The following is a 115,343-nucleotide window of genomic DNA, read 5'->3' as shown; positions in this document are numbered from 1 at the left end:
CAGATGGTATCCTGTGGATCCACATTCACGCCATCATGGACATGGCTATTTGCCGTTGGCGAATTATAAAGGGTAAAAGAGCCTGTACCGGTACTCGGAAATGAGCCAATCGTGTTTTGCAATGAATCGGCAAACCAGACCACACCGTTATGATCAACACTGATGCCGGAGGTATGGACACCACAAACCTGGCAGGTGCGCGGATATACATATTCAGTTATGCCATTATTTGTCCCAGGCTGAGCTACACTGACCCGTAAGCGCCCAATCATGCCCGCAAAACCTTCAGACCACCAGATGTTGCCAGCCGGATCAACCGCGATCAAATGGGGCGTCAGGCCACTGGCGGGTGTCGCGCGAACTTTGTATTCTAGCAGCTGACCATGCGCGGTATATTCCCCGATCAAACCGACTGCATCATTATTTTCTGTAAACCAGATATTATTGGCAGCATCTACGGTAATACCATAGGGCACACTGTTTACAGCCGGCGTGGCAACCTCAGTAAATTTCTGAGTCTTCGGATCAAAAGAGCCAATTTTATTGCTATAGTGCTCGGTAAACCAGACTTTGCCCTGCGTATCAATAGCCACATCCCATGGCCCCGCACCCGCCGTAGGAACCTGCCATTGCTGATATAAACCTGTCTGTGGATGCAGTACGCCTATAGCATTAGCCAGTGGCATCGGAAACCAGACATTCCCCTGCGCATCTACGGCCAGGAATAAAGCCTGCGCATAATTTGCAGGAAGGGTATATGAATGCAATAGCGCATCTGTCTTTGTATCATATACATTAATCTTTCCTGGCGGGGTTGCCGTACTACAGGTTGGTGTTGGATCACAACCTGGTAGTGCCACCCATATATGTCCAGTTTGATCAAAAGCCGTTCCCCAGGGATCTGTACCTGCTTGCACGGAAAAATCAGTCGCAGCGGGGGTTGCTGCCTCTACAGGCAAGATATACGCACCAATCGTCAACATAGCACTCATCAACGCTATCACAAACGATATAAGTCCGTATACCCATATTTTTCGGCGTCCCATTTTTCACCTCTCTACCCACACAAATCAATGTATAACTTGCAATAAAGCATAATGTCCCATAACTGGTATCCAGCAAAATCAATATACTTTGCAAGGGATATATCTGTATGTAATTATCAATGCCAGAGGTTTACGCCACAAGATCCGGACGTATCAATGTTATGATACAAAAGCATAGAAAAGGACCTGGCATGTTTTGACATAGACATGCCAGGTCCTTTTCTACATGGCTAAGGATTTAGTGAATAGCGATATAGCCCAGACTTGAAAGGACAAATAACACAAACAATACAGTCAGCCCGACCAGGAGCGTTGTTCCCAGCAGCCAGAGCAAAAATTCTAAACGTCCCGGCTGGATCAACCACCAGCGTATACTCTCAATAGGATGAACCCTGGCTGCATGCTTTTCTAAGGGATAGGAGATCAAAGGAGGAACAGTATCAACATCCGCAATATCATGTTCCTGCAGGCGCACAATAATAGAATTTTTCTGCTCTTGCAATGGCTCGGTGCTTTTTTGCCGCTGGACCACAGTATGTCCTGGGATAGCCGGGATAGCCATTAAAGTTGCATCAGTAATAGCCAGTGTCAAAGAGGCAAGGCTACTCTCAGCAGCAAAGCGGGGCGTTTCAAATTGCCAGATAGCTCTCGATTGGGGCATCGTCGGAATACGTGTAACATCTTCCTGTTCCAACTCAGCAGACAGACGTGGATAACGTGGACGAACCTTAATCACGTCGGCAGGATGCGCTGAGGCCCGCGCAGGAATCGCAGGCAACGACGGAGATCGGCGAGCCGGACTATATCCTCCAACTAAAAAATGACCACCATACGCATGTAATTCTTTATTCGCTGGATAAACTGACTTCACCATATCCATTGCTTCCTATTCAGATCAGAGGAGAACATACACTTAAGGCCGAGTTATAGCTTCTTCATGATTTTCAATCGCACAGATACCCCCTGACTTCAGGCAAGGGGTACTTGACCTACCTTATCCACTGCTTCATGCAAATAAACGGTCACCGCATCATTTTTCGCCTGTATTGCGCTCTACCAGATGGTGACCATCATCAGCTAGCAACTCCCAATATTTCTGCTATCTATTGAGTGAGGAAAAATACGCAGCAATTGGAAATTTTTTCCAATCGAGAGCGAGAAAAGGAAGAGGCACAATCAGATCTGGCTTCATTCTCACCTTCTAAAACCAGATAGAGAGCAGATACATCCCTACACCTCTATATTGGCACATATCTTGCACAAGTAATATACAGGGGGGATATATCCGTAAAAATTTTACAAAGTTTACAAAGCTTACAAATTTCTACGGACCTGTGATGCAGTGGTATTCAAAACATCACAGATCTCCGGTTACCAAATTGTGGAATGGGATTTGAGGTATAAGGAGGAGTAGGTATATGGTAGCCATGACCAATCCAATGCAAACAATTGAGATAGTTCCGGTAGAGATCCAACAGTATATAAAAACTGGAAGAGCTGACATTTCAGCAAATGATAGGGAGAGGATAGCAACGGCTCATCCAGGCACAATTGCCCACAAAAAAAGAAGAAGTATCGCAGATATACAAAGTGATGATACAGTATATTATACACCGACACGGAATGAGGGAAAACAATCTACATCAGTATCAAGTAAACAAGAAAACGCCCCCAAAAAAGGAAAAAATTCTTCGACATATGTAGAGTTACGCTATGAAGATGCAGACGAGTACCTGAATGAAGAAGAGGAAGAGGAGGTAGAAGGTGGCGATCTAGAGGCGGAAAACGCTATTAGGCAATACCTGGCTGAGATTGGTCGTTATCCGCTGCTTTCAGCAGAGCAAGAAATGCAGCTGGCACAGCGTATCATTACCGGCGATATCAAAGCCCAACAACACCTGGTAGAAGCCAATCTCCGCCTCGTGGTAAGTATTGCTAAACGCTACAATAATCATGGCGTTTCATTGCTTGATTTGATCCAGGAAGGCAATCTCGGCCTGATTCGAGCAGCTCAAAAATTTGATCCTGTGCGTGGCTTTCGCTTTAGCACCTATGCAACCTGGTGGATTCGCCAGGCCATCAGCCGTGCAGTCGCAGAACATACACGCACCATCCATATTCCAGTACATGTTGTTGAGCTCATTTATAAGATGAAGAGAATAACACGTCAACTCTACCAGGATCTTGGACGAGATCCATTCCCAGAAGAAATAGCCAATGCGATTCATCTTTCTAAGGAAAGAATTGTTGAACTTCAAAGTATGGCCGAAGCCCCTATATCATTGGATGCACCCTTAAGCGATGATGAGCAGTATCACCTGGCCGATATTATCGAAGATACGCACGCGGCAGCTCCCGCGGATGTCGTTACACACCAGGTACTACGTGATCACATCTCACGTGCCCTGGAGACCCTGAGCCAGAGAGAAAGACAGGTTATTGAATTACGTTATGGATTACAGGATGGCTATTGCCATACCCTGGAAGAACTCAGCACCTACTTCAAGCTAACTCGCGAGCGTATTCGACAGATTGAAGTAAAGGCTTTGCGCACCCTTCGTCAACCGGTTCAAGTCCATTTATTGCGAGATTTCGCCTAGAAGCAAAACACGAATGCAGTTGTATTCCTCTTTCACCAATCAACACTTTAAGAAAAGCAACTACAATTTGAGGATCATATTGACGGCCAGCACAATCTATTAGCTCTAGACATGCACTCAATATAGGCAGCGGCTCTCCGTATACTCTATATGAAACCATCGCGTCATAAGAGTCAACCACAGCGAGAATACGGGCTAAATAAGGGATAGCAGTACCGATCAGGCCAAACGGATAGCCGCTGCCATCCCATGCTTCATGGTGCGCAACTATAATCGGAGCGACATGATCGAAGAGCTCACCAGTTCCTTCTAATATCACCCACCCCATCTGAGGATGCAAGCGTATCAGGGTTCGTTCAGCATCATTGAGTGGGCCTCGCTTTTGCAATATCTCTGCTGGAATCGCTACCTTCCCAATATCGTGCAACAACGCTGAGAGTCGCAAGATAATGAGAGCATGATCTGAAAGTTGTAGCTGCCTGCCAACAGCCTCGGCCAGATTAACCAGGCGGAGGGTATGCATACAGGTCTCTTGATCACACCACTGAGAGAGCGTATCGGCAATCGCGACTTCAATAGCATACAGTCGATAAGCAAGATTCTCCATTGAGGTAACTTCAAAGATTCTAGGGATGGGAAGATGCCCATAACATTCCAGTGTGTGCGCGATTTCCTGGCGCAGAAAGTCCTTGCAGCGCAAAGTAGCCGTGCCATTGATGAGCATAATGGTACTCCTTCTACAGGTAGGCAGCTAAACGTGCAGTAATATCTCATTTAATACTACGTTAAAAATATCCGCTTGTTACACAATAAAGCAGCAAGAAACAAAAGATATAGGGCAAGTTACCTGTGGTGAAGAACGCTTTTTTCAAGCGCAGCAGGTATGGAAGTCGCGGATTAGCCTCTCACGAATTGACATATAAATAGTACATTTTTCTGACCGCTTGACGATATAGACGGCGGCCATCTACACTTGACTCGACCTGTAAGGTTTATCAATAAAAAAGCTCCCTATTACTCCACTCCTTCACAAGGATGTTAGAGAGGAGAGGTAAGCTCAATAGACAGAAACAAATCTGCTGGGAGATTGATGAAGTGAACAAAAATATGAAGAAAAAAGCTCCAACCAAATACAAAGCGGCGATAATTTATGGTATCTTTGGCATTTTTATAGGCTTAAATATGATTATTGTCGCGGTACACGCACATGCGGCTCAAGTTGATCAGATATATGCACTCACATCAACTTCCACTACCGCTGGAGATACGCTAACACCAGCAGATACATCCACTCCCGTAGCAACTGATACACCCACTCCTACGCCAACCGATACGCCTACTCCTACACCAACCGATACGCCCACTCCTCCTACACCAACACCAGTTCCTACAGCCATACCCACCCCCCAACCGACACAGAAGCCAGTCGCAACGGCTGTTCCAACGATACCAGCGCAGAATCAGCCGCCTGTAAATAATGGAGGTGCTCTTCCACCCACAACACCAACAAAAACGGCCAAACCCAAAGCTACACCAACGGCTGTAATCTCCACGCCAGGGGCGGTCACGCCGACTGCCACAGCAGTAGCCAGTACAGCTACAGGAGCAGGAAATCAAGGGCAGAAAGAAGGCAGCGCTGTTGGCACCACTATTGTACCAGTAGCCATTGGTTCCGTTTTTCTGTTGCTTATCGGTGGGCTGACATGCTTTATATTTTTACGCAAACAGAAATCAAAACAGCCCGCATATGCACGCGTACCAATGCAAACGGCGCAACCAGCTCCCTGGCTCAATCAGAGAGATCCAGATGCCACATTTGCCATTCCAAGAATGGAGCAACAAGTGGCCTTTGCCAGTGGTTTGCCAGTTCAGCCTGCCGGGCCAGCGATTCCGATGCCGACAGGTTCTCATAGAGCTGTCACACCAACACCACCATCTTTCACTGGCCCACAACGAGCTATCGGGATGGCCAGCGGCCCGCAGAAAGCTATTCCGCCAACGCCCCCGCTATTCACTGGTCCACAACAGGCTATTGCACAGCCAGCTGAGAATATCAATAATATATATATGCCCAGCGACTTGAAACCAATTACCACTTCACTTCCTGAACAAATCGCCGGGTCGACGCAGAAAAACCCTATCAGTACAAGTGATATGAGCCCCCTTCCACTGGATAACCTTGATCTATCACAGGTATTGCCAAAAGATGATGAGGGCAAGGGTATGTTCTGGCAAACGCCAGCGGCGAGCCCGGGCGCTCTGGCATTTTCGCCTCTCATTGCTCCTAATATTCAGGATGATCCGGTGCTAGAAACGATTATGCGCCAGGCGCAAATGGGGCTGTATGCGCTCCCCAATCCAGAACCCTCTGCTACAAATAATGCGGATGAAGACTCTTTCCTTTCCTAGGAAAGAGTCTTCTGCTTCTCATTATCTCTAGGATCTTGTGGCGCTCTTTATGAGTCATCCCTAACTTTTGAAAAAGTTCCCAATGCTGGGGGTGCAGGGTCTTCTCTGCACCCCCAGCATTGGGAGCGCGAAACCCGTTTTTCGGATTTTTGAAAAATCCGGGATGACTCATAAAGGGTAAGACACACTTCCCATGATTGGGAAACAACCACTATTGAGAATAGAAAAAAGAAAAAAAGTACTCTCGGACTACCACATTTGGAGTTTCCAGAAAATATGAGTACGATAAGAAGAAGAAACACAGAAGTGACAATATCGTTAGGTGGAAGAGGATGTTATGACAGTGCGCATCTATGGTTTCAACTGGGAAACATATACCCAACGTGTAATGCCTGCCTTTAAGCTCTGGCTAACTCAGAAAGACGAATCCCAGATATATACACTCTACACACAAACACGTTGTTTTCGCGAAGAACATTTCCTCCCACCAGCTATGCAGCCACTGCGCACCTGGTCGCGAGCACAAACCTTTGTCCAGCAATTACCACAGGGACCGCAAACCCAACGCGAATATGCACTACTTTGTAGCGCAGAGACATTCACAGATCTCAGCGACAGCTATGTGCATAAACATCCACCCCAGTTGTATCAAAATATCGATGCCCTGCGCGCCGTCTGGGGGGCGATTGTCGCAGAATATTGTCTATCCTGTTTTCTAATTCCACATACTGATGCGCAAATAGAAATTTCGTCACCACAGAATAAACTGGAAGAGACAGAGGCAAGCCGTAGCGAAATAATTTCTTTGTTAGAGTCTGCAGGACTACATGAACTGGCTCGGGAAATACAGGATCAATCATTAGATGAGGACTGGTCAGCCGACGAACAAGAGGATGAGGAAGAAGAAGCGGCACTGGCTATGCATGGCATAGAACTTGGGCGCCATCCTGCGACCTTACATTTGCGCGGCTGGCTCGCCACTATTTCTGTGCGGGCCATGGCCCTCTTTGAATTGCTCGCCTGTGGTCGGCGCTGTCTGCCTTTCGGCTATCGAGCGGGTGAACCTTATGAAGATTTCGTAGGATATCTTACGCCAGATGAAGTCTGGCAGTTCTCACGCTGCTTGCGCCTTACACAGGCTCCTGATGCGCATAAGGTAGAGGCAGACTATGCTGTCTTCCACCAAGCGCAGTCATTTAAGATGATTGATGAGATCCTTCCCAGCCATGCAGAAAATCTGCTCACTATCATCCACCAGGCGGCCCAACATGGACTCGGCTTACTGTGTAGCAGCTAACGAAAAAAGCATAGTGGCATGTATGATAGCCACGCTATCGCTGCTCAGCGGGCCTTTTTCATGTTCGTCCAGAGATCGCAGGGAGATCATGAGCAAGCGATACAATGTACATCTTTCAGGTGTGGAGTGTATTTGGTGGGCGGCCGCCGCCGCCCACCAAATACACTCCACACCCCCAACACGGCGCCGCAGGCGCCAAAGAGAAACATGAAAAAGCCCTGGCTGCTCAGAATCTCAATTGACAATTTGTGTTAAATACCGTAGGATTAACATAAGCCGTAGAGGTACTTGAGGTGCCATTGGGGATCGTTTTAGATCTGAATTATTACTTCATCACCTCATATATGGAAACGAGTAGAAAAGGATTCTATCCTGTCACTCTTTCTACTCACACAATGTTGTGTATTGACTCAAAGGCTCGACAGGAATGCACCGTACTGGCTGGTTTTCCATGAAACACCGCAAAGGAGCATATCTATGGTAACTCGCCCCGCCAGAAAAAAGCGTCGCTGGCCTCTGCTTTTACTGATCATCCCCTATATTTTCTTGCTCATCCCACCCTTTTACAATTCGCTTCAGCCCCCCTTACTGGGCATGCCCTTTTTCTACTGGTATCAGATGCTCTGGATTATTATCACTTCTATCATTACGGCCATTGTCTATTTTATTGGTGCCTGAAGATAGAAAGACGCTGAAGATGCGTTCTATTTAACGCCTGCAAGGAAGGGAGCATGCGTCTATGAAATTCGACGCAACAGCCGTTGCCGTTTTTGTCTTCTTCTTCGTTGCCGTTACGGTTCTGGGCTTTATCGCTGCACGCTGGCGGCGTGGAGATCTAGACCTATTACACGAATGGGGATTAGCGGGTCGGCGTTTCGGCACAGTCATTACCTGGTTTTTGCTAGGTGGAGATCTGTACACCGCCTACACTTTTATTGCTATTCCAGCCGCCATGTTCGGCGCTGGCGCGGTTTCAGGCTTTTTCGCTATTCCTTACACAGTCCTTATTTATCCTCTGGTATTTATACTTATGCCCAGATTCTGGACTATCTGTAAGCAGCGTGGCTACGTTACGGCGTCAGATTTTGTGAAGGATCGCTTTGGGAGTAAAGGGCTGGCACTGGCCATTGCCTTTACCGGTATCCTGGCGACCATGCCTTACATTGCCTTACAAATGTATGGCATTCAGATCTCTCTGGCCGCGATGGGCATCCCAATCACATTGCCAATCCTGGGTTTCCAGGTGGATATTCCTTTGCTCATTGCTTTTATCATTCTGGCCGCCTATACGTACACCAGTGGGCTGCGCGCACCCGCCATGATCGCACTAGTCAAAGATGTGATGATTTTTATCGTCCTCTTCGCGGTCATCGCAATCATCCCAACCCATTTCCATGGCTTTGGTCCGATCTTCGATGCAGCACATCAAAAGGCACTGGCCAATCCAAAGACCTTCTCCGACATTATTCCTGCCAATCAGGCCATTGCTTATTCAACCCTGGCGCTGGGCTCGGCATTGGCACTTTTCCTGTATCCTCACTCGTTAACTGGCGTACTCAGCAGTAGCAGCACCAAAGTGGTAAAGCGCAATGCCGCCTTACTGCCAATCTACTCATTAATGCTGGGATTTCTAGCCATACTGGGATACATGGCAATCGCGGCAAAGGTCAAACCGTTCGGTGGCTTTGGTAATAACAGCGCGGTACCAGCCCTGATTAACGCCGTATTCCCTTCATGGTTCGCCGGTTTCACGTTCGCCGCCCTCTCAATTGGCGCGCTTGTACCGGCCGCGGTCATGTCTATTGCGGCAGCGAATCTATTCACCCGTAATATCTACAAAGAATACTTCCGCCCCAATGCAACCGATCGCGAAGAAACACAGGCCGCTAAAATTGCTTCATTCGTCCTAAAATTTGGTGCCTTGCTCTTCATTGTAGCCATCAATCCAGCCCAGGTTGTCTATTTCCAGTTGTTGGGAGGCATCTGGATCTTACAAACGTTACCCTCGGTCTTCCTGGGACTCTATACCAGATGGTTTAACCGTTGGGCCCTGCTGATCGGTTGGGCGGCAGCCATGATCGCGGGCACCACAATGTTTATCCTGGCAGGCAACAAACCAACAATGCCTATTCTTGGTATTCCCATTTATATTGCCGTCGCGGTCCTCTTACTTAACCTGCTATTAGCAGTTGTTCTGACACCTATCTTCGAGGCTGTTGGCCTGGGGAGAGGGCAGGATAGCACGCAGGCAGCTGATTACGATGAGGAACAAGCTCCAGTAGAAGCAAGTGAGTTGGGACAAGAAGCTTTGAGCTAATTCCCCTTTCTCCAAAGCACAGGGATATCTTCACGTAAGGTGTCCCTGTTTTTTTGCTTGCAAAGCTATGCTACCATAACAAAAAACAGTTATAGCGAAAAAGGAAGATGCATCAGGATGGATTTTGACGAAGAACTTTCTCATCAATCAGAAGAAGTAGGAAGCGATGAGCTACTTTCGGATGATAATTTGCGTTTACCAGAAGAGGCTAATCCATTAGTCCGCTTGCATGCTGTACGTGCCTGGCTGAAACGTCGCGAGACTGAAACCCATATTGATATGGGAAACGCGGCTTTAACACTGCAAGAATTGCAATTAAGCGCTGGAACAGCCCCCTTACGGAGGCGCGCCTATCAAGAACAGATGGAACGGCTACAGAGCGCTCAAAATGCCTTTCAGCGCACGCAGGAATACCTGGCCACCTATGAAGAGGCGGAAGAAATGCTAGAGGATTGTGTCAATCATACTACAGTAGGAGAGCGCCTGCTGGTAGAATATTATCTGCAGATCGATGAGCTGATACAAACCAGTCTACAAGAGAACAATCAAGCACAAACGCCACGCATTGAGGCACTCCTGGATGTCCAGAGTCGCATTGAGCGCGTTGGAGCAACCTACGAAGAAGATTAGCTGCAAACGCGCTCAGGGAAGAAATAAAGGGAGTAGAAAAGGGATGTAAGCTTATTTCCCATCCTACTCCCTTTATCCTATCTGTCCAGGATCTCACGAACTTTGGCGGCCAGTTCATCCAGGTCGAATGGCTTCTGCAAGAATGTAAAGCCTTTATCCAGGACAAAATTCTGGCTGATCTGATTGGCCTGGTAGCCGCTGACAAAGAGAAATTTCGTCTGCTCGCTCTGCTCGTGGATATGATCGTAGAGCTCTTTACCTCTCATTTTCGGCGTAACGAGATCTGAGACGACCAGTGGGATGGTTGCGCTATGGGTTTCAAAGAGCTTTAATCCTTCGGCCCCATCAGCTGCGCTAACTACAGTATAGCCATATTCGGTCAGTGCTTCTTCCATCAAACAACGCAGATCAGGATCATCTTCAACCACCAGGATCATCTCATCTCCCCCACGCACCGGGGCCTGGCTGAATTTGTTATCATTGGCCATATCAAAATCAACCAGGGAAAGCTCAACAGTGGGTAGATATATGGAGAACAATGTGCCCTGTCCCAGAGTGCTGTCAACCCCAATATAACCATTATGCTGTCCAATAATCCCATGAACCATCGACAACCCTAAGCCGGTCCCTTTACCGATCTCTTTGGTGGTAAAGAATGGCTCGAAGATATGTGATTTTGTCTGCTCATCCATGCCAATCCCGGTATCCTGAACCGAGAGTAACACATATTGAGCCGCCGCCAGCTGCCCCCGGCTCCCCTGGTAAGCATCTTCATATGACACATTCGCAGTCTTGATAGTCAATTTTCCACCATTTGGCATGGCATCATGGGCATTTACGCAGAGATTCATCAAAACTTGCTCGATCTGCGCGTAATCGACATGCACCGTTTTTAAATCCGGGTCGGGAATGAATTCAATTTCAATGTGGTCGGCGAGTATTTTACCAAAGAGGTTTAAAATATTTTCCACTACGGTATTTAAATTGACATCCGTTGGCTCTAATACCTGCCGGCGCGAAAAGGCCAGGAGTTGATGGGTCATATTCGCGGCCCGGGTGCCAATTTCATGGATATGGTTGAGATTATCGTAAAGAGGATGGCTCTGTGTAATGCGGCTAAGGCCCCGGCTGGCATAGCCGAGAATGCCACCTAGCATATTATTGAAATCATGGGCGATGCCGCTTACCAGTAAACCTACACTCTCCAGGCGTTGTGCCTGCTGGAGCTGGTCCGCCAGCTTGCGTCGTTCGGTAGTATCAAAAATATAACCCTTGACTTCAATCAGGTTACCCTGCTCATCAAAGCTTCCCTGCACATTTTCGACGATATAAATGGGAGTTCCGTCGTGCCTCACCATCTGAACTTCATGATACTCTAAACGCTTCTCTTTTTCTAATATCCTCAGAAAAGCCTGGTAGTCGGCAGGGGCGGGATAGAGGGTGCGAACGTCGGCCTGCAGCGCCTCCTTTTCAGAAGCAAAACCAAAAATATGGGCGAAAGCCGGGTTGCAAGTCAGAAGTGTGCCCTGTGGGGTGTACACAAAAATGCCAGTGAGTCCCTGTTCAAAAATTTCACGATAGCGCTCTTCGGAATGGCGCAACTGCAGAATAGCGTCATCGTACTGCTTCTGCAAACGAGCCTTCTCTAAGCTCTCATGCACAGCCTGCGGGAGTCGCTCAAGGTGGCTCTTCAGGATATAGTTACTCAGGCCCGAACGCAGGCCCTCTACCGCGATCTCTTCACTACCTGTACCCGTTACCATCAGGACCGGCACGTCCGGGTATTGCTGCTTTACCCTATTTAAAATATGTAAACCGTTGGTCCAATTCAATTGGTAATCGGTAAGAACTATATCAAAATCATCATATGCCATCGCTTGTTCCAGATCTTCTACCTGCGCCACTTCCACATATTCAGCATCTGGAAATTCTTTATTTAATCGCCTCACAACTAATTCGCGATCGCTCATACTATCATCAATAATTAAGAACCTCACAGGCTAACTCCAACATGCTATAAAAAGGCAATCGTAAACGCCGCTCACTCACGACTAGCTGCGTCACCACAGCTCAATCTTTGTTGCGCCGCAGCATCAAAAAAACACCTTAGCCCGGGCGGCCGGGCTCATACAATCGAAAGACTGGCATTGCTCACGCGTGCCACGCGCAACCGCTGCTGATCAGCCACAACTCTACTCATTTATATATAACGGTATACTCCTCCATACCTCAATCCGTTTCAGCAACACCCTTATCGACCACAGACAAATAAAATATGCAGGTCTACAAAACATATTTAGGCAGCTTCACAAAAAACTTGCTCTCCACACCTAAAGTAGACTCAACCCACACAAAACCATCTAATAGATCAACTGCCTTCTTTACGATGGCCAGTCCAATCCCGGTGCCAGGGTAAATGTCATCGCTATGCAAGCGTTGGAAGAGATTAAAAATCTTTTCATGATTTTTGGGTGAAATACCAATACCATTATCAGCCAGGCAGATTACGGCAGATTCATCCTCCTCCCACCAGCTAATCGTCACCTGCGCATTTTCACCGGGCTTATGGTATACCAGGGCATTCTCCAATAAATTGACAAAGATCTGGTTGATCAGGGTCGCATCACCATAGACAGTGGGAAGATCCTCTGCGATATTGATCGTAGCCTGGTTCTCATTGATACGAGTGGCCATCCCTTTAACTATCTGTTGCATTAGATAACCAAGGGCCACAGGCTTAAAACGAATCGCTCGATGTTCAATGCGGGTATAGTTCAAGAGATCATCGATCAAACGATCCATCTGGGCACAGGCATGAACAATATTTTCCATATAATGGCGGCCATCGGCATCCAATACAGCCTGATAATCTTGCTCGACAATTTGTGAAAAGCCAGTGATCGCCCGTAAAGGTGCACGCAGATCATGGGCCAGGGCATAAGCAAAAGCCTGAATCTCTTGATTTTTCTGTTCTAAATCTTGCTGGTGCTTTTCCAGCGAGCGCCTCATAGCCGTACGTTCAATGGCATTGTGAATAGCCCGAAACAGATTTCCCGGCGTCATCTCATCTTTAACCAGGTAGTCCTGCGCGCCACTTTTCATAGCCTGGAGCGCGATCCCCTCATCACCCAGTCCTGCCAGCATAATCACAGCAAAAGGCACAGAGCCCGAGGCATCCACCAGTCCAGCCAAAAATTCAATGCCATCAATATCAGGCAATTTATAATCAAGTAAAATGCAGTCAGGCTGAATCCGTTTGCAGAGTGCAAGCCCCTCTTCGCCGGTTTCCTCCTCATAACATTGATAATGGTAGCGAGTATCTTGCAAAAGATAACGCCGGAAAATTTCCCGGTCCTCCGGGTTATCATCAATAATACAGATTGTAGGATTCTTCTCCGCCATACTCACATCTCTGCTGTATCAGGAAGCATAACCACGCCAAACCAATACTGATTTAACAAATCGACGGCTTCTAGTAATTTTTCGAAGGTCATTGGTTTGAGGATATAGCTATTGGCGCCCTGTTTAAAACAAATCTCAATGTCCTTAGGATCTGCCGAGGTGGTCCAGATAATTACAGGAATCATCTTTAGTGTTTCATCTTGCTTGATCTGGGTCAAAACTTCCTGCCCATTCATCAATGTCAGATTCAAATCTAACAAGACGAGTGAAGGGCGCGGCGAAGTCCCTTTTTCTGCATATTTGCCACGATGATGCAGGAAATCCAGCACATCATCCCCATCATCACAGCGATAAATGGGAGTTGTAATCGATAACTTTTGTAATGCCCATTGAATAACTTCAAAGTCTTCATCACTATCTTCTACAATCAGTATTGGATAGTCTGAACGATCGATCATGCTTGTCTAGCCCTCCTGCAAGGTGAAATAGAACGTCGTCCCCTCGCCAAAGGTAGACTCAGGCCAGATGGTTCCTTTATGACGTTCTACAATACGTTTGACAATTGTTAGCCCCGCGCCAGTTCCGCCACCAAATTTATCTCGACCATGTAGTCGCTTAAAAATGCGGAAGATTGAATCAAAATACTTGTCGCGAATGCCAATACCATTGTCGCGCACATAAAAAACCAACGGCTGCTGTGAATCTTCAGGTTGCTGGTATCCTATCTCAATCCACTTATCTGCTTTATCATTATATTTCATAGCATTAGTGATCAGGTTGGTAAAAATTTCGCCGATACGGGCCCGGTCGCACCAGATCGTTGGCAGAGGGCGCGGCACGCGTATCTCAATCTGATGCTCTTCTATTCTCGCCCGTAGCAATTCAAGGACGCTGTCCAGAACTTCATTGAGATCTGTTTCGGCAAAGGCAAGATCAACACGTCCTACGCGCGAATAATGCAGTAGAGAATCGATCAATGTATCGAGGCGCTGCGTTAAACGCAGGAGGGTTGCCAAGCGACTCAGCCCCTCTTCGTTTAAACTCTGTGAATAATCTTCTTTGAGAATATGCACATAGTTATTAATGCCACGTAAAGGCTCCTTCAAATCATGGGAGACAATATAAGCAAAAGAATCCAGTTCTTGATTGCTCTCTTCCAGCATCTTGTTCAGATCGGCCAACTCATCTGCGCGCTGTACCACCAGGTCACGCAACACATTATCAACGATGGCACTTCTAAGGCCACGCGCTGCCTCTAGCTCACAAGCTTTCCAGGCTTGTGATCTGAAGCGAACCGTTTCGCTCCAGGCGGCAAAAGAGGTGCGTGGAAGTAACATGGCAGATCCATCTTGCATCTGCACCGGTTTATGCGGATCACCACTCCAGGTGACTTCACGCACAACCTCGGGCCGAAACCAGAGCACATAGCTACCCTGCGAAGGCGAAATCGAAATAGCGAGCAAGCCACTGGCTGTATCCTGCCATTGTTGGGCATCTTTCCAATAATTGGAAAAGTTATCGGTCACAAACACATCATTTTGCATATTTTCTTTAAGCCAGCCAACGATGCGCATCCCATCGGTAGCGGCCGGTGCCATACCCAGAGGCACATAGCGATCATTAAAATAGACCGCGGCCCCCTGGGCATTAACCAGGCTCATAAGTTCCGTCGCATGTTCCACTATCTGTTCAAAAGGATTCTGGTCACCGCGTATGCGCTCTAACAGGGAAGCCTGGATATTCTTCACCTGCATTTCGTAGGCATAATCATCTACATCTTCGCGTGCCGCAATCTGCAAGGAAAGCAACTGTCCCAGAAACTCACAGGCGGCACGTACTGTATAGGGAACAAGCCTGGGTGCATTATGATGGCAAGAAATCAGTCCCCAGAGCATATTATTTTTAATGATCGAAATAGACATGGAGGCGGCAACACCCATATTTTTCAGGTACATAATATGCATGGGCGAAACGCTACGCAGAACAGAGGAACTCAAATTAAGAGGAGTCTGGGTTAACGGATTATCTGTCGGTATGATCGGAGCTGGTTGATAGGCGACATCGGAGATCAGGCGTAACCAGTTGTGACGATACAATTCACGTGCCTGGGCGGGAATATCTGAGGCTGGATAATGCAGACCCAGATACGCTTCCTGATCTTCATTCCGGGCTTCAGCAATAACCTCGCCATGCCAATCTTCGTGGAAACGGTAAATCAATACACGATCAAAACCGGTCAAGCGACGCACAGCTTCAGCAGAAGCCTGACACATATCCAATAGATTTGATGCCCCTTGCAAAACTGTGGCCGAGGTACGCATGACCTGGTAAAAATTGGGAATGTATATATTATTCGTATCCAGAGTTGGCTCTAATTCAAGCAAGAGCAATTCTTTCTCGTGGCCATCCACGCGATGAACCACGCCATCAAAGGTCTTCTCCTGGCCCTTACTATCTTGTATTGTGATCACTAGCGGATTCACGGTTTCAATCGCCTCTAGCCGTAAGCTCTGTGTGAGTTGCTCTACTTGATCAGCAGGGAGAAGCTGTGCGATATGCTGCCCTAACAGTCTCGCTGGCTCTGTCCCTAAATGTGTGTCTGTATTATTACTGACTTGCGTAATGTGCAGATCAGGTATACTTAAAACCATCAGGATGCCATGAGGCTGAATAGAACCCGGAATATGGATTGGTTCGCGATCACAATTGGTAAGATCTACATTTTCAGCTGGCGCATTCAGTTGCGCCGCATATTCCTTGCTAGACTGACTCGTGTTCATCCATCTTTACCTTTTAATTCACAAAAATTATAGCTATATCCTCAGCACAAAGGCCCGTTACAGCACAAACATAGAAAGCGATAAAATTGCTGGCGTGTACATCCATTCTATTTATCACAAATTATAATAAATCTCAAGTAATTAGTCTATCTGAGCAGCAAAAACGTCAGGGCTTTTTCATGTTCCTCTTTGGCGCCTGCGGCGCCGAGTTGGGAGTGTGGAGTGTGTGAGGTGGGCGGCCGCGGCCGCCCACTTCACACACTCCACACATGAAAGAATGCCATCTTATCGCTTGCTAGCAGTCTCTGGACAAGCATGAAAAAGCCCAGCAAAAAACGTCAGGCTTCGCGTCCACGGGCGCGAAGCCTGACGTTTTTTGCTGCTCAGTTTATTTAGAGCTGAGGCAAAAAGTTTTGCGCATTAGTATCATAGGATCCTCCCAGGACAGCCTTGGAAGAGGCCCCCATCCAACGATCCAGGACAGTTGCGTAGATAGAACGAAAGTCGACAGTGTATTTTAAGTTCCCAACCTGATCCAGATTTTTGAGATCAGGAGGTTCTCCATAAATGCCTTTGTGTATAGCATTGCCCATGACAAAAAGAGGTGCAGCTGTACCATGGTCAGTACCAAGGCTGCCATTCTCTTCGACACGCCGTCCAAACTCTGACCAGGTCATGACCACCACGTTGTCAGCTTTGCCATGCTTTTCCAGATCAGTGTAGAATGCCGCCAGTCCATCGGCTAAGGTTTTTAACAAGGTCTCATGGGTCGCGGTCTGATTGGCATGGGTATCAAAACCGCCCAGGGTTACATAGCCTACCCGTAAGCCAAGCCCCTGCACAATAGCTTCTGCCAGCGTTTTCAGGCCGGTCGCAAAAGGACCTTGAGGATAGGTTACGGCAGGCTGATAAGTGGCTTCAGCCTGCAACAACTGGCGGCCTCCTTCATGGGCATTGAGCGCCGTAGTATCCAGCAGGGCGGCATAAGGGGAAGAGCGCGGATAGGTATTATATAGTTTCAAGAGGGCCTGTAGACGTGCGTTGCCGCCATCAGGCTCGGTCGGATCAGTACTGAGGCGATAGCTCTGGGTGCTGGCCAGCGTGGGTACCGGTGTCGTGATTGAAGAAAGTGCCTGCGCCGTCTGGGTACCAATATCCATCGCTTTAAAAGGGTGTCCATCTTTATCTACCAGGCCAGCCACCAGTTTTCCCAGCCAGCCTTCACTCCCGTTACCGGTCATATCCAATGTCTGCCAGATGTCCATCGCCTGAAAGTGAGAGAGGCTCTGGTTGGGATAGCCTACGCCTTCTACAATGGCGAGATGACCTTGATCCCAGAGATTTTTGAGGGGTGCAAGATTGGGATGCAGGCCCAGGCGATCATCCAGGTGTAAAACCTTATCTTCTGCAAGACCCAGAGTGGGGCGCATCTTATGATAGGTTGCATCGGTATAGGGCACAACGGTATTTAAACCATCATTGCCACCAGCCATCTGTACAACGATCAGCGTATGATCGTTGCTGGCCATTGCAGTATGGGCATGATCCAGTTGGAGCGCTTTAGCCGAGGCGACTCCACGGCTAAAAATCGCGGGCATTACCATACCAGCTGAAACTACCAGCATTCCATCTTTGATCATAGCGCGACGCGAAAGTTTCATATTCTTCTTCCTTCCTGGCCCCGGCATATCTCCTGTATGAGCGCCGCCAGGCTATCATTCTTTATCTATAGCGCTCACATTAGTTCAGTTGATATTCAGGCGATGCCATCATCAGATACAGCGTGCCTCGTACCTTACTAAGCGGATAACTCTTCCCACCACTCAGCGTGATATGTCCCTGACGTGAAAGTGGATCGGGCGTGTTAAAGTAAGAAACCAGCTGGTCTTTGCGCTCGTTTTCCAATGCGCCATCCAACAAGAAGCTTGAAAAATGATCAACAAACTTCTCGGGTGTATCGATATTGTTGGTATCTACAATAGATTGAAAATCGAGCGGCTTATAGACACTGGTGCGACTACGTGCGCCAGCGATCAACAGATTAATATAGTTGAGGCGCGACATCCAGGTTCCCCCATTGAGCCAGAGGGAACTGATCTTATCAGCGGGCCAGCCTGCTACATTAGGTGGATTAAAGAGGGTCTGACCCAATAGATAGGTCTGGGTTGGTAGCTCGGCACCACTTGTTTTAGCTTCCAGTGCCCGGTACGAACCAATCACAAATTCGGTCGGCGATTTCACACGCGCACGATATGCTTTCGCCGAGCTAAATTGTGGCGAGAGCAAAAGGGTCTTCATTACTGCCTGAATACTGTGATTGCTTTTTACATAGGTATCTACCAGTGGCTTCAGATCATCATTACTGGGATTTTCATAGACAAAAAAGGTAAAGAGTTTCCGGCAGAGGAACCAGGGAGCCGCTGGATGATTGGTCAATGTGTGAATAACATCTTTATAATCAAGGTTCCCTTTTTGACCCAAAAAGGATAGTTCATTATCTGTATGATCCCCGGGATAATATTGTGCCTGCAATGAGGTACCGCGCACATGCCATCCAGTCAGGGCGGCGGCGCCCTCAAACACATCTTGCTGGGTATAATTGCCAAGCCCCAGCGTGAACAACTCCATCAGTTCACGCGCGAAGTTCTCATTCGGCGCATTCTTACGGCTTTTAGTTAAGTCCAGATAGAAAAGCATTGCTGGATCACTGGTAATGCCGAGCAGGATATTGTCAAAGGTATCAAAGGCATGAGCACGCAAAAAGTTGTTCTGGACAATCATACGCATATAAGCCTTTGGCCCACCAACCTTCTGATAGCTACTGGTCAACACTCCATGCCAGAAGAGGGTCATTTTCTCCAACAAAGGTCGCTGGCTACCGGCCATACGTAGCAACCACCAGCGCTGTTGATTCTGCGGTTTGGTCAAATCAATATTTGCTGCAGCAAGTTGCTGCTCTAACGGCTGGTCAGAGACTTGCTGATAGTTCAGCAGGCGATCTACCGCGCCCTGGAATCCCAGAGGGGTGTATAGAGCAAGGTCAGCTGAGGTAACCCCAAAACCGGTTCGACGCAATAAATGGCCAAGCTTTGCGTTTGCTCCTGAGGTGCCAGTTGTGTTCCAGGAAGAGGCTACCTGGTTCTGCTGAGATTGCTGCCACTCTGCCAGTGCCACACCTCCAATGGCAACGGCGGCTCCAGCTCCAGCCAATCCTGCGAATAAGGCGCGGCGCGAGAGGCGTTTCGGCGACTCCGTCGCCATCGCTTCTGGCTGAGATGCGGGTGGTGCTGGTTGCGGCACTGACCCGATCCCACCCTGGCCTGGATCAGCCCCCCTCCATGATTCTGTGGGCTGTTCGTGCATGTCCATGTTCAACGCCTCCTCTATGCGTTTGCGAGCAATTTACTATCGATATCATCATAGAAAATTTCTTACTATTTATAAGTATGCTTATCTGCATGTTCTTCAGTAGTATCTGCAGAAATTGTAACAGCAAGAGGTCAAGGAATTCTCAAGAGAAAATAATAATTTGCTCTTTTTTTGTTTCTTTTTGGTGGTTGGGGGCGGGCGCGGGCGCGCCCGGCTTTTTTTATTCATGTGTTGTCGAAAGTGTTCTGCGCACACTTTCGACAACACATGAATGTTTTTTGGAGCAATCAGTAACTCGGACGTGTTTTTTGAACCAACTACAACACATGAATGTTTTTTGGAGCAATCAGTAACTCGGACGTGTTTTTTGGGGCAGGCGGATTGAAGCGGGATTTCGGGCTGTTTGTGTTTGTAGTGATACTTTTGGGCGGATAAAGAGTTTAATAGGATAGAGGATGTTGCATATAGGGCAACATTGTGTGGATAGAAGAGGGGTAAAAGATATGCCACAGCTTACATCGGGGCGCAAAAAATGGTTGCTGCCAGTTTTTTTGTTCATTAGTATCACCATTATCGTTGCCCTGGTCTCCATCGGTATCTGGGTCTTCCAAGATGGTCCGTTGACCAATCCCATTAGCGGTAAACCGACAGCCATTACATTTTTTCCATCTTCACATTCAAATACAACAATATCGCCGTTGCTCTTTGGTACTAATATGGCTCTGTTCGATACACATGATCTCTTGCTGACATCTGAAGGGGCTCGTGTGCGTTTACAGGGATTACATCCGGGGATTATTCGTATGCCGGTTCGGGCCAGTCTGGCCGAGGAGACAGAAATGCGCGCGGCCCGCACAATTAAAGAGTTGGGAGCGCTTCCATTGGTCAATTTACGCGGTGAGGTGGATGCCAATGTGCTGGCTGATGATGCGCGTATCATTCAGGACGTCCAGCAGGTCTTTAACAATAGCAGCGTCTATTATGAATATGGCAATGAAGAAGATTTGCAAGGAGTGACGGCTGAACGCTATGCGGCCTCCTGGAATCGTATCGTTCCACAGTTACAACGGCTGGCTCCCCAGGCCCACTTTATTGGTCCGGTGAACTTTCAATACAATGAGGCGTATCTCAAAACGTTCCTGCAGCAGGCCCGGCCTGCACCGGATGAAATTAGCTGGCATGAATACACCTGCGATGTTAATGCGCCACCAACAACGTGTATAGCGAATATAGCGCACTGGAACATCCATATCGCCAGGGCCCGCGCCATGATGCAGCAGGCTATCGGTCACAGTTTACCAATTATGATTACCGAATGGAATTATTCACCGAATGCTACTTCTAGTGATGGGAAAAACAACAATCCCACCTTTATACAGAACTGGACAAAGCTTGCGCTGCAAACATTGGCGGCCAATCGTATCTTTGCCGCCATGCAGTATTCCTGCACAAACACGGCAGTTCCATTGATTACAGCTAGCGCAAACTTGAGTGTGCAGGGTGAAAGCTTTCAAGAGCAATATCAACAGATGATCGTGGAGAAACGTATCCCAGCGGCCTTGCAAAATTAAAGTAAGAAGTTAAAAAGAAGTTGGGAGCAAGAACAGGCGCACGGTATCCAGCAAATCACGGACATGGAATGGCTTGATAATAACCTGCTCTACTCCCATTGACGCGCTATCAGCACCAGGGTTGGCGGTAATTAACACCACAGTTGGACGAGGAAAGGTAGCAGCATGGAGCTCCCTGTATTCTTTCAGGCGAGCTAAAAATGTCGTGCCATCCATACCTGGCATGGCCAGGTCCAATAAGATTACAGCGGGATAGCGACCTTCACGGGCCGCATTATACATCCAATCCAGAGCCTCCTGTCCATCAGCGGCCTCTGCAGGTTCATAGCCATCTAATTCAAGGGCCCAGGAGACCATATCCCGAATAGCAGGATTATCATCAACCACAAGCACAACTGGTAAAGGTACTTGTGGTTGAAACGCTGGCTGAAACATGCTTCCCCCTCTATTTGCACGCCGGGCCTGGCTGTTTATCGATGCTTAAAAAGCAGTTCGCAAGAAGTTCTGCACAACCTCTAAGAATGCCTGGGGATGTTCCAGATTTGAGAGGTGACCTGCCTGTGGGATGACAGCGAAACGAGCGCCCGGAATCTGCTCGGCATATGCACGCGCCACATCCGGGGGTGTCAGCGCGTCATGCTCTCCTACTATCACAAGGGTAGGGCAGCTAATGCCAGACAGCAAGTCGGTGGAATCGGCCCGCAAAGCCATCCCACGCGAGGCGGCGGCGATCCCCAAGGGATTGGCAGCCCCGATCAGTTGTCGCACCTGTATTTCTACTTCTGGAGAGTGTGTGCGCGTGTAATCAGAGATGAGGCGCGGCAACTGCAAATCAGCGATTGCATCCGTGCCCTGTTGCTCAGCAATACGGGCCACATTCTCGCGGTTAGCCCGCGCCTCTTCTGTATCCGCGCCTGGACGCGTGTCGGCCAGGATCAGGCCGCCAACACGGTGGGGGTATTTGCGAAGGAAAGCGAAAACAGCATAACCACCCATAGAGAGGCCGCAAAGTACGGCCTGCTGCATACCCAGGTGGTCCATCAAACCAGCCAGATCATCAGCGAAAGTTTCCATAGTGGAGAGGTTGCCATACAGGCTACTCTCCCCGAAGCCACGCCAGTCTGGCGCGACCACACGATAACGTTGTTCATCCAATAAGGCGGAAATCTGCCGCTCCCACATGCCCCGGTTGAGAGGAAAGGCATGTAGAAAGAATAATGGAATCCCGATACCGTGGTCCTCGTAAGCCAGCTCCACAGAATTTATGCTTGCTTTCGACCCCATGCCGTATTACTCCTTCGTTGCGCCGTCGGCCTGCTCGTGCGCATGGTATGAGCTACGCACAAAAGGGCCAGACTCCACGTGGCGGAAGCCCATCTTTTTGCCTTCAGCCTTCAGTTCAGCGAACTCTTCCAGTGGTACATAGCGCTGAATAGGAAGGTGCTGGAAAGACGGGCGCAAATACTGACCAATAGTAAGGATATCGATATCATGCTCACGCATATCGTGCATAACCTCAAGGATCTCGTCCCAGGTCTCACCGAGGCCAAGCATAAAACCAGACTTGGTACGCGTGCCAGGATACATTTCTTTAGCCATTTTGAGCACCTGCAATGAACGCAGGTAGACGGCCTGAGGGCGCACACGTTTATACAACCTGGGGATAGTCTCAACGTTATGATTGAAAATATCGGGTTTCGCATCCATTACAACACGTAGCGCATCGGCCGAACCCTTAAAATCAGGGGTCAAAACCTCTACTTTACACTCGGGATTCAAACGGCGAATCCAGCGAATGGTCGATGCAAAGACCGCGGCCCCCCCATCTTTTAGCTCATCACGATTGACCGAGGTCACCACCGCATGGCGCAATCCCATCTCCTGTACCGCTTCAGCCACACGTTTTGGCTCTTCCCAGTCCAGTCCCATTGGGCGTCCAGTCTCAACCGCGCAAAAACCACAGCTACGAGTACAGACACGGCCCAGAATCATAAAGGTTGCTGTCTTATGTCCCCAGCACTCACCGATGTTTGGGCAGCGAGCCTCCTCACAGACTGTATGCAGCGACTGGCCGCGCATTAGTTGCTTCAGTTGTTGGTAATTTTCTCCCTTGGGAGCTCGTACGCGTAGCCATTCAGGGCGGCGCTCTGGGATAATGGTCGTCATGGAAATTTCCCTTGCTCTAGTTCTGCAACTGTCTGGCATCTTATCCAACTTATGAAAATAAGCAGATAAGATGCCGTTCACTCTATTGTAGGTACGTCCCGCTGGGCGTACTAATATACATCGATGTCTCGTCCATAGCTTTGCAGTTTCGTGCGTACGGCTTGCAAGAAGCCGCCAGCACCCGCGCCATCGAGAATACGATGGTCAAATGACATAGACATAAACATCATCGAACGAACTGCGATCGCGTCATCTTCAATCACCACTGGCCGTTTCACGACAGCATCCATACTGAGAATAGCCGCATGGGGTTGATTAATAATGGGCATAGATATAATTGTACCAAATACGCCAGGATTATTCACTACAAAGGTGCTATTCTGCATATCCTGGATAGTCAATTTATTGGTACGAGCGCGCTGGGCCAGGGAATTGACTTGTTTCGCCAGGGCAGCCAGGGTATACTGGTCAGCGTCGTAGATTGTCGGAACAACCAGTCCGGTATCGGTCGAGACAGCCATACCGAGATTAATGTGCCGCTTGATAATGATTTTATTGTCGGGTGTCCAGGTTGAGTTGATGATGGGGAACTTGCGAATACCCTCGCAGACCGCCTTCATTACAAAAGGCACGAAGCTAATGCCATAGCCTTCGCGGCGTTTAAACTCCTCTTTATTTTTGGCCAGCCACTTAGCGATATTGGTCATATCGATTTCGACCACGGTAGTGGCATGGGGCGAGGTGCGCTTACTGCGTACCATGTGCTCTGCAATAGCCAGGCGCATACGGCTGGGTACAACAACCTCGTCACCGGCCTCAGTCAATTCAGCCGCGGTAGTGGTTGGCATCTCCTGGCGAGCTGGCGCGGCCTGTTGCGCGACCGGAGCGGGTGCAGTGGCCGCCGGGGTATAGGTGGCAGCTGGCGTGGCGACATTTTGCTGCTGAGCGACATAGGCCAGAATATCTTCTTTGCGTACCCGACCACCAGAGCCAGTACCAGCAATATCATTGAGATCAATGCCATGCTCGCGGGCCAGGCGCCGTGCTAACGGAGAGATACGCTGGCGCTCCTCATCTTCACCCTGTACCCGCTCATTAATACCATTGGAACGAGCAACCTGGGTAGTAGCGGTAGGCTGGGAATCTGGCAGCGGAGTCGCGGCCTCGCTAACACTTTTGACAGGTGCGGCATCAGGGCCCGGTGTACTGCTGGTAGTGGCAGCAGCCACATCGGCACTCTCTTCAATGATAGCGATCTCAGCGCCCACAGGCACCGTCTCATCGACCTTCACCAGAATCTTCACCAGACGGCCAGCTACAGGCGAAGGGAGTTCAGCATTGATTTTATCGGTAATCACCTCAGCGATAGATTCATCACGCTCAATCAGATCGCCCTCTTGTTTTAACCAGGCGCCAATAGTTCCTTCCGCTACTGATTCACCCAGGCGCGGCATTGTTACTGGAGTTGGCATAAGTACACCCTTTCATCCCTTCTATTGCAATAGATAGTGTTTATCTCTATAGAATAGCGGATCATAAATAAAATATTACCTCTATCTAGTAAGCAGCCAATGCTCTGGCCGCCGAAAGTATTTTCGCTGCATTCGGCAGGTAGGCAGCTTCTAATGCTGGTGCGTATGGGAAAGGCACATCAGGGGCCGCAACCCGTGTAATGGGACCGTCTAGATATTCGAACAGATCCTGTGCCAGGATGGCCGAGAGCTCCGCACCGATCCCCCCTGTAAGGGTATCTTCATGAACAATCAAGACCTTATTGGTGCGCTTCACCGAGGCCGTAATTGCCTCATAGTCCAATGGTGCCAGGCTCCGTAGATCCAGGACCTCGACCTCCAGATCATCATCCTCTTCCAGGGTCTGGGCGGCTTTCAAGCACTGATGAACCATCGCACCATACGTCAATATCGTCATGTCCTCGCCTTCGCGGCGCACAATAGCTTTACCCAGGGGCACAATATAATCGTCGGTGGGTAATTCTTCGCGCAGTTCAGGTAGACGGTAGAGCAGCTTATGCTCTAGATAGAGGACTGGATTATTGTCACGAATGGCGGCTTTCAGCATCCCTTTGGCATCATACGTGGTGGAAGGCACAACGACTTTCATACCAGGCGAATGAAAAAACCAGGCCTCGGGACTTGAAGAATGGAATGGGCCACCTTTTGTTCCTCCACCCGAGGGTCCCCGCACCACAATCGGAACCGGCATGCCCACACGCCAATACATCTTGGACGCCATATTGATAATCTGATCAAAGCCACAGGTGATAAAGTCGATAAACTGCATCTCCGCGATAGGTCGCATACCCATCAATGCAGAGCCAACGGCAGAACCGATAATGGCGGCCTCAGACATGGGGGTATCAATCACGCGGTCCGCTCCGAACTCGGCGAGCAGACCCGCGCTTACTTTAAAGGCACCACCATATGAGCCGACATCTTCTCCCAGGAGAAAGACGGCCTCATCACGCGCCATCTCTTCGCGGATAGCCTGGCTAATCGCCTCTAAGTAGGTTACTTTTCTATCATTCATCGTCGTCCAGCGGCCTCCTCTGCCTTGTACACGATGTGAAACGGTTGGCCTGTGCGACTATCATATGCATTGATATGCTGAGCATTTTCCGCACCTGGTTCGCCAACAATTGCTATCGGTCCATCCGGGGCAAAAACATACTGCGCTACCGTTGTCTCATCTGGTGCAGGGCTTTGTTCGGCAAAGTGTACTGCATCATCCACAGTGGCTTTGATCTGCGCATCGATCTCGCCACGCGCGGCTTCCGTCAAAATATCTTCCTGGAATAAATAGTTTTCAAAGCGCTGAATAGGATCTTTTTTCAGCCACTCCGCACGCACATCCTCAGGAACATAATCGGCTTTGTCGGCCTCTGAATGACCACGTACTCGAAAGGTTTTACACTCCACGAGTGCGGGTCCCTGACCACTGCGGGCATGGTCAACGGCCTGCTCGACCGCCTCCATGACAGCAAATATATCATTGCCATCGACACTTCTACCGGGCATACCATAAGCCAGTGCTCGGTCTGAAAGGTTCTGAATAGCAAACTGTTTAGAGGTTGGCGTTGAATAGGCATAACCATTATTTTCGATCACAAAGACAAGCGGCAACTTTTGCACTGCGGCAAAGTTTAATGCTTCGTGAAATGATCCCGTGTTGGTTGCGCCATCGCCGCAAGAGGCTAAGACTATCGTTGAACGTTTTCGCATTTTCATGGTCAATGCAACACCACATGCCACGGGAAGAGATTCTCCCAGCATGCTAATCATAGGGACAATACCCTGGTGCATATCACCAATATGCATCTGACCATCACGACCTAAGGTGGGGGAGTTGCCGCGAGCTAGCCACTGACACATAATACTGCGAGGTGAGACTCGTCGTACAATGTGCATACCTAGATCTCTGTGCTGCGGAACAATGCAGTCCCCATCGTGAAGCGTCATTGCTGCTCCGACGGTTGTCGCCTCGTGCCCCTGTGCTGTGTAAACGCCGCCTACGATACGTCCTTGTAAAAACAACGTACGAATGCGGTCTTCCATAGCACGGGTGAGGCGCATAAAACGATAGATCTGTAGCAGGTTGGCCCGCTCCAGTTCCATAATCACCCATCCTTTTCTGTCTTAAGGTGCATTTGCGCTCATGCTAACATGTGATAAGAAGAGGTGTCAAGGCTGCTCTTCCTCGACGCAGTCACACCTTGAACTATTTTTTTTACTCTCTTCTATACTCTACCACATGATAAGGTTTCCTTATATATGTACTATCGGCATCCAGGACTTTTCAATTCTACTATTTATTTCTCGGCCAGGAGGATATTCTGGCGCAAGTGTTGGATGCGTTGCCGATAGGCGTCTTCGGGTTGAACATAGCCAAGTTTGGGCTTATCGCCCATGCTGACATGCCATTTGCGGAAGGCCAGTCCGATCTCTGTTTGATAGAGGGCCTTTACACGTATCCACTGTTTAAAACCTTGCTGCCAGAGGACTCGGCGTTCAATTTTGGCCCGTAAAAACGAATGCTGCAGCATGGCATATTCATCTACCGTCACGATACCAGCACTGACTTCGGAGGCCAGGAACTCGCGAATGATAGCGGCTTCGTGGGCCAGTGATTTAATCAGGCAGTAAATGATCACCATCTGAGCGATAAAAGGTAAGATATAATCACCGATGCTGGCAAAGAGCGAAAACATAACAATATTTGAATTGTCCGGTGAAGCCAGTACCAGCGAGTTAGCAAAAAAGTTGATGAAATCAAAGGCGGTATGCAAGCCAACAGCGATAAGATAGCCGATGATGGGTATCACGATATGTTTCCAGCGCACCCTCGTATGCCGCATATAACCCAGGGCAATGCCCAGACAGATCGTAAAGGTTGAGTGACTCAGCCATCCCAATACGATGCGTCCGATTAACAAGAAAAGAAAGGCTTTGGGATTGCCGGCAAAATAAAAGATATTTTCGACCATGGCAAAGCCAGCCCCAATCAGGGCGCCGTAGACAATGCCATCAGTGACATTATCAAATTCATCGCGCAAGACGATAAAGAGCAGCAAGAGACCAAGGCCTTTGACGGTTTCTTCAGTGATGCCGGCATTGAGGGCTGAGAACAGCGCATGCAAGGCTTTGCCAGCCTGAGGACCCAGAATGGTGCTGCGCCAGGAATCGATACTTCCTTCAATAAATGTGGTGGGAGGAATGGCGATAATGGCTCCCCAGAGAAAGGCAGCCAGGCGCAAAAACCAGGGCTCACGTTCATAACGATCAATGAAGTTGACGAGTAGATTGATACCAAGAGCGGCCACAATGGGAATGGTCAACACAGATAAGATATTTAAAGGGCTTTCCTGCACCAGTGAGACGATCCCCAATAGATTATTTAAAATAATGGCGGTAAGGGCGCTGATCAGCAAGGTGATCAGTATAACCCCTCCGATCGTCCAGCGTAATGTCCTTTTCCAGACTTTAGGAAAGGCAAATTCCAGGGTAATACTCCCCCCAGGAACTTCCCTTCCTCGGCCCAGGCACGAGCATCCATCTCCATCGCAGTTCGCTGGTCAGATAACCAGGTAGAGGTTTCTGGCGAAAGGGTATGCGCATTATGATTCTTCCCGTTGATTGCCGGTGTTTTTTTCGTCGGTGAGATATGAGGTAAACTCTCCAGGGCGCTCGCATAGCGTGTAGAATTGGCATTAGGATCTTTGGCGACGTCCTTTGGGTGGATCTGGGAGGAGAGAATTTGTTCGATAATCTCATCTTCATGGCCATCAAGGATAGACATACCCTGATCACTCCTGGGAGCAATAAGCTGTAACATAGTATTGCCCATAACCAGGAAATCCTGAGATTGGAGAGGGTATTCTGCACCAGCAGAAACCGCCTTACCATTGACATGCAACAGATTTTGTTCCGTTACATTATGAATAGACCAGCTATCTCCATTAAAAATCAGGCGCGCATGCTCACGTGATACACTTGGGTCCATTAAAATCAAATCATTGCTCAATGCACGCCCAATAGTGGTCTCGCGCTCCTTCAATACGTACACCAGACGTTCTTCAGGAAACAAACCTGCGGGATATTTGTCCAGGTGCTTTGGAGTGTCCGCTGGAAAACGCACACGCACAACACGCAGCACCCCATAGTTTTGGCTTCCACTCATGTAACGTACCCAACGAACAAGTACTGAGCAGCACTTGTTGTTACCCTCTTTCTCGTAATCATCCTACCTTCATACAATAGCATGCTCTGATGAGTATATCCTTAATATACATGGGACTGTAGGGAATGACAAGTTACCTATATATAGTCAGCAGGGCTTTTTCATGTTCCTCTTTGGCGCCTGCGGCGCCGGGTTGGGAGTGTGTGGTGGGCGGCCGCCCACCACACACTCTCCACGCCTGAAAGAATGGGCCTTGTATCGCTTGCTCGTAATTCTCCATGTTTGCAGATGGGAGGAGGCTGCGGCCACCCACCACAACTCCACGCCTGAAAGAATAGACATCCTATCGCTTGCTCGTGATCTCCTTGCGCTCTCTGGACGAACATAAAAAAGCCCTGATATAGCCAGTCTGTAGCAAGACGCTGGCATAGGTAGACAGAGATGATACTATAAGGCAGAGATCGCAGATAGAAACCTATTATCTGTACCTATATTATGTGAGCAGATATGACGAAACAAGAACTGATACACTCTTCCTGGGTCTTGCATGCGTTACAACGAAGCAGCCAGTTGTTTGAAGAGCACAAGCAACCAGTCTATCTTGTGGGAGGCTCGATACGCAATCTACTCCTGCAAAAACCCTGCGCGGATTGGGACATCGCCACAGCTGGTAATACACATCATCTGGCACGCCGCCTGGCGGATCATCTGGGCGGCTTCTATGCTCCTATGCATGAAAGGGCCAGTCGCGTTATTGTCAAGCAGGAGCAACAGGAACTGATTCTGGATATTTCACCACTCCAGGGGAACGATATTGCAGAGGACCTATATGAACGCGATTTTACTATCAATGCGCTCGCAGTTCCTTTTAATGAGGTAGTTGCCGCTTTCTCACAGTGTACATCACTGAATGAGACTCAATCGATGCTGGCAGCCAGGGTCATAGATCCGTTAGGTGGCCTACCGGATCTCAATACACGTACGTTACGCGTCACATCCGATACAACCTTTCAGAAGGACCCGCTACGCCTGCTGCGAGCAATGCGCTTTACCCGTCAATATCAGCTAACAATTGAGCCGGCTACACAGCAATTAATTGCGCGCGATGCCTACCTACTTCCGCAGGTAGCCAATGAACGTATCCATGAAGAACTATATGCACTCTTGCGTCCATCAGGTGCCTGTGAACAGCTACGCTTTTTAGATCATCACCACCTGCTCACTGTATTGATCCCAGAATTAGAACCGGCACGCGGCATGACCCAACCCAGCCTGCATCATTATGATGTCTTTGAGCACTCGCTTGAAGCGGTCGCGATGCTGGAGAAACTGGCGCGGATCTTGCAACAGGACTCTGATGAGTTACAACATTCGGGACTCGATATTGAGGGAGAGGGTCATTTCCAGGCGCTACAAGAGCTTTTGCGAGAAGCGGAACAGCAACATATTTTCTCATATGCCAGGTTGCTGTCACCGCCCTTAAAATTGGCCGCTCTTTTACACGATATAGGGAAACCCATCACACGCGCGGTGGATGAAGAGGGCAATATTACGTTTTATCATCATCCGCAGGCTGGTGTGCCAGTGGCACAAAACATTAATCGTCGCCTGAGTGTAAACACGCATGACAGCCGTCTGATTCAACAGGTGGTCGCGCACCACATGCGGCCAGGACAGCTAAGCCATGCCATGCTTACCCCCAGGGCCATCCGGCGCTACTTCGTAGACATGGGACCCAACGGGATCTATGTAACCTTGATCTCACTGGCAGATCATCTGTCAATGCGCGGACCTGATCCTTTGACGGTCCATTGGCAGCGCCACCTGGCCACGGTACGGACTCTTCTGACCAACTATATTCGTGAGCGGGAACAGATTTTACCGCCGCGACTGATCCAGTCTGAAGAGCTCATCCGTCGCTTCCATCTACAGCCCGGCCCCTTGATTGGTCAACTTCTGGAGTCCATTGCAGAAGCTCAGGCAGAAGGAGAGATTCATTCTAAAGAGGATGTGCTCTGGTTCGCCGAAGAAAAGCTCCAACAAATACGGGCTGACAGTGAAAAATAAGAACATTCATACTACAAACATAGTTGACAATACACGCCCTATGGCGTACCATTACTGAGGCTAAACATGTAAGGGCGGCACGTCGTGTTCGCCCTCGCTTGCCAATTGGAGAGATGTTAGTGAAGACGATTGCGATTTTCTACCAGGGACGCAAGCAAGCTTCGTCCAAATTCGCAGCCCAACTTGTACAGACCCTGCAGAAGCAAGGTCATACTGTCCGTGCTATTGATATCCACCAGGAAGGACTGGAGTCAGATCCTGCCTATGACCAGAGTTCGTTTCAAGATTGCGACCTGGTACTGGTTTTGGGTGGTGATGGCACGATTGTACATGCTGCTCGTATGTGCGCCAGTACAGGAGTACCAATCGTTGGCGTGAACTTTGGACGCGTTGGCTTTCTTACAGAGATGGAACCAGACGATATAGCAAAAGATCTGGGCTATTATCTTAACGGCGATAGCTCCGTCTGGGTAGATGAGCGCGCAATGCTTCACGCAGTACTTGAGCAAGATGGTCAGCGTGAAGAATTTCTGGCGCTGAACGATATTGTAATCGCCCGTGGCACCTGGCCTCGGGTCGTACAAGTCTGCGTCTGGGTGGATGATTACTACTATAACACGAGCTATGCTGACGGCATCATTATTTCTACCGCCACAGGTTCCACTGCTTATAATATGGCGGTTGGAGGTCCATTGTTGCATCCCCAGGTCCAAAGTATGGTCCTGACGCCGATCGCAGCCCATCTCGCCTCTGATCGGTCGCTCATTATCCAGCCAGAAGCAACCATCAAGCTACAAATTTTTACTGGCTCTCAGAATGGTGTTTTCTCTGCCGATGGCCAACTGAACCGGGAGGTAAAAGACGGCGCGATCATCACTGTCCGCAAGAGTCAGTATACGACCAGGTTTCTCAGGCGCCGGCCGCCAACTTACTTTTATCAAATTATCAACGCGAAGTTAAGAAACGATAACCTGACTGCTAACGAAACAAATCATGCTAATTGAGTTAACGATTAAAGATTTCGCTATTATTGACCGCCTGCAGATCCGCCTGAACCGTAATTTTAATGTGTTCACAGGCGAGACAGGCGCGGGTAAGTCAATCATCATTGACGCAGTTAATGCGTTACTTGGTGGGAAAATAGGGGCCGAGTTCGTCCGTGCTGGTTGCGAACGCGCTACAGTCGAGGGGGTTTTCTCAGTTGAGGCACTCCCACAACTTCCTACCGATTGGCTACCATTCGAAGAAGGCTCAGAGGCCAACGATTCCGATGGTTCGCCTCTGCTAGCTTTAATTGAGCAGGTCGAACAGGGGACAACTTCTTCAGGGGCCTCTCAGAGTGCCGATGCTCTCGTAGCACTGGCCGCGCTTTTGCGCGAATATGATCTCGTTCCCGAAGATGGACAACTGATTCTGACCCGCGATATTTTCCGTTCCGGACGTACTGTTGCCCGTATAAACGGGCGTGCACTCTCATTACATATCTTACAGCAAGTGGCTAGCTGGTTAGTGGATATCCATGGGCAAAGCGAAAATATCAGCCTGCTACGACCAGATCAACACATCAATTTCCTGGACCGCTACGCCGAGACACTCTCCATGCGTGAACAGCTGGGAGAGAAAGTCACCGAGTGGCGCAATGCACGCAAGAAGCTCCTCTCGCTACAACAAAATATCCGTGAACAGGAACGGCGAGCTGAATTTCTGCGCTTCGAGATTGAGGAGATTGAGAAAGCAAACTTGCGTCCTGGAGAAGTGGAGGAACTGGAGGAGGAGCGTAAGATTCTCAGTAATGCCGAGCGCTTACGCGAACTCTGCACACATATTTATGGCTCCATTCAAGGTTCAGACCTGGGAGGAGATGGCTTCCAGGCAGCACTGGACCAGATTCGCCAGGCCCAACGCTCGCTAAGTGAGTTGGTGCGCCTGGATAAATCTATGGAAGAATATGAGGAGACGCTGGCGGGAGCGATCTATCAGCTTGAGGATGTAGCAACGTCGATCAGTAGCTATGAATCAGATATTGAGGATGATCCTAATCGGCTGTCTGAGGTTGAAGAGCGCCTGGACCTGATTACCAAGCTGAAACGCAAATATGGGGCAACGGTCGAAGAGATCTTGCAGCATATGGCTAACGATCAGGCCGAGCTTGAGACAATCGATAATCGCGATGAGCTCATAATAAAGCTCAAACGGCAGGATGGTCAGTTCCGCAAAGAGATCGGTGTACTGGCACAGTCACTTTCAGAACAACGCTCTGCCGCAGCCCAGACGCTGGCTACCGCGATGGAAGAACAGCTCAATGATCTGAACATGCGCCGTGCTCGCTTCCAGGTAGAAATTGTCCAACTAGCAGACGAACAAGGGGTCCCGGTCAGCCTCAATGGTCAGGACGAAGAATACTATGCTTGTGATATGAGCGGTGTAGATCGAGTCCAATTCTTGATTGCCCCCAATCCTGGAGAACCCTTTAAGCCACTGACAAAAATCGCCTCTGGTGGTGAGACATCCCGCTTGATGCTGGCACTAAAAACGATTCTGGCAGATGCCGATGCGACTCCGACCTTGATCTTTGACGAGATTGACGCCGGTATCAGTGGGCGTAGCGGCCAGGTGGTTGGTGAAAAGCTCTGGCAATTGACGAGCAATCACCAGATTATCTGTGTCACTCACCTGCCACAGATTGCGGCGTTTGCGGATACCCATTACAATGTGAATAAGCAAATCTTCGATAATCGAACGATGACTATCGTGAATGAATTGCGCCCAGAACAACGTGTACGCGAGATTGCACATATTATGGGCGGCAATGTCACCGATATTGCAATGAAGAGCGCCGAAGAGATGCTGGGACGTTCCAACATGTGGAAAGACAACTGGCGGCGACAAAAAACCGTCCCTGAGAAAGCCATCGAACCAATAGAGCGCTAGTGGGGGTGGGAGTCGATTGCTAGCAATGATAGAGGATCCATTATGCCATCAGTAGCCATTCTGGGCGCTGGAATGAGTGGACTGGCTGCAGCCCACTCATTCCAGGATGCCGGATATACGGTCACGTTGTTTGAGAAGAGCCGTGGTGTCGGTGGGCGTGCAGCGACCCGCAAACGCGAGGGCTTTATTTACGATCATGGTGCCCAATATGTCAAAGAAGGGACACCAGCCAGCCTGGCACTTATCACAGAACGTTTCCGGACTCCCGACCTGATCGATATCAAAAAACCTGTCTGGATCTTTGATGGACAGGGCCATATTCAAGCTGGCGATGAGAAGCAAAACGCTGAACAGAAACTGAACTACCGCAACGGCCTGACTACCCTCCCCAAAAAAATGGCCACAGGGCTCTCAATCCAATTTGAAACGCGCATTATAAACGTGCAACAAGAAGCAAGCGGCTGGCGGCTATATGACAGCGCAGGCTATAACTATGCTGGCTTTGATTTTCTCTTTATTACATTGCCTGCTCCTCAAGCCAGAAAATTAATACAGGCCAGCCAGATAGAAACAGCGCTACAGCAAGAGATAATACAGCGGTTGACGCCCGCCAGCTACAATCCACTGCTCTCGATCATACTGGGCTATCATCCCCAACCGCGCACACGCCCTTATTACGCGCTGGTTAATAGCGACAAAAAACATCCCATTTCATGGCTTGCCTGGGAACATGAGAAAGCTCCTGAGCGCGTCCCACCAGAGTCTGGTATGTTGATTGCGCAGATGGGGCCAGAGTATAGTGCAGCTCATATGGAGACCTCCGATACAGAGTGTATTCAGCAGGTAGCACAGATGATAGCGCAACTGCTGCAGGAAGAGCTGCTTTCTCCAATATTTACGGATATTCAGCGCTGGCGCTATGCGTTACCGGCACAGAAAGTGGATGGTGATGCGCTGAATGCTAAAACGCTGCCACAGCGACTGGCCTTCAGTGGAGATGCCTTTGTGGGTGGACGGCTACATCTCGCGATGGAACATGGTATAATGGTGGCCCAGCAACTCATCAGCCAACAATAACTTTCCTAAAAAATAGTGGAGTTCTACTATGTTTTCTACATTGCCACAAGCCATTCAGGACGAATTGGCGCAACTTGTTCAACGCTATGGTCAACCCATTGTACAATCTGACACTCTACATATTCATGAAAGTTTTGATCCCTTAAGTAAAACCGATCGCTATGGCGAAGTATGTATGGTCATCCGGCGTAAAAATGGTCGCTTACTCACTATGATTAAAACCTTCTATCCACAGGGTGCCTATCGTCTGCTGACCGGTGGTATCAATCATGGCGAACATGTTTTTGACGCGCTGTTGCGCGAGACGCAGGAAGAGACTGGCCTGCAGGTCGAGGTCAAACAATTTCTGGCCGTAGCCACTTACCATCTGGAAAACACCGATCAGACCCCTGTCTTTTATACTTTTGCCTTCTTACTGGACGAATTGGGTGGCACCCTCAGCGTTGAAGATGAAGATGAGCAGGTGGCAGAGTTTCGCGAGATAGCGCCAGAGGAACTGCTACCACTGGCTGAACATCTAGAACACCTTGGAGATCAATATAGTGAAAATATAGCGGGACGCTGGGCATACTGGGGACGCTTCCGTGCCGTCATCCATCGTCTCGTCTGGCAGGCTCTTAAAGCTTAAATTGAGCCATCAAGTTCGATCAAGTCAGACAACCGTACTGTTTTACGACATGAATGGCACAGGTATGTTATAATTCGAAACAAATAGCAGACGACACATGCTTGTCTGACTTGAGTTTACCAAGGATTATGTTCCATGAACAAGAAGTATACCAGCACAATTTTATTGTTTGCTGTATTTATTGGTTTTTTCATCTGGGGCGTGACCATGCTCCATGATACACTTACGGCAACAACCAGGGATGGTGAGAGCATTGTCTATGCTATTATGATTCTTGGCTGCTCTATTGCAGCATTAGTTGCTATCTTAAGGTTACCCCGGAAACGGCATTCATAGGCAGTACACTGACTGCTAGATACCAGGATACAGAATATGACAGAGAAATCACCAACAACGGCGTTGGTCATCCGCATTGCCACACCCGAAGATATCGTCCATATCGATCATCTCGATAGCTTCAGTGCATCCCCCACCCGTGATATTCACCGTGACATGCACAAGTACTTTGGCTCGGTTGACCCTTCGACTCATGAACTTACGATCATTTTTCTGGTAGAAGTGGAAAATGAGGTAGTCGCAAAAGCAGAATTAATGATTCCGCCCCACGATGCAGCACATGCTGTCGGCTATGTGAAGCGAGTTATCGTCCATCCTGACCATCGCGGTAAAGGCTACGCACGCACTGTTATTGAGCACATCATAGCGTATGCCCAGGAGGAACAGAAGCTGCATGCCATCGATTTGCATGTCTGGGATCAAAATTCCTCTGCCATTCGCCTTTATGAAAACCTGGGATTTGAATTGCAACACCGGGAGCTGTATTACCGCTTATCCCTATAATTTCAGCCCCGTTACCTGAAAAGATCAAGGAAAGCTCAATGTTTCCTCAAGATCATAATTGACTGCCATAAGTTGTGACGGATCTCAACCTCCCTTCGTTTTAAGACGTGGACCGAGAAAACACGTCTATAAATCTGGTTGCAGTTGGACGCTATGGTACATTTGTCTTCTCGGTACTTCGATGGGAGGTAAAAAGCGCGTCGCCTCAAACTCATCATTTAGTCGTGCACTGTATGAATAAATACCTGAATGTTTCTGAAAATTGCACGCGTTATGCATGAGGCAAAGCGCGAGTCTATGGCACAGCGATCTGTAATAGGACCGACCACTTACATAAAAAAAGATAAACAACCTTTTAAATACCAATGGATGCGGTACTTTTTTACTGAAGATACATCGTACTCACAGCGTCCCATCATAGAACTGCAACGACGCGCCGCCTGGATCGCTGTAGCTATCCTGTTTCAGGCGTCCAACGAAATTCCTCATGTAGCTGATGTCAGCGCGCTCATTCCATTTTTCTTGCTACTGGGTAGTTTCTGGGCCCTCTGGATGGCTCTGCGCCCCGCTCCAAAGCAGGTTTCAGAGAAATCGGGACGCCCGCAGGTACGTACCTGGCAACGGGTGGTGTTAATCCTGACATTCCTGGTCACAATTGCTGGAATGTTTCAGTTTGGCCGCGGACTCGTCGAGTGCTTTTCGGCTCCGCAGTTCTCAAATGATGGTACGTCACTCGACACTAACGCGGCAATCTTGCTAGTACAAGGGCGCAATCCATATAGTGATTCAAATATCCCAGAGCTTTTTCGACGCTTCGATATCAATGCCAACTGGACGACCCCTTTGCGACAAGGCCAGTTCGCCGATCGGTTAGATTATCCAAGCATGTCGGAACTGCAATCTATTCTAAATACATCGCTGAAATCTGGAGATGTTCCTGAATTCGAGGCTAAAGTAAGCTATCCAGCACTTTCATTTCTGACACTGGTGCCTTTTGCACTCTTCCAGAATTATAATGTGCTGCCGTTCTACATGCTCTCCTACCTGCTGATTGTCATTCTTGCCTGGCGGGCAGTGAAACCCGAATTGCGGCCATGGGTAATCTTACTGGCGATCGCCAATGTGCCGATGTGGGCCTCCACGATCGGTGGCAATCTGGACATTTTCTATACCCTGCTCCTGATTGTCTCCTGGCTCAAACGTGATCAGCGTTGGATATCAGCCATCTTCTTTGGACTGGCTCTGGCCACCAAACAGATCGCCTGGTACTTTGTGCCATTTTACCTGATTATGGCCCTGCAACATTATGGTTGGAAGGAAGCTTGCTATCGCCTGGCGATTGCCGGAGGCATTGGCCTGGCTATCAACCTACCCTTTATCATGTGGGACTATCACTCCTGGTTCGCAGGAGTTATGGCACCAATTGCGGACCCCATGTTTCCGATGGGTGTAGGTCTGATTACCCTGAGCACCTCTCATCTGCTGCCCTACTTCCCAACCTGGGTCTATACCGCCCTTGAACTGGGTGGCATGCTCTCGACCTTTGTCTGGTACTGGCGCATCTGCCGTAGCCGACCTGAGGCTGCGATGCTCCTGGCCGTATTACCGCTTTTCCTGGCCTGGCGGAGTCTATCGTCCTACTTCTACTGTGTTGCCTTTCCGACCTTTATCCTGTCCGCAGCACAGATGAAAACCGCAAGACAATATGCGTTTGACTATCTACGCTCGCGTAAGCAGACCGGTCAGTTGCCATCAACTGTACAGGTTTAATAGAAAACCATGACATTGTTTGCAATGAAGCAAACAAACGAGCATAGCTGGCATATCCTGGCTAAAAAGAATGTTCGTTAGCTGGAAGCTCTTGAGAGAGACTTGATCAATGTTGATAGGTCTCTCTCAGGAGCTTCCTTCTGTGATTACGCTTTTGTAGACGTTCGCCCTTCTCGACTCTTCTCTCTCTTCGTGGTACAATCCACTGGATAGAGTGTTGTAGTGAGGAGTAAAGAGCGACCATGACTGCAAAAAAAAATGCCGATATTCAGCTTTCCCCTGAAGAGATGAGCCAGGTTGAAAGCATACATACACAGTATCCAACGATAGCGACCCAACTCCACGAAAGTAAAGATCAAACCCAGATAGAGGCGGCTTTAAAAGATATCTTTGCCTTATCAGAAGCAGCACAGATTGCCTTGATAAAATCCCTGGCTAAAACAAACCGGGCCGAGGCGGCCGACGTTCTGGCTGGGATCAATGCTGTAAGTCCCCAAAAAGAGGTGCGGAAAGAGGCACGCCGGGGATTGCTGCGCCTTGGCGGTTCCAAGGTGACACCTCATTGGACAGCTCCAATCATCCATGCCCCGGCTGTTCAGATGAACGTTGCCAATCCCCCACGCTTCTGGCAAGGTTTTGCTACCCAATCCCGTGAACAAGGAGAAGTACAGATATCACTGTGCTGGGAACAGGGATATGACTATGGAGAAGCCCGTATCATAACCCTGGTACTGGACTTCTGGAATGATGGGATAAAAGACTTTTTTAGCGAGTCCGGGACCAAACGACATATAGAAGAGCACATCCGAGAGATACATAAATTGGCCACAGAAGTAGATCTGATCCCCTGCTCATTGGCTGAGGCCAAACATATGATCGAAGAGGCATTGGATGTTAATGCCTGGCATCAGACCCAGCCACATGCAGAGTATCGGTCACAGCTACCAACACTCAATAAACTCATATTCCAGGCTGTCGAGGCCGATGCAGTCAGTGAGCGCACCTTTGTAACACCAGAGATGGAGCCACAGGAAGTAGTGGTCAACTTTATTGGAGCCTGGTCATTTGGCGACTATGGCCTGGCCTATGATCTCCTCACGACAAACAGTCCTGTGCGCGATAACCTGACACGGGATGAATGGATACAACAACATCGGGCCTGGTTTGATGAGGCTCACCCCACTCGTATGGAACTGAATTTTGCCCATGAGCGTGAACAAAAACAGAGTGCTATCTGGCTCCCAGGCTCCGCGACAAGTCATCGACCCCCAGCCAGTAAAGAGCTGGAACTCGGCTGGTCGCTCGAACTATTGGAGACACCTCTCAGTGGCACGCTCAAAGAAATGCCGATGGGGACCGCTGTCAACAAAGAGACTGGGCGCCATTGGTTTTGGAACAACTATACACTGATCAGAGAGAATAATGCCTGGCGTATCCAGCAAATCAAAGATGAGATAGTGGCATTACAGGCATTGTCGGTCAATGATTTACAGAAGCGCATCAAAGAATATGAGGATGCGATCGAGAAGGGTGTCAAGCAGCAAGAGAATAATCCAGAGGCATTTGTGGAAGAGATGTCCTGGCGCCTTGGCCAGTTACTGAACTTCCAGGATGCACTACTCACCCAATTGCCTCTAGATTATAATGCCAATGAAGATGCTTATAGCTATGCGGTTCTCACTGGCAATCCCGAACGTATGATGGTCTATCTGGAGCGGCTCATTCAGCGCTTTCCACAAAATCGGGCTGATACGTTACGTCGACTCGGTGCGACCCTGGCTGAGCTGGCCTTCAGATTTGATCTCCCTGAGTTCAAGGAACGCCATCAGCATTTAGATCTTATCCGAAAACCTAATGATGAGAAGCATACTGAAAACAAATGAGTCCGCAAGCCAGCTGCAAGAACGCTTGATACGTTTGACCAAGCTTTTCCCAGCGGACCAGCAAGCGGCGCCACCGATTGAGCCAGGAGAAAAAGCGCTCGACCACCCATCGACGCGGCGTTTTTCCTGGTTCCAGGCTGTTGGCTTCTTCCTGGGGAGGCTGATACCACGTGTGGTACTTCCGGTTGAGCCGCACGTGTGGTTCATAGCCTCGTTCATAGAGCTCACCATAGATTGCCTCATGATCATACGCCGCATCCAAGCACAGGTTTTGAGGATGCTCCACGGTGGGTTCTGGTTGTTCAGCGACGAGAGCATCCAGGGTGGAGAAAAGCAGCTTGCTATCATGGCGGTTGGCCCCATCAATGCACAGCGCCAGGGGCAAGCCACGGCGATCACACAGAATGCTCCGTTTGGTTCCCTGTTTGCCGCGATCGGTGGGAGCGGGGCCGACGGCGGCTCTGGCGAAAGGGGCTTTCACGGTCGAGCTGTCGGCGCTCTGCCAGTCCCAGCTGATGCCGACCAAGTCGTCATAGTGTTGCAGGCCAGCCTGCCACAAGCGCTCAAAGACGCCTTGGGCTTCCCACTCGCGGAAGCGGTCATAGACGGTGCTGGATGCTCCCAACTCACGAGGCAGGGCGTTCCATTGAATGCCGGTTCGCAACACATAGACGATGGCGGCAAACATCTTGCGATCATCGGCTGCAGGCCTTCCGCCTTTGGGATGCGGCGGCCGTTCTGGGATCAGGGGGCGTACGCGTTCCCACAGTTCATCGCTGACTTCCCACGGTCGTGTTCGTACCATCGTTGTTCACCTCATCGTTTTTTGTCTGTATTGTATCACTGGTTTTCGGATAAGGTCTTAGTACAAAAAGCCGAAGAAAATTTACGGGAATCTGTCATTGTGGACGATAGCGCCACGAGCCATTCCTTGCTGGGTGAGCTGCTAATGAGCCTGGATCGCAATGAAGATGCCCGGGCAGAATTCATGAAGAGCCAGGAGTTATTGCCCCCTGATAATCAGGACATTCATCTCGAAGCTTCGATTGAAGCCGGGCTGGGAAATGTGTCTATGCGTCAACAAAAGTTTGAGGATGCCATACCACATTATCAGCGCGTAGCCGAGATACTGCCAGATTATACAGGGATCTGGTTTAGCCTGGGCTTTGCCAATCGCTTACTGGGACGTCTGGATGAGGCTGAAACGTATTACCAGAGAGCCTTAAAAGAAGAAGCGACCGATGTTCGCATCTATAGCGAGCTTACAGCAATCTATATGCAACGCGCTGAGACAAACAAGGCCCAGCTACTGTTGGAAAATGCATTGCGTCAATATCCAGAGACGGCTTACTTGCATGCGTTACTGGCCTCGGTATTGGCCGAAAAAGGTGATCGCCGCCAGGCCCAAAGACACCTTGAGGAAGCAGAACGCATTGATCCTGAATCAGACTTTATTCCAGCTGTACGTCAGCAAATCGCCACCACCCGCAAACGCGTGTAGGGTTATTCCTGATCAGGAATAAGGAAAGGACAGTAATTATTATGGCAGACCAGGAAGACAAGAAGATAGTGTCGCAGTCTGAAGCGGCACTCTTAAAACAATATCAGCAGATAGCGCAAGCTTTAAACGAGAGCGATAACCTTGCTGGCGCCAAAGCGGCACTGGAACCCATTAATAGCCAGCCCAAGGAAGCGCAGGTCGCGTTCCTCAAGGACTTGGCCAAACAGAAAACCAGGGAAGCGGCGGATATCATTCAGGCCATAAACACTTTAAGTGAGAATAAAGAGATCCGCAAAGAAGCTCGCCGTCGCCTCATTCAATTGGAAGGTGACGACATTTATGCTAAATGGACGATACCCGCTGGCCCAAGCTTAACCGAAACAATTGAGAGCTTTACCCAGAGCGATAAGGGCGAGGAAGATCCGTTCCTCTCCGAATTGCAATCTCTCTTCGGACAGGCAGAAGGGTTGATGGGGGTACCAGAACACCTGGATATGGTCGCTGAATTTCTACAAGAATGGGGCAACCAGAACTATGAGGAAGCCTTCACCTATCTCTCTGAAGAAAGTCCTTTACGCGAAGGGCTCTCACAAGAAAATTGGATAGCGCGCCGCCAGACCTGGGCCAAGAAGGTACAGCCACATGATCTACAGGTATCCTTCATCCAGCCAGTTGCCGAGGAACTGGGACCAGATATAGCACAGGTCGATGTGGGCTGGTCGATCAGACTTACCACGCAACCCACCCTTACGATACCAGAATGTCCACAGCCCACCATTACCTTTAAAGAGACTGGTCGCGGCTGGTTCTGGATGCGCTATACCGTCGTCTTTGAAGACGAGGAATGGCGCGTACACGATCTGACCAATGAGGCAACCCGCATAAGTGAGTTGAGCGAGGCCGAGATCCAGCAGCGCATTGAAGAGATTAATAACCAGATCGAAGAAGAGAGCGAAGAGATTGAAGCAGATGTAGATGAGATCGAAGAAGATGAGGAGGATGAGGAACTAGAGGACGAAGATGAGGAAGATGAGGAGGATGAGGATGAGGAGGATGAGGACGACGAGGAGATGGAGCTCTTCGCTGATGCACTCGATCATATGAATTCGATCATTCGCCTTGGCACTCAACTACTCCACCACTATGATGCACTCATTGCTAAAAATCCACAGCAAGGTGTAGCGCTCTATAACGATGCGTTTAATCTGGCGGGAGGAATTGTAGATGCTGAGCGGGCGGCATATTATGCTCAGCAGTTGGCCGAACATATACCATCCGAGCGCGGCTCAGCTTTACGCAACCTTGCCTACAGCTATCATGCGCTGGCATCTAAATTCCATAATAATGATGATCATGAGGAAGAGGAACGCTTCGATAACATGGTTGAGCCAACCATTCGCGAAGCCTTAAAGGTTGAGGATAGTCCGGAAAATCATATCCTGCTGGCCACGATACTGATCCAGCATGAAGAAAACCTGGAAGAGGCCGAGTCACATCTGCGTAAGGCTCAGAAGGGCCCGCTGACACAGGAGCATTCCGTTGATATTGCGATGGGATTGGCAGAAATTGCGATGCAACGGGAAGATACTGAAATGGCTCTGCACCATTTCCAGGATCTCGCCCACCTGACGCCCGATGATCCTCAGGTCTGGTACCGCATTGGCTATCTCCAGCACCAATTGAATCACCTTAAAGAGGCCAGTGAAGCGCTGCGACAAAGTATCAAGCTCTCGCCAGAGCTAACCGAGGCCTACACCGAATTGGCTAGCATTCACCTGCTTCAGGAGGATGTCAAAAAAGCCCTGGAGGTCGCGCGTGAAGGTCTGGATAACAATCCCGAGGCCGCAGACATGTATGCTACAATTGCACTGATCTATATGCAAAGTGGCGACTTCCGTAGTGCGGATAGGTATCTCTCAAAGGGTGAAGACCTGGATAGTGATGATGAGTTTGTACAAGAGGCTCGCCAGCGCTACAATGCAGAGTACAAACAGCAACGCGGACCACGCGGCCAGAACAAATCCAAACATAACAAAGCAAAGAAAAGATGACACAGATACAAGAAGAACGTACGATTACTTATCATACCGTCGAGCTAGGCCCGCTCTCGAGCGCCGGGCACGCCACGGCCACCATTAGTGAGCAGAATGAAGCAGGTGAGGTACATACTCACCTGCTTCAAGTCCCGGCGGGGCTTCCCGGTGAGCGTGTAACCATCGCGGTTGAGGCGCCTCCCACTCCAAGGCCTGGACGGAAACGCCGCCACTGGAAACAACGACCACCACGGGTGTGGATTACTGAGCTTCATGAGACCTCTCCTTTACGTATCCAGGCACCGTGCCCGGTCTTTGGTACCTGCGGTGGCTGCCAGTTGCAACACATGAATTACCCGGCTCAGCTGGCATGGAAGCGCGATGTTGTGCGCCAATTGCTACAGGAGGTTGGCCATTTCGCTGATCCGCCACTGCTGGACACCGTGGCCTGTGACAATCCCTGGCACTATCGCAACCATATGCGTTTCTCAGTAAATCGTGAAGGTCAGCCAGGCCTGACTGCGCGAGGTTCACATTGGGTCCTCCCTCTCGCGGAATGTCCGATTGCCCATGAAAAGATCAATCGAGCCCTGAGTGTGGTTAACCAGCATATTAATCCGCGCCCACAGGTATTGATCCGTTGTGCCACTGCCAACAATCAGATGCTCATCCAGCCAGCGCAGAACGAAGAGGTCACCCGGCAACTGGCAGAAAAAAGTATCGTCGTCCAGGAAGAAACCATGGAAGAGGTGTTGGGAGGACAAACCTTCCGCATCCGGCCCAGTTCATTCTTCCAGACCAATACCGCGCAGGCCGAGAAGATGGCTCAGATGGTGCTGGATGGCTTGCTGGCCGATCAGCCAGCCGAGAAGGTTAGCCAGATGACCGTTGTAGACGCGTATTGTGGAGTGGGGACATTCGCAGCCCTGCTGGCACCTCATGTCGGTAAAGTCATTGCCATTGAGGAGTCCGCCAGCGCGATTAAAGATGCGCAATGGAATATGCGCGACGTTGAACATGTCGAGATTATCAAAGGCAAGGTTGAAGATATGTTGCCCGGCCTCTCGTCACAGATCGATGGCTTCGTCATTGATCCACCGCGCGCTGGCTGCCAATCGATTGTCCTGGATGCCTTGATCCAGAATCCCGTGGCACGCATCATATATGTCTCCTGCGATCCATCAACCCTGGCGCGCGATCTCAATATATTGTGCAATGTGAGCCAGGCCTATCGACTGCGCTCAGTCCAGCCGCTGGATATGTTCCCACAGACCGCGCACATCGAAAATGTAGCCGTATTGGAGCGTACAACTTTATGACGACAACACAGTTGCCCTTGTTACTTGCCTCTGCCTCTCCTCGGCGGAGGCAGATTCTTGCCACCCTTGGACTCCCTTATACGGTCAGTGTCGCTCCTGGCGATGAAGATGCCGCCCAGGCCCATTATCAGGGATCGGTAGATGGATTGGGTGAATGGACCGCTGCCTATAAGGCACTGATGATGTTCTCCCGACCAGAGACCGCCAATCACCTGGTAATCACGGCCGATACGACGGTGATACTGGATGATCAGGAGTTGGGGAAACCACGCGACACCGAACATGCCCGCAGTTTGCTACGCTCGCTACGTGGACGCTGGCACCGCGTCGTCACTGGTATTGTGGTCAGTACGATGGTCGCTGGCCAACTGCAGATGCACGGCGAGAGCTGTAGCACCCCTGTCTTGATGCGCCCCTATACCGATGAGGAGATCGACGCCTACATTGCCACTGGAGATCCAATGGATAAGGCGGGCGCCTATGGCATTCAAAGTGCCAGTTTCCAACCTACCGAGAGCATTGATGGCTGCTACTATAATGTGGTAGGTCTACCACTGTGCACGCTCGTACGCCTGCTGGCCAAATTTGATGTCCACCCCGCCAATTCCGGCTGTAGCGATACGGCCTGTCCCTGGTCGGAGCAATGTCACATACGCTAACGCCCACACTGCGAGGCCGCTATGCGCCCAGTCCTACCGGCGCGCTACACATGGGTAACCTGCGTACCGCGCTACTGGCCTGGCTATTCGCCCGCTGCGCCTCGGGACAATTTATATTACGCATTGAAGACCTGGATCAGCCGCGCATGAAGCCACATGCCACGGAACAGATGATCCAGGATCTGCAATGGCTGGGGCTGGACTGGGATGAGGGACCGGAGGGTGGTCCCTATGCTCCTTATATCCAGAGTGAGCGCGTGGAAATTTATCAAAACTATCTCCAACAGCTACAATCCGCCGGGCTTGTCTATCCCTGCTATTGTAGCCGGGCCGAAATCCAACAGGCTGCCGCCCACTTTCCGCCAGGTATCGATGGAGGTGCACGCTATCCTGGCACCTGCCGACAGTTAACTGACCGCCAGCGCCGCCAGCATGAACGCCAGGGACGACACCCCTCACTACGCCTGCGCGTGCCCGATGAGCAAAACATCGCCTTTACCGATCTGCTCCTGGGTTCACAGCAACAACAGGTACAACAGGCGGTTGGTGACTTTATCCTGCGCCGCGCCGATGGCATCATAGCTTACCAGTTCGCCGTCGTGGTAGATGATGCCTTGATGCAAATCAATCAGATTGTGCGCGGGCCGACCTGCTCTCCTCAACTGCGCGCCAGATCGTCCTCTTTGAGCTACTCAACTTCCCTATTCCTGGCTTTGCCCATGCCCCACTCATTCGCAACGAGCAGGGGCAGAAGCTCTCTAAACGCATTCAAAGCGAGGGACTGGGCCCTGTACGCGCGGCTAACTATACAGCGGAAGAGATTATTGGTCGCATGGCTCATAGTTGTGGGCTGCTTGCTGAACAGACACCAATTAGCGCCCAGGAACTGGCCACGTACTATAGCCAGCAATCCCTTACAGTTTTATGTCAGCGCCTGCGGAGCAACGCCTGCCCATAATGGCTAGCTCACCCCGGGGATAGTTATCCCGGCATGTTCGCGCTGCTGCTCCTCGGGCCGAATAACAAACTCGGCCCGCATGATCTGCTTGTACACACGCCCCTCGCGCCAGAAAGCCGACAAATCGAATAGAAAAAAATCGACCGGGCGCCACAGAATGACCCAGAAAGCCACATTAAAGCCATCACTCAAAAACGTGCTGAGAAAGGCCGGGAGAACATTGACATTGTTGAGTAGGAACAACCCGCCGGCCAGAAACAAGATACCAATAATCAAAGCCCGCAAGGCATCCTGCTTCAGAATAGCAACTGAATTATTAGTTTGCCAGATCTGGAAGGTGCAATAGCGGTGTATCGCCTCATGCGTCTTCTGCTCCAGGTTCGGCTCAATATGGGGCGCTGGCAAAAAGATGGTGACACGTGTGCGCGTGTGCTTCAAGAATCCAGGTAGCTCACATTTGCTTTTAATAATCTCAATAGCCGGCATAAAATGCACGTTCTCCACAAAGGGATCGGGTTGAGGCACCGTAAACAGCTCATGAATAGAATTCAAATGTAGCGTAATTTCATCGACCTTCTCTCTTGCCATCATCCCTACCTTCCCCCATGGATTAAATATAGCCCTTGCTCTCTATTGTACCGAACCAACCTGACGGCTCATTGGAAGATAACTTTTAGCAGTGAAATCTGACCGTAAAAGGGATTAGCAGTGCATTCCAGGAACCGGCAATAGAGTACTATCTGGCGGGTACATCAGCACAGGTATTTTTGGTAGTCAGTACTAAACGCACCCCTGGGGACCAACAAAAAGTTTGTATGATATAATGCGGCCAAAGACGGGTTATTGAGCTCATATTTCTGTAAAAATTAGAGGGTTGGTTTTCGTGTTGTGTATGATGTTTATACTAAATAATATTGCAATAGCTCCTGGCACGGCACAAACAATGGGTTTTGCCATACAGATAGCCATTGGTAGTGCCACTATTATCGCGGCATTAGGATTAGGGCTTTTACTCCGCCGTTTGCTTGTTCGCCGCTTGCATAAGACCGTGCTGGACAACTGGATCATCCAGACGCTGGGCGCACTCGTCATTATTATACCTACGCTACTCGGCGTTATAGGCGCGCTGGCAATCTTTAATGCCTCGTTCATCATTACCACCCTGACCGAGAATGTCTTTAAGAATCCACAGGCAGCGATCCCTGTTTCCTGGAGCTTGATCGAAACGGTACTAATCCTGGTGCTGGGTAATGGCGTGGCGAGAACTGTACGTGCCATGATGGTACGCAGCCTGGGGACCAGTCGCGTCGACATCAATATGCGCACCTTCTTTGCGCGCGTTCTCTATATCATTATCCTCTCAATCACTGGCTTCTTTATCCTCTCGGTCTGGAATGTGCCTATCGGTATTCCGGTAGCTGTCTTAAGTGCCTTTACAGTTACCATTACGGTGGCATTCCAGGATATCCTGAAGAATCTGGTGGCCGGATTTTATATTCTGGTGGAGCGGCCTTTCTATATTGGAGATCAAATCAATATCACTTCCGGTATGATTACCTACGTCGGAAAAGTAGAGGATATTCAATTACGCGCAACACGCTTACGCCTGACCAGCGGTGAAGAGGTCAGCGTACCTAATCTTTTTATCTTCAGTAATGCTGTAATCAATAATACCCACTTTGGCGAGCGGCGCTCATTACTGCTGCTGACCATGCCACAAGAAGATTTCGATCGCGATGAAACCAGCAGTAAAATTCTTATGCTGCTCAAAGAATATCATGAGGTAATGACCAAACCAGATCCAGCCGTGATGGTCAATAGCTATGAGGAGGGCAAGGTCTCGTTGCAGATACGCTTCTGGGTTGCCACCGGTCAGATCATTGATATCTCAACAGTTGTTTATGAATTGCACAATCTCTTTCCCAATGCCGATATTAGCGTCAAGGAACCGATCTAAGATCTATCCTAAATGTTGCCTGTATGATAAAATCCGGGGAAGAAGAAATTGGCGTTAGCATAAGGGAGTGTAGCTATCAGTGAAGATGCGATCGATTGGTTTAATGGGGGGAACATTTGACCCGATTCACCATGCACATTTGATTGTGGCGGAAGAGGTGCGCTACGCTCTCAATCTAACGGAGATGGTTTTTATTCCCGCCGGCGAACCTCCCCATAAAGCTAAACGTACCACGGCACCTGTACAGGACAGGCTGGCTATGGTTGAATTGGCGGTGGCCTCAAATCCTCATTTCAGCATCTCACGCATCGAGATCGATCGTCCAGGCCCTTCCTACCTGGTGGATACGCTACGCTTACTTAAAGAACAGTGGGGACAAGATGTGGAGCTCTGCTTTGTAATTGGCTGGGATAGTCTGGAAGACTTTCCAACCTGGTATAAGCCCGCAGAGATCCTTGAGCAGTTGAATCGACTGGTTGTAGTACACCGTCCGGGATATGAAGATAATGAGGCATATAATCAACAATTAGAGGCTCGCTTGCCCGGCTTGCTACAAAAGATGTGCCTGATTGAGGTTCCACAATTGGATATCTCATCGACCGAGCTGCGCCGCCGCATCGCTGAAGACAGACCCATCAAATACCAGACACCAGAAGCGGTTGAAGCATACATCCAGGCCCACAACCTCTATCGATACCATATAGAAGGCTAAATATTCATGCAACCAATGCAATTTGAAATCGGGGATCGGCTCCGGCTGCGCAAAAAACATCCCTGCGGTAACTTTGATTGGGAAGTTGTACGCTTAGGGGCTGATATCGGGCTTCGCTGCGAAAAATGCGGTCGGCGCATCCTCTTGCCGCGCTCAGAGGTAGAACGCCGCGTCAAACAGGTGCTGCCCCGACTCCCACAAGCTGAAACAGATCCATTTGATGAAGAATAACTATCAACGCAAACAACACGATTTGACAGCGCCACTTGCATCTCCTTGCCAAATCCCTGTATACTCAGCGTTATAGAAGGAATTATTTCGTATGATGTACAAGGATATGGCATAATGGCAATAGCCCAACCGAATAAAGGTTTTCTCACTCTTTTCAAAAAGAGAAACTTCCTACGCCTCTGGCTTGCTCAGCTTATCTCCATGACCATTCTCAACGCAACTAACTACGCCTTGATTATGTTGATCAATAGCATTGTTCATTCAACCACTATGATCGGCCTCGCGATTATCTGCTTTAGCGTACCGGCGGTACTCTTTGGGGCACCAGCCGGGGTCTTTGTGGATCGCATGAACAAACGTCGCGTCCTCTGGGCAAGCAACTGTTTACGGGCAATCGCCACCATTGTGTTTGCCTGTATCCTGCTGGCTAACCGCAGCAGCGTACTCATTCCCATTTATCTATTAACATTTGTTATTTCAGCCATCGGCCAGTTTTTCACGCCCGCCGAGGGCTCAGCGATTCCCATGCTGGTCGATGAAGATGAGCTAATGCCAGCGCTCTCACTATTTAACATCACGTTCATGCTCTCACAGGCTATCGGCTATGTCTTGCTGGCCCCGATTGCCATCAGTTTATTGCCTACCTTCAGATTGTTCAACATCCCGATTGATGCATTCATCCAACTCTACGCAATTATCGCAGTCCTCTATCTAATCTGCGCCGCATTGATCGTGTCGATTCCACAATCTGGCTTCGCCCAGAGAGAGGAGCCACAAGCCGAGAGTACCCCGGATCTAGCAGTGCAAACTCTGGGGATCATGCACAACATTAAAAACGAGATGCAACAGGGCTGGAACTTTATCCGTAAAAGAAATGCACTCTTGTTAGCTGTAATCCAGCTCTCATTTGTGGGTGTACTCATCCTGGTAATTGGACAGATCGCGACGCCAATTGTAACCGATCTGCTCAAACTGAATGCTAATTTGATGGCCCTGGTCTTTGCACCAGCCGGCATCGGCTTAGTCCTTGGCTCCATTTTTATGCCCAGGATCTCGCGCCGACTGGGCAAACTACGGACCATTTTGATCGGCAATATTGGCCTGACCATAGCTACCCTGCTCTTACCAGTCTCAACTATTATTGCGCGCTGGTTGGAACCCAAAAGCTGGAATACCGATCCCTGGCTACTTGTCGCCATGGCTGGCTGCATGTTTGTGGCGGGTATCGCACTCGACTTTGTAAACATTCCAGCCCAGACAGCAATGCAGGAGCTAACACCAGACTGGATCAAGGGGCGCGTCCTGGCCTTACAGCTCGTCCTTTATAATGCGTGCTCTATTCCTATTATCCTGTCGATTGGCGCGCTGGCAGATACCTTGCACATCGATCGTGTTCTGTACCTGTTATCAGCCAGTATACTGATTTTCTGCATATGGGGCGTTTATTATGAGCGGAAATATCCTATGACCATAAAACCACAGGTCGGACAGCTCACGAATGATGAGGAAGCACAGCTCACAACATCATCTCATGGACATCCTATTGATTGAGGCATAGACATGCGCGTACAATACAAGAAGCGATAAGGCGAACAGAAGTGAGGATTGGAGAGAAATGACACCAGAGACTAAACTTATGGAACAGATTGCTCCATATCAACCCTGGCTCATTATTGCAGGAGTTTTTGTTCTCTTTATCTTACTACGCATCACACGTAAAGGATTGCGCCGCCGCATAGATGAATTTGGCTATCGGACGTTGCGCGAAAAAGGCCTGCTGATCTGGTTCTGGCTGAATGCCCCGGGCGTGATTGTCCATGAGCTAAGTCATGCTCTGGTCGTGCTGCTCTTCGCACCATTTGGGTTTCGCATTACCAGTGTGACGCTCTTCCGCATCAAGCCAATGGCACAACGCGTGCCTGGAGGACGTGTGGTGCGGCGCAATGGTCCGCAATCACTGCAATTGGGCGAGGTGCAATATGTGCGTCCGCAGGGCCGTTTTATGAGCTATGTCGGCGACGGCTTTAGCGGGGTGGCTCCCCTCTTTGGAGGTATCGCAGCCTTTATTTTCCTCTACTGGGTAGCCACTGGATACACAATCTGGGATATACCATTCGATGTCACGCATCAACAATGGCAGATCATTCGACCAGGTTGGCCACTATGGACACTGATCTTTGCGCCTTATTTAATCCTGTCTGTGACCTCCGAGCTATGGCCCAGCCACCAGGACTGGCATGGAGCGCGCTGGTTTGTGATCAGCCTGGCAGTCCTGGCAGCCCTTTTCATCACAGCCGTCTGGTATACACAGCGACTCGAAGATCTGCTGGCTGTAGCCACATTTGTATCCTCGCGTATTGATTTCGCCCTCACAGTCCTGCTAGCCCTGGACATCGCTTTCCTGGTCCTGGCCGAAGGGCTGGTGCGCCTGGTACGTAATTGATGCTAAGCATACATCTACCAGGGCCTGCAACAAAAAGCGCCCCGGTAGATGTATGCTTATAACATTGCTACCAATCGAATTTATTAATCAAGAAGCTGCGGCTGTAGTGCAACAAAATGGGGCTGCCATGGGGACAGACGGCGGGCGCCGCTACATTGGAGAGATTTTTGAGTAGGGTGCGCTGCTCGCCAGGACCCAATTCACGACCACGCTTGAGTGCCGATCGGCAGGCCAGGCCTATTAAAAGATGATCTTCCCAATCAACACTATCTTCAGCGGCAATCTCAGCCAGTTCCTGTAAATGGGCGGCTAATTGCTCACTCCCTTCGCTGGCCGGAACTGAACGAACCAGGAAGCTACGCCCCCCAAAGCGCTCAACTTCAATACCCAGGCCACGTAACATGGGGAGGCGCTGCTCAAGCAATTCTGCCTCGTAGCGCTTCATCTCGATAATCACTGGCTCCAATAAAAGATGGGTATGGATCTCCTCTTCTTCTGCCTTTACACCACTATACGTGCTACGCAGGTGTTCATAGATGATACGCTCATGGGCCCGGTGCTGATCAATGAGATAGAGGCTGCCATCGGTGGCTTCGGCCAGAATCACAGCCTGCTGTAACTGGGCCAGAGGATGCAGGCTGGCAATGGCGATCGCAGTTCCTGGTTCGGCAGCTTCAGCACGATAGCCCTCAGCGGATTCAGCCACATGCAGTCCACGGCGTCGAGGTCCCGGCAAACGCCGTTGGGTGGCCAGGACGGGGCCAGGAAATTGCACGGCCTCCGGTATCACCGGGCTACGCTCCAACTGTCCTTTTACGACCTGGATGAGAGCCTCTTTGATCTTCGCCTCTTGCAGCAGGTGAACTTCCGTCTTGGCTGGATGAACATTGACATCTACCTCAGTGGGCGGCACCTCTACCGCCAGTACCAGCAAAGGATGTTTGCCTTTGGGCAATAAACTGCGATAGCCCTGCTCCAGGGCCTCTTGTAATGCGCGCGACTGCACCCAGCGTCCATTGATAAATAAGGTTATGTATTGCCGGCTACTCTGTGCCAGCACACGATTGCCCATATAGCCCCGTAACCAGTAGTGCTTGCCATCGCTAACATCAATCTCCTGCAACATCTCAGCCAGGGAAAGATGATAAAGCTCGGTCAGGGTAGTAGCCAGATTGCCGCTACCACTGGTCTGGACAGCGGTATGCTCATCCAGGGCCAGGTAGAAGCGGACGGAGGGATAGCCAACCGCATAACGCCGGACCAGTTGGACGATATGACCATTCTCGGTACGAGCCGCCCTGGTATAGCTCAGGCGCGCTGGTACATTATAGAAGAGATCGGTGACGGTCACGGTTGTGCCGTGTGGGCGGGCGCGCCGGCCACGTTCCTGCAATTGCCCACCGCGCCAGCTAACCCAATAAGCAGGCTGCTCTTCCCCAGGCTGCTCGGTCTCCCAGGCCCGACTTTGAATGGTAACTTCCGCAATGGTAGCAATACTGGCCAGAGCCTCCCCACGAAAACCGAGGGTGTGTAAATGCTCCAGATCTTCAAAGGTCGTCAGCTTGCTGGTAGTATGGCGCTCACAGACCGTCGCCAGCTCGGCTTCAGGAATCCCATAGCCATCATCGCTAACCCTGATCAGGCGTAACCCACCACCGCGCACCTCGATACGGATATCCTGCGCACCCGCGTCCAATGCGTTCTCGATCAGTTCTTTGACGACCGATACCGGGCGCTCGATGACCTCACCAGCGGCGATGCGTTCAGCAACGGCGGGCGGCAACTCATGCAGGGGAGCGCGCACAAACGCTGGTCGTTGAATCAGAAAATCAGAAAACTGGCTCATCAATGCAGCACATTCTTCTTCTTTTGTAATAAAAATAATAAATTCAAGGCATCCATGGGGGTAATAGCCTGGACATCGATATCGTCCAGCGACGGTGCGCGCTCGCCACGTTCAACGGCCTCCGCGATACTCTGGGCCGCCCGGGTCTGCCAGTGAAAAGCGAGTAGCGGCCCCGATTGACTGTGTCCGGACGCATAAAAGCCATTGGACTCGGCCACGCGCGAGGTGCGCTGCGTGAAATTATGGGCTGCCGTCAGCACTGATGGATTGGTTTCGAGTTGCTGTAATACCTTCTCGGCGCGCTGTACGATGGAGGGTGGCATGCCTGCCAGTTTAGCAACATGCACGCCAAAACTGCGTTCAGCACAACCAGCAATCACGCGATGCAAAAAGACAATACCATTGGGATCATCTTCACTGATGGCTACAGTATAGACATGCAGGTGCGCTAATTCCTGGTCCAGGGCCGCTAGCTCATGGTAATGGGTAGCAAACAGGGTGCGCGCCTCAATCTCATTGTGCAGATGCTCCACCACAGCGCGCGCAATGGCCATCATAAGTGCTGGACCATCATCAAGTGCTTAAACGCGGTATCCACATGCTGCGCAATCTTCAGCAATAGATGTAAGCTCATGGGCTCTACTTCGTGGCATCGGATGCTAGCAAAGATGGTACCTTGCGTCATCAGTTCACGGATTCATCATAGCATAGACGATGTACTCAGGCGTATCTTCAGCACCGGGTAAAGATGCGATCCACCAGGCAATCTGGGCCTTGCGCGCAGGTACAAAGCTACCAATCTGCCAGCAAGTAATCAAAGCACCTGGCGTAGATAAGTAGATTTACCGGCCATATTCGGCCGTCAGCAACAGGATGCGCTCACCATTAGCAGCCTCAAGGTGAGTGTCATTAGGGATAAAGACATCCCATCCAGGTATATTCGACCACTGGATGTCTGCCACCACGATCTCCAGACGATGACCTGCTCCAATACAGCCGCACATAGCCTTGATGCGCGCCACTTCAGCCAGACTTAATAACACATCGATACGAGCAACTGAGGATGCGCTGGTCATTAATTGAGGATAGTAGACCGCGATCTGGCGCAAAACATCGGCATAGATACTGCGCTCCATTTCTTCAATGCGCTCAACAGCACTGAGAATAAGGGCTTCATGCTCCTTCAATTCAGGCGTAATAAAGCGTTCGGCATTGACCAGCGTCTGCTTGCGCATATAATCGGACGGCACCAGCTTAAGATTAGCATTACTAACCTCAATATAGTAGCCAAAGACCTTATTAAAACCCACTTTCAGGGCCTTGATCCCCGTGCGCTGGCGTTCACGAGCCTCCAGAGAAATCATCCAGCGGCGCGAGTCCCGAATCGAATTAAAAAGCTCATCTAATTCCGCATGATAGCCAGGGCGAATCAAGCGACCCTCATCCCCTTCATCGTCCTCTTCATCAGGACGTACCAGGGCGCGGTTGATCAGCTCACTGACCTGGGGACATGGATCAAGTTCATCCGCGATCTCCAGCAATAATTCTGCCTCACAGCTCTGCAAAAGATCGCGCAGGGTTGGCAGTTCGGCCAGGTAATCGCGTAGACCAAGTACCTCGTTGCGTACAGCGGTCCCCTGCCTGATCCTGCCGGCGACACGCTCCAGGTCTCCCAGTTCTTGCAAAGACATAGTAAAGCGTGTGCGAATGGCGGGACTCTCATAGAGCTCTTCAATACTCGCCAGCCTGCCATTCAAGACGCTCAGGTCTAGCAATGGCTGCGTAATTGTTCGCCGTAGCAGGCGCGCTCCCATCGGCGTGATAGTGCGATCCAGCACAGCCAGCAAGCTACCTTGCAGGGTTCCACTGCGCGTCCCCTGCAATAGCTCAAGATTACGCTGGGTATGGGCGTCCAGCACCATAAATTGCGTTGTACTATACGAATGCAAGGCCGTCAACAGAGAGAGCAGTGAGCCATTCATCTTTTCCAGATACGCCACAATCGCACCGGCCGCGGCCACCGCCTGTGTCTCATTCTCACAGCCAAAAGATTCCAGTGACTGCACACCAAATTGTCGACATAAACGATGATAGGCAGTTTCATATTGATAAAAATAAGGCGGGCAATGGGTGATGGTGACATTATTGGCAGGAAATTGATATTCTTCTTTATGCGCACCTTCGACCAGCAAACACTCAACCGGAGCCAGCCGCTGTAGCTCTGCATCTAAAGCTACTGGCAACTCATCGGGAGCAAACCAGGTGACCATAAATTCGCCGGTGCTGACATCCACAGCGGCCAGAGCAGTCTGGGTTCTGCCGCTGGCGATCGCGACCAGATAATTATTCTGGCGGGCCGGCAGCAAATTGGGTTCAGACAACGTTCCGGCTGTCAGGATGCGTGTGACAGCTCGATCGACCACCTCGCGCCCCTTGGGGACTTCACTTCCCAGTTGCTCGCAGATAACCACTTTGTAGCCGCGCTGGATCAGTTTGCCAACGTAGTTCTCCAGCGCGTGTTTAGGAATACCAGCTAACGGAACCCGCTCTTTTCCCCTGCTATATGAACGCGTTGTGCGCACAATTTGTAATTCACGCGCAGTAATATAAGCATCTTCATCAAACGTTTCAAAAAAATCTCCAACCTGATACATCAAGATAGCATCGGGAAATTGTTTTTTGAATTCTAGATATTGTTTGCGGGCAGGACTCAGAGTCGCCATACGTTCCTCTTTATTAATTTTAAAGATAGTCCAGGCGGGACATTAAACCATCCTCACACCTTCTATTCTCATTTGCACTTCCAATTATGGTAAAAGAGGCAGAAGCTTTACACACGAGACCAGACCACCTTTAGGAACACATTATAACACGTTCAATCCGCTTTCTTCTGTTGACATTACTTCTCGTATACAAAGAAGCCCATCTGACCTTGCTCTACTTTCATGGAGGGGTGAAATACATAGCCACGGCTCCTATTTCAAAACTTTTTCCTGTATCTAGCGTACTTCATAGTGTACCGATCAACACATAAGACGGACCTATTCACTATTTCTTCGCCTACATTAAGAACCCTTCGATGTGGTTCGATTCCATCATATGCAGGAAGGGATAATATACATGACAGATATTACTGCCCCTATCACTGCCGTCACAGTCTATGCGGACCGCGCATTGGTGACGCGTAAAGGCAAGATCACGCTGGAAGCTGGTGAGCATGAGATTCGAGTCAATAATTTGCCACAGTTTTTACGGGACTCGCTGCGTGCCTCTGGTCATGGACCTCAGGGTACACGTATTCTTAATGTTGATATTACCACCGCCTTTTACCCTCGGTCACCCGAAGAGGATCTAGACCGTATCCAGACGGAACTTGAAGAGCTGCAACATCAGCAGAGGCTATTGCAGGCCAGGCAGGATGCCTTGAAAGATCGGCGCCAGTGGCTGCGCGCGCTCGGTGAGCAGTCCAAAGATTTTGCGCGTGGCCTGGCCCAGGGTCAGATGAAGCCCCAGGACTGCTCTGATTTCTTTGGCTTTATGTCTACCCAGGCTACCCAGGATGCCGAGGCCGCCTTGCAACTGGAAACACAGATTCAGCAGGTCCAATCCCAGATCGATGCCAAGCAACGCGAATATTATCAACGCCAGGGCAATCAGGGCACCACCGATCGCCAGGCGGCCGTGGTCATAGTCGAACTGGCAAATGCGGGCGAATTAGAGGTTGAGATCTCCTATCTGGTGCGTAACGCCTCCTGGTATCCCCAATACGATATCCGGGTTCATCTCGATGAGCAACAAACCAGGGGCAAGGTAGAACTGACCTATATTGGTATGGTACAGCAGTCAACAGGTGAAAACTGGGACCAGGTGGAGTTGGCACTGTCAACCGCGCGTCCCAGCCAGGCAGCCATCTTACCAGAATTACAACCCTGGTATCTCAAAGAATACAATCCACCTCCTCCACGTCCAATGGCCGTCGCGGCGGCAGCTCCTATGTACAGCGGTCCGAGCAGGAAAGCCATGATGCAACGTAGTATGGCGGTCCCCACTGGTGGCATTGCGATGGAGGATGAAGAGGAGGTTCTATTGGGAGCGATGGCCCCCCCGCCTGTCGAGGCAGAGATCGCTACTGCCACGGTTGAGCGCAGCGGAACGGCACTGATCTTCCGCGTTGGCCGCTCGGTGGATATTCCTTCTGATAATTCACCCCACAAAACCACTATTGCGCGCGACGATCTACCCTGCGATTTTGATTATGTCAGTGCGCCTGCCCTGGAAACCAATGCCCATATGCGTGCCACTGTGATCAACACCACTGAGCGCATCCTTTTAGATGGTCAGGCCAGCATTTTTCTGGATGCTGAATATGTCGGCACCACTAAACTGGACTTCACTGCCGCGCGCGAAGAGTTCAAAATCTTCCTGGGCATCGATGATAACCTGAAGATCAAACGCGAGCCTATCGAGCGCGCAGTGGATAAAGGGAACCTGCTACAAGGCGATATCAGGCGTAGCACCTATGCTTATCGCATCACCGTCCATAACTATGCGACCACGCCTCGCAAAGTGGTGATTAAAGATCATATACCGGTGGCGCAACATGAACGCATTAAGGTGAAGATACAAAACATCACCCCCGCGCCTGTTGAGCGCACCAAGTTGGAATTGCTCACCTGGGAGCAGATCCTGCCAGCTAATGGGGAATATGTCATTGAATATCGCTTTATCATCGAGCATCCCCAGACGCTGCGCGTCATCGGCCTACCATAGAGCGCTACTCAATTTGAAAACCGTTTGAAAACCGTCAGGGCTGGACCGCTCGAATAAAGTCAGCCAGTACATCATACGCGGTAACCGCCGGGCCTACGGGTCCGGTAGGTCCGTTATCGGGCACATCCAGGGTGACGGTCAAACCAGGAATGACATCGAGCGCAAAATGAGCCAGCAAAGAACCACCTTTCACGGCGACCAGTGGATCATCAGCGGCCAGCGCAAGCGGTTTTACAAAAGCTTTCACGCCATCCGTGGTCTTTTCTATCTCAGCCACCAGTTTATAGGGCGTTCCCGCGGCCCGCGCCGCCTGCACCTGAGCCACATCCAGGTCCCGAATCCCTTCAACCTCGATCTGCTCCAATGAGGTTGGCGTATGCATCAATACCGTCGCGATAGCGCTCACCTTAACGGCCGCATCCCAGCCATCCACATCTGCAGATGGATCGGTCTCAGCGATCCCCAGGGACTGAGCGGTCTGTACGGCCTGCTCAAAGCTCTTACCCTGCTCCATCTCTTCGATAATCACGTTGCTGGTAGCATTCAGCAAGCCACGAAAGCGCAATATATTGGCGGCAGGCAACGCGCTATTGAAGAGAGAAAATACCGGGGCGCCTCCAATGACGGTAGCCTCAAACAGGAAACGTCGTTGCTGCTGCTGGGCCAGAGCCTGCAACTCGTGGTAGCCATGCACCACCGTCCCTTTATTGGCGGTAATCGCATGGGCGCCATGTTCATGGGCAGCTCGAATATGCTCGATAGCCGGTTGCCCGCTAGTAACATTCAACGAGGTCAACTCAAATAACACATCTGCCTTACCAACAACGAGCCAATCTCGAACATTGTGGCAGGTCTCAACGCTCTGTATCTGTTCAAACTGCCCGGCCAGCAACGCTGAAACATCCAGCCCATCAGGATTAGCCAGCCAGCCCAGGCGCCGTGTGGCCACCCCGGTAAGGCACCATTCTATACTATAGCGCTCTCGTAGCTCAACCGTCTTCTCCTGTAATAGCAGCAGTAACGCGCGCCCCACATTGCCAAAGCCTAACAAGCAGAGATTATAAGTCTTCATACAAGCCCCCATTGGAAGTATCGATAATGATTGCGTTTATTCTAACATAGCAATCAAACCATGATGCGTTATAAGCACCAAAAATACACAGCGACAACTTTTCAAACAATAAGGGTGTTTTTGCAGCAGAGAAAGCGAGTATAAAGAGCATGAATGGGCCTCGTCACGTAATGGATGTTAAACCAGGCTATCGGGGACGCGCATTTACTTCTGACTTAAGCGGCCAGGAGTTCTGGCTGGTCGTAGACAAGGGCTTTCAACCTGTGGGATTAGTGGTCGGCAACTGTATCTATTCCATGGGCGCGGTTCGCAACTGGTTAGTAGGCATTAAAAGCAACTTCCAGGGCGAGCTAAAAGAATATTCTGAATTGATGTACCAGGCACGTGAGCTGGCCATCAGTCGCATGCAATTTGAGGCCGACCAGTTAGGGGCCGATGGTGTGATCGGCGTCGATATCAAAGTTGAGTTCATGCACAATAACGAATGGATGGAAGTTACAGCTATCGGGACCGCCGTACGCTATGTAGGCGCCGGGCCTAACCTTCCTCCCACCAACCAGGGCCGCGTCGTCATCCCAACCAATTAAATTCTCCCAACACCGAACATTATGGGTGTGGCCTTTACGTGAACGTCTCTTAAACACGAAACGGAACCCCTAGGCGGCATAGGATTGCGGCTTCTCGACACGCTTCTCGCACGAGAAGCCGCAATCCGTGCCTTGTGCCCAATACACCCCACTTAGCAACCAGATAATCAATTGAGCGCAACAAGAAACACGAATTGTACGTGCGGGGCTTGTCCCCGCTTTTAATCTTCAAAATCGAAAAAGCAACAATAATTTAATTTTACAGCTATTTTTATATTATAGAGTTATTTTTTGTTTTCGGGCATAAACGTATGAAGCGGGGGCAAGCCCCGCACGTGTTTCTTTGGGCATTCTCTTCTCTTCTTCTTCTTTTATGTAAAGTATAATGCTCTATCCTCTCTTTAGGCTATACGAATAGATGGTGGTAAATATACTTGAAATTGGGGAGAAATGGCTGGTCTCAATTCCCTGGTTGGTCTGCTACAATAACAATTAAAAAAGAGGAGTGGATCATGCCTTTATTTGATGTCGAGCGGGCACGTCAGGATACGCCGGGGAGCCAGCATATTTTACACCTGAATAATGCGGGTTCGTCGTTGATGCCACAGCCGGTGTTAGATGCGACGATTGCACATCTGCAGTTGGAAACACAGATCGGGGGCTATGAGGCGGTAGAACAGCGCCAGGAGGTGCTGGATCATGCGTATGATGCGGCGGCGAAGCTGATCAATTGTTCACGCGACGAGATTGCTTTTATGGAGAGCGCAACGCGAGCCTGGGATACTGCATTCTATTCGCTGCCGTTTAAGGCCGGAGATCGTATTCTGACTTCGATGGCGGAATATGCCAGCAATTATATTGCCTATCTCCAGCTGGCACAGAAGACTGGTGTCGTTATCGAGGCTATTCCTGATGATGCTTATGGCCAGGTTTCGGTCGAGGCGCTGCGCAATATGCTGGATCAACGGGTTAAGCTGATCTCGATTACCCATGTGCCGACCAGTGGCGGCCTGGTCAATCCAATTGTCGAGATCGGCAAGGTAGCACGCGAGGCGGGCATCCTTTACCTGGTTGATGCCTGTCAGTCGGTGGGCCAGATGCCGATCGATGTACAGAAAATCGGCTGTGATATGCTTTCCACGACTGGACGCAAGTATCTGCGAGGTCCACGTGGCACTGGCTTTCTCTATGTACGCCGCGAATTGATCGAGCAGCTAGAGCCTATCGTTCTTGACCTACACTCTGCATCCTGGGTAAGTCGGGATCGCTATGAGATCCGCTCCGACGCGCGGCGCTTCGAGACCTGGGAGACCAATTATGCTGGCAAGATTGGCCTGGCAACGGCTATCGATTATGCGCTGGATTGGGGGCTCGAAAATATCTGGCGCCGCATCAAGGAGCTCTCCTATAATCTACGCACACAGCTCAGCCCTATCCCCGGCGTGATTGTGCGGGATCGCGGTATTACACAGTGTGGCATTGTGACCTTTACGGTTGAGGGGGTTGAACCAGAAGAGATTAAACGGCAATTGGCCAGACAACAGATCAATGTATCAGTTGCGGTACGTAACTCGACCCGCCTGGATATGGAGGCGCGCGGCCTGACAACAATGGTGCGGGCCTCGGTTCACTACTATAATACCTTAGAAGAGCTCACACGCTTTAGTGCAGCCATAGCGCAAATAGCCGATTTCTGATTGCTGAAACAGGATTAAGATCAGGCATAAAAAAAGAGGGCAGGCATTTATAGGTCTGCCCTCTATCATTTTACCCCAGAATTTCAAAAGGTTTGAAGCGAATAAATTTGTCATAGAGCATGGCATCATCCAGTTGTACGCCCTGCATGGTCTGCTCAATTAAGAATTGGCTGACCTTATCAGGATCATTGGTTTGCTGAAAGACCTCCATCTGGCGATCGGCACCTGTTCCACGTGGATCATCCATTAAGGCCCGAATATAATCCATCTCGCGGCGACTGCCCAGTTCATCAACAACATCATCAACAAAGTTGAGCAATTCACGGATAGAGTCGCGCATACTAAGAAGACGCCGCCCACTGAAGTCAACCACTTCGGCATCCAGGCCATAACGCATGGCGCGCCATTTGTTCTCATCCACATAATCACGCGAGAGGACAGGGACCTCTTTGCCACTCTCATCCATTTGTGTGAGCTTGGCGATCAAGGCCTGACAGAGCGCGGCCAGGGCCAGTGTATCCTCGATGGTGCCCGGCATGTCGCTGATACGAAATTCAATGGTATCAAAAAACGGATGGGGGCGAATATCCCACCAGATCTTTTTGCCGTTGTCGATACATTTCATCTCAACCAGATCGTTGACAAAGCTATCAAAGTGCGCGCGATCTCGAAAGACATCTGGTGTGCCACTACGAGGGAAACGCTTCCAGACCACGGAACGGTAGGATTTAATGCCGGTCATGCGCCCATTCCAGAATGGCGAGTTGGACGAGAGGGCCAGGATATGCGGCAGCCAGGTACGTACCTGGTTCATTAACTTGACGGACTGCTCTTTAGAGGCCACCGAGACATGAACGTGCAAGCCAAAGATCAAGATCGAGCGGGCCACATCCTGATATTCCTCTTCCAACTCCATATAACGCTCATGTGGGGTCGGCTTCTGCTCATGCCAGGAAGAACTGGGATGCGTCCCGGCGCTCACCAGGGCTAAATTCTCCTTTTGCAGGATACGTGCCAGCAATGCGCGCGATGTATATAGTTCCATGCGGGCCGCACCAATGTCAGGCAGAATCGGTGATACAAATTCCAGTACGGATTGCAGCATCTCCGGCTTGATCTGCTCTTCGAAGATAGGAGCCCCTTTATCTAGAATGCTCTGGGCACGCGAGGCGAGCTTGCCGGTCTTTACATCTACCAGCTGAAACTCCTCCTCAATCCCTAGCATAAAACGTTGTGGCATATGCCAACACCTCCATCAAAATCCAGTACCCGGTAACAGAATCGTTACTCTACTTACGATCCCGATGACAGTTCAGTTTCCAGGCCCACAAGAACTATTCAATAGAATATATATACAAAGTCCATCAAGAATATGTCTTCAGCACATATATAGCTCTCACTATTGCTTCGCAGCTCATGTTATAATACACCATGACACCTATACGCCGAGGGGAAATTTACTATCCGCCTAGAGGAAAAACAATCGGGTATTTTGTCACCCAGGAAGTAGAAGATGCAGCAAACTATCCTCCATATACTTTATTCAAGGATGGTGTCTGATTCTATCAAAAACATCACTCTATAAATGTATCATACTAGCTTATCCCAGAAGTCCGGAGGGAATATGAGCCGATTTCTCGATACACTGGCCCAACGTATTTTAATCTATGATGGAGCGATGGGCACAAACATTCAACGTTATCAACTTACCGCCGAAGACTATGGTGGTGAGGCAACGGAAGGTTGTAATGAATACCTTGTGCTGACCAAACCCAATGTCATCGAGGAAATCCATGCGGGCTTTATGGAAGCTGGCTGTGACGTTATTGAAACGGATTCATTTACGGCCAGTCGTTTAAAGTTAGATGAGTACGGTATAGGACACCTGACCCACGAGGTCAATTTTACAGCGGCCCGACTGGCCCGTAAGGTGGCCGACCGCTATAGCACACCCGAGCAGCCGCGCTTTGTGGCCGGTTCGGTCGGTCCCACCGGTATGCTCCCTTCTTCTGACGATCCCCTGTTGAGCAATATTACGTATCAACAACTGGTAGCCATCTTCCGTGAGCAGGGCAAAAGCTTGCTGGAAGGCGGAGTGGATGTCTTCTTGATCGAGACCAGTCAGGATATCCTGGAAGTACGTGCTACGATTACCGGCTTGCGCCAGGCGATGCAGGATGCTGATCGCGAGGTGCCCATTCAGGCCCAGGTTTCGCTGGACACCAGTGGACGCATGCTGCTGGGAACAGATATCGCGGCGGTCATGACCACCCTGGTAGCCTTGCGCGTAGATATCGTTGGCCTCAACTGCTCCACGGGTCCCGAGCACATGCGTGAACCCGTACGCTTCCTGGCTGAAAACTGTCCACTGCCCATCTCTACTATCCCCAATGCCGGTATTCCATTGAATGTGAACGGCCAGGCCGTCTATCCAATGGAGCCAGAGCCAATGGCGAAGGCGCTCTATGAGTTCGTGACCGAGTTTGGCGTCAATATCATCGGCGGCTGTTGTGGCAGTAGCCATGAGCATCTGCAGGCCATCGTCAAAGCCTGTCGCAATGCTCCCCGTCAGCCACGACCTATTGCCGACAATAATATCGCCCAGAAAAACTTCCAGCAGATCATCCCTCCCTTCCTCTCCAGTGGTATCCGCGCCACCTCGATGCAGCAAGATCCAGCGCCCCTGATCGTGGGTGAGCGCGTCAACTCAACCGGCAGCCGTAAAGCCAAACAGGCCCTGCTGGCCGATGATTATGATACCTTGCTGGCGATTGGCCGTGAGCAGGTTGAGGGAGGTGCACACGTCTTAGACGTGCAGGTTGCCTTGACCGAGCGCACCGACGAAGATGTGCAGATGGCGACCCTCGTCAAGAAACTCTCGATGGGTAGCGAGGCTCCGCTGGTAATAGATAGCACCGAAGCCGATGTAATTAAGGCTGCGCTAGAGATCGCCCCGGGCCGAGTTCTGATCAACTCCATTAATATGGAGATGGGACGTCAACGCATCGAAAAAGTGATCCCGCTGGCTATAGAGCATGGCTCTGCAGTAATTGCGCTGACCATCGACGAGATCAGTATGGGCAAGACCACAGAACGTAAAGTCGAGATTGCCCATAAAATCTATGATATCTGCGTCAATGAATATGGCCTCTCACCCAATTCACTGGTCTTTGATGCCTTAACCTTTCCGATTACAACCGGCCAGGAGGAACTGCAAACGGCGGCCATTGAGACTCTGGAGGCCATCAAGCGTATCAAAGCCGAGCTTCCGGGCGTGATGACGATCCTGGGTGTCAGCAATGGTTCATTTGGCTTGAAACAGCATGCACGCGCGGTCCTCAATAGCGTCTTCCTTTATCACGCGGTGAGGGCGGGCCTGGATATGGCGATCGTCAATCCTTCCCATATCACACCGTATGCGGAGATCGATGACGAGCAGCGCAAGTTGGCGGACGACCTGATCTTCAATCGCCCTGATGCGTTGCCGCGCTTCATTAACTACTTTGAGCAACATGGACCACAAAAAAGCGATGCCAACGACAAGGTTGATCCCACCGAGGGCATGGAGGTGGCCGAGCGCATCCACTGGCAGATCCTGCATCGCCGCAAAGAAGGCATTGAGCCTTTGATTGACCAGGTAGTGGCCGAGCGCGCTAGCAGCCTGGAGGTCAACAATAACGATGCAGCGGTCAACGTGTTGAATACGGTGCTCTTGCCCGCCATGAAAGATGTGGGAGATCGCTTTGGAGCCGGTGAATTGATCCTGCCGTTTGTACTACAGTCGGCAGAGGTGATGAAGCGCTCGGTGGCCCACCTGGAGAACTATCTGGAGAAACAGGAAGGCTACACCAAAGGCAAGGTTGTGCTGGCCACGGTCTATGGCGATGTCCACGATATTGGTAAAAACCTGGTCAACACCATCCTCAGCAATAATGGCTACACCGTCTACGACCTGGGCAAACAGGTTCCATTGAATACCATCCTGGAAAAGGCCATTGAGGTCAAAGCCGATGTGATTGGTCTCTCGGCCCTGCTGGTCAGTACCTCCAAACAGATGCCGCTGTGCGTCAAAGAGCTGCACAAGCGCGATCTGCCTTTCCCGGTCATCATCGGTGGCGCGGCCATCAATCGTTCCTTTGGACGGCGCATCCTCTTTGTAGATGAGCAGAAGGCCGATTCCGTCCCCACCCCATACAAGCCGGGCGTCTTCTACGCCCGCGATGCCTTTGAGGGACTGGATATCGTCGATAAGCTGACCAATCCACCTGAAGAACGCGAGAAGTTTGTACAGCGTATTCAGAGCGAGGCGCTCAACGAGCGTCAAAAGAAGAACGCTAAGGGTGCCGAAGCTGCCCCGGTAGCACAGGAGGTGGTCACCACGCCATCCAGCAGCATACAGCCAGCGCATTCAATCCCAACACCACCATTCTGGGGACCACGCATCCTGGAGCGCATTGGGCTGGAAGATGTCGCGGCCTGCATGGATTATAAGACGCTCTACCGGCTCCATTGGGGCGGTAAGGCCCATGGCGAGGAGTTCACCCGCCTGGTCGAGCAGGATTTTGAGCCACGGCTTGAACGCATGCTGCGTGAGGCGCGCCAGCAGCGCTATCTGCAACCCAAAGTAGTGTATGGCTATTATCCCTGCCAATCCAGCGGCAATGAACTACTCGTCTATGATCCAGTACAGTTCCAGCAGGATGGCCAGCTGCGTGAAGTGACACGCTTCGTCTTCCGCCGCCAGACAGAGCATGATCGTCTCTGCATGGCCGACTACTTCACCTCGGTACAGAGCGGCAAAGTCGATGTGCTTCCTTTACAGGTAGTCACGATGGGACACGAGGCCAGCAACGCTATTCAGGCACTGCAGGACAAAGGTCAGTATTCTGAGGCCTACTTCCTGCATGGCCTGGCCGTTGAGATGGCGGAAGGGTTGGCTGAATACACCAATCGGGTTGTGCGCCAGGAACTCGGCTTAACCGATGAGTCGCGTGGCCGCCGCTATAGCTGGGGCTATCCAGCCATACCCGACCTGGCCGATCACGAAAAACTCTTTAAGCTGCTCCCAGTCGAGCAAAGCATTGGCGTCTCCCTGACAGAGGCCTATCAATTGGTCCCAGAACAATCAACAGCCGCCATGATCACTCACCACCAGCAAGCCGTCTACTTCGCGATTCGCGTACAAAACGAAGAGACTGTCGGCGTCTAATACCTATATATCGTCCGATAAAGGCAAAAGAGGAACCTTGCTGAACATAGCAAGGCTCCTCTTTTGCCTTTATCTTCATATAAAATAGTGTAACATTATGAAGATAATGGAATCCATTTTTGTATGTACAGAGAGAGGATGGTCGACACAATGATAGCCCCTATTGCTTTGCAATTGTATACGCTTCGCAAAGAACTGGCGCAAAATTTTGAGAGAACTATTACCAGGGTGGCGGAGATTGGTTATGCAGGGGTGGAATGTGGACTCAATACCGTTGCGGTCAAAGAAGACGATTTACGTCTCTTACAAACACTGGCTCTACGTGTGGCAGCGGTACATACTACACTTCCTTTTGATGATGAGCGCCAGGCTCAGCTTGAGCGTGTAGCAAAGGCTGGAACCAGACACCTGGTCATCTCTTACATCCCGGCGGAGGAGTTCCAATCCGAGGAGAAAATAGCACAGGTAGCGAACAAATTGAATGCAGCCGCTCAAATTGCGCACCAGCATGGACTCTCCCTGAGCTATCATAACCACTGGTGGGAATTCCAACCAACTATCGGCGGTCGCACACCCCACGAAATTTTGCGCAACCAGCTTAGCAATGCCATCTCATTTGAAATCGATGTCTATTGGGCGCAAACAGGAGGCACACTGCCCGCACCTGTAGTCGAGGAACTGAGTGCACGCGCTCCACTCCTACATCTCAAAGATGGACCAGCAGAAAGCGCTGAGCAACCCATGACCGCGCTAGGCGAGGGCAAGGTGGATATTCCTGCCGTCGTGGCAGCCAGCCAGGGAAATGCAGAATGGGTCATCGTTGAGCTAGATGCCTGCGCCACCGATATGCTAACCGCCGTTGAGAAAAGTTATCATTATCTTGTTAACAATCACCTGGGGCATGGCAATCAAGCATAAACTACCCTGATGGCCAGGATCTCCGCATTCTTCATAACTTTTTGAAGCATTAAAGACACTCACACAAATTTATCACATACAGTAAAATCCCGTGGCGTGAGATTTTACTGTATGTGATAAATTTGACTCATGCGCACCTACACCCGGCCGCAAGTGAGCAACATCAAAAAACTATCCTCAACTGAATTTATATGCTATACTAGCATTGAATAATCCCGGAAATCCAGATAGTTGGAGTGACCAGTGAACGTCAGAATGTACAATTGCACCTGTCTATACGTTCATAGAGGCAGCACCAAGCAGTAGCTCAGCCCTCTATGAACGTATTGGCGTGTCCTCCAACGGCCATTCCTATTGTCTCCCCCCACACGTCTTCCGTCTGAGCTACTACCTCGTAAGATCTAATCAGTGTACGCGGCTGATTGATATAATAGAACACACATATAAGCACGCAAGCACGATAACTCAGCATATAGAGGAGATTTGCGCATGTCTACGATAGCAAGCAAACCAGTTTACCTGTACAATACATTGACCCGCACCAAAGATCAGTTTAAGCCGCTCCATGCCCCAAGGTGGGCATCTATAACTGCGGACCCACTGTCTATAAAGATATTCACATCGGCAATTTACGTTCATTTACCACCACTGACTGGCTACGCCGGGTACTTGAGTACAATGGCTATGATGTCCAGCTGGTCCGCAACATTACCGATGTCGGCCACCTGCATGAGGATGATGATGTCCGTGGCGGTGAAGATAAGTTGGAGCACGAAGCACGCGAGACTGGCCGCTCGGCTTACGAGATTGCCGCCCATTATACAAAGCAGTACTTACAAGACTGCGATGAAATGAATATCCTGCCACCCCATGTGGTTCCTAAGGCAACCGACCATATCCAAGAGATGATCGAGATCACCAAAAAGTTGATCGAGCATGGCCTGGCCTACGTCAGCGATGGCAACGTATATTATGCAGTCAGTCAGTTTAAAAACTACGGTGCCCTTTCGGGAAATACCGTTGAAAATCTGCGCGCCGGTGGCCACGGACGCGTGCAGATGGAAGTGGCTGAAGATAAACAGAATTCCGAAGACTTTGCGCTCTGGAAGCATGGCGATGCCACGCGGCAAATGAACTGGGAGAGTCCCTGGGGAGTTGGCTTTCCAGGCTGGCACATCGAGTGCTCGGCCATGGCCACAAAATACCTGGGCGAGCAGTTTGATATCCATACAGGCGGTATCGACCTGGTCTTCCCCCACCATGAAGATGAAATCGCTCAGAGCCAGGGAGCAACCGGCAAACAGCCAGTCCAGTACTGGGTACACAATGAGTTTCTGGATTTCGGCAATAGCAAGATGTCGCGCTCGGTCGGCAATGTCCTGCTGCTCAGCACATTGAAAGAGCGTGGGATTGAGCCGATGGCTTATCGCTATCTGCTATTGACGGCCCATTATCGCTCCAAACTCAATTTCACCGATGATTCAATCAATGCGGCGCAAAATGGCTTGAACAATCTACGGGCAGACATAGCTGAACTCCCGGTAACCGAGGCTCCAGCCACCTGGTCAGCCGAAGCCCAACGTATGCGTGAGGCGTTCCATGAAGCGATTAACAATGACATGGACCTGCCAATCGCGATCAGCATCACGCGCGAGGCGGCCCGCACGAATAAAATCGAGCCCGCTGAGCGACGCCATCTGATCCTGGACTTTGACCGTGTGCTGGGCCTGCAACTGGATAAAGTGGCACCTAAGGCTCCTGTTACCGTCAGTGATGAGGCACAGGAACTGGTACGCCAGCGCGATGCCGCCCGCGCAGCGCGTAACTGGAAAGAATCAGATCGCCTGCGCGACCTGCTCAAAGAGATGGGCTTTGAAGTACGTGACACGCCAAAGGGCACGCAATTAGTGTAAAATAGAGATGCGGATGGTTTGCTCGTCTAACAGCCATCCGCACTCACACTTCGTCCACACTGCTTATCATACCTCTACGGTCTGTTTCCAATAAAAGGAGGGCAATGTATGGCATCCCGATGGCGCAAAAACCTGAACAAAACAGGCGACCTGACCAGTTTTGTCAATGGCTTCTATTCGCTCTTAACACATCGTCAACTTCCCCCTACCAGCGGCACATTTCAAATCGTAGGACTGAATGAGCCGGTTGAGATCATCACCGATCAATATGGGGTTCCACATATCTATGCCAACAATGAAGATGATCTCTATTTCGCCCAGGGCTATATCCACGCACAGGAACGCCTCTGGCAAATGGATCTCAACCGACGCCTGGGATCTGGTCGCCTCTCGGAGATATTTGGCACTGTAACGCTAGAAGTTGATCGCTTTTGCCGGCGGCTAGGCATGCATCGCGCGGCTGCCGCGGATGTATCAGCACTGCCTGAACACGATTTGCTTATCCTGGAAGCTTACGCCAGTGGGGTTAACAGCTTCATCGAGCACAATCAGCACAAATTACCGGTAGAATTCCGGCTATTGAACTATCGTCCGGAACCCTGGAAACCTGCAGACACCCTGCAATGGGGCAAAGTTCAGGGCTGGAGCCTGTGCGGCAACTGGGAGACGGAACTGATCCGAGCCCGTATTATCGAAAAAGTCGGGGTAGAGCGTGCGGCCCAATTAGAGCCGGGCTATGATCCCCAGCATCCACTGATTCTCCCACCTGGAGTGGCATACCAGGGCATCAATCTAGGCCTGCTAGAGCAATATCAGCAGATCCAGACCTTGAGCGGCTTTAGTGTGATGGGGGGCAGCAATAACTGGGTAGTGGATGGCAGCATGACCAAAAGTGGCGCCCCATTGCTCTGTAATGATCCCCATCTGGGCCAGGCTGCGCCATCGATCTGGTTTGAGTGCCACCTGATCGCGGGTGAGCTGGATGTTACCGGCGCAACCTTCCCTGGCGCCCCTGGCATCATCATCGGGCATAATCAGCACATTGCCTGGGGCGTCACCAACGCGGTCTCAGATGTACAGGATCTCTACGTTGAGAAGTTCAATCCGGAGAATCCACGCCAGTATGAGTTTGCAGGGCAGTGGGAAGAGGCCGAGATCATACGTGAAGAGATCACCATCAAAGGGCAAGATATGCCTGTGGTTGAAGAGGTACGCGTTACACGCCATGGACCGGTGATTACCCATATTCCGGCGGTCTCGCAGCCGCAAACCACCGAGGGGCAAACCAGTGAGCTACCATTGGCACTGCGCTGGACCGGTCTGGAGCACACCACCCTGTTAACAGCTATCCGGCACCTGAATCGTGCCAGTAACTGGCAGGAATTTCATAACGCGCTCCGCGACTGGGATACACCACCCCAGAACTTTGTCTATGCCGACCGCGAGGGCAATATTGGATACGTCATGGCAGGCAGTATTCCTGTTCGGGCCAAAGGTCAGGCGCTGATACCGGTGCCCGGCTGGAACGGCGAGTACGAGTGGACTGGCAAGATTCCATTTGAGAAACTACCCCAGACCTATAATCCGGACCAGCATTTTCTAGTCACCGCCAATCACCGTGTGATTGATGATAATTATCCTTACTACATCACCAATGAATGGCTGAATGGTTATCGGGCCCAGCGCATTCAACAGCTCCTGACCAGTACAGAAAAAATCACAGTCGAGGATATGGCTAAAATTCAGTATGATCAATATTGCATACCGGCCACCGAGATTGTACCTTACATACTTCAATTAGAGGCTAATACCGCCATGAAACGCGCGGCCCAGGAGATTTTACAGACCTGGGATTATCAGTTGCGCCCAGATAGTATCGGGGCCAGTATCTATACCACCTTCGCACGCAAACTGGAACGCCTGGTGCTGGATGCGCTCCTGGGCGAGGACGAAACGCTCATTCAGCAGTACCTCGGTAAAAGCTTAAGCGCGTTAGGGACACTCAATGGCTATGCGGGCCGCAACCGACCATTATTGCTGCGCCTGCTGCGCGAACAGCCAGAAAGCTGGTTCGCCAACTCCGTCTTTCCTAAAGGACCAAACACCTGGCAGGTAGCGCTGGATCGAGCCTTTGACGCCACCCTGGAAGAACTTAGAGAGAAACTTGGTGGCAACATTCTACGCTGGCAATATGGGGCAATCCATAAAATGAAGTATACCCACCCTCTGGGTACTGCGAAGGCCCTGGAGACGTTCTTTAATCGTGGACCATTTGCGGTCGGAGGTGATCACGATACGGTCAATGTGGGTTCCGCCACGGTAGCAGAGCCAGAAAATGTACTGGTCGTCCCCTCATACCGGCAGATTATTGATCTAGACCAGCTATCACAATCGCGCTCGATTCATGCACCAGGTCAATCAGGTCATCCTGGCAGTAAACACTATGACGATTTCATTGCCCTCTGGCGTACTGGCGAGACGCATCCTATGTATTACCACAGAAAAGAGATCGAAGAGCATGCGGAAGGAAAACTAAGTTTAAATCCCAAAAAGTTGTAAGAGAATCTCTAAATAAAATTTACAAATCTGTGATATTTTCTTGAAGATTCAAGCGTATACTGTTGTCATGTGAACTGCTAGAGTGAGTCACAGGCTCTACATCACTTGATACGAGGCTTGTTCGCATGTGCAAGCCTCATCATTTTCTCTTATACACATTTTCTCCTTCCTCCACCAAAACTTCCCTATTCTTTAATGAAGTTATCATCTTGACGTTTTATAAAAGGGGCGTAGTCTTATACAGCGACAGGACTGTTACCAGTACAAAATAAAAGAGGAACAAAAAATTCATATGCTAGAAAAAAAATTCCCGATAACGACCTCTCCTGGTTGGATACTACTGCCACTACGACTCTTTCTGGGTATTACATTTATCTATGCGGGTATACAAAAGCTGGCTGATCCACAATTCTTTGACCCACAGAAAGCTGGTTATATAGGGAAACAGCTCGCAGGATACGCGACTGCTTCGCCGCTCAAAGAATTCTTGTTACATGTTGCAGTGCCACATGCCCAGCTCTTTGGCTTTCTGGTCGCCTTCGGTGAGATCGCCATTGGGGCAGGCGCTCTGGTCGGCCTGCTAGTACGCCCGGCAGCCTTCTTTGGTGCGTTACTTAGCTTGATTTTTTTCCTCTCAGCTACCTGGCGCGTCTATCCCTACTTCTTTGGTTCAGACATCGTTTTTGTCTTTGCCTGGCTCACCCTCTTCCTCAATGGTCCATCCCATACCGGGCTACCAACCATCGATGAATACCTATTCGCGCCGTCATTGCAAGCAGCCACGATACAACATCCTTCAACGCTTACTCGGCTGGCTATGCTCGCACTGGGTATCCGGCCCGCGCCACAACCCCTTACCATCCCTAATCCACCACCACAACGTCAGCTATCCCGACAAGCCACCATCCAGCAGGCAAAACGGACACGACGCGGCTTTATCATGGGCGTGGTAACAGGCGGCATAGGTGCCTTTGGACTGGCGGCCATCGCCATGGCGGCCCGCATTATCAATACCCGGGACGAGGAGGCACCAGTCGTTATCCAACAACCGACGGCAACTCCTGCTCCAGCCCAATCTACGCCACAGGATGACCAGAATGGCCAGGCCACGCCAACCGCGGCGGCAACGGATACCACCAACTCGGCCAACAAAATAGCCCAGGTCAGCGCCGTAGCAAATAACAGTAGCGTCCCTTTCACCATTAATAGCAGTGGGGATGCTGGCATGTTGATACGCCTGCCCAGTGGAAAATTTGTCGCCTACGATCTGCGCTGTACACATGCCGGTTGCCAGGTAGACTACGACCCACAGCAACATCTCCTCATCTGTCCATGCCATGGAGCCGAATTTGATCCAGCCCAACAGGCCAATCCAGTCGCAGGTCCAGCTGATACGCCATTGACCCCGGTTACTATCCATATCGATAGCAACACAGGTGTCATCACCCAGGCCTGACGGGCCAGGAGCTAAAAGTGCCGCTCTGGCTATTCTAGCCTATTGGGACATACTTTTCTCGCTCTAGCAGCTATAATAAGAGAGATCAGTCTAACACATTTTCCATGACTATCTCTCTTTTTTTTGGCTACACACAACCTGTATTCTGACCAAGTCCACAAAAAGCTTCTTTTTCTCTTGACAAGGTCATAGCATCTAGCTATACTTTCTATAGCAAATAGTTATGAGGTAAGCATGAATCTAGCGGAGAAGATTAAACACTTACGTGAAGTAGAAGGCGAGCTGAGAGGGTTTAATCGCCCGATGACGCAAATGGAAGTTGTTAAAACGATGCATCAAGAGTTGGGAGTAAGTATTAGTCAGGCCTATCTCTCGCAACTTGAGAGCTCAAAGCGACTTCATCTGACAGCATCGAGCCGGGATCTCCTGGCACGCTTTTTTAAAGTACATCCAGGATATCTTGTGAGCGATCCGCCAGATTATAGCACGGACTTACTCACCGAGGTAGGTCAGGACAGTGATCGTTTGGGAACATGGCTGATAGCCAACGCGGCTGAATGGCGCAGCGAACCAGTACTAAGCGAATTGTTACAATTGCTCGCTGAAGTAGAAGAACCACGACGCTACCTGGCAGTCTTTCGGACTTTTATGGAGCTCTCAATTGAAGAGCTTGAAGCGATTATCGATGCTCTAGATATGCAAGAAGAAGTCGAATAAAACTAATTGTATTTTCCATCAACAAACTCGTCTATATTAATGGAGTGATGCTAACAGGAAACCGCTGCAGAAGTAGCTCCAGGCGTTTTGTATGGAAATATCGCCAAAGCGATAAGGCAGTTCGCAACAAGAAGGAAGGACAATGGCTCCGAGACAGTGGGATGCCCACAGTCAGCAGCAGCGCTATATCCAACACTGGCAGGGTCGGCATCCACTCATTCAACACCACCCAGTGCTGGTTTCACTTTCTCTGATCGGTAGCGCGTTCATACTCGCTATTGCCAGTTATTTTTCCGATACACTATTTCCTGTTCTGGCATTTATTGGAGCGTCACCCACACTCCCCTGCCTGTTATTGGCAGTGGTGTTGGGCACATGCGGTATACTCACCAGCATTATCAACATCATTGAACATGTTGAGCAGCGGAGAGCATACATCATAGTATCTCCAGATCTAAAGGAGCAACGCTATGATCGCAACTGATCAACTTTCACTATTGTTTATTGGCTGTTTTCTGCTCGGTCTTCTGTACCTGGTCATTACAGCACTGTTCGGCAACCTGGGGCATCACGGACAAGATGCGGGACATCACGTCCATCACCTTCATATCGAAGGAGCTCCACATACAGGTCATGGCAGTGCCCATCATGCCACACATGCAGAGAGAGCGGAAGGGAATTTCTCTCTTTTTAGCATTCTAAATCCAACCAGTATTGTTCTTTTCTTAATCGGCTTTGGCTTCTTTGGCTACGCTTTCCATACGACTACCAACTTTCGTATGTCAATCATTTTAGCACTTGCCTGCTTAAGTGGAGTGATTGTAGCAGCGTTGCTCTTGACGATGTTCTCACGTATGCTGGGTGGGAGCGAAGCGGCTACTGTACAGGATGTATCAGACCGCACGGGCCTACTTGGTAAAGTGAGCATTACCATTCAGGAAAATGGATTGGGTGAAATCCTCTACGTCTCACCTGGTGGTATGCGTAAGAGCATCCCTGCACGCAGTATCGATGGTCGTCGCCTGGAACGCGATCAAGAGGTCGTGGTTGTCAATTATCAGCGTGGTATTGCTGAAGTAGATACCTGGGATCACTTTGTTAACCAGGAAGATTCAGCAACTATGTTACAACCAGAAGCCGATGATATGGCCACACTACGCGCACTCCTTGAGGAACCTAATAAAAATGACTCTGAATACATTATGCGTAATGATACTAAAAAGGAGTAAATCATTATGAGTCTCTTAGTTCTTATTGGCATCGGTATAGTCGCTTTCCTACTCATTGTGGTCATCTTCGTGCGCGTATGGGGCACGCTATTGCGTAAAGTGGGCCCTAACCAGGCATTGATCGTCTATGGTCAGGGTGGCACGCATGTGATTACGGGAGGCGCCAGGCTGGTTATTCCTCTGTTCAATCGCGCGCAAGAGCTCTCACTGGAATTGATGTCCTTTGATGTTGCTCCACGCCAGGCGCTCTACACCACGCAAGGCGTCGCCGTCAACGTAGAGGCCGTCACTCAGATTAAGGTCCGCTCAGATGACGAGAGCATTCGTACTGCGGCTGAGCAATTCCTGAGCAAATCACGCGAGGATCGCGATAACCTGATCCGTCTGGTAATGGAAGGCCATCTACGTGGTATCGTTGGTCAGCTAACCGTTGAGGACCTGGTGAAAGATCCAGAGAGCGTCGGTGGCAAAATGCTGCGCACCGTAACACCGGATATGCAAAAAATGGGACTGGAAGTTATTTCCTTTACCATTAAAGATGTGCGTGACGAAAACGATTATATCGCCAACATGGGTCGCCCACAGATCGCACAGATCCGTAAACAGGCTGATATCGCTGCCGCCCTGGCTCAGCGAGACACCCAGATTCAGCAGGCCAATGCCTCCCGTGAGGCGGCTGTTGCTCGCGCACTGGCTGATCAAGAGCGTGTAAAAGCCGAGGCGGAGTCCCTGGCATTACAGGCAGAATCGCAGAGAAACCTTTCATTGAAAAAGGCCTCCTTCGATGCTGAAATCAAGAAGCAGCAGGCGACGGCCGACAAAGCCTATGATATTCAATCTAACGTCACCCAGCAGCAGGTTATCGCCGAGGCTGTACGTGTTACCGAGGTTGAGAAGAACGCACAAATCAAAGTACAACAGGCTGAAATCCAGCGCCGTGAACTGGAACTGCAAGCGACCATTCAAAAAGCTGCTGAAGCCGAGCGCCGCCGTATCGAGACGGTTGCTGAAGCTGAGAGACAGCGCTTGATCCTGGAAGCACAAGGTCAGGCGGATGCCTCCAAAACCCGTGGTGTTGGTGAAGCTGATGCCAACCGCGCCCGTGGTCTCTCCGAAGCCGAAGTTATTCGTGCCCGTGGTCTTGCTGAAGCCGAAGTTATTCGTGCTAAAGGTGAAGCCGAAGCTGATGCCATGAAAGTCAAAGCCGCCGCCTTCCACGAATACAACCAGGCCGCTGTACTGGATAAACTGCTCACCGGTATGCCTGAGATCGTGCGCGCCATTGCTGAGCCTCTAAGCAAGGTCGACAAGGTCACCATCGTCTCTACAGGCGGTGATGGCAATCACAACGGTGTTGGTGCAAGTCGCTTGACTGGTGATATCATGAACATGGTAGCCCAGGTACCAGCCCTCTTCGAGCTGCTGAGCGGAACCCGCATCGGCGACCTGATGAGCAATGTACCTGCACTGCGCACCGACGAGAACGCCAACAATCAAGATAATGCTCGTGCCAACGGCACCGGCTCAGTTGAGTCTATCCCTGGCAAAAATTAGTACCACTTATTAAAGAGTAGTTATAGAACCGAGAGTTGCAGGAGGGCTGGTTGGCCCTCCTGCCGAGGAAATGACAGTCCTTGTATCCTCTCTGTTCGAACGCCAGAGCAGGGGTGCCGGGGGACGCAGTCCCATGGCCGGGGTGCGGGGTGTCCCGCCCCTCCCCTTCTCCTCCCGCCGTAGGCGGGAATAAAGAGGTATCTCATACCTTTATGAAAAAGAGCACACCAATAAACAAATGGACAACTAAACTAGTATAAATACCAATTATGACTGATGGAGAGGGCCTATGAACCTGTTGGAACGTGTACTCACTTTGCTAGGGGCCAACCTGAATGCAGTGGCAGAAAAGGCCGATGATCCGGAAAAAACCTTACGCCAGCTGCAACTGGATATGCGCAATCAATTGGTACAGGTAAAAACCGAGGTTGCCAAGGCCATTGCAGAGGGGCATGTTCTGCAAAAACGGGCCCAGGCTCGTAAAGTCGAGGCAGAGACATGGCTGAAAAAGGCCGAACTGGCAGTCCAACATGGAAATGATGCGCAGGCTCGTCAGGCCCTAACCCACTACAATGAACACAATAAAATTATTCAACGCTACCAGCAACAGAAAAAAGAGCAGGAACAACTCGTAATCACACTACGCAACGTCCTGGGCAAATTAGATGAGAAGATAACAGAGGTCGATACAACCATTGAATTACTGGCCACCCGTAAGCGCAATGCTCTGATTCAGCAACGTGTATACGAAGCGCTCCAAAAAACTGGCAATGCGGACCCGAATACCACGCGCAAAGCCAAGGATGCGCTACTGGATGCCGAGGCACGAGCGCAGGCCATGGCTGAACTGCATAATCGTGATCTCGATGCTCAATTAAGCAGTTTAAGTGCTGAACAGACCATTGAGCAACAACTCGATGCCCTGAAAAATATGCAGCAGACAACCAACCTGGCGGGATCAAACAAAACATCCAAGCCCCAGACAGGCCCTCTGGCAACACCCCTGAATACTGAGCTATCGACGAAAAGACGTATACGCATCCAACCCAAATACTCAGCCCCGCTAGAAGAACCATCCACGGATAGAGATATGGATCTGGATTACCTCAAAAAACTGCTCGAGTCGCCACAAAATTTAGATTCGTAAGAGCAGTAGCCTTCTTTTCCACAATATAGCTAGTTTAGATGCTACTAGCCCTAGTGGAAAAGAAACGCAAAGACAATGATAATAGCAAGCGCTATAAACATGCCAATGATAAAAGAATAGCCTTTGTTAGGCGTCTCTGCTTTTTCTTCGATCTGTTTCTCACTCATGGGAAATGTCTTTCTTGATATGAATCTATTGTAATGCCGTACTAATAGTCTCTTCAACGCTGGTCATTAATTGAACACACTGTGCAGGATCAGCCTCGCGTGTAGTGATCAGGACCTGAAATATTTTTTTCTCTATTCCAGCCATGCGCATGAAGATCTGTCGTCCAGCACTGGTCACAACAGTATGTTCATGTTCGCCTCCCAATTCCGACACCTCGGAGGCTAATAAAACACTCTTTTGGATAGCGCTAAAATAGCGACACACCCTGGAGATATCGATTTCGTCAATCGCCACCTGGGCAACGGGTTGACCATCAATAGTAACAACCGCCGCAGCAATAAAACCAGGCACCGAATAGCCCAGTGTCTGGAGAGCCGAAACCAGGGTAGCATAGTTGCGTCGGGCTGCTTGTTGAGCTCGCAGCGTACTCGTCGATAACGATATATTACCTTCATACTCGGGTTCAAAGCTAAAAGAGCCGCTGGCAGCTTCTTGGGCAACAGGACTCTGGCCACGATAGAGTGGCCCCGATGGTTGGGCCGATCGGCTGATCTCCACAGGTGGCTGTGTAGGAGATCCTGAACTCCATTCCCTATTTGCCGGACGTAATACTTCCGTCTCCTGGAAACCGCTCATCTGCTCTGGAGAAAGCTGCTCGGTAGTTGTCAACGGCACCCGCGCGGCTGGCCACTCACTGGATTTAGTAGGTATATTGGGAGTAGCCGGTATCGCAGAAGGGGTCCCGGTAGCAGACTTTGGTATAGCACGCTGCGAAGAGGTTGGCTGATCCGTTAGCCAGCCAGGCAGCTCGGCATTCAGTTCAGGCCTATCAATAGGCGCCGCCTGCCCGGATGCTTGCACAGGAGCCTGATCGCTCATTTTCTTGAGCATATCCATCAACTCTTGCCCATTCAAAGCCATCGTCGGTGCCAGGGCAGCATCACCGTCCTGCACGGCAGCGGCTGGAGCAGGTTGCGCCCGAGGCATGCGTCCTGTATTTTCCCACCACTCTTTTTCTAGCTGAGCAGGAGAAGTCTCGCTTTGCGTCTCACTCCAATCATTGGCTGGAGCTTGAAAAGGTGATGAAGAAGGCTGAGCTTCTGTCAAGACCATGAACGGAGTATCGTCTATGTCCGCAAAAGAGATGGGCGCAATCGGAACGGATTCAATCTCACCACTGTATTGCTGGCGATTGGCGTATTTTGTACGGTACTGCAGGGCCTGGAAAATCAAGCGTGAAAGCGGCTGCGTCACATTAGAGGCAACCTGATCATTCCAGGGCTGATGGATAACGGTCCCATTTTTGTGGGCGGCCAGCGCAAAAAAAGCCTCTTCCGCGCGGAGCACTCCATACTCGGCCCAGATCAGCTCTCCATTTTGAAAGCGCAGGACACCACGCTCTTCCAGCCCGGTATTAATCAGTAATGTAATGCTCTTGCGACTCATGTTGACAATCTGAATGACATCCAACAGATCGAATGAGTCCAGGCTCGCGGAAAAACCCGTTGGTTGCAGAAGTCGCCGTAGCTCCTCTTTCAACAAACGGATATCTAATGGCTTCTCAAAGTAACTAACAGCGCCGCCCTCTAGCGCCTGCATACGCAACGGAGCAGAATCAGTCTCTCCAAGCATTATTGTATGTATGCTTGGACGATAGGCTCGCAACCATTGAAGCAACTCAAAACCATCGGCACCGGGCGTTTTCACATCATAAATGACAACGTCATACTCTTCCGACCAGAGGGTACGTACGGCATCCGCCTCACTCATCATCCCCTGCACAACGTAGCCATCCTTACGGAGAGAGTTGACTAAATTCTGGTTCAGAGCATCATCACTCGCAACCACAATAATGCGCCAGACATCAGACATTATTACTACCACCTGAAACAGATTCGGCTGTTCCAACCCCATCAACGTAGACCGAGACGCCAGCTCATGCATCGAACAGCCAAAGAAAAAGCCCCGGTCTTTATCGTTGCTCGGCCTTCTGAGATATTCCAGATATGCGAATAATCAGGTAGACAGCAATGCACTAGTCCCATTCTTTTTATGTTATGACTTAACAGGAAAACGCATTACATGCCGGACTCTCTCAGTTCACCCATCAGTAAACAGTGTGCCGTATCGGATACGAGAAACGCCCGCTCTATGCTTTATTCTCCCAGCGAGGAAAAGAGTCAGGGCAAAATAATAGTATGGTTCATCTACCATACCCTATATTTATCGCTTTGTATATGATTATAACCCGAACGACATATTCTCAACAAACGTCTAACAGAATTCGTTCATCCTTCCTATGAAGGAGCAGGACACTTCTAACAATTTTCTTTAATTACTCGAAGAGTGTATCACGACACAGTAGGGATGGCAAGATAAGTAGGATCAGGTACCACGCAACTCAGGAAGCACATTTGTAGCCCCTTTATAGAACGTGCTATACTCGACACAGCAAGCGGTACCCTGCCGCAAAAAAGAGAAGATCGTACTTCCGTGTTACGGCAATTCGTGCTATCACGGCTACCTGATCAGAATATTGAAGGAGCAAATATAACGATGACGTCACCTAGAAGTCCACAAGATACCTGGAAACAAATGGCCGGCGTCGCAGCCGCCAATCTCATACAAGAAGGAATGGTTGTGGGACTTGGTACAGGTTCAACCGCAGCGTACCTGGTCCAGGCGCTCTCTCAGCGTATACAACAGGGATTACAGATTGTTGGGGCGGTACCCAGTTCGCAGGCCACCTATGATCTGGCGGCCAGCCTGAATATTCCTCTCACGGACCTGGATATTCATCCCGAATTGGATATGTATATTGATGGTGCAGATGAAATTGATCCACAGCTACGCTTAATTAAAGGGGCCGGTGGCGCGCTGCTACGCGAGAAGATCCTGGCTTCGGCGGCACGGCGCTTTGTGGTTATCGCTGATCCGAGCAAGAAAGTGACACAGTTAGGTCATCGCTTTCCACTGCCCGTCGAAATTGTGCCGCTAGCAAAGACACCGATCAAATTAAAGCTGAGCAAGCTGGGCGCCCAGGTCGAGCTCAGGCATCGTGACAATATCCCTTTTATCACCGATAATCATAACTATATTTTTGACTGTACCTTTCCACAGGGCATTAGCAATCCCGCTGAAGTAGACGCTCAGATCCATAGTATCGTCGGAGTCGTTGAAACTGGCCTCTTCCTCAATCTGGCCCAGCAGGTAGTCATCGGTGGTCCCGAAGGTGTACAAATTTTCCCACAATAGCTCACACTATACAAACTAAGAGGAGTTCAGCAACTATGCACATAGTCCGCACCGTTCAGGCAATGAGGCATGAACATGAGCAGTGGACAGGTTCGGTTGGATTCGTGCCAACGATGGGCTATCTTCATGAAGGTCATCTCTCACTGGTTCGGCAAGCACGCTTAGAGAACGAACATGTGGTGGTCAGTATTTTTATCAATCCAACACAATTTGGACCACAAGAAGATCTTGGTAGCTATCCAAGAAATATTGAACATGATCTCCAACTACTCTCAGCGCTGGGAGTCGATGTGGTCTTTCTGCCGGCCGTAGCAGAAATGTATCCCTCGGGATTTACAACGTACGTAAATCCTGAGGGGGCACTGGCCGAACAGGGGGAGGGAGCATTGCGCCCTGGCCATTTCAGAGGCGTCGCAACCGTGGTGCTCAAACTATTTCTTATTGTCCAGCCGCAGAGGATCTATTTCGGTCAAAAAGATGCCCAGCAAGTAGCGGTAATCAATCGTATGATCAGTGATCTCAATCTCCCACTTACTCTCCGGGTATTATCCACCATCCGTGAAAGCGACGGACTGGCCATGAGCAGTCGCAACAGCTATCTTGATAATGAGGAGCGAGCCCGCGCGACGGTGGTCTATCGCGCGCTTAAAGCCGCCCAGATGGCCGTTGAATTTCAACAGCAGACAAACATTCAAAAGATTATTCAGGCGGTCCAGAAAGTGGTCAATAACGAAGCGGGCGTGCAGCTCGACTATATCGATCTTCGTGATCCCACCACATTCCTGCCTCTGGAGACGCTAAAGGCCCCCGCCCTCCTGCTAATAGCCGTACGCGTAGGCACAACACGCCTGATCGATAATTTTGTCCTACACGCTGATGGAACATGGGATACAGGCACAATAGCCAGTCAGATCGTCTAAACTCATTGCAAGCGGCCAATAGATCAAAAGAAAGAACAAAGATGCGCGATAAAGTTACAGTTCCCGCCATTAAAGCTCGCAAACATGGCACTAAAATAACAATGGTCACCGCCTATGATGCACCGATGGCCCATATCGTGGATCAGGCCGGGATCGATATGATCCTGGTCGGAGACTCGGTCGCGACTACTGTGTTGGGACGCCCCGATACCCTCTCGGCCACAATTGAGATTATGATCCACCATAGCGCGGCAGTTGCCCAGGATCAACCACGCGCCTTAATTGTGACGGATATGCCCTGGCTGAGCTACCACGTCTCTATCGAGGATACTATTCGCAATGCCGGTCGGCTGGTACGCGAAGGGAAAGCCGAGGCGATCAAACTGGAAGGTGGTCGCAAACGCCTTCCTATGATCGAAGCGCTACTGGCGGCCGAGATTCCTGTGATGGGACACCTTGGCCTGACTCCACAATCTGTACACTCCATGGGTGGTTATAAAGTACAGGGGAAAGATCTGCAGGCCGCGCAAGAACTGCTGGACGATGCCAGAGCACTGGCCGAGGCGGGAGTATTCGCGCTGGTACTGGAAGGGATACCGGATGTGCTGGCTCAAATCATTACGCAGGAGATTGCGATTCCCACCATCGGGATCGGTGCTGGCCCCCGCTGTGATGGGCAGGTCCTGGTCTTTCACGATGTCCTGGGCCTGACGACCAATCATCTCCCCAAGTTTGTGCGTCAGTATGCACAGCTTGCAGAGATAGCCACCCGGGCGCTACAACAATATAGTGCCGATGTACAGGCTGGAACCTTCCCTACCGATAGCGAAACCTATCATACACACACAGAGGTTGCCAGGACCCTGAAAAGCCAGTTCTTAACGCAAACACCAGATGAAAAAGCCTGACAGCCCCAACAGGCCAGTCAGTCAGACAATATACAGGCAGAATGGGAACAAACATGGCAACAATTTTATACGATGCAGATGCAAATTTAGAGCTTATTCGTCATAAACAGGTGGCAATTATAGGTTATGGCAGTCAGGGACATGCGCATGCCTTGAATTTACGCGATAGTGGTTGCAATGTAGTGGTGGGCCTACCCGAAAACAGTAAAAGTCGGGAGAGAGCCAGGCAGGATGGCTGGTCTCCCGTACTTCCGGAAGAGGCCGCCGCCCGGGCGCAAGTGATCATGCTGCTGGTGCCAGATCAACATCAAGGCCAGGTATATACCCAGAGCATCAAACCCTCCCTGACAGAGGGTAAACTACTTTTGATAGCACATGGTTTTAGCCTGCAATATGGGCAGATTGTGCCACCAGACAATATCGATGTTGCCATGGTAGCACCCAACGGTCCAGGCGCGCAGCTACGCCATATGTATAGCATCGGATCAGGCATTCCGGCCCTCTGGACAATCTATCAGGATGTCACTGGTCAGGCACGTGAGCTCACGTTGTCCTATGCCCAAGCCCTGGGCTGCACCCGGGCGGGGGTTATTCAAACAACCCTCTCAGAGGAGACCGAGACCGACCTCTTTGCGGAACAGGTTGTCCTGTGTGGAGGCCTCACATCTCTGATTCGGACCGCATTTGAGACCCTGGTGGAGGCCGGCTATCAACCAGAAGTGGCCTATACCTGTTGTCTCCAAGAGGTAAAACTGATTGCGGATCTGCTATATAAAGGAGGCATCCACTTTATGCATAACTCGATCAGCGATACAGCTGAATTTGGAGACTACGTGACGGGTCCGCGCATTATTGATGAACATACGCGGGAAAAGATGCGAGAGACATTGCGAGATATTCAGGATGGGAGCTTTGCACGCAACTGGATCCTGGAAAATCAGGCAGGTCAACCAACCCTGCGGGCAATGCGCCGAAAAGATGCAACCCATCAGATTGAAACAGTGGGGAACAAATGAGGCAGATGCTACCATAGCATTTCTCTGGATTATCTGTTATCCTATATCAAGCATTCACATAAAGATAGTACCTTTATTTGCGCGAGCATGGCGCCGATGAATAAAGAACAGGAAGAAGAACAGTTTAGTACTGTAATCTCTTCCTGTGATTCCCATCTTTCGCACTTCTGCGATATAAGGCAGAGAAAATACACTTGTATCTTGTGAGATGCAACAAATTGCCTTTATAAAACGTCTAATGTACTAGCGGCAGCATACAATCTGGCACACATACCCTGGAAAATTTCCACCTTTCGCTCTATGAGAAAAAACATTTTCAAGTGAGCCAAAGCACGTTTCTAAATAACTTATACGACGTGATTCTGTGATTATACCTTCATTAGAGAGGCTCAGGGATATGCTCATTTTACACATGCGGCCTCAGAGCAGGGTACGAAAAGCTCTATATATTCTTGGCAGCATAATTTTATTTCTCTTTTTGATGCTCGCTTCTCCATCAGCTTTCGCCTATCAGCAGCACAACATGGTCAATGGCCCAACGATTCTTAAGGCAAGCATGGGTTTTGACGGCATTTATCAAGATGGTAACTGGGTGCCAATCCAGGTTGACTTGAGCAATACAGGCAACGACTTCACCGGCAAAATATCAATTACGGTTCCTTCTACTCCACTTAACGGAGCAAACGTCACAACAACCACAAACAGCTATCAAGAAGCTATCAATCTTCCCCCAGGCGCTAAAAAGCAGATCTCTATATCTGTGCCTTTAAATTTAAGCTCCCAGGGAGCCACCGCCCAGGTCTCAGTAGACCTATTGGATACAACCGGTCATACTGTCTCCCACCGTGCGTTAGTACCTAATAATGGTAGTTACAATCTAACTTTGATCGGCGTGCTATCAGATACACCAAATAATTTTGGTCAATTAAACCTGGCCCTATCTAACTTGTTTAATCCGGCCGGGCAGACCAAAAATCTTACAGCAGCCACCATGCCTAAACAGGCCGCAGTCCTCAAAAACTTTGATGTGATTGTGCTAGATAATTTCACTACCGGCTCCCTCAGCCCGGAGCAACTATCGGCACTGCAAAGCTGGGTCTATCAGGGCGGCAGCTTAATCCTGACCGGGGGACCTGAATGGAAACGCACACTAGGTGCATTACCAGCTAGCCTGTTGCCGGTCACCATCAATGGGACAGGCAATATTCCTGCTGGCAAGCATCTCTTACCTGTAAATACCCTGACAAAAGGTGACCAGGCCACCAATGATACCGTCAAAACAGCCACCCCAATCAGTACTGCGCAAGCAGCTAAAAATACCGTCACGCTCCTCTCATCAGACCAGACGCCAGTGATTGTACAAAAAGTGCAGGGGCAGGGTACCGTCTATTATCTAGCCTATGATCCAACCCTTGAGCCTCTAGCAAGCTGGTCAACGACCAATCAGCTCTGGTCAACGCTCTTATTGCGTTCTCTTGGAGATCGTGTCTTAATGAACGCGGGCAATACGGGAGTAATCACGGCACCAGGGCAAGGCAATAATGTTACAGCTTCAACTCTGGGCGCATTGCTGCAAACATTTTTCCCCAACGCTTATCCATCTATCTGGCTGATCTTAATACTGCTCTTAAGCTATGTGATCATTCTAGGTCCACTGCGACTCTTACTAATACGAGCATTTAAACGGCGCGATTGGAGCTGGCGTATCGTCCTGGGCACCATTGTCGTCTTTACACTGCTAAGTTATGGACTGGCCCTACAGCAAAAGGGGTCCTCGATTATTAACAGCAGCATCACACTCGTACAGCTCAACGCACCCGACAAAACGGGCACCAGCGCCATGCCACCACCTTCCTGGGCGTCTTTGTCCCCAGTCAGGGAGACTTCCAGGTCCATGTACCTAACTCTAGCCTGGTGCAGCCCGCGGATCAAAATACATATGGTGGCCCTTACCGCTCATCTTCAACCCAACAGTCAATCTTTACAGTTGCCAATAACGATACCAATATCGACCTCCAGGGTGTCGATATCTGGACGACACGCACCCTGATGGCTCAGCGGGATATGCATACCTCGGGCGGCATTACCTCGCAGCTACAACTACAACAAAATATTGTCAGCGGCACAGTAACCAGCACCTTGCCTTATACATTAACAGATGCTTTTGTGGTCATGGGGAATAGCTATGTTTCATTAGGTGACCTTCCACCCAATAGCACCAAAAAGGTCAGCGTCAATCTGGGCAACAACTCTTCAAATGCTGCGGCAAATAATACGACGATCGCAGACCAGATCGCCAGCAGTCGAGGGATGACGACCAATCCAGGCGGTGGCTACTACTCTTACAACAATAACAATCAGGTTACAGATGCTCCCCATCGCCATGTGCTAATGATGGAGGCACTCAGTGGCGGCTACTGTGATAATAACAGTTGCTATCACCAGAATGTGCAACTTGTGAATAATAGTGGGGTGGTCACCAAACGTTTTATGATTGGCAATACTGTCAGCGACCATGATCCGCTCTTGTTGTCTGGTTCAACGGCGACGATTATTGGCTGGGCCCAGGATTCAAATGCTCTCAATGGCACGATTACGGTCAATGGTCAGGACACCAATGGGTCACAGGAGACCATGGTGCAGGCACCATTGGACATCAATTTCACGGGTAATGTTCAGATCCCATCCAGCATCATTAACAGCCAGATCGTCCATATCCAGCAGACTGCTCCGGGCAATATTCAGGAACCTGCGCTGGGAACCTATATGATGACAACCGGAAGTATAACGTTGGAATACACTATTCCCACTATTGCTCAGTTAGAGAATAGTTCACTGACATTCACATCATCGGTATCTCCAACGAAGGGTAGCAGCCAGACGGTTGGCATTACAACGAATATCAATCATATACAAACCTATCTCTACAACTGGCAAACCGGCAACTGGGATAGCGTGTCCTTCAGCGAGTTTACCTGTACGGTCAAATCGGCACAGCCATATGTCGGGCCCGGGGACGTGTATTGCTGCATTTAAGCAATCACGACACCAATGCAGTCTTTGATAAGCCAGCCTTAGAATTACAAGGGACGGTCGCACATTAGAGAGGGGCAAACATGCAAAATATGGTGTTACCATCCACCACATCAGAAGCAACAGAACCATTAATAAAAATTCAAAATGTCTCAAAACGTTATCATAATACACATGCATTGCAGGATATCAGCCTGGAGATACCACGCGGCACCATCTATGGACTGATTGGACCCAATGGAGCAGGTAAAACCACCCTGCTCCGTATTCTAGCCGCCCTGCTCACACCAACCTCAGGACAGGTCTGGATTGAAGAGCAAGAAGTGACGCGCGCACCTTCAATTATCCAGCGCAAGGTTGGCTATATGCCGGACTTCTTTGGCGTCTACCCTGATTTGACCTCCGCTGAATATCTAGAATTTTATGCCGGCATCCACGGTATCTCGCGCCAAAAACGCAATGGGATTGTAGCCGATCTGTTAGAGCTGGTTGAGCTATCTTCAAAACGTGATGCAATGGTTGAAACGCTCTCGCGTGGTATGAAACAGCGACTCTGCCTGGCGCGTGCCCTGGTCCATGATCCAGAGATCCTGCTGCTGGATGAGCCAGCCTCTGGATTGGATCCAAGGGCACGCGTTGAATTACGCGAACTGGTACGTACCCTGCAGGGTCTGGGCAAGACGATTTTGATCAGTTCACACATCTTGCTCGAACTGGCGGAAATGTGTACAGATATTGCTATTCTCCAAAATGGGCAGCTGGTGATCGCCGGCGACGTCGAAAAAGTAACACATCAACTGGGCGGCGGCCGACAAATAGATATCCGCTTGTTGGATAAAGCCCGCGTTACTGACACCATCGCGCATCTAGAGAAGATCGCCGATATTCACAATATCACGACCAATGAAGACAGATTAATTCAAGCGGAATTTACCGGCGATGATGAGGCGCTCCATCATATTCTGGCAGCGCTCATCAACCAGGGCTATCCGATTGTCTCCTTTGCTCCTCGGTCAGGTGGCGGAAGGCTCGAAGAGGTCTTTTTAAATATTACAGAAAGGAGCAATCAGTCATGACCTTTATGGCACTATTGATTAAAGAAATGCGTTTGCGCATGAGGCGCGAACGCACTATCTGGCTGATTGTCGTCTACATTTTATTGCTGGGTCTGCTAGGTTGGTTGGATATCAGCGTTAGTAGCAGTGCGGCAGCCTACGGCGGCAACTGGACGAACATTGGTATCGGACTGTATACAATGCTCTTGATCGTGCAACTATTTCTGATTCTCTTTATCACACCTGCCTTTACCGCAACGACAGTGAATGGCGAAAAAGAGCGCCAGACTTTTGATCTCTTGCTCTGCTCGCGCCTATCATCGACATCACTGATCACAGGTAAATTGCTGGCAGGACTGATCAATGCATTTTTGCTGATCGCCGCCTCTATACCCATCTTCAGCCTGGTCTTTTTCTTCGGCGGGGTTTCGCCACTACAAGCACTGGAAGCCCTATTAGTATTCATTCTAACCGCGATTTTAGCAGCCAGTCTGGGCATCTTCTGCTCAACCCTGGTCGCCCGGCCTGCTATCTCGACCGCTCTCTCTTATGTATTGCTCTTGCTCTGGTTAGGTTTACCACTGCTGTTCGCCATACTGATACCTACCAACTCAAACAGAGCACCGAGCTACTTAATGTGGCATCCAGTGATGGCGCTCCTTAGCACATTCAATTATGGTGGGCTGTCCCCCAATAATATATATAATGTTGGTCCATTCAATCTTGCTATCTGGCAAACATATAGTATTTTTAATGTACTGGCAACACTTATACTGATCGGATTAAGTCTCTGGCTGGTGAAACCGCAAGCCTGGCAACGCTTACGGTTACGCACACATAAAAACGACGCCACCGTCCTAAAGAACGAAACAAAGGCTTCGGCCACAGCGTGATGAAAAAGTATGCAGGTGAAGGCAGATGAATATACACATCAATCCACCTTATGAGACGCGAGAAAGGGTGTAATATGGCAACCTTTATACCGTCACATACCCGGACGGAAACACAGGGGACGCGTACAGCGGGCAATCTCAGCACAGCGCTGCGGCCCTGGCGTAGACGCATCTGGACACAGAAGATTCTCTTCTGGGGCATTCGAGGCCTGATGATAGGTCTATTCCTGGCCTGCCTGGTCTTGTTGATCTCGCGCATGCTTCCCTGGGCCTCAGCACCATACTGGGCGTTGGGTGTCGGTATCGCCTTACCCGTGCTGGGCATCGCGCTGGCACTATGGTTTCGACCGACTAATCGCAGTACGGCACACCAGATAGATGAGCACCTGTCCCTGCACGACCGCGTCGGGACAGCCTGGGAGCTGCGCGATCAAACATCTGTCCTGGCAGGCTTACAGAGACGAGATGCCCTTAAACAATTGCGGGCACATACTCCTGCTAAAACCATAACGCTCCGCCTTCAGCGGGCAAGCACGATAACCTTGATCGCACTATTACTCTTATTAGTACCACTGCTATTGGCACCCAATCCAATGACAGCCATTCTCAAACAACAGGCTACACTACAGGCTCAAATAGCCAAACAGGTCAGCAATATAGAAAAGCTCAGGCAGGTAACCGCCCAGCAACCTGACATTTCTAAAGATGAGAAACAGAAGATCGATCAGATCCTACACGATCTTGAAACCAAATTGCAACAGGCAAAAAATCCCAACGATGCCCAGCAGGCACTCTCTGAAGCCCAGGCCAAACTGGACCAGCTGCGCAATCCACAGTCTGGCAATAGAAATCAGGCCCGCTCCTCGGCGGGAGACACCTTAAAAAATAGCAGCAATGCCAATGCCCAGGCGGCCGGGCAGGCATTGAAAAACAACGATAGTAAGAGCCTGGCTCAGGCCTTACAAAATCTAGCCAATCAAGCCAGCAAATTATCTCCAGATCAACGCAAACAACTGGCCCAGGACCTGGAAAAGGCAGCCAACCAGGCCAATAAAGATCCCAACTTGAGTTCCTCCCTGCATCAACTGGCAAAATCTTTAGCCGATGGTAGTAGTAGCGAGATCTCCGATGCGACAAAAGCGGTAGAAGCGGCCAATAGTCAGGCAGCCTCCGATCAAGCTGGAGAGAATGCTATCAACCAGGCGACACAAGGCCTGCAGGATACCGCTAATAATCTAGCATCCGCAACCGACAATACCACGGGCCAGGCACAACAAGGCCAGGGGCAAAATCAGCAGGGTCAGGGGCAAAATCAGGGGCAAGGTCAGGGTCAACAACCTGGTCAGGGGCAAAATCAAGGGCAGGGTCAGGGTCAGCAGCCTGGACAGGGACAAGGTCAAGGGCAGGGGCAGGGGCAGGGCCAGGGGCAAGGGCAGGGGCAGGGCCAGGGGCAAGGTCAGGGCCAGGGGCAAGGAGGCCAGGGTGGATCTGGTGGAACTGGCGGTACAAATGCTCCTGGTAGCCACAAGGATGAACCAGTTTATGTGCAGGGCCAGAATGGTCAGGGTTCAAGTACCCAGAGTGCAGACAACAATACCGGGGTTGTCCAACCTGGTTCAGATGTCCCTTATTCACAGGTAATTCAACAGTATAATCAGAAGGCCCATGACGCCATCGATAACAGCAATGTGGCACCGAACGAAAAGGACCTGGTCCACGATTACTTCAACACATTAGAAGGGCAACAGTGAGATTATGGCAAATGCAAGTGATAACACTTTCAATCCATATGACGATACACAATTTCGGCCTCAGCCACAAACCTTTGAGGCTGCGACTAAAGCGTCCGCCATATTATCCGATGAACCCAGTGAAGAAAATATTGAACAATTCATCGAGGTGACCCACAAATTAGAGCAGGAACTGTGCCAGATCGTCGTGGGACAGGAACGCGTGATCCGCGAATTACTCCTGGCCATGCTGGCAGGGGGACACGTCTTGCTTGAAGGCGTGCCCGGACTCGGTAAAACCTTGTTGGTGCGAACACTCTCAGATGCCTTATCACTTAAGTTTGCACGTATCCAGTTCACACCAGATCTGATGCCCGCCGATATTGTGGGTACCAATATTGTCTCCGAACAGGGCGATAGCTCCACAGGAGGGAAACGCGCCTTCTCCTTCCAACCAGGCCCCATCTTCGCCAATATTGTACTGGCCGATGAGATCAATCGTGCCACGCCAAAGACACAATCAGCCTTGCTGGAAGGTATGCAGGAACGCACCGTCAGTGTGGGAGACCGCACACGTCCCCTACCACAACCCTTCTTTGTGCTGGCTACCCAGAATCCATTGGAAATGGAAGGAACCTATACACTGCCTGAGGCACAGCTGGATCGCTTTATGCTCAAGATCATCGTCAACTTCCCCAAGGCTGAAGATTTAATGCGCATTATCGATACAACAGCTGGCACTGAGACATTGCGCGCAAAGGAAGTCACCTCAGGTGAAGAGCTGGCACGCATGATTACAATAGCCCGCGCAGTTCCAATAGCCACCCATGTCAAAGAATACGCGGTACGCATGCTCCTGGCCTCCCATCCGGATCAAGAGGGAGCGCCAGAAAAGATCCGTCAATATGTGCGCTATGGTGGCAGTCCTCGTGGTCTGCAGGCATTGATTATGACCGCCAAGGTACGTGCCTTGCTAGAGGGCCGCTACAATGTCTCACTCGAAGATATTAAAGCGGTCGCCTATCCAGCTTTACGCCATCGTATCGTTCTCAATTTCGATGGCCTCGCCGACAATATTACGACCGAGCAGTTAATCGAAACCATCATTGCCGAACTGGATGCGGATTAACATAAGAAAGAATGCTCATGCCTGATATGGAAAAAGCACGCTTCCCGCTCGATGCCAGCGTGCTCCAGCGGTTGGATAATATCTCACTTCTCACGCGCCGTCCGATGGCCACAGGACGACCGGGACGCCGGCGTTCGCCATTGGCTGGCTCGTCGATGGAGTTCGCGGATTATCGGCGTTATACGCCTGGCGATGATTTTCGCCGTATCGACTGGCGAGCCTTTGCACGCCTGGAACGGATCTTCCTGCGCGTCTTTGAGGCCGAGGAGAATATTACTGTCACCATTCTGTTAGACTGCTCTGATTCTATGTATCAGGGAACGCCGGAGAAAGCTGATCTAGCAGTGGCTGTGGCGGCAGCCCTGGCCTATATTGCACTCAAATGTGAGGATAGTGTTGTTCTCGGTGCCCTGACTGATCGCCTGGTAGCATATCGGCGCATCAGTGGAGGAAAAAATGCTATCTGGAGCGTGGGAGAATTTCTGCAACGGCTACCTCGCTCGGGTACAACCGATCTCAATCGCGCGCTCTACGATATTGGGCGCGTGGTAACGGCTCCCGGGCTGACCATCGTGATTTCAGATTTTCTGACGCCTCAGGGCTACCAGACCGGCGTGCGCGCAGTGCGTCAGCTACGCCAGGAGATTGCTTTACTACAGATTCTCTCGCCAGATGAACTGGACCCTCAGATCCAGGGTGATTGGAGGTTGCGCGATAGTGAGGGGACACAGAGCGTTGAAGTTAGCGCCTCTTCACATATACTGCAGGCATACCGCGAACGCCTGGCCCGCTTTACAGAAGAGATGGCGGCTTTTGCACATAGCTATATGGGTACATACACATTGATTGCCAGCGATACTGATATTGTGGACGTCGTGCAGCGCCTGTTACGGCAGGTAGAACTGGTTCGATAGCAATAGAAGGATAACGTCATGAGTATACTTGTTCCTGCAGCCCTTGCCTTCAGTGCCATCATACCAATTATCTTGCTGCTCTATTTTATGCGTCCCAAGCGCCAGGAAAAGGTGGTTGGCAGTACGCTCTTATGGCAGCAAGCGATGCAAGATTTGCAGGCAAGCCGTCCATGGCAACGCCTACGCATAACCCCTCTGCTGCTTTTACAGCTATTGGCAGCCATCGTGATCATCCTGATTCTGGTACGCCCGGCTATTTTTATGAGTAGTCCGGTCAGCGGCAACACAATTGTGATCTTGCAAGCGTCAGCCAGTATGCAAGCTACAGATGTGGCTCCCAGCCGCTTTGATAAGGCCAAAGATACCATCAGTGGCTTTATTGATGCGCTCGGGCCGAACGATCACCTCTCGCTGATATCAATGGCGCGCACGCCTCAGGTTTTAATTGCGAACTCGCAGGACAAAGCACAGCTTACGAATGCATTGCAACATGCCAGGGTAACAAACCAGGACGCCGATCTAGAACAGGCGCTTTCACTGGCAAGCTCGCTGGCGGCGGGCCAGGAAAACGCCCAGGTCCTGGTCGTCGGAGATGGCCATGTGATGAATAACAATCAAACCCTGGATTCACCTTTCCCGGTCCAATATATGTCTATCGGTGGCGATGCCCCCAATATGGCGCTGATGGCCCTCTCCTCCCGCTCATTGCAAGGAAAACTGATCGCCTTTGCGCAGGTCAGTAATTATAGTCATGATCAACGCTCTGTCCCGGTCGAGCTCTATGCAGATGGGCGACTCTTTAGTGTTAAAACGGTCACCTTAAATGCAGGCGCGAGTGGAGCGATTGAATGGGGTCCTTTACCGGCGCGTACCAACCTGCTGCACGCACGTCTACTCTCACAGGATGCAATGACGACCGACCACGAGGCATGGTCCCTGGTAGGAAGTTCTATTCATGGCCGCGTACTACTGGTCACTAAAGGCAACATGTACCTGCAAACAGCCCTGCGCCTGCAATCCAATGTGACCCTCTACACTATCGATCCCAGTAAATATAGCAATAGCATAGGGACCTACGATCTGACCATTTTTGACGGCTATGCACCGCCAAGTGAGCCTGTGGGCAACATCCTCTACGTCAATCCGCCAGCACGTAATTATTCCTTTGGCTCATCTGGCCCGGCGGTGGGCGTCAGCCATATCAGTACCGGCAATGATCCTCAAAACCTGTTGAGCAGCATCGATCTGAGCAGTATTCACACGATGCGCTCTACCCATCAGCTAAAGCCCGCGCTGTGGGCACAACCCATCATCAGTACCCCCACAACGCCCCTGTTGCTAGCAGGAGAAAATAACAATCGCCGTGTGGCGGTCTTTGGCTTTGATTTACATGAAACTGACCTGCCACTGCAGCCCTCCTTCCCCATCCTGATCTACAACCTGGTTAACTGGTTCTTGCCTTCACCAGTAGCGGGAAATGGGCAGGTCACTCCAGGCACCCCGGTTAGCATCCAGACCTGGCCAGGCGCAGACCAGGTAACCGTCACGGGGCCGGATCAACAGACGATCACTGTAGGTCCACCTTTTCCAGCAACGCCTTATGCCCGCACCAATCCGGTCGGCATTTATCAGGTTAATCAACGGGTTCATGGGCACACGCTCAGTGGTATATTTACCGTTAACCTGTTCAATCCAAATCAGTCACAATTGGCACCGGCAAAAAATATTCCGGTCACTCATAGCACCAATATAACCAACAATAAAAACACCATCTCACGTCAGCTACGAGAGATATGGCCCTGGATCGCCGCGATCCTGCTATTAATACTCTGTGCAGAATGGTGGCTCTTTAGCCGCAATTATCAACCACAACAGAGCAACAACCAGACAGCGCATAAAACGCCACGTACAACTATACGCGGCAAAACCAATCAGCGTAGCGCCAGATATCCATGGCTTGCCTCCATGCAGGATCAGGTGCTGGCCAGTTGGAATCGCACCCAAAGGAAAACCAAAAAGTTCAGCAAGCGCCTGCGCACAACGTTGAAAAAAACATCGAAAGGGGAGCGCCGTGTTAACATTTGAGCAGCCACTGCTACTCTTGCTCTTAATACCAATCGGAATCCTGGTCTACCTGACCTGGAAACGCATGTCGCTTCCTTTTCCCAGGCAACAACGCTGGCTGATCCTGGCTACACGCCTGCTACTCTTTAGCTTTATTATTCTGGCGCTGGCAGGGACCGCCTGGGCCATGCCAGTCTCTCGCCAGGCTACGATCTTTGTGGGAGACATCTCGGCCAGCACGGGCCCACAACGCGCTTTTATCGAGCAATGGATTAGCTCGGCGGTAAAGCATAAGCATGCCGATGATCAGGTGGGTATTGTAGCCGTTGGGCGCAATGCGCTAGTAGAACAGTCAATACAATCACAGATAGTAGACTTCTCTCATTTTGAGTCAACGCCAGATACCAATTATACGGATTTAGCGGCTGGCTTACGCCTCGCTTCAGCTATCCTGCCCTCCAACAGCCAGCGCCATATCGTTCTGCTTACCGATGGTCAGCAAAACCTGGAAGATGCCTTGCAGGAGGCCCAGCTTTTACAGCAACAGGGCATTCGATTGGATATCGTCGCCTTACCAAACGTCAATGGCGATGATGTGCGTGTGGATAGCTTTGAGGCTCCAAGCAATCTACATACAGGCGAGCGCTTTAACCTGCACACCCGCATCTATAGCACGGTCGCGCAACAGGGCACGGTACGCATCTACCTGGACTCAGCAATCATTTCACAGCAGAAAGTAGCCCTATCTGCAGGCAGTCAAGATCTTAGCTTTGATATGCAGGCTCCCACAGTTGGCTTTCATACCTTCCGTATTACAATAGAGGCACCTAAAGATTCAATTACGCAGAACGATGAGGCGGCCGCCTTTGTCAATGTGCAGGGTCCACCAAAAATTCTGGTCATCGAAGGACAGCCCGGCAGCGGCCGTAATATTGTGGCCGCCCTCCAGGCCACCCATATCAACGTGACGGTTGGCACGCCGGGCGACATACCAACTACCCTGGATGGGCTGGTCCCCTATAGTAGTGTTATTCTGGCCGATGTACCAGCTATCTCGCTGGGCAATACGCGCATGCAGATCCTGCAGTCATTTGTACGCGATCTCGGGCATGGATTGGTAGTCAGTGGTGGGCAGAACAGCTACGGCGTTGGAGGATACACCGATACGCCACTGGAACAAACGCTGCCAGTAAGCATGGATATCCCACAACATAAGGAAACGCCCACTATTGCGGTAGTCTTGATCGTCGAAAGCCTGGAGGCCCAGGTCCCGATCAACATTTCCAAAGAGGCGGCCAAAGGCGTGGTGGGGCTCCTCACCTCCCGCGACCAGGTAGGAATCTCAGCGGGCTACGGCACACTGAGTGTTAAGATGCAGCACGTTACCGATAAGAAATCCATTGATAAAGCCATCGACAACATGAATCCAGTGGACCCTCCCAGCTACAATCCTGACTTCGCCAATGCGGAACAGGAATTACTCCATACTGACGCCAAGATTAAACATATCATCCTGCTGGGCGATGGGGACGCCTATGATAACTATGCGCCACAGGTAACCAAACTCGCCAATGAGAATATCACCGTTTCAACGGTCGAGACAAATGCATTGAGCTCTGAGGACCTGGCAACCATGCAAAACGTTGCACAATGGGGTAAAGGTCGCTTCTATCGCGCTGACAATCCCAGTATCATCCCTCAGATTTTGCTCAAAGAGACACAGCGAGCAGCACGGCGCTCTTTGATTAATGAAACCTTTAATCCAGCCGTAGTAGGCAACCATCCTATTCTGACAGGAATAACGGGCTTACCGACCCTCAATGGATATGTAGCGACCACCCCGAAACCGGCTGCTCAGGTGGTTCTGGTAAGCCACCTGGATGATCCAGTACTGGCGGTCTGGCAATATGGTCTGGGGCGCGTAGCAGCCTGGACCAGTGATGCGCTGGGCCTGTGGACTAAAAACTGGTTAACCTGGGATGATGCGCCCAAATGGTGGGCAAACGTGGTCACCTGGACCCTGCCTGCTGCCAATGACGGAGCGATGAATATCAATGGTAAAGTTAACAATGGTATAGGGCAATTGACGGTCGATCTGCCCTCTGGCACAACCGCTGAAGGAGGGCAACAGCAGGTGCAGGTGCATATTATTGGGCCAGATCTATCACAGCAAAATATAAACCTGCAACCAACGGCCCCTGAACGCTGGGAGGGAAGTTTCCCTGCTTCACAGGTTGGCGGCTATCTGCTCCAGGTAACCTGGCAAGGCGCAAACAAGAAAGAGAGCAGGCTTACAGCGACCACGGGCCTGGTTGTGCCATATTCACCTGAATACCGTAACCAGGGCACCGATATGCGTTTCCTGCAGCTACTGGCACAGGCTGGTGGCGGCATCCTTCTCAATCCTAATGATATAGAATCAGCCTTTACCCAGAGCTTAATCCCAACCTCAGCCTCAATTCCAATCTCTTTCTGGCTCTTGATATTAGCGGCACTGCTATTGCCAGTAGATATCGCGGCGCGCCGCCTGGCCAACTTCGATTTTGTGATAGAAGGATATAACTGGCTGCTGGCACGCTTCAAAAGCAGTGCCCATCAGCAACTGGCTACCCCGCATGGAAAATTACCTGGAGAGAAGCCTGATGTTGCCTCACTGAGCTCAATCAGAGAGAAACGCGAAAAGCAGCGCCATCAGGGCGTACCAGCGCGGGTTGCCAGTACCAGCAAGCCCGGCGTAACACCGCCACGGAAAGCTCAACCACCGGTCGAGACCGTGACCAGGACTGCTCCTAAGGAGATCGATCCTGTACAACCATCAGCCGCGCAAAAAACATCTGTAGCAGCCGGTCCATCCACCACCTCGCGCTTAGTAGAAGCTAAACGAAAACGTGAACAGGAGAAGAAATAAGGTGGATAGATAGACCAAATAACGACAGCAATACAAAAAACATGGTAAACTTCCTGCTATGGAGGTAAAATATATGCTGTTAACCGATTTACGCACACAGGTCGCACGCTATGCCAGAAAAATGTATGAGAGCCAATTGGTACGTGCCACCCAGGGTAACTTAAGCGCTCGTGATCCCGAAACCAATCTAATCTGTATCACACCCAGTGGAGCAGACTACCAGTTGCTAGCCGCTGATGATATCATTGTGGTTGATGAACAAGGTAAAATTGTTGAAGGCAAATGGAAGCCCTCGGTAGAGACACCACTTCATACTTATATTCTAAGTAAACGTCGAGATATTAATTGCGTAATGCATACCCATGCTCTCTATACTTCAGCCTTTGGAGTCGTCTACCAACCGCTCCCCATGATTCTACAGGAATCTGCCTCTTGCCTGGGCGGAGAAGTGCCGATTGTACCTTATCAAGAATCAGGCACGCAGGCTTTTGCCGAGCTGGTAGCACAGACCCTGGGAGAGGGACCAGCCGTTATCTGGGGCAACCATGGCGCAATGGTTGTGGGCATCAATCTGGCGCTGACATTTTCGATTGCTCATGCACTTGAAGACACGGCCCGTATCTATAGCATTGCCAAACAGTTGGGGACGCCGGTTACCTTGCCAGCAGAAGAAGTGGCCAAACTTCATAACAACTGGAAACAGGGATATCGTCAGACGGCCATTGAAGATCCCTTAAATGCCAGATAATCGCTCACTGTGAAATATGATGCTAACGCTAGCGGTACTGTCTCCCAGGACCATACGTAAAGGAAAACGATTATGCAACAAAATTTTGTACGCATCCAAAATGAGGTAGGTCTCCATGCCCGACCTGCTGCACAATTTGTGAAGCTAGCCAAACGATTTAACAGCAAAGTTACAGTGACCTACAATGGAAAAATAGTGGATGCCAAAAGTCTGGTCCGGTTGCTCAGTATCGGGGCGGGAAAAGATGCGGAGATAGAGATCACAACCGATGGCATAGATGAGCAAGAGGCTGCATCTTCCCTGGTTGGTTTGATACAAAATAATTTCATCGAGAAGTAAACAGGTCAGGGCACATCCTGAAGCAGATACAGGATTGCTTGCAGTGTGCCCTTCTACATACAGAAACGCCCTTCACGCTATGAAAGCATTTCTTCTATTTCCGCAGAACTTTCGGCAGCCAGTACCCGCTCCACAAGCTCCCGGGCCTGGGCCGTTGTGGTATTGCGAATAACCTGTTTGACCGCATTAAATGAGCCCGCTTCCATACTCAACTCGTTAATGCCCAGCCCTAACAAGAAAGCACTGGCGCGCGGATTTCCAGCCATTTCACCACACATACCAATCCAGCGCTGCAACTTACGAGCTGTCTGGATAATGTGTGCAATAGTGCGCATAACGGCAGGATGAAAGGGACGATGCAATTCCGCCAGATTGGCATTCATACGATCACTGGCTAACGTATATTGGGCCAGATCATTGGTGCCAATACTAAAGAAATCAGCTTCCTTTGCCAATTGATCAATCAACCAGGCTGAAGCAGGCGTCTCAAGCATAATGCCCAGCCGCAAACCAGGCAACACGGGAGCCGTGAGCTTCCCCTCTTGCAGTAACTGTGCTTCCGTCTCAGCGATGAAAGACTTAGCCTGGCGCAATTCACGTAGATCACAAATCATCGGAAACATAATCCAGAGCGAGGCGACGTTTAACTGGGCAGCCAGCAACAAGGCACGCACCTGGGTACGGAAGATATGCTGGTATGGTGGAGCTAAACATAAGCGAATGCCACGCACGCCTAGGAATGGATTATCCTCCCGGGGCAAGGAGAGATAAGGAACGCTTTTATCTCCTCCAATATCCAGGGTACGCACGATGACGGTCTTACCTGCAAATTCCTGCAGGACGGTGCTATAAGCCTCAACCTGCTCTTCTTCTGAGGGAGCCGTCTCACGGTCTAAGAAAAGGAACTCGGTTCGAAACAGGCCAACGCCACCAGCACCGGCGGCAACTGCTGGCTGTGCATCACGTGGCCGCCCGATATTGGCGGCGATCTCAAGCGTAGTGCCATCAGGGGTTGTAGCCGCCAGTCCGCGCAGTTCCTGAAGTTGTTCTTGCTGTTGTCGATAATCGACCGCTGCCTGCTGATAATGCTGTATGGTGGTGGTGTCCGGCTCGATCAGCACTTCTCCATTGCGGGCATCCAACACCAGCGTTGCCTTCTCCTTACCAGCAAAGTCGGCAATTTTTTCTAGCAGACCATGAACGCCCACAATCGCCGGGATACCAAGCTGGCGCGCGAGAATAGCGGTATGTGAGGTGGGACCACCCTGCTCGGTTGCCAGGCCCAGCACAAACTGAGGATCTAGCCCGGCTGTATCGGACGGCAACAGGTCGCGGGCCAGTACAATTACCGGCTCCTTTAGATAGCGCAACTGTGCCGTAGTCGCCCTTGCAAATGATTGAGAATACTGTCAGTGCCGTAGTCGCCCTTGCAAATGAGAAACGTGTGCGGATATCCTGGACATCAGCGGCCCGGGCACGAAAATATTCATTCTCCATGTCAGCAAATACCTGAGCAATCTCATCGGTCGTCTCAGCCAGTGCCCATTCCACATTCATATGCTCATTATCGATACGCTGATGTGTCCCTTCCAGCAAGGTGTCATCTTCAAACATCATCAGATGAGCATCAAAAATCGCTGCCTCTTCTTCTCCTAAACGACCAGCCACCTGGTCGCGCAATTGAATCACCTCTGCCACAGAGGCTTCAATAGCCTGCTGCAAACGTATTTTTTCTGCTGCAGCAGCCTCAGGAGCAACATGGTTTTTAGAAATCGTGGGAGGGCTGGGATCATAGACTATCCACGAACCAATAGCCACGCCACCAGTAACCGGGATACCCTTTACAATTGAAGACATAACAAAAACCTCATCGTTTATTTCGCGCCTACGGCGCTCGCTTGCAGTTTGTAGTGTCCAGTGGCCAGGCACCTATCTACCATACACTACAAACAAGAAATATTAAAGAAAAAGTTGCACATGGCATTAGCGATAACAGTAGACTCCACCTGTTTGCTTGTTAGTGCTGAACCAATAGGATATTCTACGGTCACAGTAGAGAAAAATCAACTATCATTACAAGGAAAATAAAATATGTTCAATGAAACATTCTGGCAGGCACTGGAAACATTGATTACCAGCAGCACCATTATGATTGATCGTCCAAAGGGATCGCCTCATCCACGGTATCCAGAGGTAATCTATCCATTGGATTATGGCTATCTCAGCAACACAACCTCAGGCGACAACGATGGCATCGATATCTGGCAGGGCAGTATGCCAGAAAAACAACTTACCGCCATCATAGTCACAGTTGATCTGGCTAAACGAGATAGTGAAATCAAGTTGCTCATTGGCTGCACAGCGCATGAGCAACAGATTGTGCTGGCATTCCATAATAAACGGCCCGGTGCTCAATCGGCTTTGCTGGTTGAACGATCAACAACTGAGCAATAGCATATTTACTCGATTGGAATTGCCAGTCCGCTGGCCCCTGGTTGAGAGACTACTGCATCCGGATAGTAACGCTTGATGATATCCATCCCCAGACGGGCTCGGCGTACGCGCTCGCGCGAGAGGACAACAGCGGTAGGCTCCAGATGTGTACCAGCAGGGTAAATATTGGGTGCGTTACGCAGGCCAAATTTAATGTAGACAGGGGCAGCAATCCTGATCAATTCAGGGATATCATATAAACGCACAAAGCCACCCAGATCATCTGGAGCCTCGACATAGATATCCAGCGGAATATCGACTGCTTGCCGAATAGCAGCGATCTGCGGCAGGGTCAGGTCTGTTGGAATATTGAAGGTATCGGCCCCGAGTTTTTCCAGCAAGCGAATAGAAGCAGGATTAGCGGAGGCCATCATCACGCTAATCTTAAATTGCATATCCGCAGGTAGCATTCCCTGCTGACGCATCTCATTGGCAACCCAGAGGGCTCCATCATCAGCCAGCAACACACTGCGAACACCCAGACTGGCAGCGCGCCGTACATCTTCCAGACAGTGCACCAGTTGATCCTGACCACGCAGACGAGGGCCAACCACCTTACCACCACTTGCCACAGCCATAGCACCGATATCCCAGGCGGCATTAGGGCGAGCAAAAAGACTTATCTCCATCCGCTGTGAAATAGCCAGGCGCGCCATCTCTCGTACTTCATCATCGGTCATCAACATCACGCCACTCCCCTGTGAGACGCGATGGATAGTCAGATTATAGCGATCAGCCTCCTCAATGATGGCCGCTAGAGCTGTTGCACTTTCGGTGCTGGGAATCTCTATCCGATACTGGGCACCATCAGGGAAACGTTTCTTACTGGTCGGGAGATCGTAGGCATCACCAGTGGGCAGGCCCAGACTGGCAAGAAAACGACGTGTCTCTTCCATCAGGTTCAGATCCTTTCACATCTACAAAGATGTATTTACTCATGAACCATTATAACCTTTGTAGCCCTATTATGGCGCAAGATGAGCGCATCCACTGCATCTTCATATTCTTCCAGTGAAAAACGATGAGAGATCAGGCTGGCTAATTGAAGCGAGCCATTCAGAAATAGCTGGACCGCATAGCTCCAGGCCGCCGAATTGGCCCCAAAAATAGACACTAATCTGATTTAAGACAAACAGGTCACAGGTAAAACTCAAAGGAGCGATCGAAGCCTCAAGGCCGGTTAACAATACGGAACCACCGCGCTTCACTACTGTGAGCGCCTCTTCAATCGCCTGTACATGTCCGGTACCTTCAAATACCAGGTCGGCCCCGCGTCCACCTGATAGGGATTGAATGAGGGATTGGGTATCTTCACGGCTCATATTCACGGTATGGGTCGCTCCATATTCCTGTGCCTGTTGTAGCCGTTCGGCGCGGAAGCCCAGTACAGCAATGACAGCTGGACTATACAGTCGGGCCAGCTGCACTGCCAGCAGGCTTGATGGTCCGTCCCCAACAATGACGACCACGTCACCTGGCCGAGGCTGAGCGCGTAAAAAGGCGTGGGCCACCACAGCCGCTGACGCTAACAGGGCCGCCTCCTCAAAAGAGATATGATCAGGCAGAACATGAAGCTGATGGGCAGGAACTACCACATACTCAGCCAGTCCACCGGGACGTGTAAAGCCAAGCTCTTCATAGCCAGCCTCGCAGAGGTTTGTCTTACCTTCACGACAGTTACGACAAAGTCCACAGAAACAAATACTCTCAACCGCCACCCTGGCCCCGGGTGCCACATGCGCTACACCTTCACCTACTGCCACCACTTCACCAGACCATTCATGGCCGGGAATGGCAGGATAGCGAAAATAGCCATTGGCACGCTTCCCCTGAAAAAGCTCAACATCGCTCTCACTGATGCCAACAGCGCGTGAACGCACCAATACCTCGCCTGCTCCGATCGTTGGTCGATCTAGCTCCGTCACATGAACCTCACCAGGTTCAGTAATAATTACAGCCTTCATAACCCCCCATAGCCTTTCAATTGCGTACCTATCTCCACAGGTAGGAAGCATGCAAACATCTAAACTGCAATTATTATATATCTTCGATGGAACAAGTATTTAAGCGCAACATTACAGTGGGCGCGCAGGCAAATTGAGCATATGTAGTTGGGGGCGAGTGGCTGGTGGACGACGTAGCATGCTTAATTCCACCTGCAGACATCGCTGCAGCGCATCCCAGACTTTATACACATGCTCTTCAGAGGTACGAATATGGCTGATAGCTACCCGTAGCGTATAGCGGCCACGCACGCGGGTATGTGAAAGGAAAAAGCTTCCCTCCGCATTCACACGTTGCAAAATACGCTCATTCAATCTATCCAGCGCCTGTCCATCCTCAAGGATAGCCGGATGAGCGCGCAAACACACGACGCTCAAGGGAACGGGGGCCATACACTCAAACTCGGAAGAAAGAGCGATCCATCCTTCTAACAGTTGCGCCAGCCGACAATGTTCGGCAATACGCCTCGCCAGACCCTCGCGGCCAAAGTAGCGCATGACCATCCACAATTTTAAAGCCGGAAAACGATGCGGTAACGAAAAATCATAATCCATTAAATCAGGCATCAACTCGCTGGTATTTTCCGTATGTTCCAGATAGGCCGGAGTCAGGCTCAAGGCCGTCTTTAAAATATCTGGCTGGCGGGTAAAAAAGGCGCTGCAATTGAAATTGGTAAACAGCCATTTATGCGGATTGACCGAGAGCGAATCGGCCTGTTCACAGCCCTCAAGTATCCAGCGCTTCTCAGGCACAAGGGCGGCAGCACCAGCATAGGCCGCGTCAACGTGTAACCAGAGTTTATAGCGCTGACAAATAGCGGCAATGTCCACCACCGGATCAATACTGGTTGTCGAGGTTGTCCCTACCGTGGCGACAACCGCGAAAGGGAGATAGCCAGCCTGCAGATCTTCCCGGATAGCAAGTTCGAGAGCTTCAATATCCATACGCAAGGCGATATCCGTACGTATCTTACGCACACCCTCCAGGCCAATGCCCAGAACAATAGCCGCTTTATCAATCGAGGTATGACCCTCCTGAGAGACATATAAACAGAGCCGTGGCAGATCGGTACGGCCACCCATACCCGAGCAGGCAATCAAAGCATCAGGGATCGCTTCACGGGCCGCTAGCAGGGCATGCACAATCGCCGAATTGTGATGGAGCATACCAAACATATCATCGGGCAATCCTAACATCTCTCTTAACCACTTCAGTACAACCTGTTCGACCTCGGTAGCGGATGGAGAGGTACGCCAGAGCATGCGCGTCACATTAAAGGTGGCATCGAACATCTCAGCCAGGATACTAGGACCCGAAGCCGAAAGCCCAAAATATCCCATAAATCCGGCTGAGTTCCAATGGGTAAGTCCAGGTATAATAATACGCTCAAGGTCAGATAGAATAGCATCCATAGACTCAGGTTGTTCAGGAGGATGGATGGGTAAGCGCTGCGCTATCTCGCCCGCAGTGCTACGGGGCAGAATGGGGTATTTTTGAGGCTCGGTCAGATAATCAACCATCCAATCGACAACCTGATGGCCATAGTGGCGCAAAGCTTCGGTATCCATATCACCCAATATATAATCTTCTTCATGATTATTCCTCATCATCCACTTCCCCCAGGAAAACCATAGCAATGAACTCATTTGAGCACATGTTTTGTATTCTCTATTGTAAAGTAACCATCAAAAACAGTCAAACTAATAATATAAGCAATAAATTATTTTCAGCATCTGAATGATAAAATATTAATCTTATATAACCATTAATAACTTTAGATGTATTTAGCCAAATAGTACCATCAGATAAAAAATAGTGCTGAGGAATATTCTACTTGTGCTAACGTGCAAAGATATAGTTATGCAATCAATATCGATGTAGTCAGGGAGGGGCATTGAGATGCCAGCGGTAAAAGATATTCATCAAGCGGGAACAACACGGATAGCGACCATAGCACCCTTACATTCAGAAAAACTTATCCCACACGTAATGCCACGGATACTGACAAGTTGGGATATGACAACCACCTTTATTGTATCAACATATCTGGCCTCCTGCGCCTCTACAGTCGCCGCAGGAGGTCCGGCAGCCATTACTTACCTGGTGCTGGTCGGGCTCACTTTTTTCGTGCCTTGCTTAATCGCCACAGCTCAGCTAGGACACGTATATCCTCACGAAGGGGCGCTCTATAACTGGGCCCATCATACTATCGGGGGCTACTGGAGCTTTTTCGCTGGCTTCTGTGCCTGGTTTCCAGGTGTGCTTATCTCCAGCAGTTTGGCCAGCCTGCTCGTAATCTACGCCACTCCTTTTCTCTATCCGACACTTCTCAACCAACCCTGGAAACAGGGGATCGCCATCTGCCTGGTGCTAGCGGTCAGTGGTTTTCTCTCTACCTTTCGTTTCCGCCTGGTTAAAAACCTGGTCAACCTGCTGGTCATACTACTATTTTCTGGAACATTGGTTATCGCCCTGGCCTGCATCATATGGCTTATCAGGGGACACCATTCAGCCACGACTTTCACCAATTGGTCAGATTGGGAACCCCGATCTGACAACATTGTAATGTTTGGATTGCTGGCTTTTGCCTACCTGGGTACCGAGGGGCCACTAACAATGGCAGGAGAAATAAAAGGACGCAAGGTGATCGGGCGTCACTTGATATGGGGTCCCTTACTCCTTGCGTTGATCTATGCTTTGAATACCTTATCGGTACTGATTGTATTGGGCAGGCAGGCAGCGTATGACCCTTTTGCATTGGTGAGGACAGTCTATGTTGTCCTGGGTAAAGACTTTGCGGTGGCCACCTCTGTGTGCCTGATGGCCTCTTTTCTGGCCACCATACTCGTCTATAACTATCTCTATGCGCGCCTGCTGCTGGTAGCCAGCGTAGACAAACGGCTGCCCAGATATATCAGCAAACTCAATCGACGCCAGGTACCAGTCAATGCCATCCTGCTGCAAGCATTGCTAGCAATTATAGTGACACTGGCAATGTTCAACCTGGCCCCCCTGTTGACTATGATAGGTCAGCCCCAGACTTTTTCTGCACAGGTCTATATGGTAAGCCAGGCCTCAGCCGCGCTGGTCTGGACCATTTCAGCCGCCTTTCTATTTATCTGCCTGATTGGTTGTATACTCAAACAATCGCAGGCCTTTCAGCGTCATCGCATCTTCCCAATCCCATTGCTCTGGTTCAGCATAGTGATTGGTATATTGAGTTGCGCAATCACAGTCGCCGATACCCTCCTTTATTCCTGGACCAACCTGATCCCCAATACGCAATGGTGGTACCTTGTGGGAGGAGTAACCAGTGTATTACTGGCGCTCTCCGCCTTCATCAGCATTTTCGCTAAAAGTGAGGTTGACTGGCAAACCCTCAACGCCTATATTGCAGTACCGCTGCAGAAAGAAAATGCCAGCAGAATAGAGCGCTAATCAAATCAAGACTATAAGATATCCGGCTGTGCTATCGCGCAGAGTATGGCTAGAGGCTAAAGAGACCGATAGCCATACTCTGACGATCAGCTAAGGACTTACAAGCGGGCATTCTTGAACTGCTGCCAGAGTCGATGGGCAATCTGGGCGGCATCCCTCTTCAAACCATAGCGAGACATATATTTACAGATGTTGTCGATATCACGCGTCAGCAGCGAGAGGGCATGTGAGTTGAAGCGTGGATCGACAGCCTGCGGAAAATCAATGATGGTAACTTTTCCCTGCCAATACAGAATATTATAGGCTGAGAGGTCGCCATGGATGATATTCTGCGTCAACCAGAGTTGGATGTTATCCATCAACAATTCAAAGACGGGATAAACCTCTTCGGGCTCCAGGGTAACACTCTGCAGCGAGAATGCTGGCTGCTGCTGCTCCCCAAGATATTCCATCAACAACGCGTTACTGTTGTGGGCCAGTGGCTTTGGCACTGCTGCCCCGGCTTTATGCAGACTGGTCAGGGTCGCAAACTCATGCGATACCCACATACTGAACTGCATCTCACGACCAGCCGAGGATTTATTTTTGACCGCCCGCCGGGCACGCTGATCTGTAATCGTGCGACCCTCTTGATAGACAGTATCGTTTTTAAAACCCCGGTTGTTACGCGAACGATAGACTTTGGCGGCCAGGTATGGCACATTTTGGGATGGATGCGCCCGGCAACAATAGACGGTTGCCTCTTTGCCACTCTTCACCACATGTAAGATTTCAGTAATCCAGGCGTCCGCAAAAAAACTATCGAGCGTAGACTGGAGAGGGTCTACTGCTTGCTCGTCGAGTGCTTTTAAGGCTTCTAAAGCTTCCAGTTCTTCCTGTTCTTCGATGGCACGAACCAATTTTCTCTTAGACAATGAATACTCCTTTGGAATTGAACGAAATCAGCTAAACGTAGATCTGCATGAAAAAACACAATTGTTCCCATTGAGCACCTCTCTTTCTGTGCACTGAACCAGCGCAACAATAAACAATAAAAGAAGGCTGCAAGCATCACGCTTACAGCCTTTTCAAATTATGAAAAAGACCATCTCTCAAGAGATGGCCAGAACGTATCGCATTATTAGCGGGGATTATTTTTTGCCGCAATCTTGCATAGTTATGGCCTGTCTGGAGACGTGATGCAGGAACGAAAAAGTAACTTTCTCCATGTAGCACGCTCCCTTCTCTTTGCAGGGCCATTCAAGTCCCTGGCAAGCTATAACTATATATCACGCATGATAATAACAGATGGAAGATTTGCTGTCAATAAAAAATAAGGGAGTGTCAGAGCTTTTTCATATTCTTCTTTGGCGCCTGCGGCGCCGGGTTGGGTGTGGTGGGTGGCGGCGGCCGCCCACCACACCCGAAAGAATGTACACTCCCTGTTTGAGGATTAGCCAGCGCTATTGATTTGTATGGTTTTGATTTCAGTGAAGAAGTCAATGGCGGCTGGCCCTTGCTCACGGGAGTGTGAGCTGGAATTGTGCATGCCACCAAAAGGAGCATGTGGATCAACCCCGGTCGTGTCTCCGTTTACACGTACCATGCCGCTTTCGATGGCGTGGATATATTCCAAGGAAGCGTTGATATCGTGGGTAAACAGCGAGACACTCAGGCCATATCTGGTGTTATTGGCGATAGCGATCGCTTCGTCGATGCTATGGGCGATCTCAACCACCAGCAGCGGACCAAAGACCTCTTCCTGCGCGACCGACGCATCGGGCGGGACATCGACGACAAGCGTAGGCTCAAAGAAATAACCATTCTTCAAGGAGCCGGTCCTGGCATAATTACCACCCAGCACGACGCGCCCACTCTGGGTACTCTGCTGTGCATAGGAGGCCACCTTCTCAAGCGAGCTCTGGGTAATCAAGGGACCAACCGCGCTGCTGGACTCGGTCGCCGGTGCAACGGGAAGAGCCTGAATTTCGCGCTTGAGCAATTCGACAAAAGGCTCAACCACATCATCAGTGACGATAACGCGGCTGGTAGCCGTACATTTTTGTCCGGCGAAGCGCATAGCGCCAGCGGCCACCAGTTTAGCGGCCTGGTTCATATCCGCATCCCCCAGCACAATGGCAGCGTTCTTACCACCCATCTCTAGCTGATATTTAATGTTGCGCCGGGCCGCGACTTCAGCAATACCCATACCCACTGCATCAGATCCAGTAAAGGTAATACCACGAATAGCATCTTGTCCTATCAAGGCATCGCCAATGGCAGATCCCTTGCCCAGCACCAGGTTCAGCACGCCAGACGGCAAGCCAGCGCTGGCAAATACTTCGGCCAGGCGGACCGCGGTCAATGAGGCTACTTCGGCCGGCTTCCACACCACGGTATTTCCATACGCCAGGGCGGGAGCAATCTTCCAGAGCGGGATCGCAACCGGGAAATTCCAGGGCGAGATCACCGCCACCGGACCAAGCGGCTGGCGCAGCGTAAATTGTAAGCTACCAGCCTTCTGAGCCGGAATAACCTGGCCATTTGGATGTACAGACTCTGAAGCAAAGTAGCGCAGGATCGATACGCCCCGATCAGCCTCGCCCAACGCCTCACCTAGCGGTTTGCCTACCTCCTGCGCTACCAGGGTGCCAATTTCCTGCCGCCGCTCAGCCAGTATATTGGCGGCGCGATACAAGATCTCTGAACGCTCAGGACCGGCCAAGGCCTTCCAGGCGGCGAAAGACTCATGGGCCGCCTCCGCCGCACGCGCTACCACACTCACTGGACCTTGAGGGACACGAGCAAGCACCTGGGTAGTATCAGAAGGATTGAGGTCATCACTCCATTGATCTTCATTAGAATTTAACCATTCTCCGGCAACATAATGTGCTAATAGTTCATGCTTCACAGTATCATCCTCTATCAAATCATAAAAGACCAAACAGCAAACTTTCTCACCCTATTGTACACTATTCCGTCTGCCCGACTTCGAGCGCCTCCCGCCCAGGGCTTTTTCATGTTCATCCAGCGATCTCAGGGAGATCACGAGCAAGCAATACGATGGATCTTCTTTCAGGAATGTGGAGTGTGTGGTGGGTTGGCCGCGGCCAACCCACCACACACTCCACATTCCCAACCCGGCGCCGCAGGCGCTAGCATTGAAAGCCTATCTGGTTGAAAAAGCACAACCTGGCAACAAGCAAGGGCCAGGGTATCTCGTTGCCCCGGGCCCTTGCTCTTTCACATCGCACAGATTAGAATCTAGAGGAAGATGGCCAGCAAGATGGATACAGCCAGCACTACGCCAAAGACCAGGTGCAGCATGGATGTTTTCTTGATACCCACAATAAAGGTCTTGCGTTCAGTCGCCTGGAGCACAGAGCGCACATTAGTGTAGGCCAGCGGGAAGGTTAACCAGACAAGCAAACAGGGCCAGGGAAGCAGGCGGCTAATTACAAAGATGGTTGTGGCCAGATAGCTACCAAATAATAATGCCGCATGAAAACGTTGCCCAAATTTCAGTCCAAAGCGCACCGGCAGCGTTCCTTTATTGACCGCCAGATCATCCTGATAATCTCGCACATTATTCATATTCAAGATAGAGGTCACTAGAAAACCAATCGGGATGCTGGCCGCCAGTGCGCTCCATGACCAGTGATGAATCTGAACATAATATGAGCCCCAGGTCATCAACACACCCATGGCCAGAAAGACCATCACATCGCCCAGTCCACGACTGGAAAATTTGAAAGGCTTGGCGCTGTAAAAGTAGGCAATCAAAATACCAGCCAGCCCGAAAAGGATAATCTCAGGTCCAACAGCAAAGATCAAGGCCACACCAAGCAGGGCCGCCACCACAAAACAAAAGATACCACCACCCAGGACCTGTCCTGCCGTCATCTCTTGTTTGAAGATCACAGTCATGGCTCCCAGCGAGCCAGCATGATCTAATCCATAGCGATAGTCAAAGTATTCATTAAAGTAATTTGTGCCTATCTGCAGAAATAGACAGGAAAAAAATGTGGCCAGAAATGTCCAGATATGAAAGGTTCCTTCATAACCAGCCAGAGCCGTCCCTACCAGCACCGGGCTTACCGCCGCAGTCAATGTAAAAGGACGACTCGTCTTAACCCAGGTTTTCAAGGCAACGGGCTGCGCAGTCCGCTGGGAGATAGATCGAGCGTCTCTCATGGTTTTTTTCTCTCGCATAGGTGTTTATGATTCCATTAAAATAACGTCATTAGTATACCTCACAAATGGTAAAACGTTCAGCCAGAAATGTCAAAATTTATTCACCCAGCCAGACATATCCAGCAGATACCCATCATTTCCCTGAACGATATCTTGTCTTTATGAGCTAAAGTACCTGGCTGTTCCGTTTAACAAACAGGCACCTTGTATGAAAACGCAATTATTGCCATATCTAAAAGCAACTCATCTCCAGGAGAGGAAGAAGAAACACATGGAAAACATGCCTGCGGCAAAAAAGTGGTCCGATATTAAAGGTCTGACAGCAGTAACCATGGATCTCGGCAAAAAAATGGGCGTCGTTGATGATTTCTACTTTGATCCACAAAGTCATAGCGTCCTGGGCTTTGATATCAAAACCGGTCTCTTCGGCCATCGTGCCCTACTACTGCAATCGATACAAGGGATTGGAGAAGATGCCCTGACCTTTACGCAAGAAGATGCTTTGATTAAAGAGCAGGATAACCCTGCCTTAAGTGCAGCCTTTAAGGGAAGAGATGTGCTGAGCTATCATGTTTTGAGCGAAGGGGGAACGGTGGTTGGGAACGTGGGGAATGCGCTCTTCCACATTGAACTACCTCAAGCAATTACTATCGCTGGCTATGAGTTGGCCGGAGGGCTACGCCAGATGATTAGCAGACATTATCCTGCCTTTACTAACCAGCAGATTATCCGTTATGGTCAGGATGTGCTAGTCATTCCGGACGCAGTGGCCGTAGAACTTATGAAGTAAATCTGGTTGGCTATCTTTATGCGCATATGTGCGTAAAGATAGCGCGTCTACCCGCCATCCATATTTCCCTCCTCTATATAGCAGGCTACGCTACCCTCTCTGCTATAGCAGCGCGCTTCATTTTATATCAATATCAATCTATACGCGATAATTCATCAATAACACAGCAAATTAAACATGTAACATTTTTTCGATTACCCGTTTCTTAAAGATCAATCATCCTATATCAAGTACATCATCGCGATGTAACCACATGATCTCTATTGAACCGATAGAAAGGGTTATATATTCATGAACGAAGCAAAAGACACAACACAGAATGTACAGGAACAATACTTTCGTATCACTGATGAAGTGCCGGAAGAAGTGTGGTACTGGGCTGCCCTGGCCTCTATTGTTGCCTCTGCAATCTTGTTTGTCTCTAACAAACGCGATTGGAGCATCTTTGTAGGACAATGGCCTCCCACATTTTTGCTCTTTGGTGTCTTTCATAAGATACTCAGACCCCATACCCACTAATTACAGTTGCTCGGCAAGAGCACTTACACCTATAAGAAAAGAGAGTCCAACTCTGTTGATTGGACTCTCTTTTCTGCTTCTACCTCACGAGGCAGCATCTATGATGGATGAACCATCTCGTTCTTCTTACGCTCCTGCGTTTGCCTGGCCTGTTCGCTACGGCGCAGACCGGGAATGGGATATGGCAATTTGAAGACAGAGAAGAGGTAGTAGAGCGACGGTAGCAGAATAACCAGGCCACACACGATACCAATCAAGAGTACCTTGATGACCGTTGGCTCATTGGCCGAATTGGCAATGGTGTAGAAGGGAGGAATAATGTATGGATATTGCGAGAGTCCCCATGATCCCAGTAGAAATGCGGTCTCAGCAATAATCAATATACGTGCGATTCGATATGAGCGGCGAAAGAGCGTAATGGCGGTAGCCAGACCGATCAGCATGGTGGCGACGACAACTGGAATAGCTCGTGTAAGCATACCCTGCCAGATAGTTGGAGCCTCTGAGATTGAGAGCAGCAATCCAAGCGCACCTAACACCGCGGTAATTGCTCCCATAATCAAGGCTTTCATGCGATACGATTCGGTCAGGGCCTCATCATTTTCTGTATCGCGTGCCTCAACCACCAGGTAGATGGCCGCCAGGGTCGCGCAGAGCGCAACCGCCATCACACCAATCACCAGGGCAAACGGCGAGAAATAGGCTGCCAGGTAATTAGCCTGTGGCACACCGTTGGAGGAAATGAGCTTGCCACTGGCTACAGCCGCCGCTGAAAGGCCCAGGAAGAAAGGGGTAATCACACTGGTCGCACTAAAGACACGACTCCAGATACGCGCAAAGAGTCCACTTTCATCAAGCGCATAATAGCGATACACAAAGGCGGACCCACGCAGTACAATGCCAATCAGCACGATAGTAAATGGAAAGAACAGCGCGATAGAAAGAGCATAGAAGGCAGATGGGAACACATTAAACAGACCCACAATCAAGAAGATCAACCAGACGTGGTTGGCTTCCCATACAGGTCCCAATGCATGATTGATTAATTGATGCTGCTTTTTAGCCGACTGACCAACGGCGAATAGATCCCAGAAGCCTGCCCCAAAGTCTGCTCCGCCTAAAACAGCATACACAATCAAGGCCCACCAGAGCACCACCAGAGCAACTAAAGCGACATCCATTTAGACACCAACCTTTTCTATCTCAGGCTCCTTCACATCATAGCCTTCTTCAGAAAGGGTGACCTGTGGCAACGGGCGACGAGCTACTTTCAGCAGCAACCAGATCAGTGCAACAGCTAAAAGGACGTAAATGAGCGAAAAGACCAGAAAGCTGACATTCAGTAAAGGCGCGGTTGTTACAGCATCCTTCGTACGCAGGTACCCATAAATGGTCCACGGTTGGCGTCCGAGTTCGGTTACCATCCAGCCCAGCTCAACCGCCAGGAAGGAGAGAGGGCCAGCCAGGATGACGCCCCATAACAGCCATCGATTGCTCGGCAAGGTGCGCTTCTTCAAAAGAAACAGGCCCCAGAAAACTAGCGCGACCAGGAGCGCAAACATGCCGCTACCAACCATACCATCAAATGAGGTATGGACGAGGGTGGAGTTTGGCCAGTCCTCGCGTGGAAATTGATCCAGGCCTTTGACAACTGTATTTGGATTATAGTCAGCCAGCACACTCAAGGCATCAGGAATCTCTAAAGCATATTTGACCTGGCCAGTACTGGGATCAGCCAGACCACCAATAGAGATCGGGGCACCACTCTGAGTTCTAAAGACACCCTCCATGGCAGCGAACTTAACCGGTTGATAGACGTAGAGGAAGCGGGCATTGAAATCACCACTGATAAGTTGCAATGGGGTTGCCACTAAGGCCAGAA

The 115,343-nt window shown here is 50.3% G+C and carries 93 protein-coding genes and 1 pseudogene (2 of these 94 only partly in view); 58 read left to right on the top strand and 36 right to left on the bottom strand.

What is annotated here, in order from left to right; all coding sequences use genetic code 11:
* Nucleotides 1-1,046 carry the 5' portion of a virginiamycin B lyase family protein gene (locus tag EL645_RS19415; RefSeq protein ID WP_136625245.1) on the bottom strand. Its footprint begins 799 nt before the window's first position, so 1,046 of the gene's 1,845 nt are visible here — the first part of the coding sequence; it begins with the start codon at nt 1,044-1,046; its stop codon lies off the left edge, out of view.
* 238 nt (nt 1,047-1,284) lie between these two features.
* Nucleotides 1,285-1,920, bottom strand: a complete 636-nt coding sequence (locus tag EL645_RS19410; RefSeq protein WP_126552038.1) for a hypothetical protein — start codon at nt 1,918-1,920, stop codon at nt 1,285-1,287.
* A 544-nt stretch (nt 1,921-2,464) separates the two neighbouring features.
* Between EL645_RS19410 and EL645_RS19405 the strand changes: the two genes are divergently transcribed.
* On the top strand, nt 2,465-3,646 hold the full coding sequence (locus tag EL645_RS19405) for a sigma-70 family RNA polymerase sigma factor (protein WP_246035408.1): 1,182 nt from the start codon (nt 2,465-2,467) through the stop codon (nt 3,644-3,646).
* Here EL645_RS19405 and EL645_RS19400 read toward each other — a convergent pair.
* Entirely contained in the window at nt 3,549-4,370 is an 822-nt protein-coding gene (locus tag EL645_RS19400) for an HD-GYP domain-containing protein (RefSeq protein WP_126552037.1), read from the bottom strand. The genes EL645_RS19405 and EL645_RS19400 overlap by 98 nt on opposite strands.
* A 383-nt stretch (nt 4,371-4,753) precedes the next feature.
* Between EL645_RS19400 and EL645_RS40345 the strand changes: the two genes are divergently transcribed.
* The 5 genes from EL645_RS40345 (at nt 4,754) to EL645_RS19375 (ending at nt 10,299) form a co-directional block, all read left to right on the top strand.
* Nucleotides 4,754-6,055: a hypothetical protein gene (locus tag EL645_RS40345; RefSeq protein WP_126552036.1), complete on the top strand. Its 1,302-nt coding sequence runs from the start codon at nt 4,754-4,756 to the stop codon at nt 6,053-6,055.
* A 337-nt stretch (nt 6,056-6,392) separates the two neighbouring features.
* Nucleotides 6,393-7,352 carry a hypothetical protein gene (locus tag EL645_RS19390; RefSeq protein WP_126552035.1) on the top strand — a complete coding sequence of 320 codons (960 nt, stop codon included), beginning with the start codon at nt 6,393-6,395 and terminating at the stop codon, nt 7,350-7,352.
* Nucleotides 7,353-7,829: 477 nt separating this feature from the next.
* Nucleotides 7,830-8,030 (top strand): DUF3311 domain-containing protein, encoded by a 201-nt coding sequence (locus EL645_RS19385; protein ID WP_126552034.1) that lies wholly within the window; start codon nt 7,830-7,832, stop codon nt 8,028-8,030.
* 61 nt (nt 8,031-8,091) lie between these two features.
* Nucleotides 8,092-9,669 (top strand): monocarboxylate uptake permease MctP, encoded by a 1,578-nt coding sequence (gene mctP, locus EL645_RS19380; protein ID WP_126552033.1) that lies wholly within the window; start codon nt 8,092-8,094, stop codon nt 9,667-9,669.
* Nucleotides 9,670-9,786: 117 nt separating this feature from the next.
* Nucleotides 9,787-10,299 carry a hypothetical protein gene (locus tag EL645_RS19375; protein WP_126552032.1) on the top strand — a complete coding sequence of 171 codons (513 nt, stop codon included), beginning with the start codon at nt 9,787-9,789 and terminating at the stop codon, nt 10,297-10,299.
* A gap of 77 nt (nt 10,300-10,376) precedes the next feature.
* Here EL645_RS19375 and EL645_RS19370 read toward each other — a convergent pair whose 3' ends face one another.
* From EL645_RS19370 to EL645_RS19345, 6 genes are all read right to left on the bottom strand, one after another.
* Nucleotides 10,377-12,296 carry a hybrid sensor histidine kinase/response regulator gene (locus tag EL645_RS19370; RefSeq protein WP_126552031.1) on the bottom strand — a complete coding sequence of 640 codons (1,920 nt, stop codon included), beginning with the start codon at nt 12,294-12,296 and terminating at the stop codon, nt 10,377-10,379.
* Nucleotides 12,297-12,582: 286 nt separating this feature from the next.
* Entirely contained in the window at nt 12,583-13,701 is a 1,119-nt protein-coding gene (locus EL645_RS19365; protein WP_126552030.1) for a hybrid sensor histidine kinase/response regulator, read from the bottom strand.
* A 2-nt stretch (nt 13,702-13,703) separates the two neighbouring features.
* The gene (locus tag EL645_RS19360) at nt 13,704-14,159 is read right to left on the bottom strand and encodes a response regulator (protein ID WP_126552029.1); all 456 of its coding nucleotides are present in this window, start codon (nt 14,157-14,159) and stop codon (nt 13,704-13,706) included.
* Nucleotides 14,160-14,165: 6 nt separating this feature from the next.
* The gene (locus EL645_RS19355) at nt 14,166-16,481 is read right to left on the bottom strand and encodes an ATP-binding protein (RefSeq protein ID WP_126552028.1); all 2,316 of its coding nucleotides are present in this window, start codon (nt 16,479-16,481) and stop codon (nt 14,166-14,168) included.
* Nucleotides 16,482-16,873: 392 nt separating this feature from the next.
* The gene (locus EL645_RS19350) at nt 16,874-18,142 is read right to left on the bottom strand and encodes a DUF1501 domain-containing protein (protein WP_161977503.1); all 1,269 of its coding nucleotides are present in this window, start codon (nt 18,140-18,142) and stop codon (nt 16,874-16,876) included.
* A 79-nt stretch (nt 18,143-18,221) separates the two neighbouring features.
* Entirely contained in the window at nt 18,222-19,850 is a 1,629-nt protein-coding gene (locus EL645_RS19345) for a DUF1800 domain-containing protein (RefSeq protein WP_126552026.1), read from the bottom strand.
* Nucleotides 19,851-20,353: 503 nt separating this feature from the next.
* Here EL645_RS19345 and EL645_RS19340 point away from each other — a divergent pair.
* Nucleotides 20,354-21,421 carry a hypothetical protein gene (locus EL645_RS19340; RefSeq protein WP_126552025.1) on the top strand — a complete coding sequence of 356 codons (1,068 nt, stop codon included), beginning with the start codon at nt 20,354-20,356 and terminating at the stop codon, nt 21,419-21,421.
* A gap of 9 nt (nt 21,422-21,430) precedes the next feature.
* Here the strand turns inward: EL645_RS19340 and EL645_RS19335 are convergent, their stop codons facing one another.
* From EL645_RS19335 to EL645_RS19300, 8 genes are all read right to left on the bottom strand, one after another.
* Nucleotides 21,431-21,856 (bottom strand): response regulator, encoded by a 426-nt coding sequence (locus EL645_RS19335; protein ID WP_126552024.1) that lies wholly within the window; start codon nt 21,854-21,856, stop codon nt 21,431-21,433.
* A 45-nt stretch (nt 21,857-21,901) separates the two neighbouring features.
* Nucleotides 21,902-22,705: an alpha/beta fold hydrolase gene (locus tag EL645_RS19330; protein ID WP_126552023.1), complete on the bottom strand. Its 804-nt coding sequence runs from the start codon at nt 22,703-22,705 to the stop codon at nt 21,902-21,904.
* Between the two features lie 6 nt (nt 22,706-22,711).
* Nucleotides 22,712-23,587 carry a lipoyl synthase gene (lipA, locus tag EL645_RS19325; protein WP_126552022.1) on the bottom strand — a complete coding sequence of 292 codons (876 nt, stop codon included), beginning with the start codon at nt 23,585-23,587 and terminating at the stop codon, nt 22,712-22,714.
* Between the two features lie 110 nt (nt 23,588-23,697).
* Nucleotides 23,698-25,059 carry a dihydrolipoamide acetyltransferase family protein gene (locus EL645_RS19320; RefSeq protein ID WP_126552021.1) on the bottom strand — a complete coding sequence of 454 codons (1,362 nt, stop codon included), beginning with the start codon at nt 25,057-25,059 and terminating at the stop codon, nt 23,698-23,700.
* Between the two features lie 85 nt (nt 25,060-25,144).
* Nucleotides 25,145-26,134: an alpha-ketoacid dehydrogenase subunit beta gene (locus EL645_RS19315; RefSeq protein WP_126552020.1), complete on the bottom strand. Its 990-nt coding sequence runs from the start codon at nt 26,132-26,134 to the stop codon at nt 25,145-25,147.
* Nucleotides 26,131-27,219 carry a thiamine pyrophosphate-dependent dehydrogenase E1 component subunit alpha gene (locus EL645_RS19310; RefSeq protein WP_126552019.1) on the bottom strand — a complete coding sequence of 363 codons (1,089 nt, stop codon included), beginning with the start codon at nt 27,217-27,219 and terminating at the stop codon, nt 26,131-26,133. The genes EL645_RS19315 and EL645_RS19310 overlap by 4 nt, the downstream gene beginning before the upstream one ends.
* Before the next feature lie 194 nt (nt 27,220-27,413).
* Nucleotides 27,414-28,532 carry a PrsW family intramembrane metalloprotease gene (locus EL645_RS19305; protein WP_161977502.1) on the bottom strand — a complete coding sequence of 373 codons (1,119 nt, stop codon included), beginning with the start codon at nt 28,530-28,532 and terminating at the stop codon, nt 27,414-27,416.
* A 5-nt stretch (nt 28,533-28,537) separates the two neighbouring features.
* Nucleotides 28,538-29,281, bottom strand: coding sequence for an FHA domain-containing protein (locus EL645_RS19300; protein ID WP_126552017.1), 744 nt, complete (start codon nt 29,279-29,281; stop codon nt 28,538-28,540).
* A 507-nt stretch (nt 29,282-29,788) separates the two neighbouring features.
* Between EL645_RS19300 and EL645_RS19295 the strand changes: the two genes are divergently transcribed.
* The 9 genes from EL645_RS19295 (at nt 29,789) to EL645_RS19255 (ending at nt 40,477) form a co-directional block, all read left to right on the top strand.
* Nucleotides 29,789-31,348 (top strand): HD domain-containing protein, encoded by a 1,560-nt coding sequence (locus EL645_RS19295; protein ID WP_126552016.1) that lies wholly within the window; start codon nt 29,789-29,791, stop codon nt 31,346-31,348.
* Nucleotides 31,349-31,467: 119 nt separating this feature from the next.
* Nucleotides 31,468-32,352, top strand: coding sequence for an NAD(+)/NADH kinase (locus tag EL645_RS19290; RefSeq protein WP_161977501.1), 885 nt, complete (start codon nt 31,468-31,470; stop codon nt 32,350-32,352).
* The gene (gene recN / locus EL645_RS19285) at nt 32,342-34,279 is read left to right on the top strand and encodes a DNA repair protein RecN (RefSeq protein ID WP_126552014.1); all 1,938 of its coding nucleotides are present in this window, start codon (nt 32,342-32,344) and stop codon (nt 34,277-34,279) included. Before EL645_RS19290 ends, recN begins: the two co-directional genes overlap by 11 nt.
* A gap of 42 nt (nt 34,280-34,321) precedes the next feature.
* Nucleotides 34,322-35,356 (top strand): NAD(P)/FAD-dependent oxidoreductase, encoded by a 1,035-nt coding sequence (locus EL645_RS19280; protein ID WP_126552013.1) that lies wholly within the window; start codon nt 34,322-34,324, stop codon nt 35,354-35,356.
* A 28-nt stretch (nt 35,357-35,384) separates the two neighbouring features.
* Entirely contained in the window at nt 35,385-35,984 is a 600-nt protein-coding gene (locus tag EL645_RS19275) for an NUDIX hydrolase (RefSeq protein WP_126552012.1), read from the top strand.
* 135 nt (nt 35,985-36,119) lie between these two features.
* Entirely contained in the window at nt 36,120-36,320 is a 201-nt protein-coding gene (locus EL645_RS19270; protein ID WP_126552011.1) for a hypothetical protein, read from the top strand.
* Nucleotides 36,321-36,356: 36 nt separating this feature from the next.
* The gene (locus tag EL645_RS19265) at nt 36,357-36,824 is read left to right on the top strand and encodes a GNAT family N-acetyltransferase (RefSeq protein ID WP_126552010.1); all 468 of its coding nucleotides are present in this window, start codon (nt 36,357-36,359) and stop codon (nt 36,822-36,824) included.
* Nucleotides 36,825-37,121: 297 nt separating this feature from the next.
* Nucleotides 37,122-38,594: a glycosyltransferase family 87 protein gene (locus EL645_RS19260; protein ID WP_161977500.1), complete on the top strand. Its 1,473-nt coding sequence runs from the start codon at nt 37,122-37,124 to the stop codon at nt 38,592-38,594.
* Nucleotides 38,595-38,836: 242 nt separating this feature from the next.
* Entirely contained in the window at nt 38,837-40,477 is a 1,641-nt protein-coding gene (locus tag EL645_RS19255; RefSeq protein ID WP_126552008.1) for a hypothetical protein, read from the top strand.
* Here the strand turns inward: EL645_RS19255 and EL645_RS19250 are convergent.
* On the bottom strand, nt 40,446-41,282 hold the full coding sequence (locus tag EL645_RS19250) for an IS5 family transposase (protein ID WP_126548740.1): 837 nt from the start codon (nt 41,280-41,282) through the stop codon (nt 40,446-40,448). The two genes, EL645_RS19255 and EL645_RS19250, sit on opposite strands and share 32 nt — an antisense overlap.
* Before the next feature lie 99 nt (nt 41,283-41,381).
* On the opposite strand from EL645_RS19250, the gene EL645_RS19245 reads away from it, so the two are divergent.
* From EL645_RS19245 to EL645_RS46235, 5 genes are read left to right on the top strand one after another with little or no spacing between them, the layout of a single operon-like run.
* Nucleotides 41,382-41,978, top strand: a complete 597-nt coding sequence (locus EL645_RS19245) for a tetratricopeptide repeat protein (protein ID WP_161977499.1) — start codon at nt 41,382-41,384, stop codon at nt 41,976-41,978.
* Between the two features lie 41 nt (nt 41,979-42,019).
* A complete protein-coding gene (locus EL645_RS19240; RefSeq protein WP_126552006.1) occupies nt 42,020-44,029 on the top strand; it encodes a tetratricopeptide repeat protein in 2,010 nt (669 codons plus the stop codon).
* Nucleotides 44,026-45,330, top strand: coding sequence for a class I SAM-dependent RNA methyltransferase (locus EL645_RS19235; protein WP_126552005.1), 1,305 nt, complete (start codon nt 44,026-44,028; stop codon nt 45,328-45,330). Before EL645_RS19240 ends, EL645_RS19235 begins: the two co-directional genes overlap by 4 nt.
* The gene (locus EL645_RS19230; protein WP_126552004.1) at nt 45,327-45,989 is read left to right on the top strand and encodes a Maf family protein; all 663 of its coding nucleotides are present in this window, start codon (nt 45,327-45,329) and stop codon (nt 45,987-45,989) included. Before EL645_RS19235 ends, EL645_RS19230 begins: the two co-directional genes overlap by 4 nt.
* Nucleotides 45,974-46,954: a glutamate--tRNA ligase family protein gene (locus tag EL645_RS46235; protein ID WP_126552003.1), complete on the top strand. Its 981-nt coding sequence runs from the start codon at nt 45,974-45,976 to the stop codon at nt 46,952-46,954. The genes EL645_RS19230 and EL645_RS46235 overlap by 16 nt, the downstream gene beginning before the upstream one ends.
* Here the strand turns inward: EL645_RS46235 and EL645_RS19220 are convergent.
* Nucleotides 46,951-47,538 carry a hypothetical protein gene (locus EL645_RS19220; protein ID WP_126552002.1) on the bottom strand — a complete coding sequence of 196 codons (588 nt, stop codon included), beginning with the start codon at nt 47,536-47,538 and terminating at the stop codon, nt 46,951-46,953. The genes EL645_RS46235 and EL645_RS19220 overlap by 4 nt on opposite strands.
* Before the next feature lie 352 nt (nt 47,539-47,890).
* Here EL645_RS19220 and EL645_RS19215 point away from each other — a divergent pair, with 352 nt between their 5' ends.
* The 5 genes from EL645_RS19215 (at nt 47,891) to EL645_RS19195 (ending at nt 52,290) form a co-directional block, all read left to right on the top strand.
* A complete protein-coding gene (locus tag EL645_RS19215; RefSeq protein ID WP_161977498.1) occupies nt 47,891-48,904 on the top strand; it encodes a mechanosensitive ion channel family protein in 1,014 nt (337 codons plus the stop codon).
* A gap of 85 nt (nt 48,905-48,989) precedes the next feature.
* Nucleotides 48,990-49,616, top strand: coding sequence for a nicotinate-nucleotide adenylyltransferase (gene nadD, locus EL645_RS19210; protein WP_126554275.1), 627 nt, complete (start codon nt 48,990-48,992; stop codon nt 49,614-49,616).
* A gap of 6 nt (nt 49,617-49,622) precedes the next feature.
* Nucleotides 49,623-49,847, top strand: a complete 225-nt coding sequence (locus tag EL645_RS19205) for a DUF951 domain-containing protein (RefSeq protein ID WP_126552000.1) — start codon at nt 49,623-49,625, stop codon at nt 49,845-49,847.
* Between the two features lie 114 nt (nt 49,848-49,961).
* Nucleotides 49,962-51,398: an MFS transporter gene (locus tag EL645_RS19200; protein WP_126551999.1), complete on the top strand. Its 1,437-nt coding sequence runs from the start codon at nt 49,962-49,964 to the stop codon at nt 51,396-51,398.
* A 64-nt stretch (nt 51,399-51,462) separates the two neighbouring features.
* Nucleotides 51,463-52,290 carry a hypothetical protein gene (locus tag EL645_RS19195; protein ID WP_126551998.1) on the top strand — a complete coding sequence of 276 codons (828 nt, stop codon included), beginning with the start codon at nt 51,463-51,465 and terminating at the stop codon, nt 52,288-52,290.
* Nucleotides 52,291-52,357: 67 nt separating this feature from the next.
* On the opposite strand, the gene mutL is transcribed toward EL645_RS19195, so the two are convergent.
* The 4 genes from mutL to mutS all read right to left on the bottom strand — a co-directional run bounded on the left by mutL (nt 52,358) and on the right by mutS (nt 56,859).
* A complete protein-coding gene (gene mutL / locus EL645_RS19190) occupies nt 52,358-54,136 on the bottom strand; it encodes a DNA mismatch repair endonuclease MutL (RefSeq protein WP_126551997.1) in 1,779 nt (592 codons plus the stop codon).
* Entirely contained in the window at nt 54,136-54,693 is a 558-nt protein-coding gene (locus tag EL645_RS19185) for a MutS-related protein (RefSeq protein ID WP_126551996.1), read from the bottom strand. The genes mutL and EL645_RS19185 overlap by 1 nt, the downstream gene beginning before the upstream one ends.
* A gap of 132 nt (nt 54,694-54,825) precedes the next feature.
* The gene (locus EL645_RS44315; protein ID WP_281276338.1) at nt 54,826-54,954 is read right to left on the bottom strand and encodes a hypothetical protein; all 129 of its coding nucleotides are present in this window, start codon (nt 54,952-54,954) and stop codon (nt 54,826-54,828) included.
* A 24-nt stretch (nt 54,955-54,978) separates the two neighbouring features.
* Nucleotides 54,979-56,859 carry a DNA mismatch repair protein MutS gene (gene mutS / locus EL645_RS19180; protein WP_126551995.1) on the bottom strand — a complete coding sequence of 627 codons (1,881 nt, stop codon included), beginning with the start codon at nt 56,857-56,859 and terminating at the stop codon, nt 54,979-54,981.
* Between the two features lie 397 nt (nt 56,860-57,256).
* Between mutS and EL645_RS19175 the strand changes: the two genes are divergently transcribed.
* On the top strand, nt 57,257-58,906 hold the full coding sequence (locus EL645_RS19175) for a mucoidy inhibitor MuiA family protein (RefSeq protein ID WP_161977497.1): 1,650 nt from the start codon (nt 57,257-57,259) through the stop codon (nt 58,904-58,906).
* 34 nt (nt 58,907-58,940) lie between these two features.
* On the opposite strand, the gene EL645_RS19170 is transcribed toward EL645_RS19175, so the two are convergent.
* Complete coding sequence (locus tag EL645_RS19170) at nt 58,941-59,978, bottom strand: homoserine dehydrogenase (protein WP_161977496.1); 1,038 nt, start codon at nt 59,976-59,978, stop codon at nt 58,941-58,943.
* Between the two features lie 170 nt (nt 59,979-60,148).
* Between EL645_RS19170 and EL645_RS19165 the strand changes: the two genes are divergently transcribed.
* Nucleotides 60,149-60,565, top strand: a complete 417-nt coding sequence (locus EL645_RS19165; protein WP_161977495.1) for a YbjQ family protein — start codon at nt 60,149-60,151, stop codon at nt 60,563-60,565.
* Between the two features lie 512 nt (nt 60,566-61,077).
* Nucleotides 61,078-62,262 (top strand): aminotransferase class V-fold PLP-dependent enzyme, encoded by a 1,185-nt coding sequence (locus EL645_RS19160; protein WP_126551991.1) that lies wholly within the window; start codon nt 61,078-61,080, stop codon nt 62,260-62,262.
* A 70-nt stretch (nt 62,263-62,332) separates the two neighbouring features.
* Here the strand turns inward: EL645_RS19160 and EL645_RS19155 are convergent, their stop codons facing one another.
* On the bottom strand, nt 62,333-63,502 hold the full coding sequence (locus EL645_RS19155; protein ID WP_126551990.1) for a carboxylate-amine ligase: 1,170 nt from the start codon (nt 63,500-63,502) through the stop codon (nt 62,333-62,335).
* A 384-nt stretch (nt 63,503-63,886) separates the two neighbouring features.
* On the opposite strand from EL645_RS19155, the gene metH reads away from it, so the two are divergent.
* From metH to EL645_RS19105, 10 genes are all read left to right on the top strand, one after another.
* A complete protein-coding gene (gene metH / locus EL645_RS19150) occupies nt 63,887-67,471 on the top strand; it encodes a methionine synthase (RefSeq protein WP_126551989.1) in 3,585 nt (1,194 codons plus the stop codon).
* Between the two features lie 150 nt (nt 67,472-67,621).
* Nucleotides 67,622-68,389 carry a sugar phosphate isomerase/epimerase family protein gene (locus EL645_RS19145; protein WP_161977494.1) on the top strand — a complete coding sequence of 256 codons (768 nt, stop codon included), beginning with the start codon at nt 67,622-67,624 and terminating at the stop codon, nt 68,387-68,389.
* 575 nt (nt 68,390-68,964) lie between these two features.
* Nucleotides 68,965-70,302, top strand: a complete 1,338-nt coding sequence (gene cysS, locus EL645_RS19140; RefSeq protein ID WP_126551987.1) for a cysteine--tRNA ligase — start codon at nt 68,965-68,967, stop codon at nt 70,300-70,302.
* A 108-nt stretch (nt 70,303-70,410) separates the two neighbouring features.
* Nucleotides 70,411-72,861, top strand: a complete 2,451-nt coding sequence (locus EL645_RS19135; protein WP_126551986.1) for a penicillin acylase family protein — start codon at nt 70,411-70,413, stop codon at nt 72,859-72,861.
* 292 nt (nt 72,862-73,153) lie between these two features.
* Entirely contained in the window at nt 73,154-74,317 is a 1,164-nt protein-coding gene (locus EL645_RS19130) for a TQO small subunit DoxD (RefSeq protein WP_126551985.1), read from the top strand.
* 234 nt (nt 74,318-74,551) lie between these two features.
* Nucleotides 74,552-75,034 (top strand): transcriptional regulator, encoded by a 483-nt coding sequence (locus tag EL645_RS19125; RefSeq protein ID WP_126551984.1) that lies wholly within the window; start codon nt 74,552-74,554, stop codon nt 75,032-75,034.
* A gap of 142 nt (nt 75,035-75,176) precedes the next feature.
* Nucleotides 75,177-75,518 (top strand): hypothetical protein, encoded by a 342-nt coding sequence (locus tag EL645_RS19120; RefSeq protein WP_126551983.1) that lies wholly within the window; start codon nt 75,177-75,179, stop codon nt 75,516-75,518.
* Entirely contained in the window at nt 75,505-76,263 is a 759-nt protein-coding gene (locus tag EL645_RS19115) for an NfeD family membrane protein (RefSeq protein WP_126551982.1), read from the top strand. The genes EL645_RS19120 and EL645_RS19115 overlap by 14 nt, the downstream gene beginning before the upstream one ends.
* Before the next feature lie 6 nt (nt 76,264-76,269).
* Nucleotides 76,270-77,817: a flotillin family protein gene (locus EL645_RS19110; protein ID WP_170207717.1), complete on the top strand. Its 1,548-nt coding sequence runs from the start codon at nt 76,270-76,272 to the stop codon at nt 77,815-77,817.
* Nucleotides 77,818-78,106: 289 nt separating this feature from the next.
* The gene (locus EL645_RS19105; protein WP_126551980.1) at nt 78,107-78,964 is read left to right on the top strand and encodes a PspA/IM30 family protein; all 858 of its coding nucleotides are present in this window, start codon (nt 78,107-78,109) and stop codon (nt 78,962-78,964) included.
* A 192-nt stretch (nt 78,965-79,156) separates the two neighbouring features.
* Here the strand turns inward: EL645_RS19105 and EL645_RS19100 are convergent, their stop codons facing one another.
* Nucleotides 79,157-81,004: a response regulator gene (locus EL645_RS19100; protein ID WP_161977493.1), complete on the bottom strand. Its 1,848-nt coding sequence runs from the start codon at nt 81,002-81,004 to the stop codon at nt 79,157-79,159.
* 684 nt (nt 81,005-81,688) lie between these two features.
* Between EL645_RS19100 and rpiA the strand changes: the two genes are divergently transcribed.
* From rpiA to EL645_RS19030, 15 genes are all read left to right on the top strand, one after another.
* Nucleotides 81,689-82,387 (top strand): ribose-5-phosphate isomerase RpiA, encoded by a 699-nt coding sequence (gene rpiA, locus EL645_RS19095; RefSeq protein WP_126551978.1) that lies wholly within the window; start codon nt 81,689-81,691, stop codon nt 82,385-82,387.
* A 35-nt stretch (nt 82,388-82,422) separates the two neighbouring features.
* Nucleotides 82,423-83,307, top strand: coding sequence for a pantoate--beta-alanine ligase (gene panC / locus EL645_RS19090; RefSeq protein ID WP_126551977.1), 885 nt, complete (start codon nt 82,423-82,425; stop codon nt 83,305-83,307).
* 41 nt (nt 83,308-83,348) lie between these two features.
* Entirely contained in the window at nt 83,349-84,215 is an 867-nt protein-coding gene (gene panB, locus EL645_RS19085; protein ID WP_126551976.1) for a 3-methyl-2-oxobutanoate hydroxymethyltransferase, read from the top strand.
* 53 nt (nt 84,216-84,268) lie between these two features.
* Entirely contained in the window at nt 84,269-85,231 is a 963-nt protein-coding gene (gene ilvC, locus EL645_RS19080) for a ketol-acid reductoisomerase (protein WP_126551975.1), read from the top strand.
* Between the two features lie 523 nt (nt 85,232-85,754).
* On the top strand, nt 85,755-87,281 hold the full coding sequence (locus tag EL645_RS19075) for a DUF8726 domain-containing protein (protein ID WP_136625243.1): 1,527 nt from the start codon (nt 85,755-85,757) through the stop codon (nt 87,279-87,281).
* A complete protein-coding gene (locus EL645_RS39380; protein WP_161977492.1) occupies nt 87,281-88,267 on the top strand; it encodes a DUF8815 domain-containing protein in 987 nt (328 codons plus the stop codon). The genes EL645_RS19075 and EL645_RS39380 overlap by 1 nt, the downstream gene beginning before the upstream one ends.
* Nucleotides 88,268-88,347: 80 nt before the next feature.
* On the top strand, nt 88,348-89,340 hold the full coding sequence (locus EL645_RS19070; protein WP_218031918.1) for an ABC transporter ATP-binding protein: 993 nt from the start codon (nt 88,348-88,350) through the stop codon (nt 89,338-89,340).
* Nucleotides 89,337-90,212 carry an ABC transporter permease gene (locus tag EL645_RS19065; RefSeq protein WP_126551973.1) on the top strand — a complete coding sequence of 292 codons (876 nt, stop codon included), beginning with the start codon at nt 89,337-89,339 and terminating at the stop codon, nt 90,210-90,212. Before EL645_RS19070 ends, EL645_RS19065 begins: the two co-directional genes overlap by 4 nt.
* Nucleotides 90,213-90,286: 74 nt before the next feature.
* Nucleotides 90,287-91,963 (top strand): DUF8809 domain-containing protein, encoded by a 1,677-nt coding sequence (locus tag EL645_RS19060; RefSeq protein WP_126551972.1) that lies wholly within the window; start codon nt 90,287-90,289, stop codon nt 91,961-91,963.
* 4 nt (nt 91,964-91,967) lie between these two features.
* Entirely contained in the window at nt 91,968-93,071 is a 1,104-nt protein-coding gene (locus EL645_RS19055) for an AAA family ATPase (RefSeq protein WP_126551971.1), read from the top strand.
* A gap of 17 nt (nt 93,072-93,088) precedes the next feature.
* The gene (locus EL645_RS19050; protein ID WP_161977491.1) at nt 93,089-93,985 is read left to right on the top strand and encodes a DUF58 domain-containing protein; all 897 of its coding nucleotides are present in this window, start codon (nt 93,089-93,091) and stop codon (nt 93,983-93,985) included.
* Between the two features lie 18 nt (nt 93,986-94,003).
* Complete coding sequence (locus EL645_RS19045; RefSeq protein WP_126551969.1) at nt 94,004-96,070, top strand: vWA domain-containing protein; 2,067 nt, start codon at nt 94,004-94,006, stop codon at nt 96,068-96,070.
* The gene (locus tag EL645_RS19040; protein ID WP_126551968.1) at nt 96,057-98,957 is read left to right on the top strand and encodes a glutamine amidotransferase; all 2,901 of its coding nucleotides are present in this window, start codon (nt 96,057-96,059) and stop codon (nt 98,955-98,957) included. Before EL645_RS19045 ends, EL645_RS19040 begins: the two co-directional genes overlap by 14 nt.
* 73 nt (nt 98,958-99,030) lie before the next feature.
* The gene (locus EL645_RS19035; RefSeq protein ID WP_161977490.1) at nt 99,031-99,705 is read left to right on the top strand and encodes a class II aldolase/adducin family protein; all 675 of its coding nucleotides are present in this window, start codon (nt 99,031-99,033) and stop codon (nt 99,703-99,705) included.
* Between the two features lie 72 nt (nt 99,706-99,777).
* Nucleotides 99,778-100,044: an HPr family phosphocarrier protein gene (locus EL645_RS19030; RefSeq protein WP_126551966.1), complete on the top strand. Its 267-nt coding sequence runs from the start codon at nt 99,778-99,780 to the stop codon at nt 100,042-100,044.
* Between the two features lie 77 nt (nt 100,045-100,121).
* On the opposite strand, the gene ptsP is transcribed toward EL645_RS19030, so the two are convergent.
* Nucleotides 100,122-101,414, bottom strand: coding sequence for a phosphoenolpyruvate--protein phosphotransferase (ptsP, locus tag EL645_RS19025; RefSeq protein WP_126551965.1), 1,293 nt, complete (start codon nt 101,412-101,414; stop codon nt 100,122-100,124).
* Between the two features lie 112 nt (nt 101,415-101,526).
* Nucleotides 101,527-101,901: pseudogene (locus EL645_RS42800) on the bottom strand (phosphoenolpyruvate-utilizing N-terminal domain-containing protein); the annotation flags it as partial.
* Nucleotides 101,902-102,135: 234 nt separating this feature from the next.
* On the opposite strand from EL645_RS42800, the gene EL645_RS19015 reads away from it, so the two are divergent.
* The gene (locus EL645_RS19015; protein ID WP_126551963.1) at nt 102,136-102,498 is read left to right on the top strand and encodes an inorganic pyrophosphatase; all 363 of its coding nucleotides are present in this window, start codon (nt 102,136-102,138) and stop codon (nt 102,496-102,498) included.
* 5 nt (nt 102,499-102,503) lie between these two features.
* On the opposite strand, the gene EL645_RS19010 is transcribed toward EL645_RS19015, so the two are convergent.
* The 3 genes from EL645_RS19010 to EL645_RS19000 all read right to left on the bottom strand — a co-directional run bounded on the left by EL645_RS19010 (nt 102,504) and on the right by EL645_RS19000 (nt 106,151).
* Nucleotides 102,504-103,433 carry a U32 family peptidase gene (locus EL645_RS19010; protein ID WP_126551962.1) on the bottom strand — a complete coding sequence of 310 codons (930 nt, stop codon included), beginning with the start codon at nt 103,431-103,433 and terminating at the stop codon, nt 102,504-102,506.
* A 102-nt stretch (nt 103,434-103,535) separates the two neighbouring features.
* On the bottom strand, nt 103,536-104,501 hold the full coding sequence (locus tag EL645_RS19005; protein ID WP_161977489.1) for a zinc-dependent alcohol dehydrogenase: 966 nt from the start codon (nt 104,499-104,501) through the stop codon (nt 103,536-103,538).
* Nucleotides 104,502-104,612: 111 nt separating this feature from the next.
* Nucleotides 104,613-106,151: a pyridoxal phosphate-dependent decarboxylase family protein gene (locus EL645_RS19000; protein WP_161977488.1), complete on the bottom strand. Its 1,539-nt coding sequence runs from the start codon at nt 106,149-106,151 to the stop codon at nt 104,613-104,615.
* A 289-nt stretch (nt 106,152-106,440) separates the two neighbouring features.
* On the opposite strand from EL645_RS19000, the gene EL645_RS18995 reads away from it, so the two are divergent.
* Nucleotides 106,441-107,979 (top strand): APC family permease, encoded by a 1,539-nt coding sequence (locus EL645_RS18995; RefSeq protein WP_126551959.1) that lies wholly within the window; start codon nt 106,441-106,443, stop codon nt 107,977-107,979.
* Nucleotides 107,980-108,077: 98 nt separating this feature from the next.
* On the opposite strand, the gene EL645_RS18990 is transcribed toward EL645_RS18995, so the two are convergent.
* The 3 genes from EL645_RS18990 to menA form a co-directional block, all read right to left on the bottom strand.
* Nucleotides 108,078-108,893 carry a serine protein kinase RIO gene (locus EL645_RS18990; protein WP_161977487.1) on the bottom strand — a complete coding sequence of 272 codons (816 nt, stop codon included), beginning with the start codon at nt 108,891-108,893 and terminating at the stop codon, nt 108,078-108,080.
* Nucleotides 108,894-109,411: 518 nt separating this feature from the next.
* Complete coding sequence (locus tag EL645_RS18985; protein WP_126551957.1) at nt 109,412-110,869, bottom strand: aldehyde dehydrogenase family protein; 1,458 nt, start codon at nt 110,867-110,869, stop codon at nt 109,412-109,414.
* A 353-nt stretch (nt 110,870-111,222) separates the two neighbouring features.
* Nucleotides 111,223-112,152 carry a 1,4-dihydroxy-2-naphthoate octaprenyltransferase gene (menA, locus tag EL645_RS18980; protein ID WP_161977486.1) on the bottom strand — a complete coding sequence of 310 codons (930 nt, stop codon included), beginning with the start codon at nt 112,150-112,152 and terminating at the stop codon, nt 111,223-111,225.
* Between the two features lie 271 nt (nt 112,153-112,423).
* Between menA and EL645_RS18975 the strand changes: the two genes are divergently transcribed.
* Both EL645_RS18975 and EL645_RS18970 read left to right on the top strand, forming a co-directional pair.
* A complete protein-coding gene (locus tag EL645_RS18975) occupies nt 112,424-112,942 on the top strand; it encodes a PRC-barrel domain-containing protein (protein ID WP_161977485.1) in 519 nt (172 codons plus the stop codon).
* Nucleotides 112,943-113,233: 291 nt separating this feature from the next.
* Entirely contained in the window at nt 113,234-113,461 is a 228-nt protein-coding gene (locus tag EL645_RS18970; protein WP_126551954.1) for a hypothetical protein, read from the top strand.
* Between the two features lie 98 nt (nt 113,462-113,559).
* Here EL645_RS18970 and EL645_RS18965 read toward each other — a convergent pair whose 3' ends face one another.
* Nucleotides 113,560-114,642, bottom strand: coding sequence for a cytochrome d ubiquinol oxidase subunit II (locus tag EL645_RS18965; RefSeq protein ID WP_126551953.1), 1,083 nt, complete (start codon nt 114,640-114,642; stop codon nt 113,560-113,562).
* Nucleotides 114,643-115,343: the 3' portion of a cytochrome ubiquinol oxidase subunit I gene (locus EL645_RS18960; RefSeq protein ID WP_246035407.1), read on the bottom strand. 664 nt of this gene lie beyond the right edge of the window; only the last 701 of its 1,365 coding nucleotides appear in the window; its start codon lies beyond the right edge, outside the window; its stop codon occupies nt 114,643-114,645.

The organism is Dictyobacter kobayashii (assembly GCF_003967555.1).
In the GTDB taxonomy this organism is placed as follows: domain Bacteria; phylum Chloroflexota; class Ktedonobacteria; order Ktedonobacterales; family Ktedonobacteraceae; genus Dictyobacter; species Dictyobacter kobayashii.
This window is presented reverse-complemented; position numbering and strand designations above follow the sequence as displayed.

Coding starts and splice junctions, on each gene's coding strand:
- EL645_RS19075 (WP_136625243.1), top strand. CDS start 85,755: ATGGTCAATGGCCCAACGATTCTTAAGGCAAGCATGGGTTTTGACGGC.
- EL645_RS19115 (WP_126551982.1), top strand. CDS start 75,505: ATGATCGCAACTGATCAACTTTCACTATTGTTTATTGGCTGTTTTCTG.
- EL645_RS19255 (WP_126552008.1), top strand. CDS start 38,837: ATGACTGCAAAAAAAAATGCCGATATTCAGCTTTCCCCTGAAGAGATG.
- EL645_RS19310 (WP_126552019.1), bottom strand. CDS start 27,219: ATGGAACTGGAGCGGGCCAACCTGCTACAGATCTATCGTTTTATGCGC.
- EL645_RS19145 (WP_161977494.1), top strand. CDS start 67,622: ATGATAGCCCCTATTGCTTTGCAATTGTATACGCTTCGCAAAGAACTG.
- lipA (WP_126552022.1), bottom strand. CDS start 23,587: ATGACGACCATTATCCCAGAGCGCCGCCCTGAATGGCTACGCGTACGA.
- EL645_RS19280 (WP_126552013.1), top strand. CDS start 34,322: ATGCCATCAGTAGCCATTCTGGGCGCTGGAATGAGTGGACTGGCTGCA.
- EL645_RS19240 (WP_126552006.1), top strand. CDS start 42,020: ATGGCAGACCAGGAAGACAAGAAGATAGTGTCGCAGTCTGAAGCGGCA.
- EL645_RS19360 (WP_126552029.1), bottom strand. CDS start 14,159: ATGATCGATCGTTCAGACTATCCAATACTGATTGTAGAAGATAGTGAT.
- EL645_RS19155 (WP_126551990.1), bottom strand. CDS start 63,502: ATGCCACAACGTTTTATGCTAGGGATTGAGGAGGAGTTTCAGCTGGTA.
- EL645_RS19270 (WP_126552011.1), top strand. CDS start 36,120: ATGAACAAGAAGTATACCAGCACAATTTTATTGTTTGCTGTATTTATT.
- nadD (WP_126554275.1), top strand. CDS start 48,990: ATGCGATCGATTGGTTTAATGGGGGGAACATTTGACCCGATTCACCAT.
- EL645_RS19030 (WP_126551966.1), top strand. CDS start 99,778: ATGCAACAAAATTTTGTACGCATCCAAAATGAGGTAGGTCTCCATGCC.
- EL645_RS19230 (WP_126552004.1), top strand. CDS start 45,327: ATGACGACAACACAGTTGCCCTTGTTACTTGCCTCTGCCTCTCCTCGG.
- EL645_RS19015 (WP_126551963.1), top strand. CDS start 102,136: ATGTTCAATGAAACATTCTGGCAGGCACTGGAAACATTGATTACCAGC.
- EL645_RS19035 (WP_161977490.1), top strand. CDS start 99,031: ATGCTGTTAACCGATTTACGCACACAGGTCGCACGCTATGCCAGAAAA.
- EL645_RS19050 (WP_161977491.1), top strand. CDS start 93,089: ATGCCTGATATGGAAAAAGCACGCTTCCCGCTCGATGCCAGCGTGCTC.
- EL645_RS19120 (WP_126551983.1), top strand. CDS start 75,177: ATGGCTCCGAGACAGTGGGATGCCCACAGTCAGCAGCAGCGCTATATC.
- EL645_RS19355 (WP_126552028.1), bottom strand. CDS start 16,481: ATGAACACGAGTCAGTCTAGCAAGGAATATGCGGCGCAACTGAATGCG.
- EL645_RS19250 (WP_126548740.1), bottom strand. CDS start 41,282: ATGGTACGAACACGACCGTGGGAAGTCAGCGATGAACTGTGGGAACGC.
- EL645_RS19070 (WP_218031918.1), top strand. CDS start 88,348: ATGCAAAATATGGTGTTACCATCCACCACATCAGAAGCAACAGAACCA.
- EL645_RS19065 (WP_126551973.1), top strand. CDS start 89,337: ATGACCTTTATGGCACTATTGATTAAAGAAATGCGTTTGCGCATGAGG.
- EL645_RS19260 (WP_161977500.1), top strand. CDS start 37,122: ATGGCACAGCGATCTGTAATAGGACCGACCACTTACATAAAAAAAGAT.
- EL645_RS19060 (WP_126551972.1), top strand. CDS start 90,287: ATGGCAACCTTTATACCGTCACATACCCGGACGGAAACACAGGGGACG.
- EL645_RS18975 (WP_161977485.1), top strand. CDS start 112,424: ATGGAAAACATGCCTGCGGCAAAAAAGTGGTCCGATATTAAAGGTCTG.
- EL645_RS19195 (WP_126551998.1), top strand. CDS start 51,463: ATGACACCAGAGACTAAACTTATGGAACAGATTGCTCCATATCAACCC.
- EL645_RS19375 (WP_126552032.1), top strand. CDS start 9,787: ATGGATTTTGACGAAGAACTTTCTCATCAATCAGAAGAAGTAGGAAGC.
- EL645_RS19135 (WP_126551986.1), top strand. CDS start 70,411: ATGGCATCCCGATGGCGCAAAAACCTGAACAAAACAGGCGACCTGACC.
- EL645_RS19340 (WP_126552025.1), top strand. CDS start 20,354: ATGCCACAGCTTACATCGGGGCGCAAAAAATGGTTGCTGCCAGTTTTT.
- EL645_RS19365 (WP_126552030.1), bottom strand. CDS start 13,701: ATGGCGGAGAAGAATCCTACAATCTGTATTATTGATGATAACCCGGAG.
- EL645_RS19105 (WP_126551980.1), top strand. CDS start 78,107: ATGAACCTGTTGGAACGTGTACTCACTTTGCTAGGGGCCAACCTGAAT.
- mctP (WP_126552033.1), top strand. CDS start 8,092: ATGAAATTCGACGCAACAGCCGTTGCCGTTTTTGTCTTCTTCTTCGTT.
- rpiA (WP_126551978.1), top strand. CDS start 81,689: ATGACGTCACCTAGAAGTCCACAAGATACCTGGAAACAAATGGCCGGC.
- ilvC (WP_126551975.1), top strand. CDS start 84,269: ATGGCAACAATTTTATACGATGCAGATGCAAATTTAGAGCTTATTCGT.
- EL645_RS19205 (WP_126552000.1), top strand. CDS start 49,623: ATGCAACCAATGCAATTTGAAATCGGGGATCGGCTCCGGCTGCGCAAA.
- EL645_RS19010 (WP_126551962.1), bottom strand. CDS start 103,433: ATGGAAGAGACACGTCGTTTTCTTGCCAGTCTGGGCCTGCCCACTGGT.
- recN (WP_126552014.1), top strand. CDS start 32,342: ATGCTAATTGAGTTAACGATTAAAGATTTCGCTATTATTGACCGCCTG.
- EL645_RS19175 (WP_161977497.1), top strand. CDS start 57,257: ATGACAGATATTACTGCCCCTATCACTGCCGTCACAGTCTATGCGGAC.
- EL645_RS19125 (WP_126551984.1), top strand. CDS start 74,552: ATGAATCTAGCGGAGAAGATTAAACACTTACGTGAAGTAGAAGGCGAG.
- EL645_RS19160 (WP_126551991.1), top strand. CDS start 61,078: ATGCCTTTATTTGATGTCGAGCGGGCACGTCAGGATACGCCGGGGAGC.
- EL645_RS39380 (WP_161977492.1), top strand. CDS start 87,281: ATGGCTCAGCGGGATATGCATACCTCGGGCGGCATTACCTCGCAGCTA.
- mutS (WP_126551995.1), bottom strand. CDS start 56,859: ATGGCGACTCTGAGTCCTGCCCGCAAACAATATCTAGAATTCAAAAAA.
- EL645_RS19110 (WP_170207717.1), top strand. CDS start 76,270: ATGAGTCTCTTAGTTCTTATTGGCATCGGTATAGTCGCTTTCCTACTC.
- EL645_RS19100 (WP_161977493.1), bottom strand. CDS start 81,004: ATGTCTGATGTCTGGCGCATTATTGTGGTTGCGAGTGATGATGCTCTG.
- EL645_RS19330 (WP_126552023.1), bottom strand. CDS start 22,705: ATGGGGTCGAAAGCAAGCATAAATTCTGTGGAGCTGGCTTACGAGGAC.
- EL645_RS46235 (WP_126552003.1), top strand. CDS start 45,974: ATGTCACATACGCTAACGCCCACACTGCGAGGCCGCTATGCGCCCAGT.
- panB (WP_126551976.1), top strand. CDS start 83,349: ATGCGCGATAAAGTTACAGTTCCCGCCATTAAAGCTCGCAAACATGGC.
- EL645_RS19265 (WP_126552010.1), top strand. CDS start 36,357: ATGACAGAGAAATCACCAACAACGGCGTTGGTCATCCGCATTGCCACA.
- EL645_RS40345 (WP_126552036.1), top strand. CDS start 4,754: ATGAAGAAAAAAGCTCCAACCAAATACAAAGCGGCGATAATTTATGGT.
- EL645_RS19170 (WP_161977496.1), bottom strand. CDS start 59,978: ATGAAGACTTATAATCTCTGCTTGTTAGGCTTTGGCAATGTGGGGCGC.
- EL645_RS18965 (WP_126551953.1), bottom strand. CDS start 114,642: ATGGATGTCGCTTTAGTTGCTCTGGTGGTGCTCTGGTGGGCCTTGATT.
- EL645_RS19130 (WP_126551985.1), top strand. CDS start 73,154: ATGCTAGAAAAAAAATTCCCGATAACGACCTCTCCTGGTTGGATACTA.
- EL645_RS19320 (WP_126552021.1), bottom strand. CDS start 25,059: ATGCCAACTCCAGTAACAATGCCGCGCCTGGGTGAATCAGTAGCGGAA.
- EL645_RS19215 (WP_161977498.1), top strand. CDS start 47,891: ATGGGTTTTGCCATACAGATAGCCATTGGTAGTGCCACTATTATCGCG.
- EL645_RS19000 (WP_161977488.1), bottom strand. CDS start 106,151: ATGATGAGGAATAATCATGAAGAAGATTATATATTGGGTGATATGGAT.
- EL645_RS19045 (WP_126551969.1), top strand. CDS start 94,004: ATGAGTATACTTGTTCCTGCAGCCCTTGCCTTCAGTGCCATCATACCA.
- EL645_RS19335 (WP_126552024.1), bottom strand. CDS start 21,856: ATGTTTCAGCCAGCGTTTCAACCACAAGTACCTTTACCAGTTGTGCTT.
- EL645_RS19275 (WP_126552012.1), top strand. CDS start 35,385: ATGTTTTCTACATTGCCACAAGCCATTCAGGACGAATTGGCGCAACTT.
- EL645_RS19185 (WP_126551996.1), bottom strand. CDS start 54,693: ATGATGGCCATTGCGCGCGCTGTGGTGGAGCATCTGCACAATGAGATT.
- EL645_RS19390 (WP_126552035.1), top strand. CDS start 6,393: ATGACAGTGCGCATCTATGGTTTCAACTGGGAAACATATACCCAACGT.
- metH (WP_126551989.1), top strand. CDS start 63,887: ATGAGCCGATTTCTCGATACACTGGCCCAACGTATTTTAATCTATGAT.
- EL645_RS19400 (WP_126552037.1), bottom strand. CDS start 4,370: ATGCTCATCAATGGCACGGCTACTTTGCGCTGCAAGGACTTTCTGCGC.
- EL645_RS19300 (WP_126552017.1), bottom strand. CDS start 29,281: ATGAGTGGAAGCCAAAACTATGGGGTGCTGCGTGTTGTGCGTGTGCGT.
- EL645_RS19055 (WP_126551971.1), top strand. CDS start 91,968: ATGGCAAATGCAAGTGATAACACTTTCAATCCATATGACGATACACAA.
- panC (WP_126551977.1), top strand. CDS start 82,423: ATGCACATAGTCCGCACCGTTCAGGCAATGAGGCATGAACATGAGCAG.
- EL645_RS18995 (WP_126551959.1), top strand. CDS start 106,441: ATGCCAGCGGTAAAAGATATTCATCAAGCGGGAACAACACGGATAGCG.
- menA (WP_161977486.1), bottom strand. CDS start 112,152: ATGAGAGACGCTCGATCTATCTCCCAGCGGACTGCGCAGCCCGTTGCC.
- EL645_RS19295 (WP_126552016.1), top strand. CDS start 29,789: ATGACGAAACAAGAACTGATACACTCTTCCTGGGTCTTGCATGCGTTA.
- EL645_RS19005 (WP_161977489.1), bottom strand. CDS start 104,501: ATGAAGGCTGTAATTATTACTGAACCTGGTGAGGTTCATGTGACGGAG.
- mutL (WP_126551997.1), bottom strand. CDS start 54,136: ATGAGCCAGTTTTCTGATTTTCTGATTCAACGACCAGCGTTTGTGCGC.
- EL645_RS19410 (WP_126552038.1), bottom strand. CDS start 1,920: ATGGTGAAGTCAGTTTATCCAGCGAATAAAGAATTACATGCGTATGGT.
- EL645_RS19220 (WP_126552002.1), bottom strand. CDS start 47,538: ATGATGGCAAGAGAGAAGGTCGATGAAATTACGCTACATTTGAATTCT.
- EL645_RS19385 (WP_126552034.1), top strand. CDS start 7,830: ATGGTAACTCGCCCCGCCAGAAAAAAGCGTCGCTGGCCTCTGCTTTTA.
- EL645_RS19165 (WP_161977495.1), top strand. CDS start 60,149: ATGGATGTTAAACCAGGCTATCGGGGACGCGCATTTACTTCTGACTTA.
- EL645_RS19350 (WP_161977503.1), bottom strand. CDS start 18,142: ATGAAACTTTCGCGTCGCGCTATGATCAAAGATGGAATGCTGGTAGTT.
- EL645_RS18970 (WP_126551954.1), top strand. CDS start 113,234: ATGAACGAAGCAAAAGACACAACACAGAATGTACAGGAACAATACTTT.
- EL645_RS19200 (WP_126551999.1), top strand. CDS start 49,962: ATGGCAATAGCCCAACCGAATAAAGGTTTTCTCACTCTTTTCAAAAAG.
- EL645_RS19235 (WP_126552005.1), top strand. CDS start 44,026: ATGACACAGATACAAGAAGAACGTACGATTACTTATCATACCGTCGAG.
- EL645_RS19405 (WP_246035408.1), top strand. CDS start 2,465: ATGGTAGCCATGACCAATCCAATGCAAACAATTGAGATAGTTCCGGTA.
- EL645_RS19345 (WP_126552026.1), bottom strand. CDS start 19,850: ATGGACATGCACGAACAGCCCACAGAATCATGGAGGGGGGCTGATCCA.
- EL645_RS19315 (WP_126552020.1), bottom strand. CDS start 26,134: ATGAATGATAGAAAAGTAACCTACTTAGAGGCGATTAGCCAGGCTATC.